Here is a 107,120-nt window from a genome sequence, read left to right on the forward strand (position 1 = left end):
TTCGAATCCAGCACGACCCACCATCATTTCAGAATCCCAGGTCGTTTAGCTCAGCTGGGAGAGCACCTCCCTTACAAGGAGGGGGTCACTGGTTCGATCCCAGTAACGACCACCAGTTTGTAAAAAAATGATTTAGATGGGTCGTTAGCTCAGTCGGTAGAGCAGTTGACTTTTAATCAATTGGTCGCTGGTTCGAATCCAGCACGACCCACCATCATTTCAAGAATCCCGGGTCGTTTAGCTCAGCTGGGAGAGCACCTCCCTTACAAGGAGGGGGTCACTGGTTCGATCCCAGTAACGACCACCAGTTTGTAAAAAATGATTTAGATGGGTCGTTAGCTCAGTCGGTAGAGCAGTTGACTTTTAATCAATTGGTCGCTGGTTCGAATCCAGCACGACCCACCATCATTTCAAGAATCCCAGGTCGTTTAGCTCAGCTGGGAGAGCACCTCCCTTACAAGGAGGGGGTCACTGGTTCGATCCCAGTAACGACCACCAAGTTTGTAAAAAATGATTTAGATGGGTCGTTAGCTCAGTCGGTAGAGCAGTTGACTTTTAATCAATTGGTCGCTGGTTCGAATCCAGCACGACCCACCATCATTTCAAGAATCCCAGGTCGTTTAGCTCAGCTGGGAGAGCACCTCCCTTACAAGGAGGGGGTCACTGGTTCGATCCCAGTAACGACCACCAGATCGAAAAGCCCGCAACGATGCGGGCTTTTTTTATGGCTGTTTCTCATCAGGTTCTCAACCGATCCAGCTGTGTTGCCAGGGCGCCCGAGGCCTGCTCCAGCTCCTCGCTCAGGCGATGGCTGGCACTGGCCTCCTGTCCCAGGGTGGTGGCGGCATCACCGATGCGCATCAGGTTCTGGTTGATGGTATCGCTGACGGCACTCTGCTGCTCGGCCGCCGTGGCGACCTGGCTGATGTGATCGTGGATCTGCTGGATCTGGGCGACCACCCGGTTGAGCGCCTCGAAGGCCTGCTCCGTACCCTCGACCGTACTGGCCGAGCGGGTGATGCCTGTGCTCATCAATTGCTGGCTGCTGCTCACCTCGGTTTGCAGGCTGCCGATGAGCTGGCCTATCTCGTCGGTGGACTCGCGGGTCTTGGTGGCGAGCGCCCGTACTTCGTCTGCCACCACCGCAAAGCCTCGTCCCATGTCTCCCGCCCGCGCCGCCTCTATGGCTGCATTGAGCGCCAGCAGGTTGGTCTGCTCGGCGATGGCCCTGATCACATCCAGGATGCGGCTGATATTGGTGCTGCGCTGGGCCACCTGGGCCACTGCCTTGTCGGCCTGGTGCATGTCTTCGACCAGGGTATGGATCTCGGTGCGAGCGCGGCTCAGGGTTTGCTGGGCCGTATTGATGTGATGGGTGGCAGCCTCCGACTCCTGGGCCGCCTGCTCCGCATAACCCGCCACACTGACCGCAGTGGTGCTCATCTGATGCATGGCGCTGACCACGCTCTCCAGCTCTATGCTCTGTTCATCCAAGCTGGTGCGCATGGTATCGGCCGTCTGCTTCATCCCCTGTGCCTGCTGGCGCACCTGTTGTCCAATCTGCTTGCTGCCCTGCACCATGCCGCGCAGCTTGCCAAGAAAGGCGTTGAGCTGGCCGGCCAGTTCGATCAGCTCCTGATGAGTGTCTACCTGCATCTGCTGGGTCAGATCCCCCTCGTTGCTGGAAAGGTGGGCGACGTGGCGGCTGATGAGCGAGAGCGGGGCCGTGATGGTCTGGATAAACCAGATGAGCAGCCCTAGCGCCAGCAGGGTGATGATGGTGACGGCAATCAGCTGTTGCTGCTGGGCGGCTTGCAGCAGGTCGCCCAGCTGGTTGCTGATGGTGTTGGCCTGGCTCAGTGCCAGCGCCTTGGGCACCTTGATCATCAGCCACCACTGGGTATCGGCCGCCTCGATCTGCACCGGTTGCTGCAAGATGAAATCGGTGTCGGTATCCTGCGTTTGTCCGGTTGGCGCGGTCAGCCCTGCCTCCGTCAACGGGCGACCCAGTTTGTCGGCGTAACGGTTGCTGCCGACGATGAGCCCCAGCTTGCTGACCAGAGTCACGTCGGCCTGGTTGTCATACAGGCTTTTGCCCAGGCTTTCTGCCAGCTGCTGGAAGATGGGCAGATTCATATCGACACCCGTGATCCCGACGAACTTGCCCTCCTTGAGGATGGGGACCGTCAGGCTGGTCATCAACACCTTGTTGCCCGGACTGATTTCGTAGAGGTAGGGTTCCATCAGGCAGGGGCGGCGGGTATCGCGACCACACAGGTACCACTCGCTGTTGCGAATGCCGAATTCGTTGACCGAGGTATCGTATTTGGCGTCACTGGCCGCGGCATCCACCTGCTGTTGCGACACTTTCCCGCCCTGATCGCGAACGAAGTAAATCTCCAGGCTGCCCTTGCTGGGGACTGAGTGGGATGCGCCGGACGGCCAGGCGGCATCCTGGCCATCGTAGCTATTGGGCTCAAACTGGGCATAGATGGAGCTGATACCGCTCGCCTGCTGCAAGCGACTGCCCAGCAGGGTCTCGACCTGGGGGCGGGAGAGGATACGATCCGGCTGGGCCATGCTGCCCTCAAGCTGGGCGGCTATTCCCAGTGGCACCTGATAGGACTGCTGCAGCAAGGCGGCTATCTGCACCGCGTAGCGCTCGGCCTGGAACTGCAGGGTGCGGGAGACCTCCTGCTCCAGCGCCTGGCGGGTCTGGCTCATTATGTTGCTGCGCAGGGATTGCAGGGAGGAGGATTGTATCAGCGTCATGGCGATGCCGCTGAACAGGAAGAGTCCCATGGTGAGCAGCAGCAGCTTGGTTTTGAGCGAGCGTTGTTTCATTCGACAACTCCTTTTGGCAAGAATGACAACGAATTACTTGAGTATATTCGGACACTTGCGTACCACCCGATTTGTTGATGGGTTTGTGGCCAGCTTCTGGTTATAATTTTTGCCTTTCCGAGCCTTGATGGAACAGTCGCAATGAGCAATGCACTGAGCAATATCCCTCCGGTGGTCGAGATGGACTACCCGTTCCCGGTCAAACCGGCCCCGCTGACCGCCGAGCAGAAAACGACCCTGATCGCAGACATCAAGGCACTGCTTGAAGCGCGTCAGGCCGTGCTGGTTGCCCACTACTACACGGATCCCGAGATCCAGGCGCTGGCCGAGGCCACCGGTGGTTTCGTCGGCGATTCCCTCGAGATGGCCCGTTTCGGTCGGGATCATGCCGCCCAGACCCTGATAGTGGCGGGGGTGCGCTTCATGGGGGAGACCTCCAAGATCCTGAGCCCTCACAAACGGGTGCTGATGCCAACCCTGGAGGCGGAGTGTTCCCTCGATCTGGGCTGCCCCATCGATAAATTCTCGGCCTTTTGCGATGCCCACCCCGACCACATAGTGGTGGTCTACGCCAATACCTCGGCGGCGGTCAAGGCGCGAGCCGACTGGGTGGTGACCTCCAGCATCGCGCTTGAGATAGTCGAGCACCTCGACAGCCAAGGTCACAAGATCATCTGGGGCCCGGACAGGCACCTGGGCGCCTATATCGAGAAGAAGACGGGGGCCCAGATGCTGCGCTGGCAGGGCCACTGCATCGTCCATGACGAGTTCAAGGCCCGTGCCCTGCGCGAACTCAAGGAGCAGAATCCGGATGCGGCCGTGCTGGTGCATCCGGAATCCCCGGCTTCCGTCATCGAACTGGCCGATGCGGTGGGTTCCACCAGTCAGCTGATCAAGGCGGCCAAAGAGCTGCCTCAGCAGAAGCTGATAGTGGCGACCGATCGCGGCATCTTCTACAAGATGCAGCAGGCTTGTCCGGACAAGGAGATGGTCGAGGCACCGACCGGTGGCGATGGCGCCACCTGCCGCAGCTGCGCCCACTGTCCCTGGATGGCGATGAACGGCCTGGTGGCGATCAAGGAGGCGTTGACCGATGGCGCCGAGCGTCACGAGATCCTGGTGGATGAAGCCCTGCGGGTGAAGGCGCTGATCCCGCTGGATCGCATGCTGGACTTTGCCGCCGAGCTCAGGCTCAAGACTCAGGGCAATGCCTGATCTATCGGGGCATGAGATGTGAAGAGGGCACCCGTTGGGTGCCCTCTTTCGTTATGGGTGCCGTGCAGATCAGAGGATCACGGTAGAGAGGCTGTGCTCTTCATCCGGCGCTATGACGATACCAGCCTCGGCCGTGATGGCCGCTTCAACGCAGAGCATGGTGCGGTAGCCGTCGTCGCTCATGTCGGCCATGGCGGTGGCGCCTTCCAGCCAGGGGGTCCAGACCACGATACTGTCGTGGTTGCCGCTGACCACCTGAGTGGTGCGATCGCCATCCTGAACCCGGATCATGGCCTCGGGTTGGTGGTAGACCCGATCAATGGCCGCTGTGAGCGCCAGAGCGCCCTGCTGCTGCGCATCCTGGCCGGTCAGCTTGTCGGCGTAAGGCTCGCCCAGCCCGGTCACGCTGACGGCTTCCGGGGCGCTAATCTGCAGATAGGTGTGCAGGGCGGCGCTGTAGGCGATGGGGGGCTTGCCCGTGTTGCGGGTCGTCAGTACCAGCGAGAGCTCCTTGCCGACCAGCACATCCAGTTCCAGCTCGAAGGGGTGAGGCCAGAGGGTGCGGGTCGCCTCGTTGTCACGCAGAGACAGATGGACGAGCGTGCCATCGCCATGATCGGAGACGCCGTCCAGGGTCCAGAGGCTGGTGCGGGCGAAGCCGTGGGACGGTTTGCCGCTGCCGACACGGGCGGGGGCCGGGCCGAACCAGGGCCAGCAGATGGGAATGCCGCCGCGGATGGGCTTGCTGCCATCCAGCACGGCCTTGTCGCTGAGCCAGATCGAGGCGGGTTCGCCGTGGCGCTGGTAGCGCAGCACGTGGGCGCCAAACAGGCTGATCTCCGCCTTAGCATCGCCATTGTCGATGGAGAGCAGGGGCTGGCCAGCCGCATTGTGGCTGAGGGTACAGTGGGCAGTCAGAGAGCGTGTCGGTTGCATGAGGACTCCTGTGCTCGCGCACATTCAGAAGAGAGGGTCGGAAAATCCACGATCCAGAATACAAAAAGGCGGCCAATGGCCGCCTTTTTCAAGCTACTTGATTGCACATCCCAAATTACTTGGAGATGTGAGCGATCAGGTCCAGAACTTTGCTGGAGTAGCCCATTTCGTTGTCGTACCAGGATACAACTTTAACGAACTTGTCGTTCAGTGCGATACCGGCTTTGGCATCGAACACGGAAGTCTGACGCTCACCCAGGAAGTCAGTGGAAACCACTTGATCTTCGGTGTAGCCCAGCACGCCCTTCATGGAGCCTTCGGAGGCTGCTTTCATGGCTGCACAGATTTCAGCGTAGGTAGCGGCTTTCTTCAGGTTGACGGTCAGGTCAACAACGGACACGTCCGGAGTCGGTACGCGGAAAGCCATGCCGGTCAGTTTGCCGTTCAGTTCCGGGATAACAACGCCAACAGCCTTGGCAGCACCGGTAGAGGACGGGATGATGTTCTGAGCCGCACCGCGGCCACCGCGCCAGTCTTTGGCAGACGGACCATCAACGGTCTTCTGGGTAGCAGTGGTAGCGTGGACAGTGGTCATCAGGCCGGATTCGATACCGAAGGTATCGTTCAGAACCTTGGCGATCGGGGCCAGGCAGTTGGTGGTGCAGGAAGCGTTGGAAACGATGTCCTGGCCAGCATAGGTAGCGTCGTTAACACCCATGACGAACATAGGGGTAGCGTCTTTGGACGGGCCAGTCAGAACCACTTTCTTGGCGCCGGCAGCGATGTGCTTGCGAGCAGTCGCGTCGTCCAGGAACAGACCGGTGGCTTCGGCAACAACGTCAACACCGATGGCATCCCACTTCAGGTTTGCCGGGTCACGCTCAGCGGTAACACGTACGGTTTTGCCGTTGACAACCAGGTTGCCGTCTTTGACTTCAACGGTGCCCTTGAAGCGGCCGTGAGTGGAGTCGTACTTCAGCATGTAAGCCATGTAGTCAACGTCGATCAGGTCGTTGATACCAACCACTTCGATGTCAGCACGCTCAGCGGCCAGACGGAAGACGAAACGGCCGATGCGGCCAAAACCGTTAATACCTACTTTGATAGTCATATTTGGTTACCTAACTGTTCAGTAGTCAAAGAAAATTCCGTTTGTAAATTTACTAGAACTCCCCCGTGAGTCAACCAACAATCTGTCTGAAATTGCGCTATATCATGAAAAACTGTGAAATTTATTTTCGGTTTATGTAACTGACTACCAACTTTTGTCGAAAATGTCATCGGCTGGTTCGCGTCACGGAGATCAACAATAGTGCCTGTTCTGTCACACAACCAGCCAGACAGATGTGTAAAAATGTGCGCGGTTTAGCATGGCCGAAAAGCCACTGTTCAAGTACCACCCATAAAAATTAATCAAAATAGTATAGATAGAATCCACAGCGGGAATTCTCAAACTATGACCACCCTGATTGAACAGCTGGCTGCCGCCAAAGGCATCGCCAGCGAGTATGTTGATGCCTGGGGCCACCCGGCCCAGGTATCCGAAGAGAGCAAGGCTGCCATGCTGGGCGCCATGGGCTATCGCGTCGATGACGAGGTCGCCCTGACGCAGCAGCTGGAGCAGGAGCATCGCCAGCACTGGTTGCGCGCGCTGGATCCCGTCATGGTGGTCCGCAGCGGTGAGCCCATCACCCTTGAAGTCCGTCTGCCCATCGATTTCGTCAATGACGCCCTAACCTGGCAGCTTACGCTGGAGCAGGGGACTGTGTTGTCCGGCCAAATCACCCCCATTGAGGGTGAGCTGGTTGGCGTGGCTGAATTCGAAGAGATGGAGTGCCAGGCCTACCAGGTCGCGCTGGATGTACAGCCAGCGCTTGGCTATCACCAGCTGACCCTGCTGGAGGAGGGCAATGATGAGCCGCTCGCCAGTATGCGTCTTATCGTGGCACCCAAAGCTTGCTACAAGCAGGCTCCCATTGCCGATGGCCGCAAGGTGTGGGGGCCGAGCGTGCAGCTCTACTGCCTGCGCAGCCGTCACAACTGGGGGATCGGTGATTTCAGCGATCTCGGCCAGCTGGTCGAGAAAGCGGCCGCCTGGGGCGCCCACTTCGTGGGTCTGAACCCCATTCATGCCCTCTATCCGGCCAACCCCGAGAGTGCCAGCCCTTACAGCCCCTCTTCCCGTCGCTGGCTCAATGTGGCCTATATCAACGTGGAAGCCGTGCCCGAGTTTCTGGCCAACGATCGCCTCAAGGCCGAAGTGGCCAATCCGGCCTTTCAGCAGCACCTCAATGAACTGCGTGCCAAGAGCAACGTGGATTACACCGGTGTTATCCAGACCAAGATCGGCATGCTGCGTCAGGTGTTCGATGAAGCCAGTTTCAGTACCGAGCGTCAGGCCGATTTCGATGCCTTCGTGGCGGCCGGTGGTGACAGCCTGCAACAGCAGGCGGCGTTTGATGCCCTGCAGGCCCACTTCTATGCCAAGGGCGAAAATGCCTGGGGCTGGCCGGTATGGCCGGAAGAGTTGCGGGATTACCACAACTCCGAGGTGGCTGCCTGGATGGCCGCGCACAGCCAGGATGTGAACTTCTATCTCTACTTGCAGTTCCTGGCCGATGAGCAGCTGGCGCAAGCCGATGCTCGCGCCAAGGCCGCCGGCATGGTGATGGGGATCTACCGGGATCTGGCGGTCGGCGTCTCCGAAGGCTCCACCGAGATCTGGGCCAACCGGGATCTCTACTGCCCGAAAGCCTCGGTCGGTGCGCCGCCCGATATTCTGGGCCCGCTCGGCCAGAACTGGGGTCTGCCCCCCATGAACCCGAACCAGCTGTTTGAAGCGGCTTACCAGCCCATGGTGGATCTGTTCCGCGCCAACATGCGCTCCTGCGGCGCGCTGCGCATCGACCACGTGATGGCCTTGCTGCGCCTGTGGTGGGTGCCGCCCGGAGAGTCTGCCGCCAAGGGGGCCTACATCTATTATCCGGTCAACGATCTGCTGGGGATCCTGGCGCTCGAATCCCACCGCAATCAGTGCCTGCTGATCGGTGAAGATCTGGGGACTGTGCCGGAAGGCATAGACGTGACCCTGAAAGAGAACGGCGTCCATTCCTACAAGGTGTTCTTCTTCGAGCGCTCCAAGGCCGACGGCGGCTTCATCTCTCCGGCTCACTACACCGAGCAGGCGATGTCTGCCCTGACCACTCACGACATGCCGACCCTCAAGGGCTTCTGGCATTGCGACGATCTGGCGCTGGGCCGCGAGCTGGGGTTGTATCCGGATGAAGACGTGCTCAAGACCCTGTATGCTGATCGCCACCAGGCAAAACAGCGGATCCTCGACAGCCTGCACGCTCATGGGGTTATCTCTGACAGCGTCAGCCATGACGTGAACTGGGTCGGCATGAACACCGAGCTCAACCATGGGCTGCAATTGCATATGTCCCGCGGCAGCTGTGCTCTGTTCAGCACCCAGCTGGAAGACTGGCTGGAGATGGACAAGCCGGTCAACGTGCCGGGCACCAGTTATGAATACCCCAACTGGCGTCGCAAGCTGTCCACCGATCTGGAGGATATTTTTGCCAATGAAGCGCTCAAGGCGCTGGCAGGCAAGATGAGCCAGGCCCGTGATGAGGCCAGTCGTTGAGCCACTGCCGACAAAACGTGACTCACTTACATCCGCTTCGGCCCTGGCCGGAGCGGATGCTCAGCTATGAAAGGAAATCTCGATGCTCGTTGAACGTTTGGTTGCTGCCCGCTGTGCCGATCCCTTCTCTTATTTAGGCCTGCAGGCCAACCCGGATGGGCCTGGCCTCAAACTGACCGCCTGGTTGCCGGATGCCCTCGAGGTGCGCGTCAGGGATCTCAAGTCGGGCAAAATCGTTGCCACCCTGGCGCCCTCCGATGAATCGGGCCTTTTTGAAACTGTTTTCACCCGCCGCAAGAATCCCTTTCCCTACCAGTTGCTTGCCGACTATCCCGATGCCAACGCCGAGTTTGTCGACCCCTACCAGTTTCAGGATGCGGGTTGGGCCGGTCTGGCAGAACTGACCTCCCAGCCGGAAAACATCTACCACACGCTCGGCGCGCAACTGCGCAGCGTGGAGCACCTTGGCGTGCGGGTGGAAGGGGTGCGCTTTGCCGTCTATGCGCCGAGCGCCACAGCGGTGAGCCTGATCGGCGATTTCAACTTCTGGGATGGCCGTCGTCACCCCATGCAGCGCAGCCAGTGTGGTCACTGGGTGCTGTTTGTGCCGGGCCTCAAGGCCGGGGATCGCTACAAGTTTGAACTGAAAGATCCGGCCGGACATCGGCTGCCCCACAAGAGCGATCCTGTCGGTTTCTATTGCGAGCAGTATCCGTCGTTCGCCTCCGTGGTTTACGACCACGAGCAGTACCAGTGGCAGGATGCCGCCTGGCGCGAGAGCCAGCAGAATGACAAGCGGGATCAGCCGCTCTCCATCTACGAGCTGCACGTCGGCTCCTGGAAACGCCACCCCAACGGTGACAGCCTGAGCTGGCGTGAGCTGGCGGTGGATCTGGTGGCCTACATCAAGGAGATGGAGTACACCCACATAGAGCTGCTGCCGGTCTCGGAGCACCCGTTCAGCGGCTCCTGGGGTTATCAGCCGGTGGGCATGTTCTCTCCCACCAGCCGTTACGGCAGCGCCGACGACTTCAAATATTTCGTCGACCAGTGCCACCAGGCCGGCATAGGTGTCATCCTGGACTGGGTGCCTGCTCACTTCCCGTCCGATGCCCACGGCCTGGCCCGCTTCGACGGCACGCCGCTCTATGAGTACGAGGATCCGCGCCGTGGCTGGCACCCGGACTGGAACTCCTATATCTATGACTTCGGCCGCAATACGGTGCGCCAGTTCCTGGTGGCGAGTGCCCTGTTCTGGCTCGACAAGTTCCATATCGACGGCCTGCGGGTGGATGCGGTCGCCTCCATGCTCTATCTGGATTATTCGCGCAACGCCGGCGAGTGGGTGCCGAACGTCGACGGTGGCAACCACAACTACGAGGCGATAAGCCTCTTGAAGTGGACCAACGAAGAGGTATACGGCAAGTACCCCCACGCCATGACCATAGCCGAAGAGTCCACCGCCTTTGCCGGCGTGTCTCGTCCCACCTTCCTCGGTGGCCTCGGCTTTGGCTTCAAGTGGAATATGGGCTGGATGCACGACACCCTCACCTACATGCAGAAAGAGCCTATTCACCGCCGTTATCACCACAACGACATGACCTTCTCCATGGTGTATCACTATGACGAGAACTTCATCCTGTCGCTCTCCCACGACGAGGTGGTGCACGGCAAGCACTCCATGCTCTACAAGATGCCCGGCGACGAGTGGCAGCAATCGGCCAACCTGCGCGCCTACATGGGCTTCATGTATGCCCATCCGGGCAAGAAGCTCAACTTCATGGGCACAGAGATAGCCCAGAGCAACGAGTGGAATCACGACGCCCAGCTGCCCTGGCACCTGCTGCAGTATCCCAAGCACGGCGGTCAGCAGCGCCTGATCCGTGATCTCAACCACCTCTACCGTCATGAAGCTGCCTTGTATCAGGCCGATTATGATCAGACCGGTTTCCGCTGGCTGGATCACAACGACGCCGACAACAGTGTCTTTGCCTGGCTGCGGGCCGACAAGCAGGGGGCCCACCCGATCATGGTGGCCTGCAACTTCACGCCGGTACCGCGCATCGCCTATCGACTCGGGGTGCCTGCCGCCGGCAATTACCGCGTGGTGCTCAACACGGATAGCGAGCATTACTGGGGCAGCAACTATGATGTGGGTCTGGTCTTCGTCGCCGAGCCAACCCCCTGGCAGGGATTGGGGCACAGCATAGTGCTGGATCTGCCGCCGCTCGCGACCTTGTTCATCAAACAGGAGTCTTGATGTTTGCAATGGAAAAGGGGCAGGACCACCCGCTGGGTGTCCTGCTCGATGAGACGGGTTGTCACTTCTGCGTCTGGGCCCCCCAATCGGACATGGTAGAGCTCTGCCTGTTCGACGAGCAGGAGCAAGAGCTGGTCCGGCTGGCATTGCCCGGCCGGCGCGGCCAATATCGCTTCGGCTATGTGCGCGGCGTCAAGGCCGGTCAGCGTTACGGTTATCGGGTACATGGTGCGCCCCAGGAGGGGATGCTGTTTGATCCGCAAAAGCTGCTGATCGACCCCTATGCCAGGGCGCTCAGCCGGGCGACTCATTGGGATGACAAACTGTATGAGGGCGACAGCGCCGCCATGGTGGCCAAGTCAGTGGTGGTGGATGACACCTTCGACTGGCAGGGGGTCGGCAAGCCGGGCATAGAGCCTGCACGTACCGTCATCTACGAAACCCACGTCAAGGGGTTCACCCGCCAGCATCAGGGGGTACCGAGCGAACTGCGCGGCACCTACCTTGGCATCTGCCATCCGGTGATCATCGAGCACTTGAAGTCCCTCGGCGTTACCTCTGTGCAGCTGATGCCGGTGGCGGCCTTCATGTCCGAGCCCAGGCTCGAGCAGCTGGGGCTCACCAACTACTGGGGCTACAACCCCATCGCTTTCTTTGCCCCCGAGCCGCGCTACAGCGCGGGGGAGGCGGTGACCGAGTTCAAGACCATGGTGCGCGAGCTGCACAGGGCCGGGCTCGAAGTGATACTGGACGTGGTCTACAACCACACAGCCGAATCCGGTTTCGATGGCCCCACCTTGTCATTCAAGGGCTTTGACAATGCGGGCTACTATGCCTTCGAGGCGGGGGCTCACGGCCCCGACTACAGTCGTCATGCCAACGTCACCGGCTGCGGCAACAGCGTCAATCTGGATCACCCCAACAGCCTGCGGCTGGTGCTGGATGCTCTGCGTTACTGGGTCACGGAGATGCAGGTGGATGGTTTTCGTTTCGACCTTGCTGTCACCCTGGCGCGGGAGGCGGGGGAGTTCGATCCCATGGGGGCCTTCTTCAAGGCCATGATGGCGGATCCCGTGCTGGCGCGGGTCAAGCTCATCGCAGAGCCCTGGGACATAGGGCCGTTCGGCTATCGCCTCGGTCAGTTCCCGAGCCAGTGGCTGGAGATCAACGACCGTTACCGCGACACGGTGCGCGCCTTCTGGCGCGGCGATGCCGGCAAGATGGGGGATTTTGCCACCCGGCTGGTGGGCTCGCGGGATCTCTTCCCGAAGAACTGGCGCGCTCCCCATACCAGCGTCAACTACCTCTGCTATCACGACGGTTTCACCCTGGAGGATCTGGTCTCCTACAACCAGCGCCACAACCAGGCCAACGGCGAGGACAACCGGGACGGCCACGGCAACAACCTCTCCAACAACCACGGTGTGGAGGGGCCGACGCTCGATCCCAGAGTGAACAACCTGCGCCAGCAGCAGAAGCGCAACCTGATCGCCACCCTGCTGCTCTCCCAGGGCACACCGCACTTCCTGGCCGGGGACGAGATGGGCCGCAGTCAGCTGGGCAACAACAACGCCTACTGTCAGGACAACCAGATCAGCTGGGTCAACTGGCAGTGGCGGCCGGAAGACGAGCGGCTGCTCGCCTTCACCCAGCAGATGATGGCGCTGCGGGCGGAATCGACCGTCTTCGCCAATCTGCAGCTGAGCGATGACAGCTGGAACGGGGCGCCCACCAGCTGCCATCAGGTCAACTGGTATCACCCGGATGGTCATCAGCTCACCGATCAGGATTGGCACGCGCCCATGGGGCAGGCGTTTGCCATGGATATCGGCATGCAGCTGTGCGAGGGGGAGCGCTGGTACGTGCTGTTCAACGCCAGCGACTACGACATCCAGTTCCGCCTGCCACCGCCGGGGGAGGGGCTGGAGTGGATCCAGACCATAGACACGGCCACCAACGACGGCCTGCCGTTCCTGCCCGACGACATCAAGCGTCAGGTGGCGGTTGGCCGGGCCCACTCCCTCAAGTTGCTGGAGCGGGTCGCCCTGACGGCGGTGGCGCTGGCCGAAGAGGGGGTGGTCGCCATGCCGGATGTTGCCGTCGTGTTGCCAACCGGATCACAGTTCCCGCTGGCGGGGTAGAGCAAAGCGGCCTGACTGGGTATGCTGGGCGCCGTGATAAATGGCAAGGAGTCGGTATGAGCAACAAGAATCCTGAGCAGTGGCGCAACAAGCTGAGTGCGGAACAGTTTCGCGTCTGCTGGGAGAAGGGCACCGAGCAGCCCTACAGCGGCGCCCTGCTGCACAACCGCAAGAGTGGCGACTATCTCTGCGTCTGCTGCAAGAGCGTGCTGTTTCACTCAGAGGCCAAGTTTGACTCCGGCTGCGGCTGGCCTTCGTTCGATCGTGCCATCGAGGGCACTGTGACCTACACAGAGGACAGCAGCCACGGCATGAAACGGGTGGAGATCACCTGCAGCCAGTGCGGCTCCCACCTGGGTCACGTCTTTCCCGACGGGCCGACCGAGACGGGTCAGCGTTACTGCGTCAACAGCCTGAGTCTGGATTTCGATCCCGAAGCCTGAGCAACCAGCCTGAACATGAAAAAACGGCGCCCCTGCCAACAGGGGCGCCGTTTTTTATGGCGCCTGGCCCGGCATCTGGCTCAGGCCAGCAGCATGGCGGCCCCCACCAGCAGTGCGGCGAGCGCCAGTATGGGTAGCCTGATGACGCGCAACAGATAGAAGCCGACGGCGGCCAGCGCCAGATCGGTCGGCACCTGTACCGCACTCTGCCACACCGGCTGATAGAGCGCGGCCAGCAGCAACCCCACCACGGCGGCGTTGATGCCGGTCACGGCCCCTGCCAGCCGGGGGCGAGCCAGCCAGCTCTGCCAGCAGGGCCCCAGGGCCCACAACAGCAGAAAGCCGGGCAGGAACAGTGCCAGGGTCGCCAGCAGGGCTCCCGCCAGCGGTGTGGCCGGCAGCAGCTGAGCGCCGAGATAGCTGGCCAGGGTGAACATGGGGCCGGGCACCAGCTGGGCCAGGCTGTAGCCGGTCAGAAACTGCTGCTGGCTGAGGCTGTGGCCCACGCTCTCGGCCAGCAGGGGCAGCACCACGTGGCCGCCGCCAAACACCAGGCTGCCCGCCCGGTAGAAGTCGGCAACCAGCTGGCTGGCGGTGTCGGTGGCCAGCAGCGGCAGACTGACAAACAACAGGGCAAACAGCAGCAGGGTAGGCCAGTGGGGTTGGCGCAGAGGCATTGGTTGAGCGGGCGAGAGTTGTGGGCCTGGTACTTGCGGCGCCTCGACGCGAGCACAGAGCAGGGCGACCCCCGCCAGCATGACGAGCTGGGTCAGCAGGCCGGGTTGCCACCAGAGCGCAGCGGCGGTCGCCACCATGATCCCCTGGGCCCGCGCCGTCTTGCAGAACTGGCGGCTCATGGTGAGTACCGCATCCGCGACCACCACCAGGGCCAGCAACTTGAGGCCGTGCAGGGCGGCATTGAGCCAGACGTTGGCCGTGAGTTGCCCCACCCCGATGGCGGCGGCCAGCAACAGCAGGAAGGAGGGCAGGGTGAAGCCGGCGAAGGCGGCCAGCGCCCCGCCCAGGCCTGCCCGCTGGCGGCCGATGGCGAAGCCGAGCTGGCTGGAGGCCGGGCCCGGCAGCAACTGGCACAGCGCCAGTAACTGGGCGAATTCGGCCTGGGTCAGCCAGCCCAGCCGCTCGACGAAGGCGCGCTGGAAATAGCCGATATGGGCGGCGGGTCCGCCGAAGCTGACACAGCCCAACCATAAAAACTGAATAAACACCTGCCCCACGTCCTCACTCCCTCGTTGTCATCATCGACCCCGATGATATGACAAAGCGGTGACTTTTTTATGACAAATCAGGGGGCTGCTGGCAGGTAGCCGCACCTTGTCAGCCGGCAGGCAATGATCACTCCATCGGCTGACCTGGTTGTGGCAGATAGCAACGACCGGCGAGCCAGCAGGCTATCGATTGGCGACTGGCATCGAAGTGAGGCTCCGGCAGGTCGCGGGGATCGCACCAGATCCAGCCTTCACACTTCTCCGGCTCCAGCAGTTGCGGCTCTCCTTCCACCTGGGCCAGCAGGGTGACGGAGATGTAGTGCAGCCCGCTCTCGCGCCAGGTCTCCAGGTTGTTGGTGACGGCGATGACGCTGGGATTGCTGATCCGAAAACCCGTCTCCTCGGCCACTTCGCGGATCGCCGCCGACTCGAAGCTCTCTCCCAGTTCCAGATGGCCGCCGGCGATGGACCAGTAGGGGGCATGGCTGCCCTTGCGCTTGCCAAGCAGCACCTGGCCCTGGCTGTTGGTCAAGATGACGCCGACACCGACGCGGGGATAGGGAGTAGACATAAGAAGAGCTCCTTGCTGGGATGAAGCGGGGCAAACGGGTTAATCAGGAGCGCACTGTCATCGACCACAGATGCGGAGATAGGGGGTGAGCATATGCGAGGCTCCTGGCTGAAACGGCGGATTGCGCCATAAAAAACGGGCCCACCTTAGGGCGGATGGGCCCGTCATGCAAGCAGTCTGCGGCGTGAGGCGCCAGTCCTGCGGATCAGTCCAGCTTGACCAGCATCTTGCCGGTGTTGCGCCCCTCGAACAGACCGATGAAGGCCTGCGGCATGCTGGCCAGCCCCTGATAGACGGTCTCCTCGGCCTGCAGTGCACCGGCATCGAAGGCGGGAGTCACCTCGGCCAGAAACTCGCCGTAGTGCTGCCAGTGATCGAACACGATCAGCCCCTGCATGGTGAGGCGCTTGCGGATCACCTGGGATAGGTTGCGCGGGCCGCTCGCCTCGCCCTTGCTGTTGTACTGCTCGATGAGGCCGCACATCACGATGCGACCGTGCACCGCCATGTTGTTGAGGGCTGCGTCCAGCATGGCGCCCCCCACGTTCTCGAAGTAGACGTGGATCCCGTCTGGGGCGAGCCGCGCCAGCTCGGCATCGAGATCCTGAATGTCGCGATAGTTGATCACCTCGTCGGTACCGAGCGTCTTGAGATAGGCGACCTTGTCGGCCGAGCCGGTGGAGCCGATGACGCGGGCCCCCGCCCGTTTGGCGAGCTGCACCACCATGGAGCCGACGGCGCCGGAGGCGGCCGACACCAGCACGGTTTCACCGGCCTGCAGCCTGGCGATGCGGTTGAGCCCGGTCCAGGCGGTCATGCCCGGCATGCCGAGGGCGCCGAGAAAGAGTTGGGGTGGCAAGCGGGTGTCGGGCAGGCGGGTCAGTTGGGCACCATTGGCGACAAAGCTGTCGCGCCAGCCCAGCATGCTGCTCACCCGGTCGCCCACCGCGAAGTCCGGGTGGCGCGAGGCCTCCACCATGCCGATGGCGCCGCCATCGAGCGGGCCGTTCAGGGGGAAGGGGGGCACATAGCTCTTGGCGTCGCTCATGCGACCGCGCATGTAGGGGTCCACCGACAGCCACTGGTTGGTGACCCGCACCTCCCCTTCCTGCAACTCGGGCAGGGCGACCTCGACCAGGGTGAAGTCGGCCAGGCTGGGCATACCGACCGGGCGACGCAGCAGCTGGATCTGATGGCTGAGCTGATTCATGGTTTTTTCTCCAGTTTGAGGGGGGTTGGCAACCTGCGAGTCGCCAGCATGGCTATTTCCAATGGGTTGAGGTTGAACTCGTTCACGCTGTCTCATCCAGCGGGGCGCCGTTGAGCAGCAACCGGGTGACCACATTGCCCCGCATGGCGTTGGAGAAGGGGCAGGTCTGGTGGGCCAGCCGCACTATCTGCTCGGCCTGCGCCGTCTGCTCAGGCTGCGCTGCGGCGAGCGCCACGTCCAGCGTGATGGCGAAGTTGAAGCGACCATCGGCCAGCGCCAGCAACTCGACCCCGGCGGTGACGGGGGCGCTGGAGAGGGGCGTGCCGAGTTTTTGGGCCACGTGGATCAGCGCGTTGGAGAAGCAGGCGGCATAACCGGCGGCCAGCAGCTGCTCCGGGTTGTTGCCCTTGCCGTTGCCGCCGAGGGCGGTCGGCAGGGCCAGTGCCAGCTGCAGGCTGTTGTCCAGGGTGTGAACCTCACCGTTGCGGCCAGCCTGGGCGATGGCTTGAGTGCGATAGAGTGTCTTCATGTCGGGGTCTCTGATTTGTTTTGTGTGCAAGCTAAATTCAGACTAATCCTGAAAGCGGAGGCTGACAACTGTTTTGTGTGCAAATTATTCGACCCCCAATTTTCCTGAGGTATACTGGCCCCAGTCGTCAGCGAGGTGCCCCCATGAGTGAATTGAAAAAGCAGGTCTGTTTTGCCCTCTACAGCGCCTCCAATGCCGTGATGCGGGCCTACCGGCCGCTGCTGGACAAGCTGGATCTCACCTATACCCAGTATCTGGTGATGCTGTCGCTGTGGGCGCGGGACGAGGTCAGTCTCAAGGAGATAGGGCAGGAGACAGGGCTGGATGCGGGCACCCTGACCCCCATCGTCAAGCGGCTGGAGAGCAAGGGCTGGCTGACCCGCACCGTCTCCAGCGAGGATGAGCGGCAAAAATGCATCGGCCTGACCGAGGCGGGGCGCCAGCTGCAACTGGAGGTCAAGGAGTGCTGCCTGGCGGACAACTTGCGCAATCAGGTGGATCTGGCCGATGCTGAACTGGCCCAGCTCAAGCAGCTCTGCGATCGCATCTCGGCGCAACTGGGGCGCTGAGTGCAGCCGACCCATACAGCCTGAGGATCCACCCCATGAAAATCCTGTTGCCCCTGTTTGCCCTGTTGCTGACCGCCTGCAGTTCCGGTTCCCATGCCCCTTCGATGGCCATCGACGATGCCGATGCCTGGCAGGCGATCTGCAAGGACGGTACCCGGGTCAGGGCCGTGGTCGAAGAGGGGATCTGCGCGGATCATCGCGGTGTTGCCATGTGGACGAATAAGCCAAGAGCCGAGCGGATGGCAGAGGAAGCCGCCAAATAGTGTGATCCAGACGCCATAAAATGACACAACCGGCCAGTTGGCCGGTTTTTTTCGCGATCTCGCCTGCACTTTGCCACCTTGTTCATGGTGCACTCAGTTTTCTCTTCCCATACTGGCCCCACAGTTCCAAAAGAGGAGAGACAAGATGCAAACATCCTTGGTCGGGCTCTCCATTCTGTGGGGGCTGGCCAGTTTTGGTGTTCAGGGGGATTTCATCGAGAGCCGTGATTCCGTTGCGCCATCCTGGCAAGCCGAGTCCAGAGTGGAGATGGAAGGTTATCTGATCGAGTCGCTGGGTGAAGATCGCTGGCTGTTCGACAACGGCAGCGAGAGCCTGCTGGTCGCCCTGCCCCAGGGGCAGTGGGTGCCAACCGGCGAGCGGCTGCGGGTCAGCGGCGAGCCCCAGCAGGAGCAGGCCGGCTGGCTGCTGCAGGTGCAGGATGTCAGCCAGGTTGCAGTCTGACAGACGCGCCATCGAGCAAGCAAAAATGAAAAAGAGGAGGCCCAGGCCTCCTCTTTTTGTTGTTATCGGTTTTGTCGTGATGGCAGAGAGGGCGTGCCGCTCTGCCATCAGACCCTACCCCAGATGATTGAGCGGCAGCGCCGTCTTGTGTTTGATGCGACGCAGCACGAAGCTGGAACGCACCCCGGTCACCCCCGGAATGTGGGTCAGCTTGTCCAGCAGGAAGTGCTGGTAGTGTTCCATGTCCCGCACCACCACTTTGAGCTGGTAGTCGGCGTCGTTGCCGGTGATGAGGTCGCATTCCAGCACCTCTGGCAGCTCCTTGATGGCCTTGTCGAAATTCTCGAACCGCTCGGGGGTGTGTCTGTCCATGGAGATATGAATGTAGGCGGTGAGGGTGAGCCCCAGCTGGCGGGCGTTGAGCAGGGTGACGTGGGTATCGATGAGACCGGCATCCTCCAGCGCCTTGACCCGGCGGGAGCAGGGGGAAGGGGAGAGCCCGACCAGCTCGGCCAGCTCCAGGTTGCTGATGCGGCCATTTTCCTGCATCAACTCCAGAATATGCCTGTCTATGCGATCAAGTTTCAGCATTCTCCGTTCCTCGTTGCAATTACTAATTCACTTTTCCTAGATTAAGGGTGAACTATTGCAAAAACAACTGAAAAGACATGCTACTTCGCAACCACTCACCGCGCCGGCAGGGATACTATGGTTGCATCTTCCGGTGGCAAGACAGAAACCCAACCCGGTCTCTGTGGTGAAGGACCTTACCGGGTCAAGAACCCCATCAGCCGTCCGACCTTATCGGGAAACGACGGGCTGGAACGAGAGCATCCCCTCCCCGAAGGCAACAAAGCAGGCATCCCGGCGCCTGCTTTGTTGTTTCTGGCATTTGGCGATCAAGGATTCGGCGGCGTGATGCGGTAGAGACAGCGGTGATTCCCGTCCAGCAGGTATTGCTCCCGCTCCACCCCGGCCGGCGCCAGCAACTGGCGAAACATCTCCAATTCGCTGCGACAAAAGCCCCGGCAGGCTCGCGCCGCGGCGCAGATGGGGCAGTGACTCTCCCACAACAGCCAGCTGCCGTCCTCCTCCTGGCACATGTCCGCCATATAGCCCTCTCGCGTGCGCTGCTCTTTCAGGGCGGTCAGCCTGTCGGCCAGCGCCGGCTGGGTCAGCTGTGCCTGATAACGACCCAGCTGTTGCTGCTCCCGTTGCTGGATCAACCGCTCCATGCCGACCTCGCCAAACAACTGCTGGATATTGTCGATAAGCTGCAGCGTCAGCTCGCTGTGGGTATCGGGGAAGCGCTGCCAGGCCTGCTCGGTCAGGTGCCACAGGCGCACGGGACGGCCGCGGCCGCGGGCCTCATCGCTAAAACCCACCCAGCCGTCGCCCTCCAGCGCAATCAGATGCTGGCGGGCGCCCATGGAGGTCATCTGCAACTGCTCTCCCAGCGCGGCGGCGCTCTGGGGCCCGTGCCTCTTGAGCAGAAACAGTATCTTGTCGGTGCTGGCGTTCATTTGGCGGCTCTCGTTATCGGCAGGCGGTGGATCCGGGGGATCCATAGCATCTCGAGCAGAAACGGTATCTTGTCGTTGCTGGCGTTCATTTGGCGGCTCTCGCTATCGGCAGGCGTTGGATCCGGGGATCCATCGCATCTCGAGCAGGCGCGGTATCTTGTCGTTGCTGGCGTTCATTGGGTCATTATGGATAGCGGTCTCCTTTAAATCAATAATTCACTTTACTTAATAATGCACCTTGCTCAGTATAAATAAACCAATGACTTTATTTAATGAGGCTGACATGGATGGGATCAAGGGACGGGCGACCCTCTGGGTATTGGTGATGACGGTGACACTGGCGGTGGCGGGGTTCAGCCTGCCTTCGCCCGTGCTGGCACCGCTGATGCTGGATCCGGCCCAGGGCATGTTGACGCCACAAGCGTCGGACTGGAGCCGCAAGGTGTGGCTGGGTGTCATTATGGGGCTCTATCCACTGTTTCAGCTGGTGGGATCCCCCTGGCTGGGCAGACTCTCGGACCGCCACGGCCGCAAGCCGATACTGACTGTCTGTCTGGTCGGCGTGCTGGCCGGTTATGCCCTGATGGCGCTGGGGATCGCCTGGCGATCCCTGCCACTGCTGTTGCTGAGCCGGGTGGTGGAGGGTTTCTTCAATGGCGACATCGCCATAGTGCAGGCCATGGCGGCGGACATGAGCACCACCAAGACCAAGGCGCGCAGTTTCGCCTGGATCAACATAGGCATGAATCTGGGTTGGGTGCTGGGCCCCATGATCGGCGGTTATGCCGCCGTGGTATCGGGGGATTACAGCCTGGCCGCCTGGCTGGCGGTGGCCATGACCCTGGTCAACCTGCTGCTGGTGCTCTGGCTGTTGCCCAATCAGGCGCCGGTTGCCAGCCAGCAGCAGGCGCCTGCGTTCTCCTCCCGTCAGCTGTTGCTGCAACCGGCCCTGCTGCCCTACTTCGTGCTGACCCTGCTCAGCTACGGCGCGGTGCAGCTCTACTTCACCTACTTCAACGTCTGGCTGGTGGAACGGCTGGCCTGGGGGCCGGTCCAGCTGGCGCAGGCGGCCGTGTTGGTGAGCGTGCCCATGATGCTGGGATCCTGGCTGGGATCCCGTCTCTCCCGCCACTGGCGGGGCAGCAGCTTGGGGATAGTCGGTCATCTGGTGATGGCGGCGGGCATGCTGATGTTCGTGCTGCCGGGCAACTGGTGGGGTCTGGCACTCACCTTCATCCCCGCCGGCATCGGCATGAGCCTGGGGGAGCTGGCGACCTCGGTGGCGGTCTCCAACCGCAGCCATGCTGAGCAGCAGGGGCAGGCGATGGGGATCTACCGAGGCCTGGCGGTGGGCAGCGAGATCCTGGCCGTGCTGGTGGGCAGTCTGGTGCTGCTGGCGGGCACAGAGTGGCCCTTCTACCTGGCCGCGCTCTCTGGCCTGCTCTGTACCCTCGGTTTCTACGGTCTGCGCAAGCGGGCCGATCGGCGCCTGGCGAGTTGTGCCGAGCCTGCTTGAGTGGCGATCAGAGCAGGGAAAAGGCTTGCCCTGGGCCGTGGACAGATCACAGATTGGCCGCATCTCCTGTCGCAGGGCTTGCATCCTGCCGGCGGGTTTGGGACGGTATGGCTCTTTGTATTCGTGTCCGATGTTGGAGGTGATATGAGTAGTTACCAGGCTATTGCGTTAGATATGGACGGTACCCTGCTGACCCGGGATCACAAGATCTCGTCCGCCACCCGGGCCGCGCTGGCCCAGGCGCGGGCCCACGGCATCAAGGTGCTGCTGGTGACGGGGCGCCACTTCATGACGGCCCGTCCCTTCCATCACGAGCTGGCCCTCGATACCCCCATCATCTGCAGCAACGGTGCCTACCTCTATGATCCGGCGCAGGAGAGGATCCTGGCGGGAGATCCGCTGGCGGTGGCCCCGCTCACCGAGCTGTTGGCTCAGGTCGAGGCGCAGCAGATGGGCGCCCTGTTCCACCTGAGCGAAGGGATCGGCTATATCGGCTGTGAGGATCACATCACCCGGATGCGCCACTGGTCGGCCAATCAGCCGGATCATCTCAAGATCTCCCTGCTGCCTGCGGACGATCTGGCAAGCTGGCTGAAAAATCCGATCTGGAAGCTGGAGCTGTTCAACCAGGATCCCGCCCGCCTGCATCAGTTCATGGGGGAGGTGGTCGAGGCCATGCCCTTTACCCGTGACTGGGCGGCGCCCTATGCGGTGGAGCTGGTGCAACCCGGTTGCAGCAAGGGCAACCGGCTGGCCCGCTGGGCCCAGAGCGAGGGGATAGCGATGGAAAACGTGGTGGCCTTTGGTGACAACAACAACGACATCAGCATGTTCGAACAGGTAGGGCTGGCGGTCGCCATGGGCAATGCAGCCACCCATGTCCAGGCTCATGCCGACCTGGTGACCGCCGATCACAACGAAGACGGCATAGCGCTGGCGTTGCAGCGCTGGGTGCTGCCGTCGTAAAGGTCCAGCCGGGCCCGGCGCGGTGAACTGCGGCCGAGCCCGCTTGCATTAATTACCGAAGGAGAACTGGATCACCCGGTCCGGGAAACGGATCCGGTTGTAGTCGCGGCGCAGCCCCTCGTAATGGCGGATGGCGCGCTCGCGCTGGGCCCGGTAGTAGTCGCGCTGCTTGCTGTCGTTCTCGTTGCGGATCTGCCGCTCCAGTGTCTCGATGTCGCGCTCTGTCCGCTCCATGTCGCTCTTGAGGTCGCTGAGCTGTTTCTCCACCAGATATTCCTGGCGGCCGCGATCGTACTGGGTGAGGAAGCTGGCATCGTTGGGGCAGACCCCCAGATACTCGGCGCCTGACTTGCCCTTGCTATAGGCGAGTTCGGGAATGCAGTAGAGCTCCAGCCCCTTGGCATAGCCCCGCTTCCACTCGGCTTCATCCACCTTGAGGCCGTATTCGCCACAGGTCGACACATAGTCACGGGTCGCCTGACGGGTCTTGCCCTGCTCCCCATCCTGATAGCCCAGGTTGTACCAGCTCATGGCGCGGCACTCCTCTTCCGACAGCGAGCTGCAACCGGCGAGCAGAAAAGGCAGGGTCAGCAACAGGATCTTGGGGGACATAAACGGGCTCCGGCATGGATGATGGGGGCATTCTAGTGAGGATGCAGGGTCAGGACAAGGGATGAGCGCGGGTCTTGGCTGGCGCCGTTTTCTGACGTTTTTGTCACTATTGGCGACGGGCCGGGGCGGGAGGGGCGGCTCACTTTCCTTGTGGTCATGGGCGAGGTAAACTGCGCCATCTTTTAACTGGCGCGTAACAAAAATAATGAAAGTCCTGACCGTCGATTACCGCTCGCCCGATGCGGCGCAGCGCTTCACCGAATCCCTGCGTACCACCGGCTTTGGCGTGCTGACCCACCACCCCATCCCGAAAGAGCTGGTGCAGTCCATCTATGACAACTGGTATCGCTTCTTCATGAGCGAGCAGAAGCAGGATTTCCTGTTCAATCGCGAGACTCAGGATGGCTACTTCCCGCCGTCGGTGTCCGAGGTGGCCAAGGGTCACAGCCAGAAGGACATCAAGGAGTATTTCCATCTCTACCCCTGGGGCCAGATGCCGGAAGAGTTGAAAGAGCAGGCGATGGAGTATTATCGCCTCGCCAACAACCTGGCCGCCGAGCTGCTGGGCTGGGTGGAGCAGTACACCCCGAGTGACATCGCCGCTCACTACAGCTGCCCGCTCTCCTCCATGATCGAAGAGAGCCAGAAGACCCTGCTGCGGGTGTTGCACTATCCGCCGTTCGATGGCACAGAGGCGCCGGGTGCCATCCGCGCCGCCGCCCATGAAGACATCAACCTGCTGACCATACTGCCTGCCGCCAACGAGCCGGGCCTGCAGGTGAAGGGATCCGACGGGGAGTGGATGGACGTGCCGTGCGATTTTGGCACCCTGATCATCAACATCGGCGACATGCTGCAGGAGGCCTCCCACGGTTATTACCCCTCCACCACCCACAGGGTCATCAACCCGACCGGTGGCAGCGCCGCCAAGTCCCGCATCTCACTGCCGCTGTTCCTCCATCCGCGGCCGGACGTAGTGCTCTCCGAGCGTCATACCGCCCACAGCTACCTGATGGAGCGGCTGCGGGAGCTGGGGGTGATCTAGTCCCCGCCGCAGGCCCACCACCATATAAAACCGGAGCAAATGCGCTCCGGTTTTTATTTGTTGGCACGATAGTGCGTTAAATAGAGTTTAATTAGGTAATGATGCCAATAAATCGTTTTTTAACCCGATAAGCGGCGTTGTGATTGCGTGGCCATGACCGTACTCTGAGCGCCATTTCGGGCCCAGGTGGTGGGCACCTGTATTGGAGTTCTTATGAAGCAGTCCCAATGGTCATCCCGGCTCGGTTATATCCTGGCCGCCGCAGGCTCCGCCGTCGGTCTCGGCGCTATCTGGAAGTTCCCCTATGTGACGGCTGCCAACGGTGGCGGTGCCTTCCTGCTGGTGTTTTTGCTGTTCAGTTTCACCCTAGGGGTGGCCGTACTGATGGGGGAGACTCTGCTCGGCAGCCTGAGCCGGCGCGGGGTGGTGGGGGCCTTTGGCGAACTGATGGGCAAGCGCTGGCGCTGGGTCGGGGCCATGGGCCTGCTCTGCAGCCTGCTCATCTTCAGCTTCTACAGCGTGGTGGGTGGCTGGACTCTGGGTTACACCGGCATGGCGCTGGCGGGTAGCCTGCAACACGGCGATGGCGCCGCACTCACCGCCCGCTTCAACGATTACGTCGGCGATCCGTTCTGGCCTGTGCTGACCCATCTGCTGTTCGCCGGGCTTACCTGGTGGTTCGTGCAGGGCGGCGTGCAGAAAGGGGTGGAGCGCACCCTGCGCTGGATGATGCCGGCCCTGTTCATCATGATCCTGCTGCTGGTGGCCTTCGGTCTCACCCTGCCCAATGCCATGGCCGGGGTGCGCCACTTCCTGATGCCGGACTTCAGCAAGCTCGGCATGTCCGGGGTACTCGATGCCATGGGGCTGGCCTTCTTCTCCCTCTCCATCGGGCTCGGTATTCACACCACCTATGGCGCCTACCTGCCTTCCAGTGACGGCGTGGGCCGTTCCAGCTTCTGGGTGGTGTTGCTGGCGAGCCTGATCGCCGTGCTGGCGGGCTTGATGATTTTCCCGGTGCTGGCGGCGACCGGTATCGATCCTGCCGCAGGCCCGGGTCTCACTTTCATGACCATGCCGGCCGTGTTCCAGCAATTGCCGTTCGGTCAGGGGCTGGCGGTGATCTTCTTCTCCCTGCTGGTGGTGGCGGCACTCTCGTCGGCCATTTCGTTGCTGGAGCATCTGCAGTGCTTTATCTGCGAGAGCTTTGGCTGGTCGCGTCGCGCGGCCTGTGGCCTCATTACTCTGCTGGTAATGGTGAACGGCATTCCCGTCAGCCTGTCGTTCGGCCCCTGGGCGAATGTGACCCTGTTTGGCAAGAACATCTTCGAGCTGCTGGATTTTGTCACCTCCAACCTGATGATGCCCATGTTCGGGCTGGCGCTCACCCTGTTGCTGGGCTGGAAACTGGGTCAGCAGGCGCTGCCCCGTGGATTGGCACAACACTGGCGCACCCTGGTGATGGGCTGCTGGCGCTGGCTGGCCCCCTTGCTGATCGGCGGCATCCTGGTGCGGGGATTGGTGTAACTAGGGTTGGCGATCGCTGGCTGGCACCGCTGCGGCTCAGTGGGGGCCTGGTGCGGGGGTTGGTGTAACTAGGGTTGGCGATCGCTGGCTGGCACCGCTGCGGATCAGTGGGGCCTGGTGCGGGGGCTGGTGTAAAGGATTCAGGGTTGAGCGGGCGGCTGCGCCTGTCCATCTCTGGCTCTGACCTTGTCGATGGCGGCCTGCCAGCGGGCGATCACGGCGTCATCCTCGCTTTTGGAGAAGGCGATGTAGAGCCAGGACTCGTGCAGCAGCACTTCTGAGCTCACCACGCTGCGCGGGGATAAGCCCATCTGGTCCAGAGTGGCGCTCATGATCAGATCGCCCATCGGAAAGGCATCTATCTTGCCGAGCACCAGCCGCTCGACGGCCTCCTCGACCGTCTTGTAGCGCACCAGATTGGCATAGCCCTCATGGGTCAGTCGCTCGTCATCGGCACTGCCGAGCAGGACGCCGACCCGCTCCAGCGTGCGCAACTGGGCCAGGTCGGTCAGCGGCTGGCTGCCCCTGGCCTGGTAGATCAGCACCCGGTTCAGAAACAGCGGCCCCACCCACTTGAACTGGGCTTCCCGCTGGGGCGTGCGCAGTACCACGAACATGGCAAAGCCCGGCTCGGCCCGGGTCAGGGCCAGCGCCCGCTTCAAGGGATAGATCTTGATGGGGTAGTTGACCCCCATCTCCTGCTGGGCTTCCCGCACCAGCCGAACGGCCAGCCCGCCGAGCTGGCCATCACGGGACTGGGTGAAGGGGGGCAGCTCATGGCTGAGCAGGGTCAGGGCGGGTTGCGCCGACAGGGTCAGGCTGCCCAGCAGTAGCAAGGGGAGAAGCGTCCATTTCATGCGGTATCCGGTCCGGTGCGTCACGTCTGTGCATCCATGCTGATCAGGGGCACTGGCCTGCCCGCAACGCGGGGGAGGGGCGTGTTGCCCCCTGTTTCGGCGGCTCATGTGCCCACAAAGGCTAAGACTATTATCGTTCAATGGATTGGCCGAGCGAGGCGCGGTGCGTATTTTTCCTGCATGGAGAGCGGGCTGCGCCGATTTTTCAGCCAGATTGAAAAATTTTTATCAACTATGTGTCAATTTTTCTTTCCATGGTTTAGGCTGTGGCTCCTTTTTGGCGTTCAGGTCACTCCATCCATGTCACCCATTTTCGCGCTGTCCGGCCGATTTTTTAGCTCGCAAGAGAGGTGACCTTGCACGCGCAGTTTGTCTGAATGTTCATTGCAAAGGTCGCCACTAGGCGGCCTTTTTTGTTGTTACGTATTGTGTTGTCAGCCATGGAGTATCGATTCGATGTTGTCTTCCCCGGAGGTTGTATGAGCCAGGTTCAGTGGTCTTCCCGTCTCGGTCATGTGTTGGCGGCGGCCGGCACGGCCATCGGCCTCGGCGCCATCTGGAAGTTTCCCTATGTGACGGCCACCAATGGCGGCGGCGCCTTCCTGCTGGTGTTCCTGTTGTTCAGCTTCACCCTGGGGGTGGCCGTGCTGGTGGGTGAGACCCTGCTCGGCAGCCGCAGCCAGCGCGGGGTGCTCGGCGCCTTCAACAAGCTGGTGGGGCCTAACTGGCGCTGGATGGGCTACATGGGAATACTGTGCGGCTTCTTCATCTACAGCTTCTACAGCGTGGTCGGCGGCTGGACCGTGGGCTATGCGGCGCTGGCTGTGGCGGGCAAGCTCAACCTGAGCGAGGGTTCGGCGCTGACCGCCCTGTTCAACGGCTATGTCAGTGACCCCTGGTGGCCGGTGCTGACCCATCTGGTGTTTGCCGGGCTGACCTGGTGGTTCGTGCAGGGCGGCATTCAGAAGGGAGTGGAGCGGGCGCTGCGCTGGATGATGCCGGCCCTCTTCATCATGATGCTGCTGCTGGTGGCGGTGGGGCTCTCCATGCCCGGCTCCATGGCCGGGGTGCGTCAATTGCTGCTGCCGGACTTCTCCATGCTGACCGGCCAGAGCGTGCTGGATGCGCTGGGGCTGGCCTTCTTCTCCCTCTCCATCGGCCTGGGGGTGCACACCACCTATGGCGCCTACCTGCCGAGCAGCGAGGGGGTGCTGCGCTCCGGGGTCTGGGTGGTGACGCTGGCGAGCCTCATCTCTGTGCTGGCGGGGCTGATGATCTTCCCGGCGCTGGCGTCCACGGGTATTGACCCGACTGCCGGGCCAGGGCTCACCTTCATGACTATGCCCGCCGTGTTCAGCCATCTGCCGTTTGGTCAGGGGCTGGGGGTGGTGTTCTTCCTGTTGCTGCTGGTGGCGGCGCTCTCCTCCTCCATCTCCATGCTGGAGCATCTGGTGCGCTTTACCACGGAGGAGTGGGGCTGGTCCCGCCGTGGCGCCTGCCGGGTGCTGACCTTGCTGATCATGGCCTCCGGCATCCCGGTCAGCCTGTCATTCGGTCCCTGGAGCGAGCTGACCCTGTTTGGCAAGACGATTTTCGATCTGCTCGACTACCTCACCTCCAACCTGATGATGCCGCTGTTCGGTCTGGTGCTGACTCTGCTGCTGGGCTGGCGACTGGGAGACAGCATATTGCCCGCCGGCCTCTCCCCGCTGCTGCGCTTCGGCCTGCTCTGGTGCTGGCGCCTGGTGGCGCCGCTGCTGATCGCCGGTATCCTGGTGCGGGGACTGTTGTAAGCCGGGCTCTGCCTCGGCATCTGATAGCAAAGCCCGACCTGTGCCGGGCTCAGTTGGGGGGCGTGGTGGGCAATCTGGGGTTCAGGTGTGACCTGATGTGCAGCAGTGTTTTCTGGTACGCCGCCGCATGGTGCTCCATGAAGGAGGCGCTGTGGGTCAGACGCCGCTCCAGCCGGTCGACCAGCAGCGCCACCTTGGGGGCCGGCATGCCGGCGGGCCAGCACAGTTGCAGCAACTCCAGCAGTTGCCAGGCATCGCCGGGCAGCGCCGGAAACTCCTCCTGCAGGGTCAGGGCGTACTGTACGGCGAGCTGATGCTGGGCGGCCACTGTCGCTCTCTGCCGCTCCTGGCGCAGATAGGTCAGCCGCTGTTCACGGCGCTCCAGCTGTTGCATCTGGTCTGTGACCACCTGCTTGAACAGCTGCTGGAGCAGGGGGGACGGTGCCACCCTGGCCTGATACTGGCTGAGCTGCGCCAGGTAGCGCTGGGCGTGGTGGGGCAGGCCGCAGAACTGGCTGACGGCAAAACCGAGCAGCTGGTTGAGGTGATTGTCCCGCGCCGTCTCCGGCGGGTGTCTTGCCAGCAGCACCAGGGCCTCGTCGAAGCGGTAATCCAGGCTCAGCATCAGGGCCTGCAGCAAGGCATCCTCATGGGCGCGCAGGGTCACGGCCTGACTGAGGTACTGATACTCCTGCTGCAACGCGCTGATCCGGGCTGCCGTCGGGTAGTGCCAGATCACCGCCAGGCTGGCGTTCAGAATGAAATTCTCGATGGATATCCGGAACTTGTGTTCGGAAAAGAAGCGCAGGCTGAGAGCGTTGGCCTGTTCGAGCGCCTTCCCTTCGTCTTTGAGCAGCAGGGCCAAGAGGATGGCGGCCTGGCGCCACTCGGGCTGCCAGGGTTGCTTGTGCAGCAACTGGTTGAGCACCTCCCAGGCGGATTCCCACTGTGACTCGTGCAGCAGGCAGGCCAGCATCAGCTCCAGCTGTATGCTGGGTGGCAGCCGCTCCTGATTGCGGGCCAGATCCTTGCGCGCGCTGTCCAGCTTGTTCAATCCCAGCAGTGAGTGGATCAGGCCCTTGCGTGGCCACCAGGTGTCGTATTCCGTGGTACACATGGCATAGTGCTGGGTGGCGTGGAAGTGATCCTGCTGCTGCAGCAACATGTAGCCCTTGACCCTGTCCAGCAGCGGGCCCAGCTCCTTGTGCTTCTGTTGCTGGTAGAGCAGGTCTTCACACAGGGCGCAGCCGATATGCCACTCCCTCAGCTTCATCGGGGCGGGCAGGGGGCGGGTCAGCCCGGTCAGCAGCACCAGATCGCGCAGGCAGAGCGTCAGCTGCTCTGCGGTGAACGGCATGGGCAGGTGCAGCGGGAAGTAGAGATCCGAGGGGGGATACTGGAGCAGATCATGATCCTCATCCAGCAACAACAGCACGCAGCCCGGTTCGAGCAAGCCCAGATAGTGCGCCTCCTGCAGCAGGCGGATCCCTTCGCGAGCCTGATGGCGATACTGGCGGCAGATGACGGCATCGAACGACTGCTGACGCAGCAGGGTGGGCAGGGTGGTGAGCTCTTTGCAGTGGATCAGTTGGGATGGCGCAATACCGTGCTCATTCAACCCCTTGGAGAGGGCCGAGCTGAGCATGGCATCGTCTTCGATCAACAGGATCTGCATCCTTGGCGCTCCTTTGCGGGATCACAGTACGAGGAAGTATGGCACGCAACCGGATTCAAAAAGAGCTAATGTTATCGCCCAGCCACGAGCCCGGGTCAATCCCTCCTCCGGTCAAGATAGTGGAGGATTGATGAGAAAGACCACAACCCCCCCATAGGCGGGGGTCTGCGCCAATCTCGTTTCCCAGGCGGGATCCCACTCTCCCCCCTGGGCCAGTCCCAGCTTGAACGGCAGGGTCAGCCGGTGCAGTGCCTGCAGATAGCGGGCGTAGCCGGGTTCCGTCCTGCGACCCCGATAAGTCTGTACCACCATCTCGTCGATCACCCCGGCCAGCGCGTTCAGCTCCCCTATGTCGCCGGTACGGGTCCAGTCCAGCAGGCCAGTGATGCTGATGGCGTAGCGGGCGGGCAGCTGGCGTCGCAGCTGGCGCAGGAACTGGCCATAATCGTCCAGCCGGTGGGTACGGGCATCGAAATCTATCTGGATGCCGCGTACCTCATTGCCCTTTCGCTGCCAGGCTGCCAGCTGGTTTTCGAGGTTCTGCAGCAGTCTGGCATCCCAGTCGAGCCGCTCCACCCGATAGGCGAGCCACAGCTCGCCGACGGGCAGCTTGCTCGGCGCTATGCCCTGCCCCTGAAAACGCAGGGGCAGGGCCGAGTCCAGGGGGCCTATCTCGCCCTGATGCAGATAGAGCCGCTCGGCCTGTTGCAGCACGGGCTGGGGTCTGACCCCGGCCCACAGCCAGAACTGCCGATATTGGCTCGCTTCGACGGCCGCCCCGGCATCCGTGCCGAGCAGGGCCAGCATCACCAGTAATATTTGAGCTGCTTTGCCCACTGGCTGGTCCCGTGTTGCTGCTTGAGGGTATTGAACCAGGCCTTGCGCTGGTTGACGGACACCTGCTGACTGCCACAGCCGTTGCTGCCGCTCGGGGCGTAGCAGTTGATGGCGCGATAGAGGGCGTAGGCCTTCTCTTCCCTGGCGGCCTTGGGATTGGCAATGACCCTCTGATACCAGTCGAGGCGACTGCTCCGCTTGCCGGCAAACAGATCCGGACTGCCCGCCAGGGTATCGGCCCCGGGGCGTGACAGCAGGGGATCCCAGTCCAGCCCCTGCGCCAGGAAGAACTCGCCCAGGCAGTTGAGCGCCTTGGGCGACCTGGGATTGTCGGCCAGGGTGGTGACCACCGAGGTCAGTGCCGGGCACTGGTAATCCTGGCTGCCTTGCCAGTCGAACGGCGCCGTGGCGGGGCTGCCCGCCAGATCCTGCAGGAAGCCCCGGTAGTCGCCATGGGTCAGCTGTTTGTAGCTCAGGGCATGGCTGGCGCGCTGGCGCAGGGTGTCGGAGGCCTGTTCATCCTGGGCCATGCGGCGCAGCAGAGGTGCCGGTGCCACATATTCCAGCAGCGGAATGCGGTAGTGATCGCTCCTGATGGGGCTCTCCTTGGCGAAGATCTGCTCCAGCTGACCGGCCCGTTCCAGCGTCATGGCCAGGGCCAGCTGCAACAGCTGATCCTGCAAGGGGGTTGGCTGGTTGGCGAGCAGGGCGCGCCACTGTTGTTCGGCGGCGGGCCACGCTTGCCGGGCTGCCAGCGCCATCCCCTTCAACACCTGCTGACTGAAGGCCAGGTTATCCAGAGGGCCTGCGCCGAGCGCGGGGGCGGCCGCCACCACGGCGTCATAGTCCTTGGCGAGGTAGTAACGCTCCGCCTGCTGCAGATAGGCGAGCCAGGCCGGGTTGCTGGCAAACTGGGAGGTCTGCTGCGTCAGCTCGGCGGCTTGCAGCGGCTGCCACTCATCCCAGCTGTCATGGATCCGCAGCCGGCGCAGATCCTGCACCAGGGTCAGCATGGGCATGACCGCCGAGCCGGTGAAGCCGGGCTGCATCAGTAGCTTGAGATCGATCTCGTTGACCAGATCCGGCGCGCTCTGCCGTTGGCTCGCCTGCAGATAGTGACTCGCCAGCAGCTCCTTGTCTCCCTTGAACCAGGCCAGCCGACGCAGCAGCCCGGTGGCGGAATCCAGATAGCGCCCCTTTGGGTAGCGGGCGCGGTAGTCGCTGATGAGCTGCTCGCTGCGCTGCACGGCGGCCTTGTCAATCTGGTTGCGATCCAGAGTGCCCCAGTCGTCGAAGGCGCTTTGCTGGGACAGGTTGAGGGCGACCCGGATCCGCATGTAATCGGCCGTCTCCTTCAGCCAGGGCTGGTCCTGCCCGGCGAGGGCGGCAAACAGGGCGTCGGCCTGCGCAAACTCCCCCTGATAGAAGTGCCGGCTGGCGGTCAGGTAGTTGGCGAAACCCTGGGCGGCGGGCGACAGCGGCGCTGGCTTGCTTTGGTCTTGAGCCGTGCCCTGATCCGCATCCTGCGGCTGACCGCACTGACCCAGCATGGCCAGCCGCTGACTTGCCAGCTGGCTGCGATCGCTGGCGGTGAGTGCCGGCGTCTGCGCCAGTGCCTGCAGGAAGGCTTCGGCCGAGACGGGATTGTTGCTGATGCAGCGCCCCTCGCTCCAGCCGGCGGCACGCTCCAGAGCTGCCTGGGTGGTGCTCTCCTCGATGCCGAGACCGGCGGCCAGTGCCAGCAGGGGATCCGGCCCGGCGGGCCCAGTGTCGCCGACGGCCGGGCTTATCAGCGCATCGACTGTGAAGGGCAGGGGCAGGGCCCCGTCGGGCAGTGAGAAGGCCTGCTCATCGGCCAGCAGCAGGGCCAGATTGGTGCGGGTGTCGTTATCTGGGGAGAGAAACGGCAGCCCGTTCAGATGGCACTGGGCGGCGGTCAGTTGCAGGGTGAGCGGCGTTTCGCAGCCATCCGGGCCGCAGGCCAGCACGGGCAGGCTGCACAGCGCCAGCCACAGGGGGGTCAGTTTCATGGGCGAGATCTCCGGCCAGGGGCAGGGGGAACGGGATGGGGGCAAGCTACAAGATGTGGCCAGCCCTTTCAACTGACCATAGGGGCTGGTACCTGGCTTACTGCAGACCCGGGCCTTTGGCGGAGAAGGGGCAGTCGTTCTGGCGGATCAGGCGGAAACCCTGGCCGTCGCGGCCCTGCCAGCTGAGGGCAAGCTGGCCGAGGCGACCCAGGTGACGCAGCTCGAATTCGTAACGCAGGCAGGGGTTGTCGATGGGCAGGGTCGTCATGCCATCCGGCAGCCGGTAGTGGTAATTGAGCAGCGGCCCATCCTGCAGCTGGCGCTGCACCGGCTGCAGGCCCCTTGCGTCTGGGCTGGGGTGGCCAGCATGCGGCGCAGGCTGAGCGGCGCGTCTATCGCCTTCTGGTAATGGAGGCCGTTCATGGCCGCCAGCTCCTCCTCCAGCCGCTGCAGCTCCCCTTCCAGCCCGGTCAGTGCCACGCCCAGCTGTTGATGGCTGGGTGAGGCGCAGCCCCCCAGCAGCAGGGTGACGGACAGCAGTGAGACGCGGGTCGGGTGCATGGGCTCTCCTTCGAGCGCGCGGATCTGGGCGTATTGGGTCAAACAGTGGCTGACTATAGCAGGGGATTGGGGGGCGGTGAGCCCCGCAGCAGCTGCGCCAGCCGCTCCAGCCCCTCGGCAACGCGGGCATCCGTGGCCGGTTGGCTCAGGCTCAGCCGTACCCCTTGCGGCGCGGCGAACTGGCCGGCGGCGAAGTGTTCCCCGCTCGCTACCCCGACGTCAAGGGCGTTGGCCGCCTCGGCGAACGCCTGGCTGCGCCAGGGCTCCGGCAGCGGCAGCCAGGCGTGCATGGATCCCGCCTGCCAGCGGGCTCCCGGCAGCAGGTGGCGCAGCAGCTCGCCGCGACGTGCCAGGATCTGCCGCTGCTGCTCGACCAATGGCATGATCTGGCGCTGGCTCACCAGTTTGCAGGCCAGCTCGATCAAGAGCGGGCTCACCATCCAGCTCGACAGTCGCATCGCCTGGGCGAAGGCGTTGCGCAGGGCGGGCGGCGCCAGCACGAAGCCGACCCGCAGGCCGCCGCAGGCGATCTTGGCCAGGCTGCCGAGATAGATGACCCGCTCCGGCGCCAGGTTGATCAGGGGCGCCACCGGGATACTGGGCAGCAGGCCGTTGACGTCATCCTCGATGATCAGCAGATCGTGGCGGCGGGCGATGGCGACGACGGCCTCGCGCCGCGCCTGGCTCATGATGGCGGTGGTGGGGTTTTGCAGCGTGGGGGTGAGGTAGAGCAGCTTGGCTCGCCGCGTGCGGCAGGCGGCCTCCAGCGCGGCGGGCAGCAACCCCTCCTCATCCATCGCCAGTCCCACCACCTGATTCTTCAGCTGGCGGGCATTGCCCAGCATGCCGGGGTAGCTGAGCCCTTCGCACAAAATGGTCTCTCCCACGCAACCGGTAGCCAGCAGGGAGAGCATGATGCCGTGCTGGGCGCCGTGGCTGAACAGCAGGCGCTCCTCGCTGCCGTGCACCCCCTGCTCGGCCAGCCAGTCGACGAAGAGCTGGCGCTGGCCGGGCTGGCCCGCCTCCTTGTCGTAGCCGAGCAGGGCATTGAGATCCCCGTCGGCCAGCTCCCCCAGCATGGGACGTATGATGGCGGCCCTGTCCAGCTGCACCGGCAGGTTCTGCCACAACTCGATGCGGTGCCCCTCCTCCTTGCGGATCACCCACTCGTTGGCCGGATCCATGCCCGCGCCCTTGACCCAGGTACCGTGCCCCACCTTGGCAGCCAGCAGGCCGCGTCGCTCCGCCTCCCCATAGGCGCGGGTGACTGTGCCGACCGTGACCCCCAGCCGATCCGCCAGCGCCCTGTGGGTAGGCAGCCGGGTCTGGGGCGGCAGGGTGCCATCGTGAATGGCCTGCTCTATGGCCTTCACCAGCTTGAGATAGAGGGGGCCGTCGAAGGGGGTGAGGTCTGGGGTCCAGATTGTCATGGTGACAATAAATCCATTGATCCAAATTTGTTCGCAATATAGCGTGAATTTACACCCAATAACAATCAAGAATGGCACATTGTATCGATACAATGTGTGCAGTTCAGGAGTCAATGATGACGATAGAATGGTATGCCACCCTGTTTGGTTTCGCCGTGCTCACCTGTGGCACGCCGGGCCCCAACAACCTCATGCTGACCGCCTCTGGCGCCAACTTCGGGGTGCGCCGCACCCTGCCGCACCTGATGGGCGTGGCTGTGGGTCAACCCGTGCTGCAACTTGTGCTGGCGCTGGGGCTCTATCCTCTGTTCGAGCGCTGGCCCCTGCTGCGGCTGGGGCTGCAGATCTTCGGCAGCCTCTATCTGTTGCTGCTGGCATGGCGCATCGCCGTGGCCGGTGCCCCCGGTGATCCGGCCAGACGCGCCCGTCCGCTGACCCTGCTGGAAGGGCTGGGATTCCAGTTTCTCAATCCCAAGGCCTGGATGATGGGCATCTCCGCCATCAGTCTGTTCAGCCTGACCGGGGTCAGCTACTGGCCGAGCCAGCTCGCCGTGATGACCATGTTTGTGCTGGTGGCCCTGCCGGTCTGCTTTGTCTGGGTCTTGTTCGGCCATCAGCTGAGCAACTGGATCTGCACGGATCGGGGCTGGCGGCGCCTCAACGGCTCCCTCGGTGTGCTGACGGCGCTCTGTGTAGTCATGCTCTGGTATTGAGCCGCACCGCGCTGGCGGGCAAGAAAGAGCCATTTCTGACTTGTCGCCGCGGGGCTGGCTCTGCATATTAGAAGGCTTGCCGCCGAGCCGGCGTTTGTATCACCAAGAGGTTGAGATGGATCTGAACTGGTTGTTTCCCCTGGCGGGCTTTGCCCTCATCACCTGCGGTACGCCGGGCCCCAACAACATGCTGCTCACCAGTGCCGGGGCGGCGCAGGGCTTTCGCCGCACCCTTCCCCTGCTGGTGGGGGTAGTCGGGGGGATCAATCTGATGATCCTGGCCACGGCGCTGGGACTTGGCGTCATGTTTGAAAAGGTGCCGCTGCTGCACGACGGTCTCAAGCTGATCGGCTCGGCCTACCTGCTCTGGCTGGCCTGGAAGGTGGCGACCGCCAGCGGCCCGGCCGAGGGCAACCGGCCGCTCATCCCGGCCCATCAGGGCGCCATGCTGCAACTGCTCAACCCCAAGGCCTGGATGATGGCGCTCTCCGCCATCAGCGGCTTCACCCTGGCGGGAGAGGCCTACTGGCCCTCCGCTATCTGGGTGCTCGGCATCTTCTTCGTGACCGGCCTCTATACCGGTGCCTTCTGGGTGCTGTTCGGTGCCCAGGTGCGCCGCATCATCCACACCGCCCGTGGCTGGCGTCGTTTCAATCTGGGCATGGGGATCGCCACGGCGGCCTGCGTGCTGATGATCTGGATTTAGTCCGGGCCTGACCTTGAGCCCGGGCCTTTACCGGCTGTCTTGTTGGCCCTGCGGGGCCTTTTTTATTCCATTGGCGACGTGGTGAGCGGCGCCCTCTGTTCGGTTTGTACAAGGAGGTCCCATGAAATGTATCGGTCTGCTGGGTGGCATGAGCTGGGAGTCCACCGTCAGCTACTATCAGGCGCTCAACCGGGGCGTGCGGGCGCGGCTCGGCGGCCTGCACTCGGCGCGGGTGCTGCTGAGCAGCGTCGACTTTGCCGAGATAGAGCGGTTGCAGCACGTCGGCGACTGGCCCGCCACCGCCCGCCTGCTGGCGGCAGAAGCGCGGGCCATCCAGGCCGGCGGCGCCGATTTCTTGCTGATCGGCACCAACACCATGCACAAGGTGGCGCCCGAGATTGAGGCCGCCATCGATATTCCGCTGCTCCATATCGCCGATGCTACCGCCCGTCGCCTGCAAGTTGACGGGATACAAAGGGTCGGGCTGCTCGGTACCCGCTTCACCATGGAGCAGGATTTCTACAAGGGGCGGCTGCAGGACAAGTTCGGGCTGGAGGTGCTGGTGCCCGGTGAGGCGCAGCGGGAGCGGGTGCACCGCATCATCTATGACGAGCTCTGCCTTGGCGACATTCGCGACGCATCGCGGGCCGAGTATCTGGCCATCATAGCCGGGCTGGCCGAGGCGGGCGCCCAGGCGGTGATCCTGGGCTGCACCGAGATTGCGCTGCTGGTGGGGGATGCCGAGGCCGCAGTGCCGCTCTACGACACCACCGCCATCCATGCCGAGGCGGCGGTCACCCTGGCGTTGGCCTGATGGCAAGCGGGTGAGCCAGATGGTGGAGGATGCCCGGGCCGCGGTGCCGCTCTACGACACCACCGCCATCCACGCCGAGGCGGCGGTGAGCCTTGCGCTGGCCTGAGGGCAAGCGTATGAGGCAGATGGTGGAGGATGCCCGGGCCGCGATGCCGCTCTACGACACCACCTCCATCCACGCCGAGGCGGCGGTGAGCCTGGCGCAGCCCTGCTGGAGCACAAGGACACCGGCATGATGATATTGTTCACGGTGGAAGAGTAAAAAGATGGCCCGAACGGGGCCATTTGTTCATTTCACTGGTCAGATCTCACTATCTACGCACATCACATACCCCTTGGCATAAAAGCGTGTAAAATTGCGCCCTGAATTTCCCGGCCAGCGCGCGCTGGCCGCGACTCCTTACATGCAAGGCAGACACTGTGACAGAAGTAGATAGATTCGCGGACATTCGCCCCTACCGCGATGAAGAAGTGCCGGCAGCCATAGAACGGCTGATCCGGGATGATGAATTCGTCGGCGCCATCGCCAAGTATCGTTTCGGCTCCCTGATGAGCTGGCTGGGCTGGGCCATACGCCCGCTGATCCGCCAGTTCCTGCGCTACAAGTGGTCCAAGGTGACCACCATCCATCAGGTACAGATGGGCGTGACCCGTTACATGTCCCGCATGATTGCCACTTCCACCAAGGGAGTGACCTTCTCGGGGATCGAGCATCTGAAGAAGGAGCAGGGCTACCTGTTTGTCTCCAACCACAGGGACATCGCCATGGATCCGGCGTTCGTCAACTGGGGACTGCATACCCACGGCTTCGATACGGTGCGCATCGCCATCGGTGACAACCTGCTGCGCAAACCCTGCGCCACCGAGCTGATGAAGCTCAACAAGAGCTTCATCGTCAAGCGCTCCGCCAAGGGGCCGCGGGAGATGATGAAAATGCTCGGCGAGCTGTCTGCCTACATAGGCCAGTCGGTGCACGAGGGTCACTCCATCTGGATCGCCCAGAAGGAAGGGCGCGCCAAGAATGGCGATGACAAGACGGATCCGGCCATCCTCAAGATGTTCTACGTGGACGGCAAGAAGCAGAAAATCGACTTCGTCGACTACATGCGCAGCCTCAACATAGTGCCGGTCAGCATCAGCTACGAGCTGGATCCCACCGACAAGGCCAAGGCGCGCGAGCTGTACGAGAAGTCGGTCAACGGCAGCTACGAGAAGGGCGAGTTCGAGGACATCGAGAGCATAGTCGCCGGCATCGTCGGCCAGAAGGGGCGGGTACACGTCTCCTTCGGCGCCCCCATCACCGAAGGCTTCAGCGATCCGGACGAACTGGCGGCGCTGATCGACAAGGCGATCTGGGGCAACTATCGCCTCTTCCCGGGCAACTACCTGGCCGCAGATGTGTCCGGCAAGGCCAATACCATAGAGCAGGCGGCCTTCCTGACTCGTCAGTCAGAGGTGCCACAAGAGCACAAGGCCATCTGGCGCGCCATGTATGCCAAGCCGGTGGAAAACGCCCGCAAGGCTTGAATGACACCGGTTGTGCGAAAAAAACGGGAGCAGATGCTCCCGTTTTTGCGTCTGGTCAAAGTCGGCGGCGATGGAGTAGTGAATAATATTGTTTCAGCTGGTACGATCACTGGGCGAATACGCTTGCGCCTCTTGGCAAGCTGCGGATGAGTGTGTAACAGTGGCCTCATCACGCTCGGCACGAGCAAATGCTCTACTCCTGTCTGCACGGATTGCAGACGGTGTGACACAAGGACCTGAACAGGGTCCTTTTTCATTTTGCGGCAAAGATGTCGCCTGAATACACCTAAGGATCCGCTCGCCATGATCACCGGCAGTCTGAATACCCTGCAGCGCACGCCGCTGCCCGCCCCGCTGGATAGCATCATGGCCGAGGTGGTGAAGAGCGTGGAACAGTGGCTGAATGCGCCGCTCGGCAAGCGCGAGATCGACGGCCTCACGCTGTTCTGTCTGGTGAGCGAAGAGCTGACCGAGCCGGCCGCGGATCGCCGTGGCGAGTTCCATCAGCAGTATCTGGATATCCAGCTGCTGTTGCGTGGTGAAGAGTGGATAGGGGTCGGGCCTCATGCTTATGGCAATGAGGGTGCCGATCATCCCCATCCCGATCTCTGGTTCGTCGACGACGAACAGACCAGTTATCTGGCGTTGCAGCCCGGCGACTTCGCCATCTTCTGGCCGGGAGAACTGCATCGCCCTCTCTGTACCCCCAACCAGCCGGCTCAGGTGAAGAAGCTGGTGGTCAAGGTGCACAGGGATCTGCTGGCCGGCCTGTAACCGCCGGCGCAGCCTGGCCAAGATGAGTGCACTGAATCATCAGGATCCGCATTCGACGTGTGGCCAAGATGAGTGCACGACATCATCCGGATTTGCACTTAACGTATTGAAAAATTGGGCGCACTTTCCTGCGACCATAAGCCCCCGGCAGGGGAATCCCATCCACTTCTGGATGACACGACACTGTCGGCATAAAGCCGAAGCACAGGAAGATGTAGAACATGAGCAAGTTGGTATTGATCCTTAACTGCGGTAGCTCTTCCCTGAAATTTGCCGTAATGGACGCCGAAACAGGTGAGGACATGCTGTCCGGCCTGGCCGAATGCTTCAATCTGGATGATGCACGTATCAAATGGAAACTCCACGGGGTCAAGGGCGAAGCCATGCTGGGAGCGGGCGCCGCACACCAGGCTGCCCTCGACCATATAGTGGGTCACATCCTGCCCCAGGATCCCTCTCTGGCCGAGCAGCTGGTGGCCATCGGCCATCGCATCGTGCACGGTGGCGAGCAGTTCTCCCGCTCCGTTCGCATCGATGATGGCGTGATCGCCGGCATCGAAGCCGCCATTCCGTTCGCTCCCCTGCACAACCCGGCGCACCTCATCGGCATCCGTGCCGCGCTCAAGGTCTTCCCGGCCCTGGTCGAGAAGAACGTGGCCGTGTTCGACACCGCCTTCCATCAGACCCTGCCGCAGGAAGCCTATCTCTACGCGCTGCCCTACAAGCTCTACAAAGAGAACGGCATCCGTCGTTACGGCGCTCACGGCACCTCCCACCGCTTCATCGCGGAAGAAGCCGCCAAGGCGCTGGGCAAGCCGCTGGCCGAGCTCAACATCATCAACTGCCACCTGGGCAACGGTGCCTCCGTCTGCGCCATCAAGAACGGCGAGTCCGTTGACACCTCCATGGGCCTGACCCCGCTGGAAGGGCTGGCGATGGGCACCCGTTGCGGCGACATAGACCCTGCGGTGGTCTTCTTCATGCACGACCAGCTCGGTTACAGCGTGGACGAGATCAACCACACCCTCACCCGTGAGTCCGGTCTGCTGGGCCTGACCGAGGTGAGCAGTGACTGCCGCTATGTCACCACCAACTATGCGACCGACGCCGGTGCCAAGCGTGCGCTGGATGTGTTCACCTACCGGGTGGCCAAGTATGTCGGTGCCTATGCCGCCGCCATGGAGGGTCGTCTGGACGCTCTGGTGTTCACCGGCGGTATCGGTGAAAACGCCGCCATGGTGCGCGAGATGGTGCTGGATCGTCTGGCCCTGTTCGGCTTCAAGGTAGATAAAGAAGCGAACAATGCCGCCGTGCTCGGTGGCGAGGGACCCATCACGGCCGAAGGCAGCCGCCTGGCGCTGGTGATGCCCACCAACGAAGAGCTGGTCATCGCCCGCGATGCCCTGAGCCTGGTCGGCTAACGCCACCTCGCCCTGAATCAACGCCCGGCCTGTGCCGGGCGTTGTCGTTTCCGACCCCTGGTTGAGCGGCTTGTCATTTGACATGGGGTGGCAGATACGTACCCTGACGACTGTTTCACGCATTGGAGGTAGGGATGAAGGAGATGTTTTTTCACTGGCTGACCGGCATGGGGATCGAAGTCAGCAGCCTGATGGCACTGGTGATCGCCCTGGGCTTTATCGTCCTTACTTCGCTGGTGCTGCACATGCTGTTGCACCGGGTGCTGCTGGTGCGGCTGGTTGGCATCCTCGGCAAGACCAAGCAGGTGTGGCTGCCGCCCCAGCTGCAACAGCGCCTGTTCTACCGGCTCGCCTTTGTGCTGCAGGGGGCCGTGCTGCTCGGCCAGGCCGAGATCTGGCTGCCGCGCAAATCCGAGAGCCTGCAGTGGATCGAGATGCTGGCCCAGTTCTGGATCCTGCTGTTCCTGCTGCTGGCGCTGTTCGCCCTGCTCGACTGCATGCTGTCGGTGAGCCGCTACACCCGGCTCGGACGGGATCTGCCCCTGCGCGGCATCTTCCAGGGGGTGAAGCTGGTGGGCAGCATACTGGTCGGCATCCTGATGATCTCCCTGCTGCTCGGCAAGTCACCGCTGTTCCTGTTCAGCGGCCTGGGGGCCATGACAGCCGTGCTGATGTTGGTGTTCAAGGATCCCATCCTCGGCCTGGTGGCGGGGATCCAGCTCTCAGCCAACCGCATGCTGAGCGTCGGCGACTGGCTGCAGATGGACAAGTACGGCGCCGACGGCGAGGTGACCGACATAGGTCTCACCACCGTCAAGGTGTCGAACTGGGACAAGACCATCACCACCATTCCCACCTATGCCCTCATCTCCGACTCCTTCAAGAACTGGCAGGGGATGACCGAATCCGGCGGTCGCCGCATCAAGCGCAGCGTCAGCATCGACATGACCAGCGTGCGCTTCCTGAGCGCGGAGGAGCAGTTGCAGCTCAAGCAGGCCCAGCTGCTGGCGCCCTATCTCAGCCGCAAGGAGCAGGAGCTGAGCGTTTACAACCAGCAGCTCAGCGATGCCTTGAGCTGCCCCATCAACGGGCGTCACCTCACCAATCTGGGTACTCTGCGCGCCTATCTGGACGCCTACCTGCGGGCCCATCCCGGCATTCGCAAGGACATGACGCTGATGGTGCGCCAGCTGGCGCCGACTACTGACGGTTTGCCGCTGGAGATTTACTGCTTCACAGCGACCACCGCCTGGGCTGATTACGAAGGGATCCAGGCCGATATTTTCGACCATATCTTTGCCATCATTGAGCAATTTCATCTGCGGTTGCACCAATCTCCCACAGGTTACGATATGCGCACCTGGCAACGGGGATCCGTCAGCAACGGCTAAAACCGCCCGGCGGCGCACGGGGGCATAAAATCCTGCGTCGCCGCCCCATTTGCTTGTTGAATTTTGGCCAAGAGAGGAGAAAAATGGCGGCCTTCTCTCCGCCCCCGGACCGCCCAGCCGATCCCGGGTCAGCCCAGAGTCTTGAACCACGTCATCCATTACAGGAAAGTTATGAAGCTCCTTCACAATACTGCGGCCGCTCTGTGCTGCAGCCTCGTCTTGGCCGCCGCGCCAGTGCTTGCTGTTGAATATGCCCTGCCTGCGGCCAACAGCCGTCTGGTGGGTGAAAATCTGGAATACGTGGTGCCGGCAGAGGAAAATGGCCAGCCGCTGGAAGCCGCTGCCGCCAAATTCCAGCTGGGTCTGACCAACATGCTCGAGGCCAACCCCAAGGCGGATCCCCTGCTGCTGCAGGCTGGCGAGAAGCTCATAGTGCCGCATCAGCTGATCCTGCCGGATGCCCCGCGCGAGGGGCTAGTGCTGAACGTGGCCGAGATGCGCCTCTACTACTACCCGAAAGGCAAGAAGGTGGTGGAAGTGCTGCCCATCGGCATCGGCCAGCTCGGCACCGACACCCCGGAAAACTGGGTGACCAGCGTGCAGCGCAAGAAGGCGGGCCCGACCTGGACCCCGACCGCCAAGATGCATGCCGAGTATGCCGCCCGTGGCGAGAGCCTGCCGGCAGTCTGGCCCGCCGGCCCGGACAACCCCATGGGGCTGTTTGCGCTCTACATCGGCAAGATGTACGCCATCCACGGCACCAATGCCCAGTTCGGCATAGGTCTGCGGGTGAGCCACGGTTGCGTGCGCCTGCGCAACGAAGACATCGAATACCTGTTCAAGAAGATACCGGTCGGCACCCGAGTGCAGTTCGTGAACCAGCCGATTAAAGCCTCGGTCGAGCCGGATGGTCGCCGTTATCTGGAAGTGCATCAGCCGCTGTCCCGCAGCCAGGAGGAGTTCAACTCCAGCCTGCCGGCGCCGCTGCCGATGACCCCGGCCGTGACCCGTTTCATCGCCCATGCCGACAGCGATTCCCAGCTGGTCAAGCAGGCGCTGGAACAGCGCAGCGGCATGCCGATCGCGATCAATCGCTGATCCCGGCGCCAATCGTCTCTAGCCCCGGCCACTGGCCGGGGCTTTTTTTTACCGCCATGCCGGGCCGGGTCAGGGGGGAGGGCGCCCCGATAAGCGGTTGCTGCGTCAGGATAAAATCCGGCTGATTGCTCCTTGAGTGGTTCGTTAGTTAAAGATGAAACGTTTATATTGTGTTTTTTATTTGTTAAAAGTGGTTGAGGTCATGGGATCTGCTGATTAAGCTAGGGCGGTTTTTTAAGGAAGAGCCCGTCGTCAGAACGGGTACACACGTCACATAACGGAGTTTTGAATGACAGCCAGTACACCCATGCTTATCACCTTTCTGGTGTATATCCTCGGGATGGTGCTGATCGGCTTTATCGCCTATCGCGCCACCCGCAACTTTGATGACTACATACTCGGCGGCCGCCGCATGGGGAGCTGGGTCACCGCCCTCTCCGCCGGGGCCTCCGACATGAGCGGCTGGCTCTTGATGGGCCTGCCGGGCGCTGTCTTCATTGGCGGCATCTCCGAGAGCTGGATCGCCATCGGCCTCACCCTGGGGGCCTATCTCAACTGGCGCTGGGTCGCCGGTCGGCTGCGGGTTCACACCGAGAAGAACCGCAACGCCCTGACCCTGCCGGACTACTTCACCTACCGCTTCGAGGACAAGAGCCGGGTGCTGCGCATCCTCTCCGCCCTGGTGATCCTGCTGTTCTTCACCATCTACTGCGCCTCCGGCGTGGTGGCCGGTGCCCGCCTGTTCGAGAGCACCTTCGGCATGAGCTATGACACCGCCCTCTGGGTCGGTGCCGCGGCCACCATCACCTACACCTTCTTCGGTGGCTTCCTCGCGGTGAGCTGGACCGATACGGTGCAGGCCACCCTGATGATCTTCGCCCTGATCCTGACGCCGGTGTTCGTCATCATAGCGGTGGGCGGCATAGACACCGCCATGGTGCAGGTGGCGGCGCAGAACGCCAGCAACCTCGACATGTTCAAGAACCTGGACTTCATCGCCATCATCTCGCTGATGGCCTGGGGCCTGGGCTACTTCGGCCAGCCCCACATACTGGCGCGCTTCATGGCGGCGGACTCCCACCACTCCATGGCCAATGCCCGCCGCATCAGCATGACCTGGATGGTGCTGTGCCTCGGCGGCGCCGTGGCCATCGGCTTCTTCGGCCTGGCCTATTTCTCCACCTTCACCGAGCAGGCTGCCGGCGTCACCGGCAACCCGGAGCGGGTCTTCATCGAGCTCTCCAAGATACTGTTCAACCCCTGGATTGCCGGCGTGCTGCTCTCCGCCATACTGGCGGCCGTGATGAGTACCCTGAGCTGCCAGCTGCTGGTCTGCTCCAGCGCCATCACGGAAGATCTCTACAAGCCCTTCCTGCGCAAGAACGCCTCCCAGAAAGAGCTGGTGTGGGTCGGTCGCATGATGGTGCTGGTGATTGCGCTCATCGCCATCGCCGTTGCCATGAACCCGGAGAACCGGGTGCTGGGGCTGGTGAGCTACGCCTGGGCAGGCTTTGGTGCCGCCTTCGGCCCCGTGGTGCTGCTCTCAGTGCTCTGGTCGCGCATGACCCGCAACGGCGCCCTGGCGGGCATGCTGGTCGGTGCCCTGACCGTCATCGTTTGGAAGCAGGTTGGCTGGCTGGGGCTCTATGAAATCATCCCGGGCTTCCTCTTCTCCGGTCTGGCGATCCTGGTGTTCAGCCTGCTGGACAAGGCCCCCTCCAAGGCCATGCTGGATCGCTTCGACGAAGCCGAGCGCGAGTTCCAGACTCCGCCGGATGCGCTGGGCGAGCCGGTCGCCGTCAACTGAGTCGGCCACCCTGGATAACAAAAAGCCCCGCGATGCGGGGCTTTTTAATAGAGTATTGGAAAGGGCGGGGCCCAGACCTCTGTAAACGAAAATAGACCTAGCCGAGAGCTTGGATTGAATTGGTCATGATAATAAGACTATTGCCGGTATCTGTTACAGCAAGACACCGCCTTAAGGCCGGTGTCAGGTGATTAGTTGATCTGTAGATGCCAGAAATTAAAAATCACTACTTGATGTATTTCGATGCTTTAACTTGGCATCGATTTTATCAGAAAGACCTTGAAAATCGTCCAGTTCAAAAGGGGCGTAAATACGCTTGAGGCTGTTGGTTCGAATGACCATGCAATCGACGATAAGCACTTTTCCCATGCTGACCCCCACCATCTCGGTATATGGTATGGATACTTTTCGGAAAAATCGGTTTCTACCTACTACATCCTCAGATCTCAATTCGACGGAAAACAATCTGGACGCTTGAGCCATTACGAACAATACAACAAAGGATGCTAGCAGGATTTTTAAATATTGGTAAGAGAGCCAAGAGCCAAACTCCATGTCGAGTTGGGTCTTGTATGTACTTAGGGCAACAAATCCGGCAAAAATTAATGTGATAAATATAAAGAGCCGCTTGCTCATGGAGAGTAATGGTTGTTTCCAATTTAATGAATATTTCATTGTTTATTCCAGCTGGATGAAAATAACGTCCACTTAATCAGTGAATGGCAGAGGAACTCCGCCTTGTCAGGAAATTTTGCTATCGAGATCGTGGGTTCTCCGGATTTTTTTGGGGGGCCGATTTATTCGCGATTGTCCGAATACACTTCGCTATTCGAACCTACGAGCTGAGTAGTGTCTAGCTGGATAAGGTGGGTGTCCCAGTATTTATTTTTAAAGTTAAAGATTCCTTAAGAGGAATATAATTGATTTTATGTCTTCCCATAAGTTACTTTCTTTATTTTTAACATATGAGGAACCTGCATCAATGCCATTTCTTAGCTCCATGTATAGAGTAGCGTCCATTCCGGAACAAGACTGGGTGCTATTCTTTTTCTTTCTTATACCTGTAACTTTTTCTTGAATGAGGTCTATTTCATATAAATAATCAACGCAAAATGATGAACTATCAACAAAGGATACGTGAGTATCATCCCATTCTAGTATTTTAAAGGAATCAAGAAATACATGGAGCATATCGCCACCCATTACGATGGCTGTAGCACCTGAGCAACTCTTTGTTTCCCCATGGCATTCTATTGTGGAAAACTGTAAGGGAAATGCCTGTTCTTGACCTTTGATGAACCAAGTGCCCTCGACCTGAATGTGTCCACTCTCTGCTTTATTATAATGAATGTATAGATTATTTGGTGGAAGAGTCACAGGTGAGGCATGGAGTAGGATTAATGTTATAGTAATTAATTTGTAGATTAATGCTGCCATAAAAAAGAAAGTGCATCCTACAATCACCTTGGTTTTCATTTGTTATTATTCCTGTTGTATTTGACATCAATGAATAGGTTGTAATACATCGTCATTCAATAATGCGGTATTTGGGACACCCACATTATTGATGGCAGAGATTTCCAACTGAGTGGTGTCTAGTTGGAAAAGTTGGGTGCCCCAATATTTTTTTCCATTGATACTCCGTACTTTATATAATTAACGCCGCCAGCACACGCGGCTTTGTAGTGAAGGCGAAGCCGGAAAAGCCGTCACCGTGCCTGGCCTTGTTATGCAAGCTACAGCGCATTGATCTGTTTTTGCAGTGAGGATGTGAACTCTCTGATATCCTCTATTGCCTGATAAAGATCTTGAGCATTTAAATTAATTGGCTTGTTATCTTTGCTGTAGCCATTTCTGTGTACAATAGCATGCCGTAAAATGGTGATTTTAGATACCTTGTAAATATCGAGCTGTAATTTTACACCAAGAACCTGTTCATAAACTTTCTTCACTTTAGGAATGTTATGAAACAAAATTTCTGTAGCGTGCTTTCAAGCTAAGTTGCAAATGCTTAAATCTGTTTCAGCCAGTTCAGCCAGTTCAGCCAGTTCAGCAAGCGAATATTTCGTTTTACTTACTTCTTCTACATTTCTGATTGCATTATGCAAAAAGTCTTCTCACTCGGTAATCAGAGCTTTTAAAATGTCACCCAGAAATGATTCCAAAAGGGTCACTGCGTAGGCATGCGACATTTTAACAACGATATTTTAGTGCAACATGAAAGCCATTTTAGTTGCATGGCTGAAATTTCTTTCAGCCATTGTTTTAAACGCATTTAACTCACCTAAAAAAAACCTATGAATATTGGGCGAACTATTTTCTTTCAACCATTTTAGTTCGGCTTCCCATTCGGTCTTCTCTAATAAATGGTCTTGATAACTCGAATATTCACTTGCCAAGTGCTGCCACTTATCCGAGTCTTCATCAAGCTGATCATCACTTAACCTTTCGCGAATCCATTTTTCTGCTCGCTCGTTTGAATATCAAACAAGAATTCTTTAATTGAGCTAAAATTTTACTCCTCTGATGACATGCTGCATAACACTAAGCTCAGCAGTGAATTGTATGTGGTGGTTTTTGGCATAAAATGAGCGCAGCGAATGCCAAAAAATGCCACATACAATTCATCGGCTGCCGCGCCTTGTTAGAAGCATTACGCTGTAAGAACCTGAATTTCGTGCGAGAATTCTAATGCATTCAAATCTGTAGTTTTATAGTTCTCACCTGTTGTACCTTGACAGATAGGTAATGCACCAAATTCCTTTACATGTACCCTCAAAAACCGACGTTCTATATCTTCTCTATTTTCATTTTCGTCGAGGATGAACACCCTTAAGCGGATACACTGGCCATTCCAATAATAACGGGACAACGAATAGATTGTTCCAGAATCACCACCAGTCTTGGCAGTTGTACTAATATGCTGTGCAAATCGCTTACCAGTAGGCTCTGATGGCCGAAAAGCCTCTCCAATATAAATTACATTACCTGATTTTTCAGGATATTCGATCGATCTACCAACCAATGTATATATATACACAACACTAACATTTTTCGCCAGATTTGGATCTCTCTGAAGATCAAGCAAGTACTGCCTATCAGTGTCAGTACCAATCTGAATTAGCTGGTCTTTATATTTATTCATTAAATATCTCGCAATCAACCTACAGACTTCTAACGCCCTGTTAAGGGGTGAGCAGCGCAATACCAAAACCGCCGCATACCACCTTAATCACTAAACTCAACGCATAGTAAAAATGCCACGCGTTGCGAATCCCTCTTGAACAGTTTGTTATGCTTTTTTAGCTTGTGAAATGTAAGCCAAAATTAATGAGTCTAAAATTTTCTCTTGGCTGAAAAGTGATTTAGGATATTTAGACTTAAATTTCAATATTGAATTATCTAATGAACCATTCAGTAAAACTGACTTTTGCTCTTTTTTTAGAGTGTTAATAATTTCATCAGATTTAATGATTTTATCAGCAATATCATTACCAGAAATAGTAGGCAGACGATAAAAATCTCTGACCATAGAGTCGAATATAGGAAACGAACTATCAATCATGTGTATGAGCTTTGTGATGAATGAAAACTGAAAGCTTTCTTTCGAGTGATTAGCATCAACGGTTAAGTTGCTAAGGCTCTGACACACATTTAGGAAATCAATTTCAGTATCGTTTTTATGTTCCTCTAAGTATTTAAAGTAACTATCATTGAATTTTGAATCTGGCGATATATACCTCATAACCCAATAACTTCTATATTTTTTCTGATAATTCAAATCTACAGAGACATCACATAAATGAAGATTCTTTTTCAACCAATCGTATGTTGAGACATGCTGTGGATTCAAGTTAATTATTATGTTATCGATATTACTGTTAATTTTCGTATACAAAATAAACCTCAAATAGTGAATAGAATGGAAGCATAACAGTGATTAGATGGAAGGCGGTACTAACGCGTTAGTAGTGCCTTCCATCTAACTCCGCTCCGCCCTGATATAGGGCATCAACAATTATATTTTAAATCAATCTATTACCTACTGGTCTCTGCAACTGAACGTGTTCGCTTGACCTCCTCTTTTTGCTCCAGCATTACGACTGTGTATAACAACAGTGATGAGGCAAGCGCTGGCAAGGCTACCGCCCCTGAATTTCAGCCTCCAGTCTGCTGCGTTTCACCAACGGGATGGGGTTGGCATGGCTCATGGGAGACTCCGACGAGGTGTGTGTTGCCATTTGGCTATAGTAACGCCCCTTGGATGGGGGAAAAGGGGGCTGTGAGTTATTTCTGAGCAAGATCAATAAATTAATAGATATGGCGAGAGCAGAGGGGGCGGGCAGGAGAAGGCGGCGTGGATGCCGCCGCCCCCAAGTGATCGGCTTCTGGATTAGCGCTGCGTGCAGGTGAGAGTTGGCTGGCCGACACGCTCCAGCCTGGCTTCGCCCCCCTTGGTAAACAGGGTGAGGTTTTGCCCTTCATAACGGGCGCCGCTGGCGCTGGGGGCTTCATAGGCGAGCACCTGTTGCTGGCTATCCCCTTCGCTCAGGTTGATCACGGCGGCGGGCAGCTTGGCATCGTTGTAGAAGTAGGTGGAGAGGGTGACCTTGTTGCCGCACTGGTAATCGACTGGCGTCGGCACCGTCAGCTGGCCACCTTTCACCTGTAATTCGGTGATGCGCATCTGGTAGCTGGCGTCGATGCACTGACGCGGATCCCTGTCTTTCCAGCATTCGTTGCGACCCTTGATCCAGCCGCGCTGCATCGCCTTCTCCGTCTTCGCCTGTTCGGCGGAGAAATTGGCGATCGCCTTGGGGTAGAGCGCCGCGAGTTCGTTATCCAGCGCCGCCAGCCCGGCATTCTCGCAGATAAGTTGTTCGGCGGCGCCGTGGGCCTTGGCACAGTCGAAGGAAGGGGTAGCGGCACAGGCCAGCAGAGGGGCAAAGATAAGGGGGCCAAGCAGCAGCTTGTTCATCGGAAAGACTCCAGTAAAAAGAGTGGGATACCCGGCTACTAGAGCACAATGTTGCAGGGCCGCCGAGCGCTTTTTCACACTTGGCGGCCCCGGTTGGCAGAGCTGATCCGGTGCAGGCCCGGACTTATGCCAGCGCCAGTTGCTGGCGGGCGCGCCACAGACGCTCGTGGAAGAAGAAGACGACTGTGTTGATGGCGGGCTCTATCGTCGCCATCACGCCGCCGGTGAGCAGCTCGCCGCTCAGCAGGTAGGCGACCCCGAAGGCCACGGAGAAGTGCACCAGGGCGAAGCTGCTGGTCTTGGCCTGCAGGCTGTGGCTGGGCTTGAACTTGTGCCAGCCGAGATCATGGAAGTAGAAGGCGACCGTGTTGACGGCGGGCTCTATCAGGGCGATCAGGCTGGCGGTGAGCAGCTCACCGGTCAGCAGGTAAGCCAGGGTAAAGGCCACGATGAAGTGCAGGGCGGCAAAGCTGATGGTCTTTTTCATGATGGTGGCTCCCTCTGGTGATGACAGCAGTATCCGCCAGAATGACATCAAATGAAAATCATTCTCATCTAATGGTTGGATAGGGAGAACCTATCAAGGGGGATGGATCTGCCACCATGATGGGGCCTTGCCCAAGGCCGTCACACCGCTAGACTGGGCTTTTTCCATGAAAAAGGAGATTTCATGACGATCAACTCTACCCTGTTTGGGCAGTTCATCTTGCTGCTGATGATCATCGTCGGCGTCCTTGCTTGGCGACTGGCCCGTCGCAAGAGTCGGCATCCCGTGCTCATCACCTTCCTGTGCGTGCTGCTTTGCCTGGCACCGCCCTTTGCCATATTGGCCTTGCTGATATTGGCGCTGAAACAGGATCTGCCCGCCCGCGCATAAGGGCTGTACCGGTTGTCGCACAAACACAGGCCGCCGCACCAATAGAAAAAGCCCCATGATGGGGCTTTTTGTTTTTAAGCTCGGTTGCAGCGTGGGCGCGGGATTAATCCTCGGCCTTGTTCAGCCACTCGACCTTGTAGTGGGCACCGGCGCCCTGGGCCAGTTTGGCGCACAAGGGTTTCAAGAAGGCTTCGATCTGCTCGGCCAGCATCCAGGGGGGGCTCACTATCAGCATGCCTGAGCCGTTCATGCCCCAATCGGCGGTCTGACCGGCCACTTCCAGCTCGGCCACCAGGACGTTGCCGAAGTTCTCCCGCTTGATCGCCTTGAGCATGTCGCGAGACTTGTCCGCCTCCTGACCCAGGATGGGATACCAGAGCGCATAGATGCCGGTCGCCCAGCGCTTCTGCGCCTTTTTCAGGGTATCGACCACGGCGAAGTAATCTTCCTTCAGCTCATAGGGCGGGTCTATCAGTACCAGTCCACGACGCGGGGTCGGCGGCAGCAGGGCTACCAGCCCCTCGAAACCGTCACGGTGGTGGACGGCGACACGAGGGTCGTAGCCCATGTTGGCGCGCAGGTCTTCCACCTCGTTGTTGTGCAGCTCCATCAGCGCCAGCTTGTCCTGCTCGCGGGCGAGGCGGCGTGACAGCTCGGGGGAGCCGGGGTAGTAGTGCAGCTCGCCACCGTTTCCTTCTTGACCGGGGTTCATCTCTTCGATGACGCCGAGATAGGGGGCCATGGCAGACCACTGGGCCCGTTCATCCCACAGCCGGCCTATGCCGTCGGCGTATTCCGCCTTCTTCTGGGACCAGTCGCCGCGCAAGTCGTAGAGACCGCCGCCGGCATGGGTGTCCAGCACTATGAAGGGTTTCTCCTTCTTCTTGAGGGACTCGATGATCAGGGCCTGAACGGCGTGTTTCAGCACGTCGGCGTGGTTGCCGGCGTGAAAGGCGTGGCGATAGCTCAGCATATTAGATCTCTGAGGGGGCCCTGCTGAGCCCCCAGTAACGATAGATAGTTCAACAAATTGTGGCTCTTGCCCCGAAACAGGGTGAGGCTGCGCAGCGTCTGCAGCAGGACGCCCTGCTGCAGCCGTTCCAGCTCCAGCTCGTGGGCCAGCATGGCCTGATACTCTTCCTCATCCAGCCGCGACTTGGCGCTCTGGCGCAGGGTACGCCAGGGGGTCAGTACCGCTTCGGTCTGCACCAGCGCAGGTTGCAGATCGGTCAGGTCGACCTGGATGTCGGTCTGATCCAGCCGGTGCAGCAAGAGCGCCAGATTGACGTTGCCGCCCTGCGCCTGCACGGTCAGCCAGTCCTGGCTGCGCTCGCCATAGACCTTGCCGCTCCAGTGCCAGAAGCCCAGCGGCGTCGGCAGTTCGTGCACGGCGACCCGCTCGGCCGCCATCAGCTGTTCGTCACGCAAAGAAGGCCTGCTCCATGGTTTCCAGCTCCTCTGAGAGGCTCATCCACTCCAGCTCCACCCCTTCCAGCTCCTCCTTGATGGGGCCCTGGGACTTGAGCAGTTCGGAGAGCTTGTTCTTGGCACTCTCTTCGTAGATGGCGGGATCGGCCAGCTGTTCTTCCACCGCGGCCAGCCGGGTCTGCAGTTTTTCCATGCTGGCTTCGAGCTTCTCCAGCTTCTGGCGCAGGGGCCGGGTCGCTTGCCGGAACTCCGCCTCGCGCCGCTTCTGATCCTTGCGCGCCAGCGCCGAGTTGGCGGAGATGATGCCGTCGCTTGGCTTGGCGTTGGCCTCTTTCTCCTGCTCGCCGAGCCACTTGTGGTAGTCGTCCAGATCGCCGTCGAAGGCTTCGACCCGGCCTCCGTGCACCAGATAGAAGTCATCCGTGGTGGTGCGCAGCAGGTGCCGGTCGTGGGAGACCACCACCATGGCGCCCTCGAAGCCTTGCAGCGCCATGGTCAGGGCGTGGCGCATCTCCAGATCCAGGTGGTTGGTCGGTTCATCCAGCAGCAGCAGGTTCGGCTTTTGCCAGGTGACGAGGGCCAGCACCAGCCGCGCCTTCTCGCCGCCGGAGAAGGGGGCCACCTTGTCGAGCGCCTTGTCACCGTGGAAGCCGAAGCTGCCCAGATAGTTGCGCAGCTCCTGCTCGGACTTGTCCGGCGCGAGGCGGGCCAGGTGATCGAGCGGGGTATCGTCGAGGCGCAGTGTCTCCAGCTGATGCTGGGCGAAGTAGCCTATGCTGACCCCGGCGCTCACCTCCAGCTTGCCAGACAGGGGGGGATTGGAGCCCGACAGCATCTTGATGAAGGTGGACTTGCCGGCGCCGTTGCGACCGAGCAGACCGATGCGCGAACCCGGCACCAGGTTCATCTTGATCTTCTCCAGGATCACCTTGTCACCGTAACCGGCGCTGAGGTTCTCCATGGCGATGAGCGGGGTCGGCAGGGCCGACGGCTCGCGAAACTCGAAGCTGAACTCGGAGTCGGCGTGGGCGGGCAGGAGTTTCTCCATCCGCTCCATGGCTTTGAGGCGACTCTGGGCCTGGCGGGCCTTGGAGGCCTTGTAGCGGAAGCGGTCCACATAGGCCTGCATGTGGGATACCTCCCGCTGCTGCTTCTCGTACATGGACTGTTGCTGGGCCAGCTGTTCGGCGCGCTGCAGTTCGAAGTCGGAGTAGCCGCCTGTGTATTCGTTCAGCTTGCCGTTCTCGATGTGGATGATGCGGCTGATGACCGAATCGAGGAAGTCGCGGTCGTGAGAAATCAGCACCAGCGTGCCCTGATAGCCCTTGAGCCACTTCTCCAGCCAGATGACGGCATCGAGATCCAGGTGGTTGGTCGGTTCATCGAGCAGCAGCAGATCGGAGCGGCACAGCAGCGCCTGGGCCAGGTTGAGGCGCATGCGCCAGCCACCGGAGAAACTCCTGACGGGTGACGCGAGCTGATCGTCGCTGAAACCCAGACCGTGCAGCAGCTCGGCGGCGCGGGCCCGAATGCTGTAGGCGCCTATGGTGTCGAGCTTGCCGTGCAGCTCGGCCACCAGGATGCCGTTGTCATCCAGCTCAGCCTGGGCCAGCTGGGCCTCCAGCGAGCGGAACTCCTTGTCGCCGTCGATCACGTACTCCAGCGCGGAGCAGTCAAGGGCCGGCGTCTCCTGGGCGACGCCGGCGATCTGCCAGCCGGCGGGCAGGCTGAAGCTGCCGCTGTCGATGGCCAGCTCGCCCCGTACCAGTGCAAAAAAGGTGGACTTGCCACAGCCGTTTTTACCCACCAGGCCCACCTTGTGGCCCGGGTGTATGGTGGCGGAGGCGTTGTCCAGCAGCTTGCGGCCGCCGCGGATCAGTTCGATTTGACTGGCAACTATCATGGATGGGGTCTGCTTGCTCAAATGGAGGAGAAAAACTGGCGCGGATCTTACGTGAAATGGCGCAGATTTGCACTTGAGGTGGGGGGCTCCCACTGGCTGGGGGGGCAAAAACATGCCATAACAGAGAAATCAGCCAGGGTTGGGGAGGTTAGCATGCTTATCAGGGACATAATGACGACCCGGGTCGCCACAGTTTCCATGGATGACAGACTCACTGTCATCAAGGATATCTTCGAGCAGGCTCACTTTCGTCACCTGCTGGTGCTGGAGGAGGAGGAGCTGGTGGGGGTCATCTCGGACCGGGATCTGTTCCGCGCCATCAGCCCTTACCTCGACTCCGAGGCCGAGATGAGCCGAGATACCGAGACCCTCAATCGGCGCGCCCACCAGATCATGAGTCGCCACCCCGTCACCATAGCTCCCCAGCTGCCAGTGCGCGACGGCGTCAAGATGATGCTGGAGAAGAATGTCTCCTGCCTGCCGGTGCTGGAAAATGGCGCCCTGGTCGGCATCATCAGCTGGAAGGATCTGCTGCGCACCGCCCTCGACAGCGACGCCTTCTAGGCACGCCGGCGCAGGTCGGCAAGGCAATGAAAAAGGGCTCCGTGGAGCCCTTTTTATCGGATGTGCGTGGTGATACTCGTGCGCCTCAGGGCAAGGGTTCCACCAGCAGGATGTGGGAGTCCGCCCCCACCACCTTGACCCGACTGCCCGCGGTGAGCGGCACTGGGCTGCGCACAGTCCAGACGGTGTCATCCAGATGCACCCGGCTTGTTCCCTGCACCACATCATCCAGCAGGGTCAACTCACGGCCCAGATAGCTCTGCATCCGCTCATTGATGGGGGCCGCGGCATCCTGACCCGAGCTGTCCTGCCGGTGCTGCCAGCGCCACCAGGCCCAGGTGGTGAGCAGGGATTGCACCGCAAACAGCAGCAACTGCGCCTGCCAGCCGAAGGGCCACAGCAGCAGGATCAGGCCGACTTCCAGCGCGGCTATGCCGGTCCAGAGCAGGAAACCCACCGAGCTCATCACTTCTATGGCCAGCAGCACGAAGCCGAGCCCCAGCCAGTGCCAGTGGGTCAGCCCCTCGAACAGGGCTGTCATGACTTGCTACTCTTGCCGTCCTTGTTGAACAGCTCGGCCATGCCGGCGACCGAGCCAATCAGGCTGCCGGCTTCCAGCGGCATCATGATGATCTTGCTGTTGGGGCCTTCACCTATGCGGGCCAGCGCTTCGGTGTATTTCTGGGCCACGAAGTAGTTGATGGCCTGCATATCCCCTTCCGCTATAGCTTTTGAGACCATATGGGTCGCCTTGGCTTCCGCCTCGGCGGCCCGCTCCCGCGCTTCGGCGGCGAGGAAGGCGGCCTGACGCTCACCCTCGGCCTTGAGGATCTGGGACTGCTTCTCGCCTTCGGCTTTCAGTATCTTGGACTGGCGCACCCCTTCGGCTTCCAGCACCTCGGCCCGTTTCTGGCGCTCTGCCTTCATCTGGGCGTTCATGGCTTCCACCAGCGCCAGCGGCGGGCGTACATCCTTGATCTCGATCCGGGTCACCTTGATGCCCCAGGGGGCGGTGGCGGCATCCATGGTGCGCAGCAGCTTCTCGTTGATGGTGTCGCGCTGGGAGAGCATCTCGTCCAGCTCCATGGCGCCGAGCACGGTCCGCATATTGGTCATGGTGAGATTGCGGATGGCGCTGGGGAGATCGTTGACCTCATAGGCCCCCTTGCGGGCATCGACCACCTGCACGAAGCTGATGGCGTCTATGGTGACGTTGGCGTTGTCGCGGGAGATCACCTCCTGCGCCGGGATATCCAGCACCTGCTCCATCATGATGATCTTGTGGCCGACCCTGTCCACGTAGGGGATCAGCAGGTTGAGACCGGGGGAGAGGGTGCGGGTGTAGCGGCCGAAGCGCTCCACTGTCCAGTTGTAGCCCTGCGGCACTATCTTGATCCCGGCACTCAGGGTGATGATCACCAAGAACACGAAGATCCCCAGCACAATCAATGACTCATTCATTATTAAGCTCCTTATGAAACACTTTCACTAGCCTATGGCCTGGCGCCGAGCACCACAAGGATGTTCGTTCGCCTTTGTCATCATACGGCTTTGCTAATTACTAAAACGCATTAAAAAGCATTTTTTATTATTTTGAGGGATAAGCAGCCCTGCCTATAGTCGCCCCATATTAGTCGTGTTCCAAGGGATGGGCCGAAATGGATTATTTACCTATGTTTGCCAGGTTGGAAGGCCGCCCCGTGTTGCTGGTAGGTGGGGGCGAGGTGGCCCTGCGCAAGGCGCGCCTGCTGCTGGCCGCAGGAGCAAGGCTGACCCTGGTTTCTCCCGAGATTGAACCCGCATTCGCCGAATTTGCCGGCCGTTTTACCCATCTGGTCGAACGTTTCAGCCCGGCTCATCTGACCGGCCAGATCCTGGTGGTGGCCGCTACCGACGATCTCGAGGTCAACGCCCTCGTCTATCAGAGCGCCAACCAGCTCGGTCTGTTCGTCAATGTGGTGGATGACCCCAAGCGCTCCAGCTTCATCTTTCCCTCCATCATAGATCGCTCTCCCCTGATGGTCGCCGTCTCCAGCGGTGGCAAGGCCCCGGTGCTGGTGCGCCTGTTGCGCGAGCGGCTCGAGAGCCTGCTGCCCCGCCATCTCGGCGGTCTGGCCGAACTCTCCGGCCGGGTGCGTGACAAGGCCAAGCGGGTGCTCTCATCTATTTCCGATCGCCGCCGCTTCTGGGAGCGCGCCTTTGCCTCCAATACCCTGGCCGGCCTCATCGAAAAGCAGGACTGGCAGAGCGCCGAGACTTGGCTGAACGAAGGGCTCGACAAGGCCCAGACCGAGGTGGGCGAGGTGGTTCTGGTGGGGGCGGGGCCCGGCGATCCTGGCCTCTTGACCCTCAAGGCGCTGCAACAGATTCAGCAGGCGGAAGTGGTGCTCTATGACCAGCTGGTCTCCCCGGAGATCCTGGAGCTGGTGCGCCGCGATGCGACTCTGGTGTCGGTCGGCAAGAAGGCCGGTGCCCACAGCGTGCCCCAGGAGGAGACCAATCGTCTGCTGGTGGAGCATGCCCGCGCAGGCAACCGTGTGGTGCGGCTCAAGGGGGGCGATCCCTTCATGTTCGGCCGTGGCGGTGAGGAGCTGGAGGTGCTGGCGGCAGAGGGGATCCCCTTCTCCGTGGTGCCCGGCATCACGGCCGCCGCCGGTGCCACCGCCTATGCCGGCATTCCGCTCACCCACCGCGACCATGCCCAGAGCGCCGTCTTTATTACTGGCCACTGCCAGCAGGAGGGCAAGGAGCCCGACTGGCAGCAGCTCGCCACCACCAACCAGACCCTGGTCGTCTACATGGGGCTGATGCGCTCCGAGCACATTCAGCAGCAGCTGGTGAGCCATGGCCGCAACAGTCAAACCCCCATCGCCATCATAGAGCGGGGCACCACGGCCCGTCAGCGCGTGCTGACCGGCACCCTGGCTGACCTGGCCGTGCTGGCCGAGCAGGCAGTGAGCCCGTCGCTCATCGTCATCGGCGAGGTGGTTGCCCTGCGCGACCGGTTGGCCTGGTTTGGTGAAAAGCGTGGCGATGAGGCGGGTAGCTCCGGCGACCTGAATGGCAGTGATCTCAAGCTGGTGCATCTGGCGTGAGCCTGCAGAGCAAAGAACCGATTTGACGGTGCTGCGACAGCGGCACCGACCTGAACCCGAATCGCGCCCTGACCCGGCGCGTTAGCCAGACCAGAGGACCCGACATGGACCGTGAAAGACTGACACATCTGCAGCAGCTGGAGGCCGAGAGCATCCACATCATCCGCGAGGTGGCTGCCGAATTTGAAAACCCGGTGATGATGTACTCCATCGGCAAGGATTCCTCCGTCATGTTGCACCTGGCCCGCAAGGCCTTCTATCCGGGCAAGATCCCCTTCCCCTTGCTGCACGTCGACACCGACTGGAAGTTCAAGGAGATGATCAAATTCCGCGACGAGACCGCCAAAAAGTACGGGCTGGATCTCATCGTCCACAAGAACCCGGATGGCCTCGCCATGGGGATCAACCCCTTCGTGCACGGCAGCGGCAAGCACACCGACATCATGAAGACCGAAGGGCTCAAGCAGGCGCTCAACCAGCACGGCTTCGATGCCGCCTTCGGCGGTGCCCGCCGCGACGAGGAGAAGTCCCGCGCCAAGGAACGGGTCTACTCCTTCCGCGACAAGTCCCACCGCTGGGATCCGAAAAACCAGCGCCCCGAGCTGTGGCGCGTCTACAACAGCCAGGTCAACAAGGGGGAGAGCATTCGGGTGTTCCCGCTCTCCAACTGGACCGAGCTCGACATCTGGCAATACATCTATCTCGAGAACATCGACATAGTGCCGCTCTACTTTGCCGCCGTGCGTCCGGTCGTTGAGCGCAACGGCATCAAGATCATGGTGGATGACGAGCGCATGCCCATAGGCCCTGAAGATGAAGTGAAGCAGGAGCTGGTGCGCTTCCGCACCCTGGGTTGCTACCCGTTGACCGGGGCCATCGAATCCGATGCCACCACGCTGCCGGAGATCATCGAAGAGATGCTGCTCACCACCTCGAGCGAGCGGCAAGGGCGGCTGATTGACCATGATCAGGCTGGCTCCATGGAGCAGAAGAAGCGTCAGGGATATTTCTAAGGAATCGCAAATGAACAACCACATTCAGACCGCCATCAGCGAACAGGGCATTGAAGCCTACCTGCACGCCCAGCAACACAAGAGCCTGCTGCGCTTTCTCACCTGCGGCAGCGTGGACGACGGCAAGAGCACCCTCATAGGGCGCCTGCTGCACGATTCCCAGCAGATCTATGAAGATCAGCTCAAGGCGCTGGAGTCCGACAGCCAGAAGCTTGGCACCACGGGCGAAAAACTCGATCTGGCGCTGCTGGTGGACGGCCTGCAGGCCGAGCGTGAACAGGGCATCACCATAGACGTGGCCTACCGCTATTTTTCCACCGCCAAGCGCAAATTCATCATCTCGGATACCCCGGGCCACGAGCAGTACACCCGCAACATGGCCACCGGCGCCTCTACCTGCGATCTGGCCATCATATTGATCGATGCCCGCAAGGGGGTGCTGGATCAGACCCGTCGCCACAGCTTTATCGCCAGCCTGCTCGGCATCAAGCAGTTCGTGGTCGCGGTCAACAAGATGGATCTGGTGGAGTTCAGCCAGGAGGTGTTCGAGCGCATCAGTGCCGATTATCGCGAGTTCGCCAGGAAGCTCAGCGTCGACACCATACAGATAGTGCCTGTCTCGGCGCTGGACGGTGACAACGTGGTCAACCCGAGCGACAAGCTGGCCTGGTATCAGGGCGAAACCCTGCTCTCCCTGCTGGAAAATGCCGAGGTGGAGCGCGAGCTGGAGCGTCATCCGGTACGCCTGCCGGTGCAGTATGTGAACCGCCCCAACCTGGATTTTCGCGGCTTTGCGGGCACGCTCGCGGCCGGCATCCTGCGGGTCGGCGACAAGCTGGCGGTGCTGCCGTCCGGCAAAGAGAGCACAGTGACCCGCATCGTCACCTTCGACGGGGATCTGGAGTACGCCCTGCCGGGTCAGGCCATCACTGTCACCTTTGCCGATGAAATCGACATCAGTCGCGGCGATCTGCTGGTGGATGCCGCAAGGCAACCCCAGGTGACCCAAAATGTGCTGGCCCATATCGTCTGGATGGGGGAGGAGTCCCTGCAGCCGGGCCGGGTCTATGACATCAAGCTGGCCACCAAGAAGACCCGTGGTCAGGTGGAGGCCATCCGTCATCGCATCGAGATCAACAAGCTGGACGAGCTGGCGGCGAATGAGCTCAAGCTCAACGAGATAGGCCTGTGCGAGCTGAGCCTGACCGATCCGGTGGCGTTCGACCCATACCGGGAGATCCGCGACACCGGCAGCTTTATCCTGATCGACCGGTTGAGCAACGTCACCGTCGGGGCCGGCATGATAGTGGAAGGGCTGGCGGCCAAGGCGGTGGCAGGGCAATACAGCGAGTTTGAAATTGAGCTCAACGCCCTGGTGCGCAAGCACTTCCCGCACTGGCAGGCGCTGGCCATTGGCAACGACAGCGGCAAGCAATAGCGCCTGGTACCCTCTCCCGCCGATTAAAAAGAGAGGGAGAAGGGGGCAAATATTCCCTCTCCCTCTGGGAGAGGGGGTGAGGCGCCTGATCGCGCCGACGAAAAGAAGGAGTCTGGATGAATAACGTTGTGTGGTATGACCATGCCGTGAACAAGGCAAGCCGGGCCGAATTAAAGGGGCAAAAGCCGCTGGTCATCTGGTTCACCGGGCTATCGGGGGCGGGCAAGTCTACCCTGGCGGGGGCGCTGGAGCAGGCGCTGGCGGCTGAAGGCAAGCACACCTATCTGCTGGATGGGGACAACGTGCGCCACGGCCTGTGCGGGGATCTCGGCTTCGATGACGCGGCCCGCCAGGAAAACATCCGCCGGGTCGGTGAAGTGGCAAAACTCATGGTGGATGCGGGCCTTATCGTGCTCACCGCCTTTATCTCGCCGTTCCGTGCCGAACGGGATCTGGTGCGCAATCTTCTGGGCGCCGATGAGTTCGTCGAGGTGTTCGTCGATGCGCCGCTCGCCGTCTGTGAAGAGCGCGACCCCAAAGGGCTCTACAAGAAGGCACGGGCAGGGGAAATTCGCAACTTTACCGGTATCGACTCCGCCTACGAGGCCCCCGAGCAGCCGGAAATCCATCTGCTTAACGCCGGCAAGCCGGTGGCAGTGCTGGTGGATGAGCTGCTGACCGCCCTGCGGCAGGGGAACTACCTGTAGTGGTTGAGTTGCGCCGTCTTACATGAGTTGCAACGTCTGGAGCCGGATTGTTATCCCGACAACCGGGTAATCACCCGGGCAGCAAGCCGTAAGCAGCAAATAAAGTGCAGGCATGGGGCGCAAGGGCACAGGCCATCTTGGCCCTCCTCGCCTGAAAGTCATTGGATCGGAAGAACCTATAACAAGCGCCGGCGGCCGTTAAGTTGGCCACCACGGGCGCTTATGGGCAGGCGGCCGCCACTATAAGCAAAACTTGAGTCATTATCGGAAAACCCATAAATCCAGCTTATAATGGCACCGACGAGCCTTGAGCTGTTCCAAGGCTGCCGATAGCAACCCCGCAAGGGGATCTTCCGATCTTTGCTTATGTTGTGGTGTGGTTATTCGCAATTGTCCGAATACGCTGCGCTATTCGAACCTACGGGCTGATCTACTTTGTTCCAACGAACTCTACTTGAACACCTAACGCTTCAAGTAGAGGTACCAGCTTCGCTGATGTCCTGTTGTATTGACTTGTTAGGTGCTTCCTTTGCCAACTTATCAATGAAGACAGCTAAATCTATAGCGGTCATTGCATATCGTTCTGCTTCATCTTTACTTAAATCGAAGTCACCAGCATGAACAGCTTGATTTCTCAAATTCATTAGACGGCGATAATCCTCGTAAAGAGACCAAGGATAACCATTGTCATGAACAATGCCTCTAAATATTTTAGACATTTGAACATTTCTTGGGTCGTAGTTATAAGCATGCATTAGACTAACTGTCACGCTTTCAACTTCTCTCCATGCTTCTGAAACACAGGCTCTCGGTGATACATCAGCAAGCTGTAGAATTCTCTCTAATGTGTAATTGTATGAATCTCGAACTGAAGACGAATCTTTGTTTATAACTTTGTTCGTTTCTTTGGTTGTCTCTTCGACGATACTTAGCTCTTGATCAAAGGAAGCTTCGATATCCTTATATTTAAACTTACTCATTCTCGTAAGTATTTTAGAGAATTCACCCTTAAATATAAGCGCAAGAATAAGCACGGTGGCCGGCCAGATCGAAACATCCAATAATTTAATCCAACTTTCCATCAAATCTCCTAATCAAGATTCCTCCCTGATGTACACCTAACGTGTCTATTAACCAGTGCGCATCTGCGTGTCCGGATTGAATGCCTTGTTAGGCAAACTCTCATTACCTTTTCGCCTGATTTTCACAGGCTCATCAGCAGGGTTTCCCTGTAAGGAAGGTGGACCTCCCAAGAGCTGATTAGGCGCTTGATAGATTTTGAAACATACGACCACAACACTTTCTCACTTGATACAGCAGCCTTTTGGACCATATGAATATCCTCCTTCTTGATTTCAGACAGTAGAGCAATTACTTCAGCAATCAGAAAGCTCAGCAGAAAGCCCGCTGGCTCCCAGAACATGTGTACATAGCCCGCCATCATCAGTCTCAGGAGGCCACCTCTGAGAGACGCACATAGTGCGTTTCGGCTTCTTTGCTCATTATACCTAGACCACTCTTTACAGCCTAACGCCTCATTAAGAGGCAAAAAACAATTGATTTAAATAAGCGGCGAAGGAGCAAAAATCAACTATTCTTGTCCTTTTAAATGACTTGTTAGATGTCTGATTTTGACTCTACCAACATTTCATTCATAATTTTTTTGAACACTTTTTCTGTTAAACCATAAGTGTCAGCTATTTTATAAAAAATAGAAGAGACCTCTTCATCGATAGATTTAAAATATTCAGCTGCTTGTTCAAGTTCCGAAATAATTTTGTTACGCCCAGCTTCATTCATAAAGTCCATTGCACGTTCAAAGAAATAAGAGTGAGCAAGCCAATTACGTTTTTTTAACGCTTCTCTTAGTTTTATCTTAAGTTCTTCGCAAGGGATGCCAATCTTTTGGAGACGCCCTAGAAGTTGCCCCATTGTTCTTTGGCTCTCACCGTCAAAGAATTTGTCAAAGTCTTCCTCCCATTTTTCTGTAGTTGAAAAATTAGGTACTGCTTTAGGAAAGTGATCTAAAAATACAATTAAGTGGATCATTGCCTGTTCAAGACATTGAGCGGAATAAATAGTTAACCCAAAATATGCGTAAACTTCCCTGCAATGCTCAGACTGCTTATCCATAAGACCTCTAACGCTTACAGCAGGGGCGCGACGCTAGGAGCATCCCTTGCCTGCACTTGTTAAGGCATTTACGAATAAACGCCACCAATATTTGGGTTTTGACCCAATGCATACTTCATATGAATAGAGACGATCTCGAATTAAGCATGAGCCATCTAGGATGGGCATAAATGGAACATTAAGTCGTTTTACCGCATCCCACTGGTGAGCATATTCGGTTTTGCAGTTTGGGCACTTAGGGTTAGCACCCGGAACAAACCGTCCACCGCACGGGCAGTTTGGAAGGGTCGCCGCGATTTCCTCCAAAAGCTGCTCATTAGCCTCATTCTCGTACAGCAACGCATGGTCTTCCTCTCTGTGGATGACGTTTGAGCAAATATCGCAAAAGAAGTGTGGGCAGCTATCACTCATGCCACTGGATTGCCAAGCAGGCGCTTCCTTTCCACACTTGGGATTAGGGCATCTCATCTTGCCCACTCAAGGAGCATTCGATTCATAATGTACTATTTTCATTGTGCCTTAACGTGGAACCGGAGCGCGGAGGGAACCAACAAGCGCAGCTTTTTGGCTGTCCCGCTCGACAGCAGGGTTAGATATCACTTCTTAAATTTTTTGTTGAGATAGATAGTGAGTTCATCTCTCTGAATGGGGGCAGCCCCGGGATAGCCATCAATTGCATTGGCTACCGTTTGCCGATTTTTGTCGCTCACTTCAAAACCATTGCTTTGTAGATAGTGATCTACGTAATGATGAAGTTCGTAATATTCGGTAGGAGATACATAAATGCGATCAATCTTTCCGCGCTGCTTTTTATTGTCTTGGTCTTGCCAACTCATGGTGAGTCTCCTTTGTAAAAATCTAACAGTGATTAGATGGACTGCGGTATTAATTCGATGATCGAGCCTTCCGTATAACTCCGTACCACTCTTATAAATGAAACGGAAAAATTCATCTTAAATCATGATATTACCAGCCGTTCCCTGGTATCTGAACGTATTCGCGTGATTTCATCTTTTTGCTCTGTCACTTGCGCTGCGCCAAAACACAGCCAATAAAATCAGGACAGTCACTCATCTTGAGTGATGCCTAGCATGCCGCCGCTTGCCTGCCGAACTCATCGGGCAAGGCTACCGCCCCTGAATTCCAGCCTCCAGCTTGCTGCTCTTTCCCTGCGGTGTTGCTCTGGTCTGGTACATGGCCGACTCCGACGAGAGGTGATCCTGATGGTCATGTTACCGAACGGAGCTGGTTAGGGAAGGGGGAGTGGGCGGTTTCTCGAGCAAGATCAATAAATTGAGCTGCCATGGGATTGTGGTCGGGCGGTGGAGGTATCTCAACGCCCTTACTTTCTCAACGCTCACCGCGCATTTGGGCGGTGGAATGAACCCCAGGGTCGTCAGGTGCTGCGTAGCCGACACGATAAGTACAGCAAGGGTAGGTCGGTGGTGGCGCGAGCAGATTAGCGACTCTCCATCTTGCCTAGGCGCTGGTCCAAGGGGAGGGCAATCCGGTCAGGCCCGTTCTTCCCACAATGTTGATGGGCCCGCTGTCGGTGACGACAGGGGCCCATCTTGTTGTTAGCGCACGGCAGGCATCAGCGGGCGAGTACAACCCGGCCCTTGCCGAGTTGCTCGCTGAGTTGACGGGGGGCGGGCTGTTGCTGGAACTGGCGCACCAGCCGATCCAGCTCGCTCAGTTGCCGCACCAGCTGAATGATGCCGTGCACGGCATGCTGGCTGCCCTGGCTTGAGTCATCGGCCAGGGTCTTGATGCTGAGCACGTTGCGATTGATGTCGGCCGTGACCTGGGACTGCTCCTGCACCGCCTGGGCTATCTGGCTGCTGCCGGAGGCGACCTGCTGCAGCATGCTGTTGATCTGCTGCAATATGGTGCCGGTGGCTGAGGCCTTCTGCTGGCAGCTGGCCGAGAGTTGCCCTCCTTTCTCCATCGCCTGCTCCGCATTGCCCGCACTGGCTTGCAACAGGCTGATCATTTTCTGGATCTCGCCGGTGGAGGACTGGGTCTTGATGGCAAGCGAGCGGATCTCGTCTGCCACCACAGAGAAGCCACGGCCCGCCTCGCCGGCCCGGGCCGCCTCTATGGCCGCGTTGAGGGCCAGCAGATTGGTCTGGTTGGCGATGCTGTTGATCACATCGAGAATGCCGTCTATATCCCGGCACTGCCCCGCCAGGGTGTGGATCACCGTCTTGGAGGTGGTGATCTCGTCGTGCATCCCCTCGACCGCGCCTATGGTATCCAGCACGCTGCGGTTGCCCTCCTTGAACAACTCGGAAGTCTCGTCCAGCAGGCCGGAGGCGGCGGTGGAGCTGTGAGAGACCTCCCTGATCGACTCTGACATCTGGGTGATGGCGGTGGCGACCAGGTTGGTCTCGGCCTGCTGCTGTTGCAGGTTGTTGGTGATGGACTCGGCGTTGTGCAGATCCCCTTCTGCGGCCCGCAAGATCTGGGCGCAGGTCTGCTGGGTGCGGGCCAGCACGGCATTGAACTCGGCCCGGTTCATCAACATGGCGAGCTCGATGGCGGCCAGATTGTCGACCTTGTTGGTGTAGAGCAGTTGCATCAGCGGGTTGTCGAAGCGGCTGCGGGCCATCTTGTCGAGCTTGCCCAGCCGACGGGCCAGGGCATGGGTGATCATGGCTGCCAGCAGCAGCGGTACGGTCGCCAGTGCCAACGGCCAGCCCGCAGCCTGCTCGTATCCCAGCGTGACCATGGCCGCCAGACTCAGCAGCAGGCAGAGCGTGACTGCCTGCGTGTGGGAGAAGGTTGGCAGCCTGAGGGCCAGGGGAGCCTTGTCATTGCGCAGGTCGGTATAGATGCGCTCGGCCCGCTGCTTGATCTCCTCGCTGGGGGCCGTGCGCACGGACTGGTATTCCACCACCTTGCCGCTGGCATCCTTGATGGGGGTGACGAAGGCGCTGACCCAGTAGTGATCGCCATTCTTGCAGCGGTTCTTCACCGGCCCCATCCAGCTCTTGCCGTCCTTGATGTGATGCCAGAGATCGGCGAAGGCCTGCTTGGGCATGTCCGGATGGCGCACCAGGTTGTGATGCTCACCTTGCAGCTCGTCCAGGCTGAACCCCGCTATGTTGCAGAACTCCTCGTTGGCATAGGTGATGCGGCTTTCCAGGTCAGTGGTGGAAATAAGACTCTGGTGCTCCGGGTAGAGACGCTCACGCTGGGTAACGGGTTGGTTGACTCTCATTGTGTGGTCCTGCACGCGGTGATGGGAAAGATGCATGGGCAGTGCAAGTTATGCACCATGGCGCCATGGGTGATGATGATTTTGTTAGTAGCGTGTTTATCCGACCAAAATGGTCAGATTTTGCGGCAAATCCGGATCAGGAGGGGGTGGGCAAGGAGATCGATTCGCATTTCGAGAATCGATTTGGCAATGAGTGGGGAGGCATTTCGCAATATGGTGCGGCTGGCGTGCCACAAGGGAGAAGAGAAAGGGGGCCAACAGGGGCCCCTGGATTCAGACGGCGGCAGTCGGCGGCACTCTCTCCAGCTCGGACTCGGGGGGCTGCATCATGCTCTCTATCTGCAGCCCCTGCACCAGCACGGTTTTCAGATCCTGCAGGTACTCCTCCAGCGGCGGCTCCTGCAACAGCTGGGCTAGCTCGTTGCCCACCGGGGTCAGCCGGTAGTAGAGCAGGGTGATATTGGTCTGCTTGCGATGCAGGCGCCAGCGTTGGTCGCCGAATGCCAGTTCGACCCCGTCGGCGGGCAGCGGGCCGGATTCCAGCTCTCCCTTGTGCAGCAGGCCGAGCTCGAACAGCTGCAACAGGGCATTGTAGGGCAATCGGTATTTGCCCAGACCAAGCCGGGTCACCTTGGCGCGGCTGAGCAGGCTGGCGCCCTTGTGCAGCCCCAGCAGCAGACGCTGCTCATCGCTGCCCGAATAGTGGCAGGCGAGGGCGCAGATCCGCTGGAACAGCTGGGCCTCGCGCTGGGTCATCTCCTTGAGGGTGGTGAGGGCGCGGATGGAGAAACGGCCTGGGGTGGCGATCTCGATGGCGAAGATGCGGCCCCACAGCTGCTGCATGGGGACCATGCTGATGTCTTCCGCCAGTTGCAGGAAGCGGGTCAGCCAGTCGCTGTCCATCTCGCCGCCGGCGGCCGTCTCCTCGCAGTGGCGGGAGGCCATCACCATGATGGCTTCCAGATTGCGCTGGCGAGCGGCCTGATCCGCCAGATGGCGAAAGGTGGCGCGCTGTTCGAAGGTGCTGTCGCTGTTGCGGGTGAGCATGCCATCTATGCCGCGGCTGCGGGCCAGGCGCAGGGTTTGCTCCTGGCTGCTCAGGATGGAACTCTCTTTCTTGGGCGGGGGCAGGTCAGCCATGCTGGCTCCGTGATCGCAAGGTCTAGCCTTGAATGTTACTCCAACCGGGATGGCGGGCAATCCCTCAAGCAGGGGCTGGTCCCGGTTTCGGCCGGCAAGGGGATAAAAAAGTGGCCTTCGTTCGAAGGCCACTGTTGCTGGATGCTGAGCTCGGCCCGGGGAGGCCGGCGCATCATGATGTCTGACTTATTCCTCTTCGTAGACGCTGACCTCGATCGCTTCCATGGAGTAGGAGGCGGTGGCCATCTCGTGGCTGGAGCTCATCAGACGCGCATCATGATGTCTGACTTATTCCTCTTCGTAGACGCTGACCTCGACCGCTTCCATGGAGTAGGAGGCGGTGGCCATCTCGTGGCTTGAGCTGATGGTGCGCATCTTGCCCTTCACCCAGATGGCATCCCAGAGATCATCCACGGGGGCGCCCTTGGGGTAGCTCACATAGACCACCTGGTTGGTGGGCGGCGGCGGCACATGGATGCAGGCGCCGAAGTAGGGCACCAGCAGGAAGGCGGTGATCTTCTTGGCATCCCCCTCCAGCGGCACCACGAACCCCGGGATCCGCACGTCTTGGTTGTCCAGCTTCTGGTTGACCCCGCCCACCGGCTGCGGCACTGAGGAGAAATCGCCATCGTGGCTCACCTGGGGCGGTGGCAACAGCCGCTCCCCTTGCGGGATCAGCACGTCCCAGTCGATGGTCTTGTAATCGGCGGCCAGGGCCGGCAGCGCCAGCAGGCTGGCCAGCAGCACCACAATTTTCCACTTCATCATCTGTCCTTCTCTCTTTTTATGCGGGCGAGTCGCTAGACGCGAATGCTCATGCCATCGCTCAGGCTGTAGCGGTAGGCCCTGGCCGCGGGCAGCAGGCCTATCACCATGCCCGCCAGCCACACCAGCCCCAGCAACTGCCATTCGTAGGCGCTCGGCAGTCCCAGGCTCAATTGCAGGCCATAGTGGCTGAGCAGCCAGGGGGTGGCAAGCCCCTGTCCCAGATAGAGCACCGCCACCCCGAGGGCTATGCCTGCGGTGGTGAGGGCCATCGCCTCCAGCGCCAGCAACAGGAACAGGTGGGCGGGGCCTGCCCCCAGGGAGCGCAGGATGGCCAGCTCGCGGCGCCGCTCGTTGAGCCCCGCCAGCAAGGTGGTCAGCATGCCGATGAGGCCCGCCACCACCACGAAGCCGGCGATCACAGAGAGCGCGGTTTCCGCCACGCTCATCAGGCTCCACAGCTCCTGCAGGGCAGCCCCCGGCAGGATCGCCATCAGCGGCTCGCCCCGATAGGTGTTGACGCTGCGCTGCAGCTGGAACGCCAATATTCGATTGCTGAGACCCACCATAAAGGCGGTGATGGTTTTGGGGGTCAGATCCTGCGCCAGCGCCTGTTCGGCGGTCACGTTCTTGCTGTGCCTGCCCGTGTCCCAGCCCAGGTGGATCGCCTCTATCCCGGCCAGCGGTACGTGGATGGTGCGATCGATGGGGGTGCCGGTCGGTGCCAGTATCCCCACCACCTTGAACGGCAGGTTGTCGTGCTGGCTGAAGGAGGTGTTGCCCGCGCCGTGGGCGATGACGATGGACTGATCCAGCTTGTAGCCGAGCTTCTCGGCCACCTGGGCGCCGAGCACGGCCTCGAACGGCGTGTCGAACGGCCGCCCCTCCCGCAGTTGCAGCGCCTGCTGCTGGCCGTACTTCAGGTGGGTGAAGTAGTCGCCATTGGTGCCGAGCACCCGAAAGCCCTTGTGAGAATCACCGAGGGAGAGGGGGATGGTCCAGGCGACGCCAGGTTTGCTCTTGATGGCCTGATAGGCCTCCCAGCCCACGTTGTTGGTGGGGTTGCCGATGCGAAATACCGAGTAGAGCAGCAGGTTCACCTGGCCGGAGCGGGCGCCGACGATAAGGTCCGTGCCCGAGACGGTATTGGAGAAACTCTCGCGGGCCTGGGTCCGCACCCGCTCCACCCCGAGCAGCAGGGTGACGCTGATGGCCACCGCCAAGAGGGTCAGCCCTACGGTGAGGCGACGAGCCCAGAGACTTTGCAGGGCGAGCTTCAGCATACCGGCCTCCGGTGTTGTGGCTGGGATGCACCCTCTGGTGCGGGTCTGGTCGGGTAGATGGCACAGCTATTGGGATTCAGCATATGGCCCTCCGGTTGAGCAGTTGCAGATTCTCCACTCGCGGGAAGAGAGGCTCGAGATAGGGATCGTGACTGACGAAGATGAGGGTCGACCCCTGCTTGTCACACTCCTCGAACAACAGCTTGATGAAGGCGGCCCGGTTGTCGGTATCCAGGGCCGAGGTGGGTTCGTCGGCGATCACCAGCGGTGGCGAGCCTATCAGCGCCCGTGCGGCGGCCACCCGCTGCTGCTGGCCTATGCTGAGGGCGTGGACGGGTCTGTGCAGCGCCTCGGCCGGCAGTTGCAGCTCCGCCAGCAGGCGGCGAGCCTCCTGCTCGGGACTTCCCTGCAGACGAGCCCGTTTCTCGGGTGAGAAGGTGAGGGCGGCGGTGACGTTGTCCAGCACGGATAAAAATGGCAGCAGATTGAACTGCTGGAAGATATAACCCAGATTGGCCGCCCGGAAGTGGTCACGGGCACGGCCCGAGAGCCGGGCCAATGGCTGGCCCAGCACGTCCAGGGTGCCGTGGTTGGCGGTCTGGATCCCGGCAAGCAAGCCAAGCAGGGTCGACTTGCCGGAGCCCGATGGCCCCTTGATGAACACCCGCTCCCCCTCGCCGATGGCGAGGGCTGGCAGATCGAGTACAGGCTGGTGATCCGGCCAGGCGAAGGCCAGATCGCGGATCTCAACCACGGCTTTTTTCATGGTGTTACCAGCTCAGCTTGTTGGCGGATGGGGTCAGCTCGGCCGCAGTCTGGCCGGTGGGCAGTATGCCCTGCACGCTCAGCTTTTCCAGGCTCGGATAGACGCTGAACAGGGTGGCTTCCAGTCCGGTCAGCTTGGTCGGAGCCTCACAGGTGTAGGTATACATGGCGCCCACATCGGCGTGACCCGCATCATCATGGTGGTGGTCATCATGACTGCTGCCAGCCTTTTCATGGTCATGGTCATGGTCATGGTCGTGATCATGATCTTCCTTGGCCGCATTGAGTTCCTGCTGGGTCAGCTTGCAGCCGGCCGCCGGGTCGAAGCGAAACAGGGCATCGGGTTGCTTGAGCTGAGCCATGGCCTTGGCGTATTGCGCCTTCTCCTCGTCGCTCTTGGCGGCGTGCTCGAAGCCCACCAGATCGGCGGCGGGAGCCTGCAGCTCGAGCATCAACTGGTTGCCATCGAGCACCAGGTTGAGGTGGCCGTGGCCATGCTCGTGGGCACCGTGGCCGTGACTCTCATGCTCGTCGTGATTTGCTTGCACGCCAAATGCGGCTGCCGCCAGTAACAGTGTGACTGCTTTCATCGTTAATCCTTTTGAAACAATTGATAAGAGAAATGTTCAGTGGGAGAAGCAATGAAAGTGAGGCGGGGCACGAATACGGCACTGGCCTGAAGGGGTGGAATCGATGGCGGGCAAGGCGGTATCAGCTAGCTTGCCGATGACCACATGCGGGACTGGGATGGGCAAGTTGGGCGTCAGTGCCAGCTTGCCATCGAGATGGAGGGCGCAGAGGACACAAGTGTGGCTATGACCGGGCAGGTCGGCTTCCAGCGGGTGTTGTGTCAGCGCCGGTTGCAACCACAACCAGCCCAGTAGCAACAACCAGATTTTCAGCTTGAAACGACCCATAGACCCTTATGAAAGGGGCGCCATCAGCGCCCCTTCTCTCTGATTCAGAGATGGGACTGGATGAGCCCCATCACGGTAGCAATGTTGTTGGCATCGAGCTGGCCATCTTTGGCAAACAGCACCTTGCCCTCTTTATCCAGCAGTATGATGGCCGAGCTTTCCGGCGCGAGATCCCAAGCATTGCGGGCCATGCCCTTGGCATCCAGTACCATGGCGGACCAGGGGAACTCTTTCTTGCTGTCTTCGGCACTGCTCTTCACAAAGCCGGAGGTGCCCCAGATGGCGTCATTGCTGTTGATGATGGTGACCGTCTGGTACTTGTCGTGGGGCAGCTTGGCTGCCTTGATCGCCTCGATCATGGGGGCATTCAGCTCCTTAGCACTGGAGCGACCCGCGATGTGCTGGATCAAAAAGACTTTGCCAGTCAGTACCTTGCTTTGCCAGGGTTGGTAGCTGACCGCTTTCTCTTGCAGTACCAGCTCACCCTTGTCGCTGATGTTGACCAGCGGTACCTGGGCAGACTCCTTGATGTTGTGAGCCAGGGCCAGTGTTGGCAGCAGCGCCAGAGTAAGTACGAGATGTTTCATCCTGATGACACTCCTTTTGTTATGTTATAACGATTTTTCACTTGAGGGAATGGGGCAGAACTCATCCTAAACTGATCGGATCTGTTTAAAAAGTGTTAAATAAGCTCGCGAATGAGCCGAGCGGGCTGCCCGCCAGCGCAGACAGCGGCTGGCAAAGGCGGCTAGGATGGCACGCAGTCGATAAAAATCAATTAGTTATCAACTGGTTTGAGGAGTGTGCTTCGGTTGAGCCGGTTGGGGTTCAACCGGCATGGCGGGCGTGGCTCAATACAAGGGTTCGCTGATCAGCGGGATCTTGGCCATGGTCATCTGCTGGGCCAGCAGGGGCGAGCCGGTCAGCAAGACGTGGCGCTGATTGCCGATCATCAGGGTATCGCCCTTCAGGCCGCTGTCGGCCGTGATGGCCAGCCAGGCTGGCGAGACGCTGCCGATGCTGATGTTGGGGTATATGATGCTGAGCATGTATTGCGGCGCCAGCTCGGCCAAGAGGCTTGCCATCAGCAGAGCCTTCTCGTCGCTGTCGGCCTTGTTGTCCTGCAAGGCCTGCAGGGGCGGGGCGAAGTGATCCATCTGCTCGGGAGGCGTGGGGATGGCGCTCAGCCACTCCTGCAGCAGGCCGACGCTGGTGGCCAGATCCTTGGCGGAAAACTGCTTCGCCAGCGGCCTGAGGTCGCCCTTGAACTGGTAGAACAGCTGGGAGTAGTTGGGGCGCACACAGGGCAGCTTGCGATTGGCCGGATGAACGCAGGGCACCACCCGCATCTGGTAGAAGGCATCTTCCTGATATTGCTGGTAGGCCTGCCAGAACAGGGTCGACTCCATGCTGTCGTCGTGCAGGGTGAAGGCCTGCTCCAGATTGCGAAACTTGGTGGCGGTTTCGGGACTGGTCTGGTTGATCAGGTTGATGCTGTTGTAAAGGCGCGGGCTTATGTAGGAGTAGAGTGTTTCCAGCGGATAGTTGAGAGAGGCGTCGAGCTGGGTCATCTGGTGGCGACTGGCGGACATGATGCGCTCGTCCGCATTTAGCTGCAGGTGCTTCTGCTGGCCGTCGGCAGACTGCCACTGCCAGCTCAGGTTGACTTCGTTGGCGCCGACCGTGGATGCGAACACTAGACTCAACAACAGACCTTGTGCCAGTTTCATGATGTGCATCCTGCTCGGGGTGATAATAAACAACTAGGTGAGCCGGCCGGATTTGGATGAGCTTAGTTTTGATGATCTGGGTAACAGTCTGATAAGACTTTAAATTTAATTCTGGAAATAAGTCATACAGGAAACCGTCATGAAGCGAATTCCACTGCTGTTGTTGCTGTTGGCCGCCTTGCCTGCGGCGGCGGGCCAGGTGATCGTCAACAAGGGGATGTCCAGCGCGGATACCTTTGCCCTGCGGGACAAGCTGGCGCGGGAGCATGAATGGCAGGAGTGGCTGCGTTTCCAGCAGGCCATCAAGTGGCTGGAGGTGTTGCCGGTCAACTGCGAGCTGATGAGTGAGCAGGGCGGGGGTTATCGCTGCGGTGGCGACTATTACCGGCCCTATCGGCAGGATGGCCGTGACATCTATATTCAGGGGGATCCCAGTGGTGTGACGCCGGGTCAGCGCCCGCAACAGCCAATAGAAAAGGCGCCCTGAGGCGCCTTTTTTGCGAGGGTACGCTTACTTGGCAGCGTAACGCTCGGCAGAGGTAACGATCTCGGCTTCGGCAGCAGCCTTGTCGCCCCAACCTTCCACCTTGACCCATTTGCCCGCTTCCAGCTCTTTGTAGCGCTCGAAGAAGTGCTGGATCTGGGCGCGCAACAGCTCGGGCAGATCGTTCACATCCTTGATGTGGTCGTACTGCTTGGTCAGCTTGGAGTGCGGCACGGCCACGATCTTGGCATCTTCGCCAGATTCGTCGGTCATTTTCAGCACGCCGACCGGGCGGCAGCGAATGACGGAGCCGGCCAGCAGCGGGTAGGGAGTCGGAACCAGAACGTCGACCGGATCACCATCCAGAGACAGGGTGGCGTTCACGTAACCGTAGTTGCACGGGTAGAACATAGGGGTCGACATGAAGCGATCAACGAAGATGGCACCGCTGTCCTTGTCGACTTCGTATTTGATCGGGTCGGCATTCTGCGGGATTTCGATGATGACGTAGATGTCGTCGGGCAGGCTCTTGCCAGCCGGTACCAGGTTCAGGCTCATGACGTTTCCTTCAGTGTTGGAGTCAAGTTTGCAGGCCGATATTATAGCGATGTCGCGTCAAATGACCATATTTCAAGGGCACTGTGACCGCCTTGGCTGATGCCGTGCTGCCCGGGTCGGTCAAATGGCGGCCCGCTTGTCTGGGTCGATTGACGTCTCGTCACGCCCGCGGCTTGCGACCAAACCTCAACAGACCCTAGAATGCGCACTCCCTTTACTGGAAAAGGCAGCGGTATGCACATTCACATCCTTGGGATCTGCGGCACCTTCATGGGTGGTCTGGCGGTGTTGGCAAAACAGCTTGGTTATCGAGTCACAGGCTCGGATGCCAACGTCTATCCCCCCATGAGTACCCAGCTCGAGCAACAGGGCATAGAGCTGACCGAGGGCTATGACCCGTCCCAGCTCGATCCTGCGCCGGATCTGGTGGTGGTCGGCAATGCCATGAGTCGTGGCAATCCCTGCGTGGAGTATGTGCTGGACCGCAATCTGCCCTATATCTCAGGTCCCCAGTGGCTGCTGGAGCATGTGCTGCAGGATCGCTGGGTGCTGGCCGTGGCAGGCACCCATGGCAAGACCACCACCGCCAGCATGCTGGCCTGGGTGCTCGAATACGCCAAGTTGGAGCCGGGTTTCCTCATTGGTGGCGTGCCGGGCAACTTCCCGGTTTCCGCCCGTCTCGGCTCTGCCCCCTTCTTCGTCATCGAAGCGGACGAGTATGACTGCGCCTTCTTCGACAAGCGTTCCAAGTTCGTCCACTACCATCCGCGTACCCTGGTGATGAACAACCTGGAGTTCGACCACGCGGACATATTCCCTGATCTGGCCGCCATCCAGCGCCAGTTCCACCACCTGATGCGTACAGTGCCGAGCAACGGCCGGGTGCTGTTCCCGCAAACCGATGACAACCTCACCGCAGTGCGCAAGATGGGCTGCTGGAGCGAGGTGGAGCTGGTGGGTCAGGACGATGCCAAGTGGAAGGCGGTCAAGCTGGCCGACGACGGTTCCGCCTTCGAGGTGTGGCTGGATGGGCAGAAGCAGGGCGAGGTGCACTGGGAGTGCATCGGCGAGCACAACGTCAACAACGGCCTGATGGCCATCGCCGCCGCCCGTCACGCCGGTGTCATGGTGGAGCACGGCATAGCCGCCCTCTGCCAGTTCAAGTCCCCCAAGCGGCGGATGGAGCTCAAGGGGGAAGTGGCAGGCATCAGCATCTATGACGACTTTGCCCACCACCCCACCGCCATCGAGACCACCCTCGGCGGTCTGCGCGCCAAGGTGGGCAAGGCCCGTATCCTGGCGGTGCTGGAGCCGCGCTCCAACACCATGAAGCTGGGGGTGCACAAGGAAGAGCTGGCCGGCTGCTTCGACGGTGCCGACGAGGTGTTCTTCTTCCAGCCGCCCAATATCGGCTGGGATCTCGGCGAGGTGACGGCTCACATGAGCCGACCGGCCAAGGTGTTCAACGATCTGGAGACCCTGATCAACCGGCTGGTGGCCGAGTGTCGCGATGGCGATCATATTCTGATCATGAGCAACGGCGGCTTCGGCGGCATTCATGACAAGTTGATCGCCCGCCTCAAGGATTATCACGGTCAACTATGACGCCCTTGATGAGTCCGCTTTGGTTTTCAGGTTCACAGAGGCCCGCATGAATAAACACGTCACCCTGGCGCTGACCGGCGCCTCCGGCGCCCCTTACGCCCTGCGCCTGCTTGAGTGTCTGGTGCAGGCGGACTATCGGGTCTATCTGCTGGCCTCCTCCGCCGCCCGCGTGGTGCTCAAGACAGAGCAGCAGCAGGAGTGGCCGGGCTCACCCAAAGAGCTCTCCGCCCATCTCTGTCGCCAGTACGGCGCCAAAGAGGGTCAGATAGTGGCCTGCGGCAAGGAGGAGTGGTTCTCGCCGGTGGCCTCGGGGTCGGCGGCGCCGAAACAGATGGTGGTTTGCCCCTGCTCCATGGGAACCGTGTCGGCCATCGCCAACGGCGCCTCCGACAACCTGCTGGAGCGGGCGGCGGATGTGGTGATCAAGGAGCGCGGCCAGCTGATCCTGGTGCCCCGCGAGAGCCCCTTCTCCGCCATCCATCTGGAGAACATGCTGAAACTGGCGCGACTTGGGGTGACCATAATGCCGGCCGCGCCCGGTTTCTATCATGAGCCTAAAAGCATCGAGGATCTGGTGGACTTCATGGTGGCGCGGATCCTGGATCACCTCGGAGTCGAGCACGCGCTGACCAGCCGCTGGGGTTACGCCAATTCCTGACCTGTGGTGCATCACCCTGCTGGCGGTCTCTCGCGACAGAGGCTGAGCCGGCCGCAAACGGACAAACAAAAGCGGCGCCGACCTGAACAGTCCGGCGCCGCTTGTCATTCACGAGGCGGGTTATGCGGCCTGGATGGGGGCCGTCACGTACTTGAACAGAAAATCGGTCACATCTTCCCGGGACGGGCGTTGTGGCTGATTGATCATCTGCATCATGACGTAACCAAAACCGGTCAGGGAGCGGGCCAGGTCCTGGGCGGACAGCACACTCCGGATCTCACCGGCATCCATGGCGCGTTGCAAATGGGGCGCGATGCGCTCCAATGCCTTGTCCAGCAGCTTGGCATAACGGGGCCAGACCTCTTCCCGCACCGACGAACTCCACTCCAGCCAGATGCTGGCGTGGTCGGGTTGATCGTAGGCGGCATCGACAAACAGCTTCACGTGACGGCGAATGCTGTCGTTGATCGGACCCTGGCCGGTATAGGCCTGTTCCAGCATCTGGTGAACGAAACGTTCGATCTCGGCCAACACTTCATCCACCAGCTCTTCGCGGGTGTTGAAATAGTTGAACACGGTAGCTACCGAGACTTTGGCCTGTTCTGCTATCTCGGCGTGACCCGCACGGCCTATGCCGCGACGGGAAAACACCTCGATGGCACATTCCATCAATTGATTGCGACGAGCTTCCGGAGAAAGCCGGGTTCGACGTCTTATTTCTGCGCGTGGTTCCATAGTTTTTTCATCTAATAGTTATTGATTATGGTGTTTATAGTATTGTCACCGATAATGCCCGAGGGCCTGCTAACTCTATCAATTAAAATAAGCCGATAAAAGCATCACGTATGCCTGACGCCTCTCGGCTTGGATGGTAGAATCCTCGGTTTTGACGTTAATGAACGGCCAAATCCCCTTTGGCCATGAGGGAGTAAGTGATGAAACACACCGTCGAGGTGATGATCTCCGAGGCCGACGTGGCCGCCCGGATCGCCAAATTGGGTGAAGAGATCACCGCCCGTTATCAGGGTTCTGACGAAGTGGTCATGATTGGCCTGCTGCGTGGCTCCTGCGTCTTCCTGGCCGACCTGTGCCGCCAGACCCCGCTGCCCGTCACCCTGGATTTTATGACCGCTTCCAGCTATGGCTCCGGCATGCGCAGTACCCGTGACGTTCGCATCCTCAAAGATCTGGATGACGACATCAAGGGCAAGGACGTGCTGATCGTCGAGGACATCATCGACACCGGCTACACCCTCAACAAGGTGCGTGAAATCCTGTCACTGCGCGAGCCTAAATCCCTCGCCATCTGCACCCTGCTGGACAAACCGTCCCGCCGCGAGGTGCAGGTGCCGGTGGACTGGATCGGTTTCTCCATTCCGGACGAATTCGTGGTGGGCTGTGGTATCGACTACGCCCAGAAGTACCGCAACCTGCCGTTCATCGGCAAGGTAGTACCGCAAGAGTAAGCAAGGTCCAGGAATATCACGGGCGAGGTGGCCGAGCGCCATTTTTTGTCTGCAAGGCGGCCCCGGCCGCCTTTTCTGTATCGAGATGGGATCTGCCATCACAGGGGTTGCAATGAACGCACTGGAAATCAGCGGCCTGAAAAAGACCTATCAGGGGGGCGTCGAAGCCCTTAAAGGCATAGATCTGACCGTCAAGCAGGGGGATTTCTTCGCCCTGCTCGGCCCCAACGGGGCAGGCAAGTCCACCACCATCGGCATCATCAGCTCGCTGGTGAACAAGAGCGCCGGCAAGGTGAAGGTGTTCGGCTACGACATAGACAACCAGCTGGAGCAGGCCAAGGCCCAGCTCGGTCTGGTGCCTCAGGAGTTCAACTTCAGCCAGTTCGAGAAGGTGAGCCAGATCGTCATCCATCAGGCCGGTTTCTACGGCGTGCCCAGAGCCGAAGCCAAGATCCGCGCCGAGAAGTACCTGCGCCAGCTCGATCTGTGGGACAAGCGCGACATGCCGGCCCGCACCCTCTCCGGTGGCATGAAGCGCCGGCTGATGATAGCCCGCGCCCTGATGCACGAGCCCAGACTGCTGATCCTGGACGAACCGACCGCCGGGGTGGATATCGAGATCCGCCGCTCCATGTGGACCTTCCTCAAGGAGCTCAACGAGCAGGGGGTCACCATCATACTCACCACTCACTATCTGGAAGAGGCCGAGATGCTGTGCCGCAACATAGGCATCATCGACAAGGGTCGGCTGATTGAAAACACCAGCATGAAGAAGCTGCTCGGCAAGCTGAGCCGCGAGACCTTCATGCTGGATCTGGCACCCGGCTCCGCCGTGCCGAACGTGCCCGAGTTCAACGGCCGCATGCAGGACGAGCGCACCCTGGAGGTGGATCTGGACAAGAGCCAGTCCCTCAACAGCCTGTTCGAGCAGCTGTCGGGCCAGCAGGTGCAGGTACTGAGCATGCGCAACAAGGCCAATCGACTGGAAGAGCTGTTCGTCAGCCTGGTCGAGGAGGGGAGAAAAGCATGAATCTGACCACTTATTACATCGCCTTCAAGAGCATTCTGGCCAAGGAAGTGAGCCGCTTCACCCGGATCTGGATCCAGACCCTGGTGCCGCCCGCCATTACCATGAGCCTCTATTTTGTCATCTTCGGCAACCTCATAGGTTCGCGCATCGGTGACATGGGGGGCTTCAGCTACATGGAGTTCATCGTGCCCGGCCTCATCATGATGTCGGTGATCACAAACTCCTACTCCAACGTCGCCTCCTCCTTCTTCAGCGCCAAGTTCCAGCGCAACGTGGAGGAGCTGCTGGTGGCGCCTGTGCCCAACTACGTCATCATCGCCGGTTACGTGGGCGGCGGCGTGGCCCGCGGCCTCTGCGTCGGCCTCATCGTCACCCTGGTGTCGCTGTTCTTCGTGCCGCTGCAGATCCACCACCTGTTCAGCGTCTGCTTCACCGTGCTGCTGACCGCCATCCTCTTCTCGCTGGGGGGCCTCATCAACGCCGTGTTTGCCAAGACCTTCGACGACATCAGCATCATTCCCACCTTCGTGCTGACGCCACTCACCTACCTGGGCGGGGTCTTCTACTCCATCAGCCTGCTGCCCCCCTTCTGGCAGGGGGTCTCCCAGGTGAACCCCATCATCTACATGGTGAACGCGTTCCGTTACGGCTTCCTCGGCATCTCGGACGTGCCGCTCGGCACCGCCTACCTCATCATCATTGGCTTCATCGTGGCCCTCTACGGACTGGCCTGGTGGCTCATCTCCCGCGGCACCGGGCTGCGGCACTGAGTCCTACTCAAAACGGGGCGTCCATACGGGCGCCCCGTTTATTTCTGCGTTGCCTTGCAAAAAATGAAAACAGTGGCGTGAGCCGCCGTCGAACTCATTGCGACTCAGTCGGGAAGGGTTAGAATCTAGCTCTCTCTATAAAGAGGTAGCCCATGTCCGCGTATTTGCGCATGCTGGCCAACCTGGCCCTTGGGGGATTCTTCGTGGCCTCGGCGGCTTTCAAGCTGGCATCCCCGGCGTTGTTCGTCGAGCAGATCGGTGCCTTCGGCCTGGTCTGGTCGTCGCTGATCCCGGCGGTTGCCTGGGGGCTGATCGCGCTTGAGCTCTGCGCGGGACTGGCGGTGATCGCCAACCGGCGCTGGGGGCTCTGGCTGGTGATGGCGCTGCTGGCCCTGTTTATTCCCGTGTTGGGCTATGGCGTCGCCATCGGGCTCGACATCGCTTGTGGCTGTCTGGGCCGTGCCGATCTCGGCTCGCTGCCGGAAGCCATAGTGCGGGATCTGCTGCTACTGACGCTCGCGGGCGCCCTGCTGCGACGCTCCCGCCCCGTTTCAATCGTTAGCAAGGAGTAGTGACATGATGAGATTGCGATCCCATACCCTGGTTGCCTCGCTGATCGCCGCCAGCTTTGCCCTGAGTGGCTGCGGTGACAATCAGTTCGAGCAGGAGACCAAGCTGGAGCAGGCGGCGGTGCGGCTTGCCCAGGAGACCCAGCAGGGGGGCTATCAGCTGTTGACCGTAGCCGAGCTGAAGACCCGGATGGACAAGGGGGAGGAGCTGGTGATCATCGACACCATGCCCTATGAGGACGCCTTCAAGAAGGAGCACATCCCGGGGGCCAAGAACTTCGTCTTCGTGAAAGAGGCCAAGTCCGGCGACAACTGGAGCCAGATCGTTGAGGGGAGCGGCACGCCTGAACAGTTCCAGGCGCTGCTGGGGGACGACAAGACCCGCCCCGTGGTGATCTACTGCGGCTTCGTCAAGTGCGGCCGCAGCCACAACGCCGCCGCCTGGGCCGTGACTCAGGGCTATCAGCAGGTCTATCGGGTTCCGGGCGGCATCTTCGCCTGGAAAGGCGCCGGTTACCCCGTCACCGCCGAGTAAACGCGCCCTGCCAACAGGGGCAACACCGCTGAAACGAAGAAGCCCGCAACTGCGGGCTTCTCTCATATGGCGTGGTGTGCAGGGTTAGCTGGCGGCCTGCGGCTGTTCCAGCGTCTGCACCGTCTCCACTTTGGCCAGCTGCTGTTTGCCCAGCAAGCGCTTGGTGATCATAGCCGCCATGATGGAGCCATTGACGTTGAGGGCGGTACGGCCCATGTCCACCAGCGGCTCTATGGCGATCATCACCCCCACCAGCGCGATGGGGAAGTTGAGGGTGGAGAGCACGATCAGCGCGGCGAAGGTGCCGCCACCGCCGACGCCCGCCACCCCGATGGAGCCGAGCGCAATCACCGGCAGCAGGGTCAGCAGGAACAGGGGATCAAACGGATTGATGCCGAGCATGGGGGCAATCATAGCCACCATCATGGCCGGATAGATGCCGGCACAGCCATTCTGACCCAGATTGGCACCAAACGATGCGGCAAAGTTGGCTATGCTGCTGGGCACGCCAAGGCGCTGCTGGGTCTCGATGCTGAGGGGGATGGAGGCGGCGCTGCTGCGGGAGATAAAGGCGAAGGTGAGCAGGCCCCACACTTCCCGCAGATAGTGCAGCGGGTTCTGGCCGATCAGCAGCAGGATCACCATGTGTACCGCAAACATCGCCAGAATGGCGACGTAGCAGACCAGAATAAAGCCGAGCAGATTGAGGATCTCGCTCAGGGGATAGTGGGCCACCACCCGGGCGATGAGCGCCATCACGCCATAAGGGGTGAGCGCAATCACCACTCGCACCATCTTCATCACCCACAACTGCAGGGTATCTATGGCCACGGCGGCACGGGCACCGGCCTGCGGGTGCTCCGCCTTCATCTGCAGCAGGGCAACCCCGGCCAGCACGGTGAAGATCACTACCCCGATCACCGAGAGGGCGCGGCTACCCGCCATGTCGGCGGCAAAGTTGGTGGGGACCAGCGAGAGCAGCAGGGCGGGCAGGGTCTGGGCGCTGTCGATGGTGCTCATGCTCTGTTGCAGGGCGGCGCTGTCGCTGCCGTGGCTCAGCAACCCCTCGGCGGTGAGGCCGCTCAGGTGGGTGATGGTCATCCCCACCACACCGGCAATCATCACCAGGGTCAGCATGGCGCCAATCAGCAGGGCGCTGATCTTGCCGAGAGACTGGGCCTGTTCCAGCTTGTTGATGGCGGAGAGAATGGAGGTGAACACCAGCGGCATCATCACCACCTTGAGCAGGCTGACATAGCCGCCACCGACGATATTGACCCACTCAAGGGTCTGCTGGACACCGGCTTCATCGGCGCCCCAGCCCAGTTGCAGACCGAGGCCAAACAGCCCCCCCAGCACCAGACCGGCGAGCACCTTGCGCGACAGCGGCACCCCGGCGGGCAGCCGGGTCAGGGCGAAACAGAGCAGACAGAAGAGCAAGGAAGCAAACAAGGTAAACATAAATAAACACCTGTAGCGGCCGTCAGGGCCGATTGTGGACAGAGAGAGCAGAGGGTGCGAGCAGGGTCGCAAGGAAAAACGCCGGATCGCGGGCGTGAAAAAGCAGCGGACGCCCGAAGGGGCGTCCGCTGGCAATCAGGGGAATTACTTCTTTACGGGGGCGTCGTACTGCTCGGGTTCGTCGCTATAGACACAGACGTTCCACTTGGCGGCCAGCCCCTCATCGGCCAGGCAGTAACGTTCGAAGAAGGTTTTGATTTCCGCGCGCTGGCAGTGGGCCTCGAAGCTGGCCATATCTTGCCAGATCTCGTTGAAGACGATGGGGAAGCTCTCCCCTTCGGCAAACGGACTGGCGATGTGGCGGGTCACCCGATACTGCAGACAGCCATCTTCGCGCAGGGTATTGGGCTCGAGGGCCTGCAGCACCTGAAACAGGGCCTGCAGCACCTGAAACAGGGCCTGCTCCTGACCGGGCTTGGGCAGGAACTGGGCGATGCAATAAACCTTCTTGGACATGAGACTCTCCTGGTTGTGGCTGATTCAGGCTTGCTGAAGCGTGACCACGCGGTTGTCGATGAGGCGGGCCTTGCCGAGATAGGCCGCCATCAGGATCACCAGTTGCTGGCTTTGCTCGGTGGCGGATTCCAGGGTCACGGCATCGACGATGTCGATGGCATCGGTGCGAAAACCGGCGTTGTCGAGGCGCTGGCTGGCCTGCGCCACCAGGGAGGGCAGGTGGTGATCCCCCGCTTCAATCTCTCCGGCGATCCAGTTCATGGTGCGTGCCAGCTCGGGGGCCAGCGCCCGCTCGGCAGCGGTCAGATAGCCGTTGCGCGACGACAGTGCCAGCCCGTCCTCGGCCCGCACCGTGGGCACGCCGACGATCTCGATGGGCATGGCCATGTCGGCCACCATCTTGCGAATGAGTGCCAGCTGCTGGTAATCCTTCTGGCCGAAGCAGGCCACGTCAGGCTGCACCAGGTTGAACAGCTTGGTGACGACGGTGCTGACACCGCGGAAGTGCCCAGGACGCAGCGCCCCTTCCAGCAGGCCGGAGAGACCCGGCACCTCGACGAAGGTCTGGCTGGCCAACCCCTGCGGATACATGATCTCCGGGGTCGGGGTGAACACCAGATCCACGCCGGCGCTCTCCAGCGCGGCGCAATCCTGCTCCAGGGTGCGCGGATAGTTGACGAGATCCTCCGCCTTGTCGAACTGCATGGGGTTGACGAAGATGCTGACCACCACCTTCTCGGCGTGGCTGTGCGCCTCTTTCACCAGGGTCAGGTGTCCCTGATGCAGGTTGCCCATGGTGGGCACGAATGCGATGGCACGCCCTTCACGGCGCCATTGGCCGATCTGTTCACGCAGAGCGGCAGGATTGTTAACGACCAACATCGGCAGTTCACCTTCGGAAATATCAAACAGAGGAAACGGGTTGCATCGGCGGGAAAGGGATGGCGAAACGGGGGCCTGTGCCCCCGCTCTCATCCATACCGCCGGATCAGTTGAAGCAGTGTTCGGGGCCGGGGAAGGTGCCCTCGCTCACCTGCTGCACATAGAGCCGGATGGCGGCATGCATGTCGCCGGTTTCGGCCAGGAAGTTCTTGGTGAACTTGGGCACGTAACCCGAGGTGATGCCGAAGGCATCGTGCATCACCAGGATCTGGCCATCGGTGGCGGGACCGGCACCTATGCCGATCACCGGGATGCGCAACGCCTTGGTGATGCGCTCGGCCAGGGCGACCGGCACGCACTCGAGCACCAGCATCTGGATGCCGGCTTCCTGCAGGCAGAGCGCCTGGCGGTAGATCTCCTGGGCCTGGAACTCGTCGCGCCCCTGCACCTTGAAGCCGCCAAACACATGGACGGATTGCGGGGTGAGGCCGAGGTGGCCACAGACAGGCACGCCATTGCGAGTCAGGTGGCGAATGCTGTCACACAGCCAGTCGCCCCCTTCCATCTTCACCATGCGGGCACCGGCGGCCATCAGCCGGGCGGCGTTCTGGTAGGTCTGATCCGGGGTGGCATAGCTCATGAACGGCATGTCGGTCACCACCAGCGCATTGGTGGTGCCGCGCACCACACAACGGGTGTGATAGACCATCTCATCCATGCTGACTGCCAGCGTGTCCTGGCCCCCTTGCAACACCATGCCCAGCGAATCGCCGATGAGCAGCACATGGGCGCCCTCGTCGTCGAACAGCTTGGCGAAGCTGGCATCATAGGCGGTGATGGCGGTGATGCGTTGCCCTTCCTGCTTCATCTTCAGCAGGCTGGCGGTGGTGATCTTGCTCATAACGTTGCTCCTACTCGCCGCGTGTGTCCGTGAGGATCACAAGGGCGTCGATGGCTCTGCTCATCAGGGTTCCCCAAGTGCTGCCACGGGGGCAATGATGGCTAGATCATTGTGCGTGCAGCGGGCAACCAGTTGTGCGAGCGGGGTGCCGCAGGGCAGCACCAGAGCGGGCGCAATCTCGGCAAGGGGCAGCAGCACGAACTCCCGCTCCTTCATGCCGTAATGGGGAACGACGAGGCGCTCATGCCTGATGATCCGATCGCCATAGAGCAGCAGATCGAGATCCAGGGTTCTGGGGCCCCAACGTTCATCCTTGCGCACACGTCCCTGTTCCAGCTCGATTTTTTGCAGTTGATCCAGCAAGGCCAGAGGGCCGAGCCGGGTGTTCAGCCGTACCACGGCATTGACGTAGTCCGGCTGATCCGCAGGGCCCATGGGGCGACTGCTGTAAAACGAGGAGGCTTGTTGCAACTCGGACTCCGGCAGCGCCGCCAGTGCGGCCACGGCGCGGCGGGCCTGGCCGAGCGGGTCAGCCAGATTGGAGCCGATGGCAACGAAGACCTCGGTCATTACTCGGCCGCTTTCGGCTTGCGACGACGGGGGCGACGACGGTTGCGGCTGTTGCTGTTACCGCTGCGCTTTTCGTCGGTCGCAGGTGCGCGTTCACCGCCCCGGGTCGCTTCCCGTTGCAGTTGCGGGCGCACGTCCGGATTGGACTCCACGTAGCGTTCCCACCAGCTGGCGAGCTCGCCGAGGCCGCGCTCGACCCGGTTGCGCAGCAACAGGAAGTCGTAGGCGGCGCGGAATTTCGGGTGCTCCATGGCCCGCTCGGGGTGACGACCCTGACGGCGGGTCAGTCGCTGTTGCAGCGCCCAGATGTCGCGCACATCCGTGGTGAACCGGCGCGGTACGGCGATGATCCGCACCTGGTTGTCCAGCACCTCGTTGATGGCCAGCATGAAGGCGTCGTGCCAGGGCAGGCCGCTCTCGTTTTCCAGCACGCGGGCGCGGGCTTCGACACAGCCCCACAGCAGGGTGGCGTAGAGGAAGGCCGGGGTGACCCGCTTGTCTGCCCGCACCCGGGTGTCGGTATCGAGCAGCGCCAGTTCGATGAACTGCTCGAACGGCGAGGTGCCGTGGGGCGTGAACAGGGCGGCCACCTGCGGGAACAGCGGCTGGAACAGCCCGTATTCGCGCATCAGCTTGTAGGTCGCCAGGCCATCGCCAGCCAGGAACAGCTTGAGGGTCTCCTCAAACAGGCGGGCGGCGGGGATGTCCTGCAGCAGGGATGCCAGCTCCTTGATGGGGGCGGCACTGCGCGGGCTTATGGTCATGTCCAGCTTGGCGGCGAAACGCACGGCGCGCAGCATGCGCACCGGATCCTCGCGATAGCGGGTCTCGGGGTCGCCTATCAGCTCCAGCTTGCGCTGGGCGAGGTCCTCGATGCCGCCCTCGAAATCGTGCAGGGTGAAATCCCTGGCACTGTAATAGAGGGCGTTGACGGTGAAATCGCGACGCTCGGCATCCTCTTCTATGGTGCCGTAGACGTTGTCGCGCAGCAGCATGCCTTCATCAGACTGGGCCGACACATGCTTGCTGGTATTGACCTGATGGTGGTGACCCCTGAAGGTGGCCACTTCGATCACGTCACGACCAAAGACGATGTGGGCCAGGCGGAAGCGGCGGCCGATCAGGCGGCAGTTGCTGAACAGCGCCTTGATCTGCTCCGGCGTCGCGTTGGTAGCGATGTCGAAATCCTTTGGCGTCTTCCCGAGCAGCAGATCCCGGACACCCCCGCCGACCAGGTAGGCATCATAGCCACCCTTGTTCAGGCGATAGAGCACCTTGAGCGCATTCTCGCTGATCTCTTTGCGCGAGATGGGGTGCTGGTCACGGCTTAAGGTACGGCGTTGCCCGGTTACGTGGGCCGGGATGGGAGACTCCACCGACTGCTCGCCGTCTTCCTTGCCGAGCACCTTGCGGCAAAAGTTTGCGATCTGGGAAAAAATGGTACACCTCTTCATGACTTCAAATTGACGGGAGGCCAAAAAATAGCGGCCTATCATAGCTCAGGCCTGACCAAATGAAAAACGATGTGGTTCATTCAAAAAGTTCAGGCTTGGCTAACCAAAAAACTGTGTTGTCCATGTCAGCGCGCTCAGGCCTGACCCAATGCAAAGCCCTGTGTTCCCTGTTCCAGGCTGATCTTCTCTCTGGCTGGAACCCGGTCGAGCCGCCAGTGGGCAATGCCCCAGCCGATGATCTCGTCAATACGGCTCGCCATCAGCTCGGGGGGCGGGCACTGGCCGAGAAAGTGCAGCGCCTGCCACAGGGCCGGCCTGACCTCGTCCAGCGCCAGTGCCGGCGCATGGTTCTGCTTGGACAGCTTGTGGCCATCCGCCAGCACAGCCAGTGGCAGGTGCACCCAGGCGGGTATGCTGGCCCCCAGCGTCTGGTAGAGGGCAACCTGGCGCACCGTGGGCTCCAGCAGATCGGCACCGCGCACTATCTCTGTGATGCCGCTGTCCATGTCGTCCACCACCACCGCCAGGTTATAGGCGTAGAGGCCATCCCGGCGGCGTATGATGAAGTCCTCTTCGGCCAGCGCCGCAGGAACCGCAATGCGGCCCTGCAACCCATCCTCGAAATGGTAGACCGGATGGTGCTGGCGCAGCCGGGCGGCGCATCCCTCGGCCCCGAGACCAAGATCGCGACAGTGGCCGAGGTACAAGCCGCCGCCCGCCATGATCTCGCGCCGGGTACAGCGGCACCAGTAGAGATCGCCAGCCTGATAGAGCTGCCCGATGATCTCGTCATAACGACCATGACGCCGGCTCTGGTACATCACTTCCCCATCCCACTCCAGGCCATGGGCCGCCAATGTCTGCAGTATGAGCGGGGCGGCACCGGCCATCTCCCGCGGCGGATCTATGTCTTCGATCCGCACCAGCCAGCGTCCCTGTTGCGCCCTGGCCTGCAAGAAACTGCCGAGCGCCGCAATCAGGGAGCCAAAATGGAGCGGGCCTGACGGGGAGGGGGCAAAGCGACCTGTATAGGGGCGAGTCTGGGGTGACGGGACTGTATTCACGAGCATGGCAATCAGGGCAAGCGATTCATTGAGGCTGCATTCTGGGACGCCCAGACCAAAAGCTCAATAAAAAAGGGAGCTCGCAAGCTCCCTTTTTTCAGTTATGCCAGTGGTCGGTATCAACCGGCCATCTGTTTTTCCTTGATTTCAGCGAGTGTCTTGCAGTCGACACAGAGGTCGGCTGTCGGACGGGCTTCCAGACGACGGATACCGATCTCGATACCGCAATGCTCGCAGTAACCGAAGTCATCGTCTTCAAGCAGCACCAAGGTCTTCTCGATCTTCTTGATCAGCTTGCGTTCACGGTCGCGGGTACGCAATTCGAGAGCGAACTCTTCTTCTTGCGCGGCGCGATCCACGGGATCCGGAAAGTTGGCTGCCTCATCCTTCATGTGGTCAACGGTGCGGTCAACTTCCTGCATCAGTTGGTTGCGCCAGGCTCCCAGGATCTTGCGAAAATGTGCCTTTTGTTGGTCATTCATGTACTCCTCACCCGGTTTTTCCTGGTAAGGCGCCACACCCGCAATGGCCAGGGGGCCCAGAGATTTCCTGTTTTCGCCTGTTGGCATGCCCTGTCTCCTAATTCAGCACGCTACCCGTGCCATCCATAAATTGAGGGCGACATCTATAGCAGAAGGGTAACGCGTAGGCAAACAAGCCGTACCAATTATGTTACCCATCCCAACATTTATTCGCTGCCCTCGGGTAGCAGGTGACAAGATTCAAACGGGATAAAATCTTGGGCCACCATGCTCTGCACCCCAACATGGGGTCGATAGCATAAAATTTCAACCCCTGCCGCAATTGCTTGCTCAATAAGCAGACTATAGTGCGGATCTATGTGTGCTGCAGGGCGCATTCTCACTATTCCGGAGTGCAAAACCATAAATAGCAGCACGGCTCTGTGCCCTGCCGCCTTCATGGCCATCAATTCACGCAAATGCTTGGCGCCACGACTGGTGACCGCATCGGGAAAGTAGCCCATGCCGACTTGCTCCCGCTCGTCGAGCAGGGTCACCGATTTCACCTCGATATAACAGGCCGGCCGGTGGTCATCCTCCAGCAGCAGATCGATGCGACTGTTCTCTTCGCCGTATTTCACCTCGGTGCGCAGCCTGGCATAGCCGCGCAACGGGGCGAGGGCATCCTGCTCGATCAGCTCCCGGGCCAGCTGGTTGGCGCGGGCCGTGTTGACACAGATGAAGTGACCGGCCGGGCTCTCGGCGATCTCCCAGCTGTGGGGCAGCTTGCGCTTGGGGTTGTCTGAGGTGGAGTACCAGACCCGGGTGCCCGGTTCGGCACAGCCGGTCATGGCGCCGGTATTGGCGCAGTGGATGGTAATCACCTCGCCGTTGTCGAGCTGCACGTCGGTCAGGAAGCGCTTGTAACGGGAGATCAGCAGCCCGGATTGCAGGGGGGGATCGAAGATCATGGTATGGCTCTCTTAATCGATGAGTCTGGGCATGGCCGCCAGTCAGGATGCCATTTTCTCTCTGGCCCGCAGCGGCCAGCAGGCGAGGGGCTCGTAGCGCACCCCGTCCGGGGTGGAGAGGGATTGATAGAGGCAGAAGCGGTCGGCCTGCAGCACGAAATCGGGGGCGGGCAAGGCAGCCGGCGGTTCGCTCGCCTTGCGCGACAGGGTGACGTGGGGGCGATAGCCCTGCTCGCCGTTGCCAAGCCCCAGCTTCTCGCCGTGGCGACGCAGCGCCCTGGCCAGCACGGTGAGCTCGTTCGGCCAGTCACCCGGGCCGACCCAGGCGGCCTTGGCGCGGCCGAACCAGCCGGTTTCATTGAGCGCTATGGTGAGCGGCGGGCAGTGCTGGCGCTCGACGGCGGCCATCAGGCGGGTGGTGGTGAGCTGATCCGCTTCGCCGAGAAAGGCCAGGGTCAGGTGGAGATTGGCGGCGGGCACCGGTTGACCCGGCCAGGGGCGCTGGTCACGCCAGTCGATCAGCTCGGTGGCGAGCCGGTGCAGGGGCAGGGCAAAGAAGAGTTTGGCCATTTCTGGGGAGTGTGCCTTTTTACGCTCATGACATGGCCCCCATTCTATGGCAGCCGTGGTGGCCATGTCTCGCCGCAGCGTATCTCGGCGACATGGCCGTGAATGCTATGGCAGCCGTGGTGGTCATGTCTCGCCGCAGCGTATCTCGGTGCCATGGCCGTGAATGCCAGGGCAGCCGTGGTGGTTATGTCTCGCTGGCGACATCTGCTCACGGTGGTGGCGGATGCTATGGCAGAATGGGCGCCGTTTTTAAGGTCATCACAGAAGGTGCTCGTCGCTTTGTCCCAACTCCCCATAGTGTCCGTGTTGCCGGCGCTGTTTGCCGCCATCGACAGCCATGCCAGCGTGATCCTGCAGGCGCCGCCCGGCGCGGGCAAGTCGACCCTGCTGCCGCTGGAACTGGTCCGCCAGAACCGGCTGCCAGGTCGCATCATCATGCTGGAGCCTCGTCGTCTGGCGGCGCGCAACATAGCCGGCTTTCTGGCCCGTCAGCTGGGGGAGCAAGTGGGCGAGCGCATCGGCCTGCGGGTAAGGGGCGAGAGTCGCACCAGTGCCCGGACCCGACTCGAGATCGTCACCGAGGGGGTGCTGACCCGGATGCTGCAGCAGGATCCCGAGCTGGCGGGCGTGTCGCTCGTCATCTTCGATGAGTTTCACGAGCGCAGCCTGCACGCCGATACCGCTCTGGCCTTTGCCATCGAGAGCCAGCAGGGGCTGCGGGACGATCTCAAGCTGCTCATCATGTCCGCCACCCTGGATGGCATGGCGCTGGAGGCCCTGTTGCCGGACGCCCCGGTGATCCGTTCCGAGGGGCGCGGTTTTCCCATCGACTATCACTATCGCCCCATCAATCGCCAGCAGTGGCTGGAGCCACAAGTCGGCGCCGTCGTGCTGGAGGCGCTGGCCAGCTGTGCCGGCAGCGCCCTGGTATTCCTGCCGGGGCAGGGGGAGATAGAACGGCTTGCCCAGTGGCTGGAGGGACGGTTGCCGGATGACGTGCGCCTCGCTCCGCTCTATGGGCGCCTCGACATGGCGGCGCAGCAGGCCGCCATCGAGCCGGCACCTGCGGGCCGCCGTAAGCTGGTGCTCACCACCAATGTGGCGGAGACCTCCCTCACCATAGAGGGCATACACATGGTCATCGACAGCGGGCTGGAGCGGCGCGCCAGCTTTGATCTGAAAAGCGGCGTCACCCGTCTGGAGACCCGCCAGATCGCCAGGGCTTCCGCCACCCAGCGGGCGGGCCGCGCCGGCCGGCTCGGCCCCGGCGTCTGCTACCGGCTCTGGAGCGGCGAGGTGCAGGAGCGTCTCGCCGAGCAGAGCCCGCCGGACATACTGACCCAGGAGCTGACCGGCCTGCTGCTGGACGCCGCCCAGTGGGGCGCCAGGGTGGAGAGCTTGCCACTGCTGGACATGCCCCCCGCCGCCGCCGTGGCCAGCGCCCAGCGGCTGCTGGTCAGCCTGGGCGCCATGGCGCCCGAAGGTGAGCAACAACTTACTCCCGCCGGCCGTGCCATGGCGGCCTTCGGCACTCATCCCCGGCTGGCGCGCATGCTGCTGCGGGCCCGCGCGTTGGAGGCCGAGGGTCTGACAGGGATTGTCGCCGATGCTGCTTTCCTGGTGGCGCTGCTGGAAGAAGATCTGCGAGGATCTGAACGTCTCTCAGTGCTGTTTCACCGCCGGCTTGGCGCCCTGCGGCAGGGGGCGGCCCGCTGGTTCGAGCGCCTCGGTGTCAGGTCTGGCGCGTCACAACGTCAGGCACAGGGGCAGTGGCTGGGACTGCTGTGCGCCCTCGCCTGGCCGGATCGGATCGGCAAGCTGCGCAGCGGCAGCCGCTATCAACTCAGTGGTGGGGTGAGCTGCGATCTGGTAGAAGGTCACCCATGTCAGGGACAAGGGGCCCTGATCGCCATCGAGATGGGGCAGAACGATCGTGGCAGCCGCATCTTCATCGCCGAGCCGGTGGAGCTGGACGAGCTGGCGCGCCAGCTGCCGGAGCTGGTGAGCGAGCGCCAGTGGTTCGACTGGGACGAACGGGAGGAGCGGGTGCGGGCCGAGCGCCAGCAGGTGATCGGCGAGCTGGTGCTGAGCCAGCGGCCGTTGACCGAGCTCTCCGATGAGCAGAAGGGGCGCTGTCTGCTGCAGGGGATCCGCCGCAAGGGGTTGCATGTGCTGCCCTGGGATGAGCAGAGCGAAGGGCTGCTGGCCCGTCTGCGCTGCGCCCGTGACTGGTTGCCGGATGACGGCTGGCCCGCCATGGACGACGAAAGCCTGCTGGAGCGGCTGGAAGAGTGGTTGTTGCCTGCCCTGAGCGGCATGACCCGGCTGGAGCAGCTGAAGCGGCTCAACCTCAACGACATCCTGCGTCAATCCCTGCCCTGGCCGCTGCCCAAACGGCTGGACGAGGCGCTGCCGAGCCACTTCACGGCGCCGACCGGCAGCCGGGTGCGCATTCGCTATCAGCCGGGTCAGGCGCCTGTGATCCCGGTGCGTATTCAGGAGATGTTCGGGCAAGGCACCACCCCCTGCGTGGCCGACGGCCGGGTGGCGCTGGTGGTGGAGCTGCTCTCCCCGGCCCAGCGGCCGCTGCAGATTACCGCCGATCTCGCCGCCTTCTGGGCCGGTTCCTACGAGCTGGTAAAAAAAGAGATGAAGGGGCGTTATCCCCGTCACTACTGGCCGGATAACCCGCTGGAGGCGATGCCGACCAAGGTGACCAAGAAGAAGATGGGCATCTAGCTGTGATCGGCGCAGCCTGAGTGAACCTGTGGATCACAGCCGTTCGACTGGGCGCTGCGCGGTTAATCGGCCTGCGGCGCTCGCCAAGACCAATGAGATAATGACTACGCCCGCGATGGCGACATAACGAATAGCAAAGAGGATTCATGGCAACGCAACGACGCAAGCGCGCACCCAAGAAGGTGGCGCCCAAACGCACCATCTGGCGCAAGCTGTTCTGGCTTGGCTTCAAGCTCTCCCTGGTGGTGGCCGCCTTCATGGTGGTGTTTGGCATCTACCTGGATACCAAGGTGCGCGAGCGCTTCGATGGCGAGAAGTGGCAACTGCCGGTGATGGTCTACAGCCGTCCGCTGGAGCTCTACCCCAGCCAGCGTCTCTCCCAGACCCAGATGCTGCGTGAGCTCAACATGCTGAGCTACAAGCAGGTGCGCCAGCCTCACACGCCGGGCGAGTATGCGATCAACGGCAACCGCATCGAGCTTATTCGCCGCCCGTTCGCCTTCCACGATGGCGCCGACGGTGCCCGCGGCCTGCGCCTCACCTTCAACGGTGCGCGGCTGGAGGGGATCCAGTCGCTGGAGAACCAGCGCCAGCTCGGCTACGCCCAGATGGACCCTGTGCTGCTCGACCGCCTCAACACCGAGGATCGGGAGGATCGCCTGCTGGTGCGCATCGCCGAGGTGCCCGACAGCCTGCTGGTGACCCTGCTCACCACCGAAGATCGCGACTTCTATCAGCACGGCGGCGTCTCGCCGGTAGCCATATTGCGCGCCATGGCGGCCAACGTGCTGGCCGGTCGCACCGTGCAGGGGGGCAGTACCCTCACTCAGCAGCTGGCCAAGAATTTCTTCCTGACCCGCGAGCGCAGTCTGTGGCGCAAGGCTCAGGAAGCCTACATGGCGGTGCTGATCGACTATCGCTACAGCAAGGACGAGATCCTGGAGGCCTACCTCAACGAGGTCTATCTGGGGCAGAACTTCTCGCAAGGGGTGTACGGTTTCGGGCTCGCCTCCTATTTCTACTTCGGCATTCCGGTCAACGAGCTGGACATAGATCAGGTGGCGTTGCTGGTGGGGCTGGTGAAGGGACCTTCCTATTACGATCCCTGGCGCTTCCCGGAGCGGGCCAAGACCCGGCGTGATCTGGTGCTCAAGCTACTGATGGATCACGGCAGCCTGCAACCGGCCGAGTACGAACTCGCCAGCAAGCAGCCGCTCGGCATCATCACCCGTGGCCAGATGAGCTATGGTCGCACCCCGGCCTTCATGGGCCTGCTCAAGCGCGAGATCCAGAGCCGTTTCGGCGCCGATCTGCTCAAGCAGTCCGGCCTCAAGATCTTCACCAGCCTGGATCCCATCGCCCAGCACGCCGCCGAGCAGGCGGTGGCATCGGGTCTGACGCTGATCGAGAAGCAGCGCGGCAAGAAGAAGCTGGAGGCGGCCATGGTGGTCTCCGACTGGCACAAGGGCGAAGTGGTTGCGCTGGTGGGGGGACGGGATCCCCGCTACGCCGGCTTCAACCGGGCGCTGGATGCCCGTCGCCAGATAGGCTCCCTGGTCAAGCCTGCCGTCTACCTGACCGGCCTCTCCAACGGCCTGACCCTGGCGACCCCGCTGAAAGATCAGCCGATCCGCATCCGTGGCAAGGATGGCCAGATCTGGACGCCGCAGAACTACGATCGCAAGTTCCGCCAGAGCGTGCCGCTGATGGATGCGCTGGCCAGCTCCCTCAACGTGCCGACCGTCAATCTGGGTCTGCAGGTGGGGCTGGACAAGGTGGTGGATACCCTGCACAAGCTGGGGGTCGAGCAGGAGATCCAGCCCTATCCGTCGCTGGTGTTGGGGGCCGTAGCCCTGTCGCCCATGGAGGTGAACCAGATGTATCTGCCCATCGCCAACCAGGGGCTGACCCAGCCGCTGTCGGCGATCCGCGCCGTGGTCAACAGCGATGGCAGCACTCTCTATCAGCATGATCAGACCGCCAAGCGGGTCACCGACGAGCAGGCCAGCTGGCTGACCCTGTTCGCCATGACCAAGACGGTGAGCCAGGGCACGGCCCGTGCGCTGAATGCCAAGTTCCCCGGCGCCACCATGGCGGCCAAGACGGGCACCACCAACGAGCTGCGCGACTCCTGGTTTGCCGGGCTGGACAACAACGAGCTGGTCAGCATCTGGGTGGGCCGTGACGACAACACATCCGCCGGGCTGACCGGGGCCAGCGGCGCCTTGCAGCTCTTTAGCGGCTACATGAGCCAGCGCGGCGTCAACAGCCTGGCGCTGAAGATGCCGCAAGGGGTGAGCTGGGCCAACTTCTCCCGCGCCAGTGGATCCCGCGTGGTCAGCGACTGCCCGGGCAGCCTGCAGGTGCCGGCCAAACTGGCCGGACTGGCCGAGCCCATGAGCTGTGGCAGCCCCTCACCGCGCAGCGCGCTGGATGACTGGTTCGGCGGCTTCTTCAACTGATAGACGAAACGGGCAGCCCTGGCTGCCCGTTTGACTGGAGTGCATATGACTTTCCCGTTGTTTGACGCCATCCATCATGTGGCCATCATCGCCAGCGACTATGACCGCTCGCGCCACTTCTATCACCAGGTGCTGGGGCTGCCCATCCTGGCCGAGACCCTGCGGGCCGAGCGCCAATCCTGGAAGCTGGATCTGGGCCTGCCCGATGGCAGCCAGCTGGAGCTGTTCAGCTTCCCGACGCCGCCCGCGCGTCCCTCGAGGCCGGAGGCCTGTGGTCTGCGCCACCTGGCCTTTCGGGTCAGCGAGCTCGACCGCGTCATCCGGCATCTGCAGATCCATCAGATCGAGGTGGAGCCGGTGCGGGTGGATGAACTGACCGGCAAGCGCTTCACCTTCTTCGCCGACCCCGATGGTCTGCCGCTGGAGCTGTACGAAACGGCCCGTTAGCCCGCTTGGTTGCCCGTAACCATTCGTAAAAAAGCCGCCCGGTGAACCGGGCGGCTTTTTTATTGTGTGAGCAAAAGGGAGTTAAGCCGTGGTCAGCAGCGCCACCGCGACGGCCATCACCACCATGCCGACCCAGCCGATGGGCTTGAGGCGCTCGCCAAACAGCAGCAGACCCCCGAGCGCGGTACCGAGAATGCCGATGGCACCCCAGGTGGCATAGGCGACCGCCAGGTCGATCTTGCCGGTGCTCACGGCTTCCGAGAGCAGGGTAAAGGCGCACAGCACCAGCAGGATGCCGAGGAAGCCCCAGCCCTTGTAGCGGAAACCCACCGAGCGGTTGATCGCCATGTTGGCGCCTATATCCAGCAGGGCCGCACCGAGCACGATAATCAACGGGTGCATGTGGCCTCCTTTATCTTGCTCAGGCTGGCCGTGCCACGTGGGCGGGCAACCGGCTCATCGTGGGTTTCACCCATTGTCACCATAACAATACCCACTATTGCCAGCACCAGACCTATCAGCTCCTGAGTACCTATGTCGTAACCCAGAAACAGGATGGAGACCAGGGTGATCAGGCCGATCCCCAAGCCTTCCCACAGTGCAAACGCAATACCAATGGAGATTGTTTTGGCGGCTTTGGCCAGCAGCAGATATGAGAAAGAGATGAGGATCCACATCGGCAGATAGTTGAGCCATCCGGCCTCGTTCTCCGGGATCAGGGCCATGCTGGAGGTGCCTGCCACCTCGGTCAGGATGGCGCCCGTCAAAAACATGCGAGCTAAGAGCATGCGACTGAATAACATAAAATTTCCTTCTGTGGCTGCGACGAGGGAGATGATAGCCGCAGTGAGACCGGGTGCAGCAATCGCTGAGCGTCGACTATTCAGACGCTGAAGGTTTGCCTTGCCGAGGAGGGGCGAGGTAATGTGAATATAGGATCCTCCGTCATCGGCCCCGGTCATGAAGCTTTATCAGATACAACTCTTTGTCGAGTCCGCCAGCAGCGGCTCCATCGCCAACACGGCGCGCCGGCTTGGCAAGAGCCGCAGTGCGGTCAGCACGGCGATCGCGGCACTGGAAGTTGAGCTTGGCGTCGAACTTTTTGAACGAGGGGCCAACCAGAGCCGATTGACCGAGATCGGCGAGCTGGTGCTGGATGACTGCAAGCGGCTGCTGCAGGCGGCCAACAGCCTCAAGCTCAAGTGCGAGCACTATGCCTCCGGTGCCGAGGTGGCGCTGCGGGTGGCGCGGGATGATGCCATCCCCGAGCTGGTCTGGCGCGACCTGCTGGGCGCGCTGCGCCGCCAGTTTCCAGGCACCAGTATCTCGCTGGTGCTGGCCTCGCCCCCCGAGCTGCCCGCCCTGGTGGAGGAGGGGTTTGTCGATGCCGCCTTCGGCCTCATCACAGAGGAGCAGGAGCGCAGCGGTCTCAACATAGATGTGCTCAATCCGATCCGCACCCTGATGGTGGTGGCGCCGAGCCACCCGCTGGCCAGCCTGAAGCGGGTATTGCAGCAGGACTTGACCGGCCATACCCAGGTTACCCTCTCCTACGTGGATGAATTTTCGGTCAAGAGCCTGCTCCCCATCGGCGGCCAGCACATAGGCCTCTCCAGCTTCGAGTTGATGCGGGATGCTGTGCTGGACGGGCTGGGCTGGGCCGTGCTCCCTTCCCCCTTGATCCAGAGTCAGCTGCGGCAGGGGGAACTGCTGACCCTGAAACACAAATTCAGCCTGCAATGGCGCGATTATGGCGTCTATCTGTCGGAAAACGCCTATCATGGCAAGGTGCTGGCGTGGTTGAAGAAGGCGATCCAGGCCTATCTGGAGCCTTTCGAGTAAGCAGGCAAACCGGGCGTTCCAGGGCCGTTGACGAGGGGCTGAACGCAGCGGCTTCTTGTGATCCATCGCTGCCTGATGGTACATACTGTCAATACACTCATGCAGCGCCTGGAGGCGTGAACGATATGAGCAGTGCCCAAGACAAGGATGAGATCTGGCTGGATGACGACATCATCGAGCTGGACGATGATGAGGTCGTGGTGACCAAGGCGATCAACCCCTGGCAGGTACTGATCGTGGACGATGAACCGGATATTCATCATGCAACCCGGCTGGCACTTTCCAACATTCAATACAAATCCCGCCCCCTCGAACTCCTCAATGCCTACAGTGGTGCCGAAGCGGCCCGTATGCTGCTGGCCAACCCGCGCATCGCCCTGATCCTGCTGGATGTGGTGATGGAGACGGAAGATGCGGGGCTGCGGCTGGTACACCAGATCCGCAACGAGATGCACAACAGCCTGGTGCGGATAGTGCTGCGCACCGGCCAGCCCGGCCAGGCCCCGGAGCAGCGGGTGATCCTCGATTACGACATCAACGACTACAAGACCAAGACGGAACTGACGGTGCAGAAGCTCTACACCACAGTGATCGCCTCGCTGCGCTCCTACGAGACCCTCTGCGCCATCGACAAGAGCCGGCAGGGGCTAGGCAAGATACTGGAGGGGGCGGGGGATCTCTATCACCTTCATTCGCTTCGGGAATTTGCCTCCGGCGTGCTCAAGCAAATCAGCGCCATTCTGGATGTGGGCACGGAGGGGGCCATCTGCGTCGAACGCCGGCCGGGCACCCAGGAGCTGGAGATCCTGGCCGCCACAGGTGACTATGAATCCCTGCTCGACGAGGTGCCATTGAGCGCCTTTCCGGCGCTGCACGACTCTGTGATGAGCGCGCTCGCCAACCGCCGCAACCGCTTCGAACACCCGCAGGATGCGCTCTATATCGCCGCCCAGAACGGCCGTGAATTTGTGCTCAATTTTACGCCGACCCAGCCGCTCGATCCCCTCGAATGCGATCTGCTGGATGTGTTCTGTCAGCGGATTTCGGCTGCATACGACAACCTTTATCTCTACAACCAGCTGTTGCGCGCCCAGGAGGCGACCGTGGTGGCGCTGGCCGCGCTGGCGGAGTTTCGCGACTCGGACACAGGTGAGCACGTGCTGCGGGTGCAGAAGCTGTCCGATGCCATAGTGGCCGAGATGCAGCAGGCGGGGGCCTACCCCGATGAGCTGACCCCCGGCTTTGTCGACATGATCGGCATGGCCAGCATACTGCACGACGTCGGCAAGGTCGGTACCCCTGACCATATACTGCACAAGCCGGGACGGTTCGAGCCGGATGAGCGGCTCATCATGGAGCAGCATGCAGGCATAGGCGCCAACATCCTCTACAAGGCGGGCGAGATGGTCGAAGGCACCAGCTATCTGTCGCTGGGGGCCGAGATCGCCCGTGGGCATCACGAGCATTTCGATGGCAAGGGCTACCCGGAGCAGCTGGCAGGGGAGGCGATCCCTCTGTCGGCCCGCATAGTGGCTGTGGTCGATGTGTTCGATGCCCTGCTCAGCCGGCGCCCCTACAAGGAGCCCTGGTCGCTGGCGCAGACCATGGAATACATACAGTCCCGCTCGGGCAGCCAGTTCGATCCCCAGGTGGTACAGGCGCTCGATCGGCTGGTGGCACAGTCACGGCTGCCTTATGAGGTATGAACGCGTCAGTCTGAGCGTAAAAAGGGGCCATCAGGCCCCTTTTACTTTTGTCTCTGTCGCGATGTTTATGCGTTACAGCTAGCGCAGGGCATGGCGTGTTCTCGGTTGTCGCTTTCGAAATGGCAGCAGAAGCAGGCACAGCAGCAGATCCCCCAGCAAGGCGGCGATGAAGCCTATCGACATGCCACAGATGATGGCCGATTGCTTGAGCGGCACCAGGTAGCTGTAGTTTTGCAGTGTGTCTTGCCAGAGCTGGGCATCGGCGCGCAGCAGCAGGTGCGTCAGCTGCTGATACCAGGGGCGATCCTTGAAGGCACTCTCCTGCAACAGCGCCTGCTGCTGGCTCACCAGATGCTGCAGGCTGGCGGCATCCTGTGCAAACACGGGGTCGGGATTGGTGCGATAGTGGTTGACCAGCGCGGTCAGATCGCCGTTGAAGTGTTGATCCGCCGTGCCCTGAAACGGCACCAGGCTCAGGTTGGCCTGTTGCAGACGCGCATCCAGCCGCTGGTAGTAGAGGTCGATAAGACCCGGTATCTGAACGCCCGCCAGCAAACCCAGGGCAAACAGCATAATGCGAAGGTAGCTGCGCATATTCCTCATCATCTCGCTAAATAAGAGCCCTCATACTAGCCGCAAGCCGGGTTCAGGCCAAGATGGCGCACCAAACCCCCTCTGGCTGGTTGTGACAGGGCCGAGCTGAGGTCATTGCGGCGGCTTGTCTTGTTTACCCCCGCTTACATTTATGTGATTCACGTCACGATTTTTATGTTCTAAAATACTGCGCTTTTTTGGGGAGAGGAGCGTCTGCATGAACAAGTTTGTGCCGTATTATCTGGTGGGGGGCCTGATCGCCATCAGCTGGAGTGTCCTGCCTGCCCATGGTCTTTGGGATCAGTGGGATCTCGCCGTCTTCCATCTGGTCAACGGCTGGCTGGACCAGTCTCGGCTGTGGGCCGATGTGGTGGCCGTGACCAACAATCGCCTGTTCGATCTGGCGGTGCTGGCCTGCATGGGGCTGATCCTCGCGACTGGCTTCTTCCGCTCCCATGAGCTCGGTCGCCGCCGCCTGGTGGCCATGGGGATCGTCATGCTGTTGGGGGCCTTGGCTATCAACCAGTTCGGCCATCTGCTGCCGGTCAGCCGGCCCAGTCCGACCCTGACGGTGCCAGATGCGCTGCGTGTCACCCAGCTCAGCGCGATCCCGACCAAGGACTCCTCCAGCGACAGCTTTCCCGGCGACCATGCCCTGTTTCTGATGATCTTCGCCGGCTTCGCCCTGCGCTATCTGCCGCGCCGGGCCAAAGTGACGGCCCTCTTGATGGTGCCGCTGTTTTCGGCGCCCCGCATCCTCTCCGGCGCCCACTGGCTGACGGACGTCTATGTGGGGGCCTTGTCACTGACCCTGCTCTGCCTGCCACTCTTGTTGCTGACGGGATTGTCGGATTCGCTGATCCGCTGGCTCGCGCCCCGTTTGCCGTGGCTGCACGAGACGGATTGCGGACAACGGGCCGGTCAGCAATAAAAAAAGAAGGTCGGTGCATGCCGGCCTTCTTTTTGGCTACTTCCCATCGGTGACTGTGGTCGTCGCGAAATGACCATGACTACCACCGATGGCCCCAGGCCTGCTGGCCCTCATAGACAAGTATTAGCAGAGCCGTTCGAGCGCGCCTGCCAGGACTTTCTCCAGATAATCGTTTGCATGGGGTGAATGGTTGATCCCGACCAAGATTTTTTATTTTGACTGCCTTAGAATCGCCGCCCGTTGCTGGAGAACTCTGTATGTTAATTAATCTTTTGCGCCTGATATTCATCATCTGTGCCCTGGCTTTCATCTTCATGCTGGTTCAGGCCTGGTGGCAAAAACGGCGACAGGGATCGCTGGAACCCACCCCGTTCTGGCCCGTGGCTGCCATCGGGTTTGTTGCCAATTTTCTCGATACCCTGGGCGTCGGCAGCTTCGCGGTGAAGACGGCCTGTTACAAGCAGTTCAAGCTGATCGATGATCGCCTGTTGCCCGGCACCCTCAATGGTCAGTGCGTGTTGCCGACCGTGACCCAGTCCCTCATCTTCATCGGTGTGGTCAAGGTGGATCCGCTCACCCTCATCAGCATGATGGTGGCGGCGGCTGTGGGGGCGGCCTGGGGTGCACGCCATGTGGCGTCGTTTGATCGACAGACCATACGGCTGGTGATGGCGGTCTCCCTGTTGGTGGTGGCCGGGCTCATCTTCGCGGGTCTGCTGGGGCTGTTCCCCCTCGGTGGCGATGCCATGGGGCTGACCGGCTACAAGCTGGGCATTGCCCTGCTCGGCAACTTCATCTTCGGGGTCTTGATGAACGTCGGCATAGGCCTGTTTGCCCCCTGCATGACGCTGGTCTACCTGCTCGGCATGAATCCGCTGGCGGCCTTCCCCATCATGATGGGCTCCACCGCCGTGCTCAGCGTCTTTTCGGCGGGCACCTTCATCCGCAAGGGAGCCTTCGATGCCAAGGCGGTGCTGGCGGTGGCCATCTTCGGCCCCATTGGCGTGGTGCTGGCCGCCATGCTGGTCAAATCCATGGACATGGAGATGCTGAAGTGGCTGGTGGCCTTCATCGTCATCTATACCTCCTGGACCATGTACGCCTCCTGGCGGGCGGGGCGGCGCCAGTCCCAACCCCGGCTGGCGGGCGTCGCTGGCTAGCCTGCACGGCGCCGTTTTTCGGCGCTGTGCTTGCCGCACCTTGCTGGTTCAGGCGGTGGTGATGCTGACGTGGCCGCTGGCCTTCATCGTCCTCCATATCTCCTGGACCAGATGCGTCTCCTGGCGGGCGTTGCGGCGTCAGCCTCAACCCCGGCTGGTGGGCGTCGCAGGCTAGACTGCACCAGTGCCGCCTCCGCCTTGGCCCCCAGAAACACATACAGCCCCAGTGCCAGCAGCAGTCCCACGGCACACCCCATCACCCCGACCGCAGGCCAGAGCAGCTCGCTCTGACCGAGGGATCCCTTGAACAGCAGCAAGAGTCCCTCGATGGAGACAGCGATCAGGATGGCGGCGATGAAGCGGGTGATGGTGCGGCGAACGGCGCTGTGGCGGAAGATGTCCTTATGCAGCAGCACCTCCTCCTCCAGAATCGTCTTGCCCAGATCGAACACCGCCAGCGCCAGGGTCAGGAATATGATGGCGCTGAAGGCTCCGAGCCGGTTCTGCTGCGTCCCGCACAGCAGCAGGTAGAGCTGCTCCAGTCCATGCCAGATCAGGGTGGCGACTATGAGGAACAGCGCCATGCTGAGCACCACGTACACCGCCTTGAACCAGGGCATGGCCCGGCGGCGTTCTCTGTCCCCCATCAGCCAGGCGATCAGCTGATTGAGGCAGAGCGTCAGCTCCCGGCCATGACCCTGCACCACCAGGCGCAGCTGTGCTTGCGGCGCTGGCACGGGGGGCAGGATCCTCGCAGGCTCATGGCTCTGGCCTATGGTCAGTATGAAGGGATAACCCCTGAGCGAGTCGAGGGGGGCGGTGAGCAGCCCCAGCAACAAAGGGGTCAGTTCGGTTTCGTACTCCTGATAGCGCCGCAGCACATCGATGGGGCTCATCTCTGCCATACACACCTCGGTCAAGTGGGCTCCTGCTGATGGTGTGCAAATAGTGGGCCCGCTTTATGACAAAGATGGCAGGAGTTGTTGCACCAGAGAGTGGCAAACAGGCGGAGGCCGCTGTGGAATTGCACCAGAACCGTGACAGGGCCTGGGGTGGGCCAGGCATGGGGCAATGAAAAAGGGCCCGTGAAGGGCCCTCTCATCAAACCGGGTCGGGATTAACCCGCCAGCTTGGCAAAGCTGCGCTCGGCGGCGGCCAGGGTATGTTCAATCTCCTTGTCACCGTGTGCCAGCGACAGGAAGCCTGCCTCGTAGGCGCTTGGCGCCAGATAGACACCTTCTTCCAGCATCAGATGGTAGAAGCGCTTGAAACGCTCCATGTCGCAACGGGTCACCTGCTCGTAGCGGGTGATCTCGGCCTCGTCGGTGAAGAAGAAGCCGAACATGCCGCCCACGTAGTTGATGGCAAGCGGGATGCCGTGCTTGGCGGCGGCGGCTTTGAGCCCTTCGGCCACCCGGGCTGTCTTGGCGTTCAGCTGGTCATACAGACCCGGTTCCAGCAGCAGATCCAGCATGGCGAGGCCGGCGGCCATGGCCACGGGGTTGCCGGAGAGGGTGCCTGCCTGATAAACCGGCCCGGTCGGGGCTATGTACTGCATCACCTTCTTCTTGCCGCCGAAGGCGCCGACCGGCATGCCGGCCCCTATGATCTTGCCGAGGGTGGTGAGGTCAGGGTCGATATTGTAGTAACCCTGGGCGCCGCGCAGGGAGACGCGGAAGCCGGTCATCACCTCGTCCAGGATCAGCAGGGCGCCGGCCTCGTCACAGATGGTGCGCAGCCCTTCCAGGAAGCCGGGCACCGGCGGGATGCAGTTCATGTTGCCGGCCACCGGCTCGACTATGATGCAGGCGATCTCGCTGCCGTACTGGCTGAAGACTTCCCGCACCGAATCCAGATCGTTGAACACGCAGGTCAGGGTGTGCTTGGCGAAATCAGCCGGCACGCCCGGGCTGTTGGGCTGACCCAGCGTCAGGGCGCCTGAGCCTGCCTTGACCAGCAGGGAGTCGGCGTGGCCGTGGTAGCAGCCTTCGAATTTGACGATCTTGTCGCGACCTGTATAGCCACGGGCCAGACGGATGGCGCTCATGGTCGCCTCCGTGCCGGAGTTGACCATACGCACCTGCTCCATGGAGGGCACTATCTGGCGCACCTTCTCGGCCATCAGCACTTCGATCTCGGTCGGCGCGCCGTAGCTCAGCCCCTTCTCCACCGCCTTGATGACGGCGACCTTGATGGCCGGGTGATTGTGCCCCAGTAGCATGGGGCCCCAGGAGCCGATGTAATCCACATAGGCCTGACCATCCACGTCATAGAGGTAGGCACCATCGGCGTGATCGATGAAGCGGGGTGTACCGCCGACCCCATTGAAGGCGCGGACCGGTGAGTTGACGCCACCCGGAATGGTCTGGCGGGCCTGTTCAAACAGCTGATCTGATTTTGACATGGATCATCCTTAATGGGATTTTGGTCGTCACACAGGCGCAGGCGGCCGATTGCGGCTCGGCAGTGAGGGGGCGGTGGAGTATGCTTTGCGCTCTCGTCATCCGGGCCCCAAGCCTGCCCCATGCTAAATGAAACGGGCCGACTATAGCAGAAAGGCCCTGTGCTGGGCAGCCGGGCGGTATGCCGGATGATCCCCGCGTCTGCCTGCAGACGAATGTGGTTTTTCCAAATGGTGCAATACGTTGGTGCAACAAGAACTCTCCTCCTCCGACCCGCTCGCCTCTCCCCCAGGCTCCGTCTTGCGACGCCCTGCCTTGCTGCGGCTTGTTCAGCAAGACAAGATGCCGCTGCTGGTACTCTTGCTGGCAGCCCTGGTCGGCACTCTGGCCGGGTTGGTGTGCGGCCTGTTCGAATCTGGCGTGCACTGGCTGGCCGGGCTGCGGCTCGCCTTGCTGGCCGATCGCCCCTGGTGGCAGCTCGGTCTGCTCGGGTTTGGCTTTAGCGCCCTGCTGGGCTTTGTCGGCTACTTCCTCACCCACACCTTTGCCCCTGAAGCGGGCGGTTCAGGCATTCCCGAGATCGAGGGAGCCATGGATGATCTGCGACCGGTGCGCTGGTGGCGGGTGTTGCCGGTCAAGTTTTTTGGCGGTATCTACACCCTGAGCTCCGGTATGGTGCTGGGACGGGAGGGGCCCTCGGTGCAGATCGGGGGCAACCTGGGCAAGATGGTGGCGGATATCTTCCGGTTGCCGAAGGAGCACGGCCATGCCCTGCTGGCTGCCGGGGCTGCGGGTGGGTTGGCCGCCGCCTTCAATGCGCCGCTGGCGGGGATCCTGTTCGTGATGGAGGAGATGCGCCCCCAGTTTCGCTACTCCTTTCTGGCCATCAAGGCGGTGGGGATCTCCGCCATCATGGCAACCCTGATGCTGCAGAACATGAAGGGTCAGGCGCCTGTCATCAGCCTGCCGCACTATGATGCTCCGGCGCTGAAGGCACTCTGGCTGTTCCTCTTCATGGGGGCCACCTTCGGGGTGCTGGGCTTCGTCTTCAACAAGCTGGTGCTGGCCTGTCAGGATGCTTATCTGGCGCTGCACCGGAACAAACGCCACCGGTTTGTCGCCATCGGCATGCTGGTGGCGGGCACCTTCGGCGTACTGTCACTGTTTGCCCCCTCGGTAACCGGCGGTGGGACAGAGCTCATCCCCCATCTGATGGGCGGTGAGTATGCGATGGCGACCCTGTTTCTCATCTTCTCCATCCGGCTGGTGGCTACCCTGGTCTGTTTTTGCTCCGGTGCGCCCGGTGGCGTGTTTGCTCCCACCCTGGCGCTCGGCACCCTGTTTGGGGTGGTATTCGGTCATCTGTTTCATGCCGCATTTCCCGAGCTTGGCATAGAGCCGGGCGCCTTTGCCATCGCCGGCATGGGGGCGCTGTTTGCCGCTACGGTACGGGCCCCCATCACGGGCATCGTGCTGGTCACCGAGATGACCGACAACTACCAGCTGATCCTGCCTATGATGATCACCACGGTCGGGGCAACCCTGGTGGCTCAATGGTTGGGTGGGCGCCCCATCTATTCGCAGATCCTGGAGCGAACTTTACGGCTTGCGGCGCGTCAAAAGCGGGGAGACAGCGGTGCCATGGCCAGTTAACTCCTTGTATGTCAGAGCGAATCCGGTCGAGTCGCGTATAGTGAAGGGAGCATGGCCGCTGTATGGCGCAGTAACAAAAGAGGCCTTATGTCCCAGATAGTGAAGTTGTTGGCTGTGCTGCTGATGGGCGCGCTGATCGGGTATTTCGTCGGCAATCGACAGGAACTGGCCCAGAGCAGCCTGTTGACGGTGCAGCAAGAGACCCTGGAGCGGCAGGGCAAGGCGATTGGCCAGCTCAAGAGTGACCTCGGCATCAAGGAGACGCTGCTGGCCACCCAGAGAGCCGCGTTCGAACAACTGCAGCAGACGCTCAAGGATCAGGAAGCCCAGGTGCAGGAACAAAAGCGGCAGCTGGCCTTCTTCGAGCGCATCATGCGACCGACGGGTGAGCAGGTGGGGGTGGTGATCGACAACCTCACCCTGCAGGAGACCAGCATTCCCGGTCGCTATCACTATCGGCTGGCCTTGACCCAGCCAGCCAAGAAGCGCGAACTGTTTCGTGGTCAGGTGCAGATAAAGGTAGAAGGGAGCCTGGGTGACAAGCCCAGAATCCTCGGCAGCCGTGAGCTCGGTATGAAAGTGGGCGAGGGGCGTTACGCCTTGCGCTACTTTCAGCTGCTGGAAGGCAACTGGCAGTTGCCGGAAGGCTTTGTACCGGACCGGGTGCGTGTCACTATTGGCAAAGAGGGTCGGCAACCAGCCCAGGAGTTGCTGGCGGAATGGGGGGAGGTGATCAAACCATTGGTGGTTGCTCCGCCTGCGCCGGCACCTGCGGTGCAGTAAGAAGCTTGGTGAATACTTGAACTAAATGGTCGGGTATTGGATAATTTCGCGGTTTCCATGTTTGTGGATTTAACGGTTGTGAGGTCAGTAATGAGTGCAGTAGCAGAAGCCCCGTTGCCAATCCAGATGACGGATGCGGCAGCCAACAAGGTGAAGAACCTGATCACCGAAGAAGAAAATCCCGAGCTCAAGCTGCGGGTCTACATCACGGGCGGTGGCTGCTCCGGTTTCCAGTACGGTTTCACCTTCGATGAGAAGATCAATGAAGGGGACACAGTGGTTGAGAAGAGTGGGGTCACCATGGTGATCGATCCCATGAGCCTGCAATACCTGGTGGGCGGCAGTGTGGACTACACCGAAGGTCTGGAAGGCTCCCGCTTTACCGTGACCAACCCCAATGCCACCACAACCTGTGGCTGCGGTTCCAGTTTCTCCATCTGATGTGCCGTAACGGCACGATAGAAAAGGGCCCAGCAGGGCCCTTTTCTATTTATCCCTTTCTTTATCCCTATCTGTCTTCCTATATAAAGCGTCACATCCTTATAAAGGCATCGTCAGGTACAGCGGGGTTTTTGGCCGGTAAAAGAGGGAGGTCACCCTTCCTGAAGCACATGAGTGGATGCTTATTGCACGATCTGGTTGTTGATTAAACACTTGAACGTCTTCCTCAATAAAACACAGTGTTTTTACTTGCCAGAAAGATTCAGCTCCCTATAATGCGCCCCTACCAGCACGGCGGAACACGCCAACCTGATGAGCCAGCTTCCTTGTGAAGCCGGCGCCGAAAGAAAAGCGAAAACAATCGCTTGACTTTCGAAGTGAGGAGCGTAATATGCGCCTCCTCAACGCGACAAGCGTGACGCTCTTTAACAATTTGAATCAAGCAATCTGTGTGGGCACTCACAGCATCGAACATCAAACAATTTTGTTGATTTTCAATGTCTGGTGAAGTGACCAAAACGACTTGTTAGCAATAAC

102 protein-coding genes, 7 tRNA genes, 1 other RNA gene and 1 pseudogene are annotated in these 107,120 nt (G+C 60.6%); 53 read left to right on the top strand and 58 right to left on the bottom strand.

Going from position 1 to position 107,120, the window contains the following annotated elements:
• The first annotated feature begins 39 nt into the window (after nucleotides 1-39).
• The 7 genes from AACQ95_RS04525 (at nucleotide 40) to AACQ95_RS04555 (ending at nucleotide 690) form a co-directional block, all read left to right on the top strand.
• Nucleotides 40-115 (top strand) — tRNA-Val (locus AACQ95_RS04525).
• A gap of 23 nt (nucleotides 116-138) precedes the next feature.
• Nucleotides 139-214, top strand: a tRNA-Lys gene (locus tag AACQ95_RS04530).
• Nucleotides 215-231: 17 nt separating this feature from the next.
• A tRNA-Val gene (locus tag AACQ95_RS04535) sits at nucleotides 232-307 on the top strand.
• Nucleotides 308-329: 22 nt separating this feature from the next.
• A tRNA-Lys gene (locus AACQ95_RS04540) sits at nucleotides 330-405 on the top strand.
• A 17-nt stretch (nucleotides 406-422) separates the two neighbouring features.
• A tRNA-Val gene (locus AACQ95_RS04545) sits at nucleotides 423-498 on the top strand.
• 23 nt (nucleotides 499-521) lie between these two features.
• A tRNA-Lys gene (locus tag AACQ95_RS04550) sits at nucleotides 522-597 on the top strand.
• Nucleotides 598-614: 17 nt separating this feature from the next.
• Nucleotides 615-690 (top strand) — tRNA-Val (locus tag AACQ95_RS04555).
• A gap of 48 nt (nucleotides 691-738) precedes the next feature.
• On the opposite strand, the gene AACQ95_RS04560 is transcribed toward AACQ95_RS04555, so the two are convergent.
• Nucleotides 739-2,844: a methyl-accepting chemotaxis protein gene (locus AACQ95_RS04560; protein ID WP_241280731.1), complete on the bottom strand. Its 2,106-nt coding sequence runs from the start codon at nucleotides 2,842-2,844 to the stop codon at nucleotides 739-741.
• 141 nt (nucleotides 2,845-2,985) lie between these two features.
• Here AACQ95_RS04560 and nadA point away from each other — a divergent pair, with 141 nt between their 5' ends.
• Entirely contained in the window at nucleotides 2,986-4,059 is a 1,074-nt protein-coding gene (nadA, locus tag AACQ95_RS04565) for a quinolinate synthase NadA (protein WP_043138584.1), read from the top strand.
• A gap of 69 nt (nucleotides 4,060-4,128) precedes the next feature.
• Here nadA and AACQ95_RS04570 read toward each other — a convergent pair whose 3' ends face one another.
• Together AACQ95_RS04570 and gap are read right to left on the bottom strand one after the other, a co-directional pair.
• Nucleotides 4,129-4,995: a D-hexose-6-phosphate mutarotase gene (locus AACQ95_RS04570; protein ID WP_241280733.1), complete on the bottom strand. Its 867-nt coding sequence runs from the start codon at nucleotides 4,993-4,995 to the stop codon at nucleotides 4,129-4,131.
• A 115-nt stretch (nucleotides 4,996-5,110) separates the two neighbouring features.
• Entirely contained in the window at nucleotides 5,111-6,106 is a 996-nt protein-coding gene (gene gap, locus AACQ95_RS04575) for a type I glyceraldehyde-3-phosphate dehydrogenase (RefSeq protein WP_043138590.1), read from the bottom strand.
• Between the two features lie 345 nt (nucleotides 6,107-6,451).
• On the opposite strand from gap, the gene malQ reads away from it, so the two are divergent.
• From malQ to msrB, 4 genes are all read left to right on the top strand, one after another.
• Nucleotides 6,452-8,641: a 4-alpha-glucanotransferase gene (malQ, locus tag AACQ95_RS04580; RefSeq protein ID WP_241280735.1), complete on the top strand. Its 2,190-nt coding sequence runs from the start codon at nucleotides 6,452-6,454 to the stop codon at nucleotides 8,639-8,641.
• An 82-nt stretch (nucleotides 8,642-8,723) separates the two neighbouring features.
• The gene (gene glgB, locus AACQ95_RS04585) at nucleotides 8,724-10,901 is read left to right on the top strand and encodes a 1,4-alpha-glucan branching protein GlgB (protein WP_241280736.1); all 2,178 of its coding nucleotides are present in this window, start codon (nucleotides 8,724-8,726) and stop codon (nucleotides 10,899-10,901) included.
• The gene (glgX, locus tag AACQ95_RS04590; protein ID WP_241280737.1) at nucleotides 10,901-13,042 is read left to right on the top strand and encodes a glycogen debranching protein GlgX; all 2,142 of its coding nucleotides are present in this window, start codon (nucleotides 10,901-10,903) and stop codon (nucleotides 13,040-13,042) included. Before glgB ends, glgX begins: the two co-directional genes overlap by 1 nt.
• Nucleotides 13,043-13,098: 56 nt before the next feature.
• Nucleotides 13,099-13,485: a peptide-methionine (R)-S-oxide reductase MsrB gene (msrB, locus tag AACQ95_RS04595; protein WP_241280738.1), complete on the top strand. Its 387-nt coding sequence runs from the start codon at nucleotides 13,099-13,101 to the stop codon at nucleotides 13,483-13,485.
• 80 nt (nucleotides 13,486-13,565) lie between these two features.
• On the opposite strand, the gene chrA is transcribed toward msrB, so the two are convergent.
• From chrA to AACQ95_RS04615, 4 genes are all read right to left on the bottom strand, one after another.
• Nucleotides 13,566-14,720 carry a chromate efflux transporter gene (gene chrA / locus AACQ95_RS04600; RefSeq protein ID WP_241280739.1) on the bottom strand — a complete coding sequence of 385 codons (1,155 nt, stop codon included), beginning with the start codon at nucleotides 14,718-14,720 and terminating at the stop codon, nucleotides 13,566-13,568.
• A 118-nt stretch (nucleotides 14,721-14,838) separates the two neighbouring features.
• Complete coding sequence (locus tag AACQ95_RS04605) at nucleotides 14,839-15,282, bottom strand: nucleotide triphosphate diphosphatase NUDT15 (RefSeq protein ID WP_241280740.1); 444 nt, start codon at nucleotides 15,280-15,282, stop codon at nucleotides 14,839-14,841.
• A 205-nt stretch (nucleotides 15,283-15,487) separates the two neighbouring features.
• The gene (locus tag AACQ95_RS04610; RefSeq protein WP_241280741.1) at nucleotides 15,488-16,492 is read right to left on the bottom strand and encodes an NADP-dependent oxidoreductase; all 1,005 of its coding nucleotides are present in this window, start codon (nucleotides 16,490-16,492) and stop codon (nucleotides 15,488-15,490) included.
• 82 nt (nucleotides 16,493-16,574) lie between these two features.
• Entirely contained in the window at nucleotides 16,575-17,021 is a 447-nt protein-coding gene (locus AACQ95_RS04615; protein ID WP_241280743.1) for an organic hydroperoxide resistance protein, read from the bottom strand.
• Between the two features lie 143 nt (nucleotides 17,022-17,164).
• On the opposite strand from AACQ95_RS04615, the gene AACQ95_RS04620 reads away from it, so the two are divergent.
• From AACQ95_RS04620 to AACQ95_RS04630, 3 genes are all read left to right on the top strand, one after another.
• Complete coding sequence (locus AACQ95_RS04620; protein ID WP_098982364.1) at nucleotides 17,165-17,590, top strand: MarR family winged helix-turn-helix transcriptional regulator; 426 nt, start codon at nucleotides 17,165-17,167, stop codon at nucleotides 17,588-17,590.
• 35 nt (nucleotides 17,591-17,625) lie between these two features.
• Entirely contained in the window at nucleotides 17,626-17,853 is a 228-nt protein-coding gene (locus AACQ95_RS04625; RefSeq protein WP_098982366.1) for a hypothetical protein, read from the top strand.
• 145 nt (nucleotides 17,854-17,998) lie between these two features.
• On the top strand, nucleotides 17,999-18,316 hold the full coding sequence (locus AACQ95_RS04630; protein ID WP_042865582.1) for a hypothetical protein: 318 nt from the start codon (nucleotides 17,999-18,001) through the stop codon (nucleotides 18,314-18,316).
• A 114-nt stretch (nucleotides 18,317-18,430) separates the two neighbouring features.
• Here the strand turns inward: AACQ95_RS04630 and AACQ95_RS04635 are convergent, their stop codons facing one another.
• Both AACQ95_RS04635 and AACQ95_RS04640 read right to left on the bottom strand, forming a co-directional pair.
• Nucleotides 18,431-18,907, bottom strand: coding sequence for an Lrp/AsnC family transcriptional regulator (locus tag AACQ95_RS04635; RefSeq protein WP_005318665.1), 477 nt, complete (start codon nucleotides 18,905-18,907; stop codon nucleotides 18,431-18,433).
• Between the two features lie 308 nt (nucleotides 18,908-19,215).
• Nucleotides 19,216-19,839: a helix-turn-helix transcriptional regulator gene (locus AACQ95_RS04640; RefSeq protein WP_241280744.1), complete on the bottom strand. Its 624-nt coding sequence runs from the start codon at nucleotides 19,837-19,839 to the stop codon at nucleotides 19,216-19,218.
• 283 nt (nucleotides 19,840-20,122) lie between these two features.
• Between AACQ95_RS04640 and AACQ95_RS04645 the strand changes: the two genes are divergently transcribed.
• Nucleotides 20,123-21,355, top strand: coding sequence for an MFS transporter (locus AACQ95_RS04645; RefSeq protein WP_241280745.1), 1,233 nt, complete (start codon nucleotides 20,123-20,125; stop codon nucleotides 21,353-21,355).
• Between the two features lie 144 nt (nucleotides 21,356-21,499).
• Entirely contained in the window at nucleotides 21,500-22,321 is an 822-nt protein-coding gene (locus AACQ95_RS04650) for a Cof-type HAD-IIB family hydrolase (protein WP_241280746.1), read from the top strand.
• Between the two features lie 48 nt (nucleotides 22,322-22,369).
• On the opposite strand, the gene AACQ95_RS04655 is transcribed toward AACQ95_RS04650, so the two are convergent.
• Entirely contained in the window at nucleotides 22,370-22,933 is a 564-nt protein-coding gene (locus AACQ95_RS04655; RefSeq protein ID WP_241280747.1) for a DUF2799 domain-containing protein, read from the bottom strand.
• A gap of 205 nt (nucleotides 22,934-23,138) precedes the next feature.
• Between AACQ95_RS04655 and AACQ95_RS04660 the strand changes: the two genes are divergently transcribed.
• Together AACQ95_RS04660 and AACQ95_RS04665 are read left to right on the top strand one after the other, a co-directional pair.
• Nucleotides 23,139-23,978 carry an isopenicillin N synthase family dioxygenase gene (locus AACQ95_RS04660; RefSeq protein WP_241280748.1) on the top strand — a complete coding sequence of 280 codons (840 nt, stop codon included), beginning with the start codon at nucleotides 23,139-23,141 and terminating at the stop codon, nucleotides 23,976-23,978.
• Nucleotides 23,979-24,191: 213 nt separating this feature from the next.
• Nucleotides 24,192-25,505 carry a sodium-dependent transporter gene (locus tag AACQ95_RS04665; protein WP_241280749.1) on the top strand — a complete coding sequence of 438 codons (1,314 nt, stop codon included), beginning with the start codon at nucleotides 24,192-24,194 and terminating at the stop codon, nucleotides 25,503-25,505.
• Between the two features lie 140 nt (nucleotides 25,506-25,645).
• Here AACQ95_RS04665 and AACQ95_RS04670 read toward each other — a convergent pair whose 3' ends face one another.
• On the bottom strand, nucleotides 25,646-26,362 hold the full coding sequence (locus AACQ95_RS04670; RefSeq protein WP_241280751.1) for a substrate-binding periplasmic protein: 717 nt from the start codon (nucleotides 26,360-26,362) through the stop codon (nucleotides 25,646-25,648).
• A 479-nt stretch (nucleotides 26,363-26,841) separates the two neighbouring features.
• On the opposite strand from AACQ95_RS04670, the gene AACQ95_RS04675 reads away from it, so the two are divergent.
• Entirely contained in the window at nucleotides 26,842-28,155 is a 1,314-nt protein-coding gene (locus AACQ95_RS04675; RefSeq protein ID WP_043557400.1) for a sodium-dependent transporter, read from the top strand.
• Between the two features lie 49 nt (nucleotides 28,156-28,204).
• On the opposite strand, the gene AACQ95_RS04680 is transcribed toward AACQ95_RS04675, so the two are convergent.
• The 5 genes and pseudogenes from AACQ95_RS04680 to AACQ95_RS04700 form a co-directional block, all read right to left on the bottom strand.
• Nucleotides 28,205-29,830: a hypothetical protein gene (locus AACQ95_RS04680; RefSeq protein ID WP_241280752.1), complete on the bottom strand. Its 1,626-nt coding sequence runs from the start codon at nucleotides 29,828-29,830 to the stop codon at nucleotides 28,205-28,207.
• A 111-nt stretch (nucleotides 29,831-29,941) separates the two neighbouring features.
• A complete protein-coding gene (locus AACQ95_RS04685; RefSeq protein WP_098982387.1) occupies nucleotides 29,942-30,667 on the bottom strand; it encodes a DUF3142 domain-containing protein in 726 nt (241 codons plus the stop codon).
• Nucleotides 30,637-32,697 (bottom strand): hypothetical protein, encoded by a 2,061-nt coding sequence (locus tag AACQ95_RS04690; RefSeq protein WP_241280754.1) that lies wholly within the window; start codon nucleotides 32,695-32,697, stop codon nucleotides 30,637-30,639. The genes AACQ95_RS04685 and AACQ95_RS04690 overlap by 31 nt, the downstream gene beginning before the upstream one ends.
• Before the next feature lie 97 nt (nucleotides 32,698-32,794).
• Nucleotides 32,795-33,258 (bottom strand): annotated as a pseudogene (locus AACQ95_RS04695) (hypothetical protein).
• A 53-nt stretch (nucleotides 33,259-33,311) separates the two neighbouring features.
• Nucleotides 33,312-34,688 carry an aminotransferase-like domain-containing protein gene (locus tag AACQ95_RS04700; protein WP_241280755.1) on the bottom strand — a complete coding sequence of 459 codons (1,377 nt, stop codon included), beginning with the start codon at nucleotides 34,686-34,688 and terminating at the stop codon, nucleotides 33,312-33,314.
• A 116-nt stretch (nucleotides 34,689-34,804) separates the two neighbouring features.
• On the opposite strand from AACQ95_RS04700, the gene AACQ95_RS04705 reads away from it, so the two are divergent.
• The 9 genes from AACQ95_RS04705 (at nucleotide 34,805) to putP (ending at nucleotide 44,939) form a co-directional block, all read left to right on the top strand.
• A complete protein-coding gene (locus AACQ95_RS04705; protein ID WP_241280756.1) occupies nucleotides 34,805-35,401 on the top strand; it encodes a LysE family translocator in 597 nt (198 codons plus the stop codon).
• 115 nt (nucleotides 35,402-35,516) lie between these two features.
• A complete protein-coding gene (locus tag AACQ95_RS04710) occupies nucleotides 35,517-36,107 on the top strand; it encodes a LysE family translocator (RefSeq protein WP_241280757.1) in 591 nt (196 codons plus the stop codon).
• Between the two features lie 121 nt (nucleotides 36,108-36,228).
• Entirely contained in the window at nucleotides 36,229-36,921 is a 693-nt protein-coding gene (locus tag AACQ95_RS04715; protein ID WP_103472508.1) for an aspartate/glutamate racemase family protein, read from the top strand.
• Nucleotides 36,922-37,341: 420 nt separating this feature from the next.
• A complete protein-coding gene (locus tag AACQ95_RS04725; RefSeq protein WP_043138660.1) occupies nucleotides 37,342-38,448 on the top strand; it encodes a 1-acyl-sn-glycerol-3-phosphate acyltransferase in 1,107 nt (368 codons plus the stop codon).
• Nucleotides 38,449-38,751: 303 nt separating this feature from the next.
• Nucleotides 38,752-39,222, top strand: coding sequence for a YhcH/YjgK/YiaL family protein (locus AACQ95_RS04730; protein WP_043138662.1), 471 nt, complete (start codon nucleotides 38,752-38,754; stop codon nucleotides 39,220-39,222).
• Between the two features lie 221 nt (nucleotides 39,223-39,443).
• Entirely contained in the window at nucleotides 39,444-40,643 is a 1,200-nt protein-coding gene (locus tag AACQ95_RS04735; RefSeq protein ID WP_043138665.1) for an acetate kinase, read from the top strand.
• A 134-nt stretch (nucleotides 40,644-40,777) separates the two neighbouring features.
• On the top strand, nucleotides 40,778-42,034 hold the full coding sequence (locus tag AACQ95_RS04740; RefSeq protein WP_241280758.1) for a mechanosensitive ion channel family protein: 1,257 nt from the start codon (nucleotides 40,778-40,780) through the stop codon (nucleotides 42,032-42,034).
• Nucleotides 42,035-42,205: 171 nt separating this feature from the next.
• The gene (locus AACQ95_RS04745) at nucleotides 42,206-43,132 is read left to right on the top strand and encodes a L,D-transpeptidase family protein (protein ID WP_146047139.1); all 927 of its coding nucleotides are present in this window, start codon (nucleotides 42,206-42,208) and stop codon (nucleotides 43,130-43,132) included.
• A gap of 289 nt (nucleotides 43,133-43,421) precedes the next feature.
• Nucleotides 43,422-44,939 (top strand): sodium/proline symporter PutP, encoded by a 1,518-nt coding sequence (putP, locus tag AACQ95_RS04750; RefSeq protein ID WP_241280759.1) that lies wholly within the window; start codon nucleotides 43,422-43,424, stop codon nucleotides 44,937-44,939.
• Between the two features lie 216 nt (nucleotides 44,940-45,155).
• Here putP and AACQ95_RS04755 read toward each other — a convergent pair whose 3' ends face one another.
• From AACQ95_RS04755 to AACQ95_RS04780, 6 genes are all read right to left on the bottom strand, one after another.
• A complete protein-coding gene (locus AACQ95_RS04755; RefSeq protein ID WP_241280760.1) occupies nucleotides 45,156-45,614 on the bottom strand; it encodes a hypothetical protein in 459 nt (152 codons plus the stop codon).
• Between the two features lie 219 nt (nucleotides 45,615-45,833).
• Nucleotides 45,834-46,415: a hypothetical protein gene (locus AACQ95_RS04760; RefSeq protein WP_241280761.1), complete on the bottom strand. Its 582-nt coding sequence runs from the start codon at nucleotides 46,413-46,415 to the stop codon at nucleotides 45,834-45,836.
• 1,177 nt (nucleotides 46,416-47,592) lie between these two features.
• Nucleotides 47,593-48,084, bottom strand: coding sequence for a hypothetical protein (locus AACQ95_RS04765; protein WP_241280762.1), 492 nt, complete (start codon nucleotides 48,082-48,084; stop codon nucleotides 47,593-47,595).
• Between the two features lie 147 nt (nucleotides 48,085-48,231).
• A complete protein-coding gene (locus AACQ95_RS04770) occupies nucleotides 48,232-48,759 on the bottom strand; it encodes a hypothetical protein (protein WP_241280763.1) in 528 nt (175 codons plus the stop codon).
• A gap of 573 nt (nucleotides 48,760-49,332) precedes the next feature.
• On the bottom strand, nucleotides 49,333-49,917 hold the full coding sequence (locus AACQ95_RS04775; RefSeq protein WP_241280764.1) for an MliC family protein: 585 nt from the start codon (nucleotides 49,915-49,917) through the stop codon (nucleotides 49,333-49,335).
• A gap of 124 nt (nucleotides 49,918-50,041) precedes the next feature.
• On the bottom strand, nucleotides 50,042-50,404 hold the full coding sequence (locus AACQ95_RS04780) for a DUF2061 domain-containing protein (protein ID WP_241280766.1): 363 nt from the start codon (nucleotides 50,402-50,404) through the stop codon (nucleotides 50,042-50,044).
• Between the two features lie 183 nt (nucleotides 50,405-50,587).
• On the opposite strand from AACQ95_RS04780, the gene AACQ95_RS04785 reads away from it, so the two are divergent.
• Complete coding sequence (locus tag AACQ95_RS04785; RefSeq protein ID WP_241280767.1) at nucleotides 50,588-50,794, top strand: hypothetical protein; 207 nt, start codon at nucleotides 50,588-50,590, stop codon at nucleotides 50,792-50,794.
• 103 nt (nucleotides 50,795-50,897) lie between these two features.
• On the opposite strand, the gene AACQ95_RS04790 is transcribed toward AACQ95_RS04785, so the two are convergent.
• The 3 genes from AACQ95_RS04790 to AACQ95_RS04800 are packed head-to-tail and all read right to left on the bottom strand — an operon-like array spanning nucleotide 50,898 to nucleotide 54,125.
• Nucleotides 50,898-51,767, bottom strand: coding sequence for a 23S rRNA (adenine(2030)-N(6))-methyltransferase RlmJ (locus tag AACQ95_RS04790; RefSeq protein WP_241280769.1), 870 nt, complete (start codon nucleotides 51,765-51,767; stop codon nucleotides 50,898-50,900).
• Entirely contained in the window at nucleotides 51,761-52,222 is a 462-nt protein-coding gene (locus tag AACQ95_RS04795; RefSeq protein ID WP_043557661.1) for a DUF2390 domain-containing protein, read from the bottom strand. The genes AACQ95_RS04790 and AACQ95_RS04795 overlap by 7 nt, the downstream gene beginning before the upstream one ends.
• The gene (locus AACQ95_RS04800) at nucleotides 52,215-54,125 is read right to left on the bottom strand and encodes an ABC transporter ATP-binding protein (RefSeq protein WP_043557662.1); all 1,911 of its coding nucleotides are present in this window, start codon (nucleotides 54,123-54,125) and stop codon (nucleotides 52,215-52,217) included. The genes AACQ95_RS04795 and AACQ95_RS04800 overlap by 8 nt, the downstream gene beginning before the upstream one ends.
• A 153-nt stretch (nucleotides 54,126-54,278) precedes the next feature.
• Between AACQ95_RS04800 and AACQ95_RS04805 the strand changes: the two genes are divergently transcribed.
• Complete coding sequence (locus tag AACQ95_RS04805; RefSeq protein WP_043138697.1) at nucleotides 54,279-54,689, top strand: CBS domain-containing protein; 411 nt, start codon at nucleotides 54,279-54,281, stop codon at nucleotides 54,687-54,689.
• Between the two features lie 85 nt (nucleotides 54,690-54,774).
• Here the strand turns inward: AACQ95_RS04805 and AACQ95_RS04810 are convergent, their stop codons facing one another.
• Together AACQ95_RS04810 and AACQ95_RS04815 are read right to left on the bottom strand one after the other, a co-directional pair.
• The gene (locus AACQ95_RS04810) at nucleotides 54,775-55,230 is read right to left on the bottom strand and encodes an NfeD family protein (RefSeq protein WP_042869488.1); all 456 of its coding nucleotides are present in this window, start codon (nucleotides 55,228-55,230) and stop codon (nucleotides 54,775-54,777) included.
• On the bottom strand, nucleotides 55,227-56,150 hold the full coding sequence (locus AACQ95_RS04815) for an SPFH domain-containing protein (RefSeq protein ID WP_043138703.1): 924 nt from the start codon (nucleotides 56,148-56,150) through the stop codon (nucleotides 55,227-55,229). The genes AACQ95_RS04810 and AACQ95_RS04815 overlap by 4 nt, the downstream gene beginning before the upstream one ends.
• Nucleotides 56,151-56,347: 197 nt before the next feature.
• On the opposite strand from AACQ95_RS04815, the gene cysG reads away from it, so the two are divergent.
• From cysG to cysC, 4 genes are all read left to right on the top strand, one after another.
• Nucleotides 56,348-57,784 carry a siroheme synthase CysG gene (gene cysG / locus AACQ95_RS04820; RefSeq protein ID WP_241280771.1) on the top strand — a complete coding sequence of 479 codons (1,437 nt, stop codon included), beginning with the start codon at nucleotides 56,348-56,350 and terminating at the stop codon, nucleotides 57,782-57,784.
• A gap of 68 nt (nucleotides 57,785-57,852) precedes the next feature.
• Nucleotides 57,853-58,797, top strand: a complete 945-nt coding sequence (cysD, locus tag AACQ95_RS04825; RefSeq protein WP_257982474.1) for a sulfate adenylyltransferase subunit CysD — start codon at nucleotides 57,853-57,855, stop codon at nucleotides 58,795-58,797.
• Nucleotides 58,798-58,807: 10 nt separating this feature from the next.
• Nucleotides 58,808-60,235 carry a sulfate adenylyltransferase subunit CysN gene (gene cysN, locus AACQ95_RS04830; protein ID WP_241280773.1) on the top strand — a complete coding sequence of 476 codons (1,428 nt, stop codon included), beginning with the start codon at nucleotides 58,808-58,810 and terminating at the stop codon, nucleotides 60,233-60,235.
• A gap of 116 nt (nucleotides 60,236-60,351) precedes the next feature.
• Complete coding sequence (cysC, locus tag AACQ95_RS04835; protein ID WP_241280775.1) at nucleotides 60,352-60,942, top strand: adenylyl-sulfate kinase; 591 nt, start codon at nucleotides 60,352-60,354, stop codon at nucleotides 60,940-60,942.
• Nucleotides 60,943-61,412: 470 nt separating this feature from the next.
• Here cysC and AACQ95_RS04840 read toward each other — a convergent pair whose 3' ends face one another.
• The 14 genes from AACQ95_RS04840 to AACQ95_RS04905 form a co-directional block, all read right to left on the bottom strand.
• Nucleotides 61,413-62,024 (bottom strand): hypothetical protein, encoded by a 612-nt coding sequence (locus AACQ95_RS04840; RefSeq protein WP_241280777.1) that lies wholly within the window; start codon nucleotides 62,022-62,024, stop codon nucleotides 61,413-61,415.
• 122 nt (nucleotides 62,025-62,146) lie between these two features.
• Nucleotides 62,147-62,383, bottom strand: a complete 237-nt coding sequence (locus AACQ95_RS04845) for a hypothetical protein (RefSeq protein ID WP_241280778.1) — start codon at nucleotides 62,381-62,383, stop codon at nucleotides 62,147-62,149.
• Nucleotides 62,371-62,434: hammerhead ribozyme type II (locus tag AACQ95_RS04850), an RNA gene on the bottom strand. The genes AACQ95_RS04845 and AACQ95_RS04850 overlap by 13 nt, the downstream gene beginning before the upstream one ends.
• 125 nt (nucleotides 62,435-62,559) lie before the next feature.
• On the bottom strand, nucleotides 62,560-63,075 hold the full coding sequence (locus AACQ95_RS04855) for a hypothetical protein (protein ID WP_241280780.1): 516 nt from the start codon (nucleotides 63,073-63,075) through the stop codon (nucleotides 62,560-62,562).
• 596 nt (nucleotides 63,076-63,671) lie between these two features.
• Nucleotides 63,672-63,911, bottom strand: coding sequence for a hypothetical protein (locus AACQ95_RS04860; RefSeq protein ID WP_241280783.1), 240 nt, complete (start codon nucleotides 63,909-63,911; stop codon nucleotides 63,672-63,674).
• A 758-nt stretch (nucleotides 63,912-64,669) separates the two neighbouring features.
• Nucleotides 64,670-66,298 (bottom strand): methyl-accepting chemotaxis protein, encoded by a 1,629-nt coding sequence (locus tag AACQ95_RS04865; protein ID WP_241280785.1) that lies wholly within the window; start codon nucleotides 66,296-66,298, stop codon nucleotides 64,670-64,672.
• A 273-nt stretch (nucleotides 66,299-66,571) separates the two neighbouring features.
• Nucleotides 66,572-67,438 (bottom strand): TIGR03899 family protein, encoded by an 867-nt coding sequence (locus tag AACQ95_RS04870; protein ID WP_241280787.1) that lies wholly within the window; start codon nucleotides 67,436-67,438, stop codon nucleotides 66,572-66,574.
• Nucleotides 67,439-67,726: 288 nt separating this feature from the next.
• Nucleotides 67,727-68,206, bottom strand: a complete 480-nt coding sequence (locus AACQ95_RS04875; protein ID WP_156995175.1) for a DUF3299 domain-containing protein — start codon at nucleotides 68,204-68,206, stop codon at nucleotides 67,727-67,729.
• Between the two features lie 32 nt (nucleotides 68,207-68,238).
• Nucleotides 68,239-69,486, bottom strand: coding sequence for an ABC transporter permease (locus AACQ95_RS04880; RefSeq protein ID WP_241280788.1), 1,248 nt, complete (start codon nucleotides 69,484-69,486; stop codon nucleotides 68,239-68,241).
• 76 nt (nucleotides 69,487-69,562) lie between these two features.
• Entirely contained in the window at nucleotides 69,563-70,252 is a 690-nt protein-coding gene (locus tag AACQ95_RS04885) for an ABC transporter ATP-binding protein (protein ID WP_241280790.1), read from the bottom strand.
• 4 nt (nucleotides 70,253-70,256) lie between these two features.
• Nucleotides 70,257-70,841, bottom strand: a complete 585-nt coding sequence (locus tag AACQ95_RS04890) for a DUF2796 domain-containing protein (RefSeq protein ID WP_241280792.1) — start codon at nucleotides 70,839-70,841, stop codon at nucleotides 70,257-70,259.
• A 36-nt stretch (nucleotides 70,842-70,877) separates the two neighbouring features.
• Nucleotides 70,878-71,168, bottom strand: coding sequence for a hypothetical protein (locus tag AACQ95_RS04895; protein ID WP_241280794.1), 291 nt, complete (start codon nucleotides 71,166-71,168; stop codon nucleotides 70,878-70,880).
• Nucleotides 71,169-71,212: 44 nt separating this feature from the next.
• A complete protein-coding gene (locus AACQ95_RS04900) occupies nucleotides 71,213-71,755 on the bottom strand; it encodes a YtfJ family protein (RefSeq protein ID WP_241280796.1) in 543 nt (180 codons plus the stop codon).
• 264 nt (nucleotides 71,756-72,019) lie between these two features.
• Nucleotides 72,020-72,898, bottom strand: a complete 879-nt coding sequence (locus tag AACQ95_RS04905; protein WP_043138746.1) for a hypothetical protein — start codon at nucleotides 72,896-72,898, stop codon at nucleotides 72,020-72,022.
• A gap of 124 nt (nucleotides 72,899-73,022) precedes the next feature.
• Between AACQ95_RS04905 and AACQ95_RS04910 the strand changes: the two genes are divergently transcribed.
• Nucleotides 73,023-73,385 (top strand): hypothetical protein, encoded by a 363-nt coding sequence (locus AACQ95_RS04910; protein ID WP_370464966.1) that lies wholly within the window; start codon nucleotides 73,023-73,025, stop codon nucleotides 73,383-73,385.
• A 24-nt stretch (nucleotides 73,386-73,409) separates the two neighbouring features.
• On the opposite strand, the gene ppa is transcribed toward AACQ95_RS04910, so the two are convergent.
• The gene (ppa, locus tag AACQ95_RS04915; RefSeq protein ID WP_042869457.1) at nucleotides 73,410-73,940 is read right to left on the bottom strand and encodes an inorganic diphosphatase; all 531 of its coding nucleotides are present in this window, start codon (nucleotides 73,938-73,940) and stop codon (nucleotides 73,410-73,412) included.
• 234 nt (nucleotides 73,941-74,174) lie between these two features.
• Here ppa and mpl point away from each other — a divergent pair, with 234 nt between their 5' ends.
• On the top strand, nucleotides 74,175-75,545 hold the full coding sequence (gene mpl, locus AACQ95_RS04920; protein WP_241280799.1) for a UDP-N-acetylmuramate:L-alanyl-gamma-D-glutamyl-meso-diaminopimelate ligase: 1,371 nt from the start codon (nucleotides 74,175-74,177) through the stop codon (nucleotides 75,543-75,545).
• Nucleotides 75,546-75,591: 46 nt separating this feature from the next.
• Nucleotides 75,592-76,203: a flavin prenyltransferase UbiX gene (locus AACQ95_RS04925; RefSeq protein ID WP_241280802.1), complete on the top strand. Its 612-nt coding sequence runs from the start codon at nucleotides 75,592-75,594 to the stop codon at nucleotides 76,201-76,203.
• A 120-nt stretch (nucleotides 76,204-76,323) separates the two neighbouring features.
• On the opposite strand, the gene AACQ95_RS04930 is transcribed toward AACQ95_RS04925, so the two are convergent.
• On the bottom strand, nucleotides 76,324-76,938 hold the full coding sequence (locus AACQ95_RS04930; protein ID WP_043138760.1) for a TetR/AcrR family transcriptional regulator: 615 nt from the start codon (nucleotides 76,936-76,938) through the stop codon (nucleotides 76,324-76,326).
• 200 nt (nucleotides 76,939-77,138) lie between these two features.
• Here AACQ95_RS04930 and hpt point away from each other — a divergent pair, with 200 nt between their 5' ends.
• The 5 genes from hpt to AACQ95_RS04955 all read left to right on the top strand — a co-directional run bounded on the left by hpt (nucleotide 77,139) and on the right by AACQ95_RS04955 (nucleotide 80,573).
• Nucleotides 77,139-77,669 carry a hypoxanthine phosphoribosyltransferase gene (gene hpt, locus AACQ95_RS04935; RefSeq protein WP_043138763.1) on the top strand — a complete coding sequence of 177 codons (531 nt, stop codon included), beginning with the start codon at nucleotides 77,139-77,141 and terminating at the stop codon, nucleotides 77,667-77,669.
• 112 nt (nucleotides 77,670-77,781) lie between these two features.
• Nucleotides 77,782-78,699 (top strand): ABC transporter ATP-binding protein, encoded by a 918-nt coding sequence (locus tag AACQ95_RS04940; protein WP_042869446.1) that lies wholly within the window; start codon nucleotides 77,782-77,784, stop codon nucleotides 78,697-78,699.
• Nucleotides 78,696-79,469 carry an ABC transporter permease gene (locus AACQ95_RS04945; RefSeq protein ID WP_042869444.1) on the top strand — a complete coding sequence of 258 codons (774 nt, stop codon included), beginning with the start codon at nucleotides 78,696-78,698 and terminating at the stop codon, nucleotides 79,467-79,469. Before AACQ95_RS04940 ends, AACQ95_RS04945 begins: the two co-directional genes overlap by 4 nt.
• Nucleotides 79,470-79,621: 152 nt before the next feature.
• On the top strand, nucleotides 79,622-80,041 hold the full coding sequence (locus AACQ95_RS04950) for a MauE/DoxX family redox-associated membrane protein (RefSeq protein ID WP_241280804.1): 420 nt from the start codon (nucleotides 79,622-79,624) through the stop codon (nucleotides 80,039-80,041).
• Between the two features lie 4 nt (nucleotides 80,042-80,045).
• Nucleotides 80,046-80,573 (top strand): rhodanese-like domain-containing protein, encoded by a 528-nt coding sequence (locus tag AACQ95_RS04955; RefSeq protein ID WP_241280806.1) that lies wholly within the window; start codon nucleotides 80,046-80,048, stop codon nucleotides 80,571-80,573.
• 84 nt (nucleotides 80,574-80,657) lie between these two features.
• Here the strand turns inward: AACQ95_RS04955 and AACQ95_RS04960 are convergent, their stop codons facing one another.
• From AACQ95_RS04960 to thpR, 10 genes are all read right to left on the bottom strand, one after another.
• Nucleotides 80,658-82,034 carry a cation:dicarboxylate symporter family transporter gene (locus AACQ95_RS04960; RefSeq protein WP_241280808.1) on the bottom strand — a complete coding sequence of 459 codons (1,377 nt, stop codon included), beginning with the start codon at nucleotides 82,032-82,034 and terminating at the stop codon, nucleotides 80,658-80,660.
• Nucleotides 82,035-82,178: 144 nt separating this feature from the next.
• Complete coding sequence (locus AACQ95_RS04965; protein ID WP_241280810.1) at nucleotides 82,179-82,550, bottom strand: putative quinol monooxygenase; 372 nt, start codon at nucleotides 82,548-82,550, stop codon at nucleotides 82,179-82,181.
• Nucleotides 82,551-82,574: 24 nt separating this feature from the next.
• Complete coding sequence (gene panC / locus AACQ95_RS04970; protein WP_241280812.1) at nucleotides 82,575-83,432, bottom strand: pantoate--beta-alanine ligase; 858 nt, start codon at nucleotides 83,430-83,432, stop codon at nucleotides 82,575-82,577.
• 106 nt (nucleotides 83,433-83,538) lie between these two features.
• Nucleotides 83,539-84,333 carry a 3-methyl-2-oxobutanoate hydroxymethyltransferase gene (panB, locus tag AACQ95_RS04975; RefSeq protein WP_043138776.1) on the bottom strand — a complete coding sequence of 265 codons (795 nt, stop codon included), beginning with the start codon at nucleotides 84,331-84,333 and terminating at the stop codon, nucleotides 83,539-83,541.
• Nucleotides 84,334-84,396: 63 nt separating this feature from the next.
• Nucleotides 84,397-84,903 (bottom strand): 2-amino-4-hydroxy-6-hydroxymethyldihydropteridine diphosphokinase, encoded by a 507-nt coding sequence (gene folK / locus AACQ95_RS04980; RefSeq protein ID WP_241280815.1) that lies wholly within the window; start codon nucleotides 84,901-84,903, stop codon nucleotides 84,397-84,399.
• The gene (gene pcnB, locus AACQ95_RS04985) at nucleotides 84,903-86,357 is read right to left on the bottom strand and encodes a polynucleotide adenylyltransferase PcnB (RefSeq protein ID WP_052159080.1); all 1,455 of its coding nucleotides are present in this window, start codon (nucleotides 86,355-86,357) and stop codon (nucleotides 84,903-84,905) included. Before pcnB ends, folK begins: the two co-directional genes overlap by 1 nt.
• A 134-nt stretch (nucleotides 86,358-86,491) precedes the next feature.
• Nucleotides 86,492-87,427: a tRNA glutamyl-Q(34) synthetase GluQRS gene (gluQRS, locus tag AACQ95_RS04990; RefSeq protein WP_241280816.1), complete on the bottom strand. Its 936-nt coding sequence runs from the start codon at nucleotides 87,425-87,427 to the stop codon at nucleotides 86,492-86,494.
• A gap of 113 nt (nucleotides 87,428-87,540) precedes the next feature.
• Nucleotides 87,541-87,990 carry an RNA polymerase-binding protein DksA gene (gene dksA, locus AACQ95_RS04995; protein ID WP_033137830.1) on the bottom strand — a complete coding sequence of 150 codons (450 nt, stop codon included), beginning with the start codon at nucleotides 87,988-87,990 and terminating at the stop codon, nucleotides 87,541-87,543.
• 119 nt (nucleotides 87,991-88,109) lie between these two features.
• Nucleotides 88,110-88,853: a DNA/RNA nuclease SfsA gene (gene sfsA, locus AACQ95_RS05000; protein ID WP_241280817.1), complete on the bottom strand. Its 744-nt coding sequence runs from the start codon at nucleotides 88,851-88,853 to the stop codon at nucleotides 88,110-88,112.
• Between the two features lie 42 nt (nucleotides 88,854-88,895).
• The gene (gene thpR / locus AACQ95_RS05005) at nucleotides 88,896-89,423 is read right to left on the bottom strand and encodes an RNA 2',3'-cyclic phosphodiesterase (protein ID WP_241280818.1); all 528 of its coding nucleotides are present in this window, start codon (nucleotides 89,421-89,423) and stop codon (nucleotides 88,896-88,898) included.
• 279 nt (nucleotides 89,424-89,702) lie between these two features.
• Here thpR and hrpB point away from each other — a divergent pair, with 279 nt between their 5' ends.
• From hrpB to gloA2, 3 genes are all read left to right on the top strand, one after another.
• Nucleotides 89,703-92,162: an ATP-dependent helicase HrpB gene (hrpB, locus tag AACQ95_RS05010; RefSeq protein ID WP_241280819.1), complete on the top strand. Its 2,460-nt coding sequence runs from the start codon at nucleotides 89,703-89,705 to the stop codon at nucleotides 92,160-92,162.
• A gap of 146 nt (nucleotides 92,163-92,308) precedes the next feature.
• Nucleotides 92,309-94,624 (top strand): penicillin-binding protein 1B, encoded by a 2,316-nt coding sequence (mrcB, locus tag AACQ95_RS05015; protein WP_043557695.1) that lies wholly within the window; start codon nucleotides 92,309-92,311, stop codon nucleotides 94,622-94,624.
• A 45-nt stretch (nucleotides 94,625-94,669) separates the two neighbouring features.
• Nucleotides 94,670-95,071: an SMU1112c/YaeR family gloxylase I-like metalloprotein gene (gloA2, locus tag AACQ95_RS05020; RefSeq protein WP_241280820.1), complete on the top strand. Its 402-nt coding sequence runs from the start codon at nucleotides 94,670-94,672 to the stop codon at nucleotides 95,069-95,071.
• Between the two features lie 81 nt (nucleotides 95,072-95,152).
• On the opposite strand, the gene AACQ95_RS05025 is transcribed toward gloA2, so the two are convergent.
• Together AACQ95_RS05025 and AACQ95_RS05030 are read right to left on the bottom strand one after the other, a co-directional pair.
• A complete protein-coding gene (locus AACQ95_RS05025) occupies nucleotides 95,153-95,473 on the bottom strand; it encodes an SMR family transporter (protein WP_042869414.1) in 321 nt (106 codons plus the stop codon).
• Complete coding sequence (locus AACQ95_RS05030) at nucleotides 95,461-95,874, bottom strand: SMR family transporter (RefSeq protein ID WP_080741178.1); 414 nt, start codon at nucleotides 95,872-95,874, stop codon at nucleotides 95,461-95,463. Before AACQ95_RS05030 ends, AACQ95_RS05025 begins: the two co-directional genes overlap by 13 nt.
• Before the next feature lie 157 nt (nucleotides 95,875-96,031).
• On the opposite strand from AACQ95_RS05030, the gene AACQ95_RS05035 reads away from it, so the two are divergent.
• Both AACQ95_RS05035 and AACQ95_RS05040 read left to right on the top strand, forming a co-directional pair.
• Nucleotides 96,032-96,913: a LysR family transcriptional regulator gene (locus AACQ95_RS05035; protein WP_043141706.1), complete on the top strand. Its 882-nt coding sequence runs from the start codon at nucleotides 96,032-96,034 to the stop codon at nucleotides 96,911-96,913.
• 125 nt (nucleotides 96,914-97,038) lie between these two features.
• Entirely contained in the window at nucleotides 97,039-98,619 is a 1,581-nt protein-coding gene (locus tag AACQ95_RS05040; RefSeq protein ID WP_241280821.1) for a DUF3369 domain-containing protein, read from the top strand.
• Nucleotides 98,620-98,697: 78 nt separating this feature from the next.
• Here the strand turns inward: AACQ95_RS05040 and AACQ95_RS05045 are convergent, their stop codons facing one another.
• On the bottom strand, nucleotides 98,698-99,225 hold the full coding sequence (locus AACQ95_RS05045; protein WP_241280822.1) for a DUF2937 family protein: 528 nt from the start codon (nucleotides 99,223-99,225) through the stop codon (nucleotides 98,698-98,700).
• A gap of 205 nt (nucleotides 99,226-99,430) precedes the next feature.
• On the opposite strand from AACQ95_RS05045, the gene AACQ95_RS05050 reads away from it, so the two are divergent.
• Together AACQ95_RS05050 and AACQ95_RS05055 are read left to right on the top strand one after the other, a co-directional pair.
• Nucleotides 99,431-100,144 carry a phosphatase PAP2 family protein gene (locus AACQ95_RS05050; RefSeq protein WP_241280823.1) on the top strand — a complete coding sequence of 238 codons (714 nt, stop codon included), beginning with the start codon at nucleotides 99,431-99,433 and terminating at the stop codon, nucleotides 100,142-100,144.
• A 257-nt stretch (nucleotides 100,145-100,401) separates the two neighbouring features.
• On the top strand, nucleotides 100,402-101,304 hold the full coding sequence (locus AACQ95_RS05055) for a sulfite exporter TauE/SafE family protein (protein WP_241280826.1): 903 nt from the start codon (nucleotides 100,402-100,404) through the stop codon (nucleotides 101,302-101,304).
• Between the two features lie 83 nt (nucleotides 101,305-101,387).
• Here AACQ95_RS05055 and AACQ95_RS05060 read toward each other — a convergent pair whose 3' ends face one another.
• The gene (locus AACQ95_RS05060; protein ID WP_241280831.1) at nucleotides 101,388-102,209 is read right to left on the bottom strand and encodes a hypothetical protein; all 822 of its coding nucleotides are present in this window, start codon (nucleotides 102,207-102,209) and stop codon (nucleotides 101,388-101,390) included.
• 212 nt (nucleotides 102,210-102,421) lie between these two features.
• Complete coding sequence (gene hemL, locus AACQ95_RS05065) at nucleotides 102,422-103,708, bottom strand: glutamate-1-semialdehyde 2,1-aminomutase (protein WP_241280828.1); 1,287 nt, start codon at nucleotides 103,706-103,708, stop codon at nucleotides 102,422-102,424.
• Nucleotides 103,709-103,949: 241 nt separating this feature from the next.
• Between hemL and clcA the strand changes: the two genes are divergently transcribed.
• The 3 genes from clcA (at nucleotide 103,950) to erpA (ending at nucleotide 106,583) form a co-directional block, all read left to right on the top strand.
• Entirely contained in the window at nucleotides 103,950-105,359 is a 1,410-nt protein-coding gene (gene clcA / locus AACQ95_RS05070; protein ID WP_241280830.1) for a H(+)/Cl(-) exchange transporter ClcA, read from the top strand.
• 87 nt (nucleotides 105,360-105,446) lie between these two features.
• Nucleotides 105,447-106,142 (top strand): DUF6776 family protein, encoded by a 696-nt coding sequence (locus AACQ95_RS05075; protein ID WP_098982502.1) that lies wholly within the window; start codon nucleotides 105,447-105,449, stop codon nucleotides 106,140-106,142.
• Nucleotides 106,143-106,232: 90 nt separating this feature from the next.
• A complete protein-coding gene (gene erpA / locus AACQ95_RS05080) occupies nucleotides 106,233-106,583 on the top strand; it encodes an iron-sulfur cluster insertion protein ErpA (protein ID WP_043141728.1) in 351 nt (116 codons plus the stop codon).
• The last annotated feature ends 537 nt before the right edge of the window (nucleotides 106,584-107,120 follow it).

Source organism: Aeromonas sp. MR19 (genome assembly GCF_963899305.1).
GTDB lineage: Bacteria > Pseudomonadota > Gammaproteobacteria > Enterobacterales > Aeromonadaceae > Aeromonas > Aeromonas bestiarum.

Bases quoted from the DNA above. Each gene is read 5' to 3' on its own strand.
- AACQ95_RS04560 (WP_241280731.1), bottom strand. From the start codon at position 2,844: ATGAAACAACGCTCGCTCAAAACCAAGCTGCTGCTGCTCACCATGGGA.
- nadA (WP_043138584.1), top strand. From the start codon at position 2,986: ATGAGCAATGCACTGAGCAATATCCCTCCGGTGGTCGAGATGGACTAC.
- AACQ95_RS04570 (WP_241280733.1), bottom strand. From the start codon at position 4,995: ATGCAACCGACACGCTCTCTGACTGCCCACTGTACCCTCAGCCACAAT.
- gap (WP_043138590.1), bottom strand. From the start codon at position 6,106: ATGACTATCAAAGTAGGTATTAACGGTTTTGGCCGCATCGGCCGTTTC.
- malQ (WP_241280735.1), top strand. From the start codon at position 6,452: ATGACCACCCTGATTGAACAGCTGGCTGCCGCCAAAGGCATCGCCAGC.
- glgB (WP_241280736.1), top strand. From the start codon at position 8,724: ATGCTCGTTGAACGTTTGGTTGCTGCCCGCTGTGCCGATCCCTTCTCT.
- glgX (WP_241280737.1), top strand. From the start codon at position 10,901: ATGTTTGCAATGGAAAAGGGGCAGGACCACCCGCTGGGTGTCCTGCTC.
- msrB (WP_241280738.1), top strand. From the start codon at position 13,099: ATGAGCAACAAGAATCCTGAGCAGTGGCGCAACAAGCTGAGTGCGGAA.
- AACQ95_RS04605 (WP_241280740.1), bottom strand. From the start codon at position 15,282: ATGTCTACTCCCTATCCCCGCGTCGGTGTCGGCGTCATCTTGACCAAC.
- AACQ95_RS04610 (WP_241280741.1), bottom strand. From the start codon at position 16,492: ATGAATCAGCTCAGCCATCAGATCCAGCTGCTGCGTCGCCCGGTCGGT.
- AACQ95_RS04615 (WP_241280743.1), bottom strand. From the start codon at position 17,021: ATGAAGACACTCTATCGCACTCAAGCCATCGCCCAGGCTGGCCGCAAC.
- AACQ95_RS04620 (WP_098982364.1), top strand. From the start codon at position 17,165: ATGAGTGAATTGAAAAAGCAGGTCTGTTTTGCCCTCTACAGCGCCTCC.
- AACQ95_RS04625 (WP_098982366.1), top strand. From the start codon at position 17,626: ATGAAAATCCTGTTGCCCCTGTTTGCCCTGTTGCTGACCGCCTGCAGT.
- AACQ95_RS04630 (WP_042865582.1), top strand. From the start codon at position 17,999: ATGCAAACATCCTTGGTCGGGCTCTCCATTCTGTGGGGGCTGGCCAGT.
- AACQ95_RS04635 (WP_005318665.1), bottom strand. From the start codon at position 18,907: ATGCTGAAACTTGATCGCATAGACAGGCATATTCTGGAGTTGATGCAG.
- AACQ95_RS04640 (WP_241280744.1), bottom strand. From the start codon at position 19,839: ATGAACGCCAGCACCGACAAGATACTGTTTCTGCTCAAGAGGCACGGG.
- AACQ95_RS04645 (WP_241280745.1), top strand. From the start codon at position 20,123: ATGGATGGGATCAAGGGACGGGCGACCCTCTGGGTATTGGTGATGACG.
- AACQ95_RS04650 (WP_241280746.1), top strand. From the start codon at position 21,500: ATGAGTAGTTACCAGGCTATTGCGTTAGATATGGACGGTACCCTGCTG.
- AACQ95_RS04655 (WP_241280747.1), bottom strand. From the start codon at position 22,933: ATGTCCCCCAAGATCCTGTTGCTGACCCTGCCTTTTCTGCTCGCCGGT.
- AACQ95_RS04660 (WP_241280748.1), top strand. From the start codon at position 23,139: ATGAAAGTCCTGACCGTCGATTACCGCTCGCCCGATGCGGCGCAGCGC.
- AACQ95_RS04665 (WP_241280749.1), top strand. From the start codon at position 24,192: ATGAAGCAGTCCCAATGGTCATCCCGGCTCGGTTATATCCTGGCCGCC.
- AACQ95_RS04670 (WP_241280751.1), bottom strand. From the start codon at position 26,362: ATGAAATGGACGCTTCTCCCCTTGCTACTGCTGGGCAGCCTGACCCTG.
- AACQ95_RS04675 (WP_043557400.1), top strand. From the start codon at position 26,842: ATGAGCCAGGTTCAGTGGTCTTCCCGTCTCGGTCATGTGTTGGCGGCG.
- AACQ95_RS04680 (WP_241280752.1), bottom strand. From the start codon at position 29,830: ATGCAGATCCTGTTGATCGAAGACGATGCCATGCTCAGCTCGGCCCTC.
- AACQ95_RS04690 (WP_241280754.1), bottom strand. From the start codon at position 32,697: ATGAAACTGACCCCCCTGTGGCTGGCGCTGTGCAGCCTGCCCGTGCTG.
- AACQ95_RS04700 (WP_241280755.1), bottom strand. From the start codon at position 34,688: ATGACAATCTGGACCCCAGACCTCACCCCCTTCGACGGCCCCCTCTAT.
- AACQ95_RS04705 (WP_241280756.1), top strand. From the start codon at position 34,805: ATGACGATAGAATGGTATGCCACCCTGTTTGGTTTCGCCGTGCTCACC.
- AACQ95_RS04710 (WP_241280757.1), top strand. From the start codon at position 35,517: ATGGATCTGAACTGGTTGTTTCCCCTGGCGGGCTTTGCCCTCATCACC.
- AACQ95_RS04715 (WP_103472508.1), top strand. From the start codon at position 36,229: ATGAAATGTATCGGTCTGCTGGGTGGCATGAGCTGGGAGTCCACCGTC.
- AACQ95_RS04730 (WP_043138662.1), top strand. From the start codon at position 38,752: ATGATCACCGGCAGTCTGAATACCCTGCAGCGCACGCCGCTGCCCGCC.
- AACQ95_RS04735 (WP_043138665.1), top strand. From the start codon at position 39,444: ATGAGCAAGTTGGTATTGATCCTTAACTGCGGTAGCTCTTCCCTGAAA.
- AACQ95_RS04740 (WP_241280758.1), top strand. From the start codon at position 40,778: ATGAAGGAGATGTTTTTTCACTGGCTGACCGGCATGGGGATCGAAGTC.
- AACQ95_RS04745 (WP_146047139.1), top strand. From the start codon at position 42,206: ATGAAGCTCCTTCACAATACTGCGGCCGCTCTGTGCTGCAGCCTCGTC.
- putP (WP_241280759.1), top strand. From the start codon at position 43,422: ATGACAGCCAGTACACCCATGCTTATCACCTTTCTGGTGTATATCCTC.
- AACQ95_RS04755 (WP_241280760.1), bottom strand. From the start codon at position 45,614: ATGAAATATTCATTAAATTGGAAACAACCATTACTCTCCATGAGCAAG.
- AACQ95_RS04760 (WP_241280761.1), bottom strand. From the start codon at position 46,415: ATGAAAACCAAGGTGATTGTAGGATGCACTTTCTTTTTTATGGCAGCA.
- AACQ95_RS04765 (WP_241280762.1), bottom strand. From the start codon at position 48,084: ATGAATAAATATAAAGACCAGCTAATTCAGATTGGTACTGACACTGAT.
- AACQ95_RS04775 (WP_241280764.1), bottom strand. From the start codon at position 49,917: ATGAACAAGCTGCTGCTTGGCCCCCTTATCTTTGCCCCTCTGCTGGCC.
- AACQ95_RS04780 (WP_241280766.1), bottom strand. From the start codon at position 50,404: ATGAAAAAGACCATCAGCTTTGCCGCCCTGCACTTCATCGTGGCCTTT.
- AACQ95_RS04785 (WP_241280767.1), top strand. From the start codon at position 50,588: ATGACGATCAACTCTACCCTGTTTGGGCAGTTCATCTTGCTGCTGATG.
- AACQ95_RS04790 (WP_241280769.1), bottom strand. From the start codon at position 51,767: ATGCTGAGCTATCGCCACGCCTTTCACGCCGGCAACCACGCCGACGTG.
- AACQ95_RS04800 (WP_043557662.1), bottom strand. From the start codon at position 54,125: ATGATAGTTGCCAGTCAAATCGAACTGATCCGCGGCGGCCGCAAGCTG.
- AACQ95_RS04805 (WP_043138697.1), top strand. From the start codon at position 54,279: ATGCTTATCAGGGACATAATGACGACCCGGGTCGCCACAGTTTCCATG.
- AACQ95_RS04810 (WP_042869488.1), bottom strand. From the start codon at position 55,230: ATGACAGCCCTGTTCGAGGGGCTGACCCACTGGCACTGGCTGGGGCTC.
- AACQ95_RS04815 (WP_043138703.1), bottom strand. From the start codon at position 56,150: ATGAATGAGTCATTGATTGTGCTGGGGATCTTCGTGTTCTTGGTGATC.
- cysG (WP_241280771.1), top strand. From the start codon at position 56,348: ATGGATTATTTACCTATGTTTGCCAGGTTGGAAGGCCGCCCCGTGTTG.
- cysN (WP_241280773.1), top strand. From the start codon at position 58,808: ATGAACAACCACATTCAGACCGCCATCAGCGAACAGGGCATTGAAGCC.
- cysC (WP_241280775.1), top strand. From the start codon at position 60,352: ATGAATAACGTTGTGTGGTATGACCATGCCGTGAACAAGGCAAGCCGG.
- AACQ95_RS04840 (WP_241280777.1), bottom strand. From the start codon at position 62,024: ATGGAAAGTTGGATTAAATTATTGGATGTTTCGATCTGGCCGGCCACC.
- AACQ95_RS04845 (WP_241280778.1), bottom strand. From the start codon at position 62,383: ATGGCGGGCTATGTACACATGTTCTGGGAGCCAGCGGGCTTTCTGCTG.
- AACQ95_RS04855 (WP_241280780.1), bottom strand. From the start codon at position 63,075: ATGGATAAGCAGTCTGAGCATTGCAGGGAAGTTTACGCATATTTTGGG.
- AACQ95_RS04860 (WP_241280783.1), bottom strand. From the start codon at position 63,911: ATGAGTTGGCAAGACCAAGACAATAAAAAGCAGCGCGGAAAGATTGAT.
- AACQ95_RS04865 (WP_241280785.1), bottom strand. From the start codon at position 66,298: ATGAGAGTCAACCAACCCGTTACCCAGCGTGAGCGTCTCTACCCGGAG.
- AACQ95_RS04870 (WP_241280787.1), bottom strand. From the start codon at position 67,438: ATGGCTGACCTGCCCCCGCCCAAGAAAGAGAGTTCCATCCTGAGCAGC.
- AACQ95_RS04875 (WP_156995175.1), bottom strand. From the start codon at position 68,206: ATGATGAAGTGGAAAATTGTGGTGCTGCTGGCCAGCCTGCTGGCGCTG.
- AACQ95_RS04880 (WP_241280788.1), bottom strand. From the start codon at position 69,486: ATGCTGAAGCTCGCCCTGCAAAGTCTCTGGGCTCGTCGCCTCACCGTA.
- AACQ95_RS04885 (WP_241280790.1), bottom strand. From the start codon at position 70,252: ATGAAAAAAGCCGTGGTTGAGATCCGCGATCTGGCCTTCGCCTGGCCG.
- AACQ95_RS04890 (WP_241280792.1), bottom strand. From the start codon at position 70,841: ATGAAAGCAGTCACACTGTTACTGGCGGCAGCCGCATTTGGCGTGCAA.
- AACQ95_RS04895 (WP_241280794.1), bottom strand. From the start codon at position 71,168: ATGGGTCGTTTCAAGCTGAAAATCTGGTTGTTGCTACTGGGCTGGTTG.
- AACQ95_RS04900 (WP_241280796.1), bottom strand. From the start codon at position 71,755: ATGAAACATCTCGTACTTACTCTGGCGCTGCTGCCAACACTGGCCCTG.
- AACQ95_RS04905 (WP_043138746.1), bottom strand. From the start codon at position 72,898: ATGAAACTGGCACAAGGTCTGTTGTTGAGTCTAGTGTTCGCATCCACG.
- ppa (WP_042869457.1), bottom strand. From the start codon at position 73,940: ATGAGCCTGAACCTGGTACCGGCTGGCAAGAGCCTGCCCGACGACATC.
- mpl (WP_241280799.1), top strand. From the start codon at position 74,175: ATGCACATTCACATCCTTGGGATCTGCGGCACCTTCATGGGTGGTCTG.
- AACQ95_RS04925 (WP_241280802.1), top strand. From the start codon at position 75,592: ATGAATAAACACGTCACCCTGGCGCTGACCGGCGCCTCCGGCGCCCCT.
- AACQ95_RS04930 (WP_043138760.1), bottom strand. From the start codon at position 76,938: ATGGAACCACGCGCAGAAATAAGACGTCGAACCCGGCTTTCTCCGGAA.
- hpt (WP_043138763.1), top strand. From the start codon at position 77,139: ATGAAACACACCGTCGAGGTGATGATCTCCGAGGCCGACGTGGCCGCC.
- AACQ95_RS04940 (WP_042869446.1), top strand. From the start codon at position 77,782: ATGAACGCACTGGAAATCAGCGGCCTGAAAAAGACCTATCAGGGGGGC.
- AACQ95_RS04945 (WP_042869444.1), top strand. From the start codon at position 78,696: ATGAATCTGACCACTTATTACATCGCCTTCAAGAGCATTCTGGCCAAG.
- AACQ95_RS04950 (WP_241280804.1), top strand. From the start codon at position 79,622: ATGTCCGCGTATTTGCGCATGCTGGCCAACCTGGCCCTTGGGGGATTC.
- AACQ95_RS04955 (WP_241280806.1), top strand. From the start codon at position 80,046: ATGATGAGATTGCGATCCCATACCCTGGTTGCCTCGCTGATCGCCGCC.
- AACQ95_RS04960 (WP_241280808.1), bottom strand. From the start codon at position 82,034: ATGTTTACCTTGTTTGCTTCCTTGCTCTTCTGTCTGCTCTGTTTCGCC.
- AACQ95_RS04965 (WP_241280810.1), bottom strand. From the start codon at position 82,550: ATGTCCAAGAAGGTTTATTGCATCGCCCAGTTCCTGCCCAAGCCCGGT.
- panC (WP_241280812.1), bottom strand. From the start codon at position 83,432: ATGTTGGTCGTTAACAATCCTGCCGCTCTGCGTGAACAGATCGGCCAA.
- panB (WP_043138776.1), bottom strand. From the start codon at position 84,333: ATGAGCAAGATCACCACCGCCAGCCTGCTGAAGATGAAGCAGGAAGGG.
- folK (WP_241280815.1), bottom strand. From the start codon at position 84,903: ATGACCGAGGTCTTCGTTGCCATCGGCTCCAATCTGGCTGACCCGCTC.
- pcnB (WP_052159080.1), bottom strand. From the start codon at position 86,357: ATGAAGAGGTGTACCATTTTTTCCCAGATCGCAAACTTTTGCCGCAAG.
- gluQRS (WP_241280816.1), bottom strand. From the start codon at position 87,427: ATGCTCGTGAATACAGTCCCGTCACCCCAGACTCGCCCCTATACAGGT.
- dksA (WP_033137830.1), bottom strand. From the start codon at position 87,990: ATGCCAACAGGCGAAAACAGGAAATCTCTGGGCCCCCTGGCCATTGCG.
- sfsA (WP_241280817.1), bottom strand. From the start codon at position 88,853: ATGATCTTCGATCCCCCCCTGCAATCCGGGCTGCTGATCTCCCGTTAC.
- thpR (WP_241280818.1), bottom strand. From the start codon at position 89,423: ATGGCCAAACTCTTCTTTGCCCTGCCCCTGCACCGGCTCGCCACCGAG.
- mrcB (WP_043557695.1), top strand. From the start codon at position 92,309: ATGGCAACGCAACGACGCAAGCGCGCACCCAAGAAGGTGGCGCCCAAA.
- gloA2 (WP_241280820.1), top strand. From the start codon at position 94,670: ATGACTTTCCCGTTGTTTGACGCCATCCATCATGTGGCCATCATCGCC.
- AACQ95_RS05025 (WP_042869414.1), bottom strand. From the start codon at position 95,473: ATGCACCCGTTGATTATCGTGCTCGGTGCGGCCCTGCTGGATATAGGC.
- AACQ95_RS05030 (WP_080741178.1), bottom strand. From the start codon at position 95,874: ATGTTATTCAGTCGCATGCTCTTAGCTCGCATGTTTTTGACGGGCGCC.
- AACQ95_RS05035 (WP_043141706.1), top strand. From the start codon at position 96,032: ATGAAGCTTTATCAGATACAACTCTTTGTCGAGTCCGCCAGCAGCGGC.
- AACQ95_RS05040 (WP_241280821.1), top strand. From the start codon at position 97,039: ATGAGCAGTGCCCAAGACAAGGATGAGATCTGGCTGGATGACGACATC.
- AACQ95_RS05045 (WP_241280822.1), bottom strand. From the start codon at position 99,225: ATGATGAGGAATATGCGCAGCTACCTTCGCATTATGCTGTTTGCCCTG.
- AACQ95_RS05050 (WP_241280823.1), top strand. From the start codon at position 99,431: ATGAACAAGTTTGTGCCGTATTATCTGGTGGGGGGCCTGATCGCCATC.
- AACQ95_RS05055 (WP_241280826.1), top strand. From the start codon at position 100,402: ATGTTAATTAATCTTTTGCGCCTGATATTCATCATCTGTGCCCTGGCT.
- AACQ95_RS05060 (WP_241280831.1), bottom strand. From the start codon at position 102,209: ATGGCAGAGATGAGCCCCATCGATGTGCTGCGGCGCTATCAGGAGTAC.
- hemL (WP_241280828.1), bottom strand. From the start codon at position 103,708: ATGTCAAAATCAGATCAGCTGTTTGAACAGGCCCGCCAGACCATTCCG.
- AACQ95_RS05075 (WP_098982502.1), top strand. From the start codon at position 105,447: ATGTCCCAGATAGTGAAGTTGTTGGCTGTGCTGCTGATGGGCGCGCTG.
- erpA (WP_043141728.1), top strand. From the start codon at position 106,233: ATGAGTGCAGTAGCAGAAGCCCCGTTGCCAATCCAGATGACGGATGCG.